This window comes from Streptomyces sp. NPDC036815, assembly GCF_055609205.1.
Map to the genome: position 1 here is coordinate 1 of NZ_JBVJPW010000021.1, position 115,343 is coordinate 115,343.

The 115,343-nt window shown below is 71.6% G+C and carries 94 protein-coding genes, 1 pseudogene and 2 riboswitches (1 of these 97 running past the window's edge); of the genes and pseudogenes, 64 read left to right on the top strand and 31 right to left on the bottom strand.

The window, feature by feature from the left end; genetic code table 11:
* The coding region (locus ACZ69I_RS31160) for an alpha-1,4-glucan--maltose-1-phosphate maltosyltransferase (RefSeq protein WP_470835920.1) at positions 1-1,977 on the bottom strand (1,977 nt) is incomplete at its 3' end.
* A 713-nt stretch (positions 1,978-2,690) separates the two neighbouring features.
* On the opposite strand from ACZ69I_RS31160, the gene glgP reads away from it, so the two are divergent.
* The gene (gene glgP / locus ACZ69I_RS31165) at positions 2,691-5,318 is read left to right on the top strand and encodes an alpha-glucan family phosphorylase (protein WP_470835922.1); all 2,628 of its coding nucleotides are present in this window, start codon (positions 2,691-2,693) and stop codon (positions 5,316-5,318) included.
* A 110-nt stretch (positions 5,319-5,428) separates the two neighbouring features.
* Here glgP and ACZ69I_RS31170 read toward each other — a convergent pair whose 3' ends face one another.
* The 5 genes from ACZ69I_RS31170 to ACZ69I_RS31190 all read right to left on the bottom strand — a co-directional run bounded on the left by ACZ69I_RS31170 (position 5,429) and on the right by ACZ69I_RS31190 (position 14,641).
* On the bottom strand, positions 5,429-7,048 hold the full coding sequence (locus ACZ69I_RS31170) for a M4 family metallopeptidase (RefSeq protein WP_470835924.1): 1,620 nt from the start codon (positions 7,046-7,048) through the stop codon (positions 5,429-5,431).
* A 375-nt stretch (positions 7,049-7,423) separates the two neighbouring features.
* Positions 7,424-9,496 carry a M4 family metallopeptidase gene (locus ACZ69I_RS31175; protein ID WP_470835925.1) on the bottom strand — a complete coding sequence of 691 codons (2,073 nt, stop codon included), beginning with the start codon at positions 9,494-9,496 and terminating at the stop codon, positions 7,424-7,426.
* Positions 9,497-9,952: 456 nt separating this feature from the next.
* Entirely contained in the window at positions 9,953-10,762 is an 810-nt protein-coding gene (locus ACZ69I_RS31180; RefSeq protein ID WP_470835927.1) for a hypothetical protein, read from the bottom strand.
* A 55-nt stretch (positions 10,763-10,817) separates the two neighbouring features.
* On the bottom strand, positions 10,818-12,740 hold the full coding sequence (locus ACZ69I_RS31185; protein ID WP_470835929.1) for an ABC transporter ATP-binding protein: 1,923 nt from the start codon (positions 12,738-12,740) through the stop codon (positions 10,818-10,820).
* Positions 12,737-14,641, bottom strand: a complete 1,905-nt coding sequence (locus tag ACZ69I_RS31190) for an ABC transporter ATP-binding protein (RefSeq protein ID WP_470835931.1) — start codon at positions 14,639-14,641, stop codon at positions 12,737-12,739. The genes ACZ69I_RS31185 and ACZ69I_RS31190 overlap by 4 nt, the downstream gene beginning before the upstream one ends.
* A 227-nt stretch (positions 14,642-14,868) precedes the next feature.
* Here ACZ69I_RS31190 and ACZ69I_RS31195 point away from each other — a divergent pair, with 227 nt between their 5' ends.
* From ACZ69I_RS31195 to ACZ69I_RS31210, 4 genes are all read left to right on the top strand, one after another.
* Positions 14,869-15,771, top strand: a complete 903-nt coding sequence (locus ACZ69I_RS31195) for an ABC transporter ATP-binding protein (protein WP_467671519.1) — start codon at positions 14,869-14,871, stop codon at positions 15,769-15,771.
* Positions 15,768-16,556, top strand: coding sequence for an ABC transporter permease (locus ACZ69I_RS31200; RefSeq protein WP_470835932.1), 789 nt, complete (start codon positions 15,768-15,770; stop codon positions 16,554-16,556). Before ACZ69I_RS31195 ends, ACZ69I_RS31200 begins: the two co-directional genes overlap by 4 nt.
* Before the next feature lie 73 nt (positions 16,557-16,629).
* Positions 16,630-17,868, top strand: coding sequence for a sensor histidine kinase (locus tag ACZ69I_RS31205; RefSeq protein WP_470836033.1), 1,239 nt, complete (start codon positions 16,630-16,632; stop codon positions 17,866-17,868).
* On the top strand, positions 17,858-18,490 hold the full coding sequence (locus ACZ69I_RS31210) for a response regulator (RefSeq protein WP_467671523.1): 633 nt from the start codon (positions 17,858-17,860) through the stop codon (positions 18,488-18,490). Before ACZ69I_RS31205 ends, ACZ69I_RS31210 begins: the two co-directional genes overlap by 11 nt.
* Before the next feature lie 92 nt (positions 18,491-18,582).
* Here the strand turns inward: ACZ69I_RS31210 and ACZ69I_RS31215 are convergent, their stop codons facing one another.
* The 3 genes from ACZ69I_RS31215 to glgX form a co-directional block, all read right to left on the bottom strand.
* Positions 18,583-19,959, bottom strand: a complete 1,377-nt coding sequence (locus ACZ69I_RS31215; RefSeq protein WP_470835934.1) for a carbohydrate-binding protein — start codon at positions 19,957-19,959, stop codon at positions 18,583-18,585.
* A 108-nt stretch (positions 19,960-20,067) separates the two neighbouring features.
* Positions 20,068-21,030 carry a LysR family transcriptional regulator gene (locus ACZ69I_RS31220; RefSeq protein WP_470835935.1) on the bottom strand — a complete coding sequence of 321 codons (963 nt, stop codon included), beginning with the start codon at positions 21,028-21,030 and terminating at the stop codon, positions 20,068-20,070.
* A gap of 84 nt (positions 21,031-21,114) precedes the next feature.
* On the bottom strand, positions 21,115-23,430 hold the full coding sequence (gene glgX, locus ACZ69I_RS31225) for a glycogen debranching protein GlgX (protein ID WP_470835936.1): 2,316 nt from the start codon (positions 23,428-23,430) through the stop codon (positions 21,115-21,117).
* 155 nt (positions 23,431-23,585) lie between these two features.
* On the opposite strand from glgX, the gene ACZ69I_RS31230 reads away from it, so the two are divergent.
* From ACZ69I_RS31230 to ACZ69I_RS31260, 7 genes are all read left to right on the top strand, one after another.
* Positions 23,586-24,797 (top strand): L,D-transpeptidase, encoded by a 1,212-nt coding sequence (locus tag ACZ69I_RS31230; protein ID WP_470835937.1) that lies wholly within the window; start codon positions 23,586-23,588, stop codon positions 24,795-24,797.
* A gap of 219 nt (positions 24,798-25,016) precedes the next feature.
* Positions 25,017-26,255, top strand: a complete 1,239-nt coding sequence (locus tag ACZ69I_RS31235) for a L,D-transpeptidase (protein WP_470835939.1) — start codon at positions 25,017-25,019, stop codon at positions 26,253-26,255.
* Between the two features lie 100 nt (positions 26,256-26,355).
* A complete protein-coding gene (locus ACZ69I_RS31240; protein WP_470835940.1) occupies positions 26,356-27,123 on the top strand; it encodes an enoyl-CoA hydratase/isomerase family protein in 768 nt (255 codons plus the stop codon).
* 167 nt (positions 27,124-27,290) lie between these two features.
* Positions 27,291-27,899: an ATP-binding protein gene (locus ACZ69I_RS31245; RefSeq protein WP_467672037.1), complete on the top strand. Its 609-nt coding sequence runs from the start codon at positions 27,291-27,293 to the stop codon at positions 27,897-27,899.
* Positions 27,900-28,309: 410 nt separating this feature from the next.
* A complete protein-coding gene (locus ACZ69I_RS31250; protein WP_467671536.1) occupies positions 28,310-29,101 on the top strand; it encodes a polysaccharide deacetylase family protein in 792 nt (263 codons plus the stop codon).
* Positions 29,101-30,363, top strand: coding sequence for a YVTN family beta-propeller repeat protein (locus ACZ69I_RS31255; RefSeq protein ID WP_470835942.1), 1,263 nt, complete (start codon positions 29,101-29,103; stop codon positions 30,361-30,363). Before ACZ69I_RS31250 ends, ACZ69I_RS31255 begins: the two co-directional genes overlap by 1 nt.
* A 92-nt stretch (positions 30,364-30,455) precedes the next feature.
* Positions 30,456-31,007, top strand: a complete 552-nt coding sequence (locus ACZ69I_RS31260; RefSeq protein ID WP_470835943.1) for a glycoside hydrolase family 25 protein — start codon at positions 30,456-30,458, stop codon at positions 31,005-31,007.
* 60 nt (positions 31,008-31,067) lie between these two features.
* On the opposite strand, the gene ACZ69I_RS31265 is transcribed toward ACZ69I_RS31260, so the two are convergent.
* Complete coding sequence (locus ACZ69I_RS31265) at positions 31,068-31,727, bottom strand: NADPH-dependent F420 reductase (RefSeq protein ID WP_470835945.1); 660 nt, start codon at positions 31,725-31,727, stop codon at positions 31,068-31,070.
* 205 nt (positions 31,728-31,932) lie between these two features.
* Here ACZ69I_RS31265 and ACZ69I_RS31270 point away from each other — a divergent pair, with 205 nt between their 5' ends.
* The 3 genes from ACZ69I_RS31270 to gap all read left to right on the top strand — a co-directional run bounded on the left by ACZ69I_RS31270 (position 31,933) and on the right by gap (position 34,772).
* Positions 31,933-32,604 carry an SUKH-4 family immunity protein gene (locus tag ACZ69I_RS31270; RefSeq protein WP_470835946.1) on the top strand — a complete coding sequence of 224 codons (672 nt, stop codon included), beginning with the start codon at positions 31,933-31,935 and terminating at the stop codon, positions 32,602-32,604.
* A 59-nt stretch (positions 32,605-32,663) separates the two neighbouring features.
* On the top strand, positions 32,664-33,620 hold the full coding sequence (locus tag ACZ69I_RS31275) for a GlxA family transcriptional regulator (protein WP_467671546.1): 957 nt from the start codon (positions 32,664-32,666) through the stop codon (positions 33,618-33,620).
* Positions 33,621-33,773: 153 nt separating this feature from the next.
* Positions 33,774-34,772, top strand: coding sequence for a type I glyceraldehyde-3-phosphate dehydrogenase (gene gap, locus ACZ69I_RS31280; protein ID WP_470835947.1), 999 nt, complete (start codon positions 33,774-33,776; stop codon positions 34,770-34,772).
* Positions 34,773-34,782: 10 nt separating this feature from the next.
* Here the strand turns inward: gap and ACZ69I_RS31285 are convergent, their stop codons facing one another.
* A complete protein-coding gene (locus tag ACZ69I_RS31285; protein ID WP_470835949.1) occupies positions 34,783-35,898 on the bottom strand; it encodes a zinc-dependent alcohol dehydrogenase family protein in 1,116 nt (371 codons plus the stop codon).
* A 134-nt stretch (positions 35,899-36,032) separates the two neighbouring features.
* On the opposite strand from ACZ69I_RS31285, the gene ACZ69I_RS31290 reads away from it, so the two are divergent.
* Positions 36,033-37,055, top strand: coding sequence for an AraC family transcriptional regulator (locus ACZ69I_RS31290; RefSeq protein ID WP_470835951.1), 1,023 nt, complete (start codon positions 36,033-36,035; stop codon positions 37,053-37,055).
* Between the two features lie 114 nt (positions 37,056-37,169).
* Here ACZ69I_RS31290 and ACZ69I_RS31295 read toward each other — a convergent pair whose 3' ends face one another.
* Positions 37,170-37,865, bottom strand: a complete 696-nt coding sequence (locus ACZ69I_RS31295) for a FadR/GntR family transcriptional regulator (RefSeq protein ID WP_470835953.1) — start codon at positions 37,863-37,865, stop codon at positions 37,170-37,172.
* Between the two features lie 411 nt (positions 37,866-38,276).
* Here ACZ69I_RS31295 and leuA point away from each other — a divergent pair, with 411 nt between their 5' ends.
* Both leuA and ACZ69I_RS31305 read left to right on the top strand, forming a co-directional pair.
* Positions 38,277-39,986, top strand: a complete 1,710-nt coding sequence (leuA, locus tag ACZ69I_RS31300; RefSeq protein WP_470836035.1) for a 2-isopropylmalate synthase — start codon at positions 38,277-38,279, stop codon at positions 39,984-39,986.
* Positions 39,987-40,029: 43 nt separating this feature from the next.
* Positions 40,030-40,866 (top strand): ABC transporter ATP-binding protein, encoded by an 837-nt coding sequence (locus tag ACZ69I_RS31305; RefSeq protein ID WP_470835955.1) that lies wholly within the window; start codon positions 40,030-40,032, stop codon positions 40,864-40,866.
* 107 nt (positions 40,867-40,973) lie between these two features.
* Here ACZ69I_RS31305 and ACZ69I_RS31310 read toward each other — a convergent pair whose 3' ends face one another.
* Entirely contained in the window at positions 40,974-41,186 is a 213-nt protein-coding gene (locus ACZ69I_RS31310) for an EF-hand domain-containing protein (RefSeq protein ID WP_150172461.1), read from the bottom strand.
* Positions 41,187-41,440: 254 nt separating this feature from the next.
* Between ACZ69I_RS31310 and ACZ69I_RS31315 the strand changes: the two genes are divergently transcribed.
* Positions 41,441-43,027, top strand: a complete 1,587-nt coding sequence (locus ACZ69I_RS31315) for an alpha/beta hydrolase (protein WP_470835957.1) — start codon at positions 41,441-41,443, stop codon at positions 43,025-43,027.
* A gap of 9 nt (positions 43,028-43,036) precedes the next feature.
* Here ACZ69I_RS31315 and ACZ69I_RS31320 read toward each other — a convergent pair whose 3' ends face one another.
* The 4 genes from ACZ69I_RS31320 to gcvT all read right to left on the bottom strand — a co-directional run bounded on the left by ACZ69I_RS31320 (position 43,037) and on the right by gcvT (position 47,513).
* Positions 43,037-44,422: an L-serine ammonia-lyase gene (locus ACZ69I_RS31320; RefSeq protein ID WP_467671561.1), complete on the bottom strand. Its 1,386-nt coding sequence runs from the start codon at positions 44,420-44,422 to the stop codon at positions 43,037-43,039.
* Positions 44,423-44,604: 182 nt separating this feature from the next.
* Positions 44,605-45,867 (bottom strand): serine hydroxymethyltransferase, encoded by a 1,263-nt coding sequence (glyA, locus tag ACZ69I_RS31325; protein ID WP_470835958.1) that lies wholly within the window; start codon positions 45,865-45,867, stop codon positions 44,605-44,607.
* 23 nt (positions 45,868-45,890) lie between these two features.
* Entirely contained in the window at positions 45,891-46,268 is a 378-nt protein-coding gene (gene gcvH, locus ACZ69I_RS31330; RefSeq protein WP_467671565.1) for a glycine cleavage system protein GcvH, read from the bottom strand.
* A gap of 111 nt (positions 46,269-46,379) precedes the next feature.
* Positions 46,380-47,513 carry a glycine cleavage system aminomethyltransferase GcvT gene (gene gcvT / locus ACZ69I_RS31335; RefSeq protein ID WP_470835960.1) on the bottom strand — a complete coding sequence of 378 codons (1,134 nt, stop codon included), beginning with the start codon at positions 47,511-47,513 and terminating at the stop codon, positions 46,380-46,382.
* A 35-nt stretch (positions 47,514-47,548) separates the two neighbouring features.
* A riboswitch (glycine riboswitch) is annotated at positions 47,549-47,662 on the bottom strand.
* Positions 47,663-47,770: riboswitch (glycine riboswitch) on the bottom strand.
* 192 nt (positions 47,771-47,962) lie between these two features.
* Here gcvT and ACZ69I_RS31340 point away from each other — a divergent pair.
* From ACZ69I_RS31340 to ACZ69I_RS31390, 11 genes are all read left to right on the top strand, one after another.
* Positions 47,963-48,622: an AAA family ATPase gene (locus ACZ69I_RS31340; RefSeq protein ID WP_470835961.1), complete on the top strand. Its 660-nt coding sequence runs from the start codon at positions 47,963-47,965 to the stop codon at positions 48,620-48,622.
* A 59-nt stretch (positions 48,623-48,681) separates the two neighbouring features.
* Complete coding sequence (locus ACZ69I_RS31345; protein ID WP_470835962.1) at positions 48,682-49,461, top strand: enhanced serine sensitivity protein SseB; 780 nt, start codon at positions 48,682-48,684, stop codon at positions 49,459-49,461.
* Positions 49,462-49,603: 142 nt separating this feature from the next.
* A complete protein-coding gene (locus tag ACZ69I_RS31350) occupies positions 49,604-50,416 on the top strand; it encodes an enhanced serine sensitivity protein SseB C-terminal domain-containing protein (protein ID WP_467671573.1) in 813 nt (270 codons plus the stop codon).
* A 298-nt stretch (positions 50,417-50,714) separates the two neighbouring features.
* Positions 50,715-51,719, top strand: a complete 1,005-nt coding sequence (locus tag ACZ69I_RS31355; protein WP_467671575.1) for an ABC transporter permease — start codon at positions 50,715-50,717, stop codon at positions 51,717-51,719.
* A 102-nt stretch (positions 51,720-51,821) separates the two neighbouring features.
* Positions 51,822-53,576 (top strand): ABC transporter substrate-binding protein, encoded by a 1,755-nt coding sequence (locus ACZ69I_RS31360; RefSeq protein ID WP_470835963.1) that lies wholly within the window; start codon positions 51,822-51,824, stop codon positions 53,574-53,576.
* Between the two features lie 132 nt (positions 53,577-53,708).
* Positions 53,709-54,710, top strand: coding sequence for an ABC transporter permease (locus ACZ69I_RS31365; RefSeq protein WP_467672041.1), 1,002 nt, complete (start codon positions 53,709-53,711; stop codon positions 54,708-54,710).
* A complete protein-coding gene (locus ACZ69I_RS31370) occupies positions 54,707-55,804 on the top strand; it encodes an ABC transporter ATP-binding protein (RefSeq protein WP_467671579.1) in 1,098 nt (365 codons plus the stop codon). The genes ACZ69I_RS31365 and ACZ69I_RS31370 overlap by 4 nt, the downstream gene beginning before the upstream one ends.
* A 53-nt stretch (positions 55,805-55,857) precedes the next feature.
* Entirely contained in the window at positions 55,858-57,042 is a 1,185-nt protein-coding gene (locus ACZ69I_RS31375) for an ABC transporter ATP-binding protein (RefSeq protein ID WP_470836036.1), read from the top strand.
* 121 nt (positions 57,043-57,163) lie between these two features.
* Positions 57,164-58,555, top strand: coding sequence for a M1 family metallopeptidase (locus ACZ69I_RS31380; RefSeq protein WP_470835965.1), 1,392 nt, complete (start codon positions 57,164-57,166; stop codon positions 58,553-58,555).
* 60 nt (positions 58,556-58,615) lie between these two features.
* Positions 58,616-59,290, top strand: coding sequence for a trimeric intracellular cation channel family protein (locus ACZ69I_RS31385; RefSeq protein WP_467671583.1), 675 nt, complete (start codon positions 58,616-58,618; stop codon positions 59,288-59,290).
* A gap of 72 nt (positions 59,291-59,362) precedes the next feature.
* The gene (locus ACZ69I_RS31390; RefSeq protein ID WP_467671585.1) at positions 59,363-60,238 is read left to right on the top strand and encodes a thioesterase family protein; all 876 of its coding nucleotides are present in this window, start codon (positions 59,363-59,365) and stop codon (positions 60,236-60,238) included.
* Here ACZ69I_RS31390 and ACZ69I_RS31395 read toward each other — a convergent pair.
* A complete protein-coding gene (locus ACZ69I_RS31395) occupies positions 60,235-61,083 on the bottom strand; it encodes an alpha/beta fold hydrolase (RefSeq protein WP_467671587.1) in 849 nt (282 codons plus the stop codon). The two genes, ACZ69I_RS31390 and ACZ69I_RS31395, sit on opposite strands and share 4 nt — an antisense overlap.
* Positions 61,084-61,163: 80 nt before the next feature.
* A complete protein-coding gene (locus ACZ69I_RS31400) occupies positions 61,164-61,796 on the bottom strand; it encodes a TetR family transcriptional regulator (protein WP_470835967.1) in 633 nt (210 codons plus the stop codon).
* Between the two features lie 108 nt (positions 61,797-61,904).
* Here ACZ69I_RS31400 and ACZ69I_RS31405 point away from each other — a divergent pair, with 108 nt between their 5' ends.
* The 3 genes from ACZ69I_RS31405 (at position 61,905) to ACZ69I_RS31415 (ending at position 63,683) form a co-directional block, all read left to right on the top strand.
* Positions 61,905-62,057 carry a hypothetical protein gene (locus tag ACZ69I_RS31405; RefSeq protein WP_355816389.1) on the top strand — a complete coding sequence of 51 codons (153 nt, stop codon included), beginning with the start codon at positions 61,905-61,907 and terminating at the stop codon, positions 62,055-62,057.
* Positions 62,058-62,246: 189 nt separating this feature from the next.
* On the top strand, positions 62,247-62,465 hold the full coding sequence (locus ACZ69I_RS31410) for a DUF4190 domain-containing protein (RefSeq protein ID WP_467672045.1): 219 nt from the start codon (positions 62,247-62,249) through the stop codon (positions 62,463-62,465).
* A gap of 48 nt (positions 62,466-62,513) precedes the next feature.
* Positions 62,514-63,683, top strand: a complete 1,170-nt coding sequence (locus ACZ69I_RS31415) for a cysteine desulfurase family protein (RefSeq protein ID WP_467671591.1) — start codon at positions 62,514-62,516, stop codon at positions 63,681-63,683.
* 68 nt (positions 63,684-63,751) lie between these two features.
* Here ACZ69I_RS31415 and ACZ69I_RS31420 read toward each other — a convergent pair whose 3' ends face one another.
* Complete coding sequence (locus ACZ69I_RS31420; RefSeq protein WP_470835968.1) at positions 63,752-64,462, bottom strand: N-acetylmuramoyl-L-alanine amidase; 711 nt, start codon at positions 64,460-64,462, stop codon at positions 63,752-63,754.
* A 61-nt stretch (positions 64,463-64,523) separates the two neighbouring features.
* On the opposite strand from ACZ69I_RS31420, the gene mnmA reads away from it, so the two are divergent.
* The gene (gene mnmA / locus ACZ69I_RS31425; RefSeq protein ID WP_470835970.1) at positions 64,524-65,666 is read left to right on the top strand and encodes a tRNA 2-thiouridine(34) synthase MnmA; all 1,143 of its coding nucleotides are present in this window, start codon (positions 64,524-64,526) and stop codon (positions 65,664-65,666) included.
* 25 nt (positions 65,667-65,691) lie between these two features.
* Here the strand turns inward: mnmA and ACZ69I_RS31430 are convergent, their stop codons facing one another.
* Positions 65,692-66,627 carry an NADP-dependent oxidoreductase gene (locus ACZ69I_RS31430; RefSeq protein WP_467672047.1) on the bottom strand — a complete coding sequence of 312 codons (936 nt, stop codon included), beginning with the start codon at positions 66,625-66,627 and terminating at the stop codon, positions 65,692-65,694.
* A 101-nt stretch (positions 66,628-66,728) separates the two neighbouring features.
* On the opposite strand from ACZ69I_RS31430, the gene ACZ69I_RS31435 reads away from it, so the two are divergent.
* Positions 66,729-67,724 carry a GlxA family transcriptional regulator gene (locus ACZ69I_RS31435; RefSeq protein WP_470835971.1) on the top strand — a complete coding sequence of 332 codons (996 nt, stop codon included), beginning with the start codon at positions 66,729-66,731 and terminating at the stop codon, positions 67,722-67,724.
* On the opposite strand, the gene ACZ69I_RS31440 is transcribed toward ACZ69I_RS31435, so the two are convergent.
* Positions 67,708-68,040 (bottom strand): DUF427 domain-containing protein, encoded by a 333-nt coding sequence (locus ACZ69I_RS31440; protein ID WP_467671599.1) that lies wholly within the window; start codon positions 68,038-68,040, stop codon positions 67,708-67,710. The genes ACZ69I_RS31435 and ACZ69I_RS31440 overlap by 17 nt on opposite strands.
* A 51-nt stretch (positions 68,041-68,091) precedes the next feature.
* Between ACZ69I_RS31440 and ACZ69I_RS31445 the strand changes: the two genes are divergently transcribed.
* The 16 genes and pseudogenes from ACZ69I_RS31445 (at position 68,092) to ACZ69I_RS31520 (ending at position 88,910) form a co-directional block, all read left to right on the top strand.
* A complete protein-coding gene (locus ACZ69I_RS31445; protein ID WP_467671601.1) occupies positions 68,092-68,637 on the top strand; it encodes an LOG family protein in 546 nt (181 codons plus the stop codon).
* A 16-nt stretch (positions 68,638-68,653) separates the two neighbouring features.
* Entirely contained in the window at positions 68,654-69,343 is a 690-nt protein-coding gene (locus ACZ69I_RS31450; protein ID WP_467671603.1) for an SDR family oxidoreductase, read from the top strand.
* On the top strand, positions 69,340-70,353 hold the full coding sequence (locus ACZ69I_RS31455) for a methionine synthase (RefSeq protein WP_470835973.1): 1,014 nt from the start codon (positions 69,340-69,342) through the stop codon (positions 70,351-70,353). The genes ACZ69I_RS31450 and ACZ69I_RS31455 overlap by 4 nt, the downstream gene beginning before the upstream one ends.
* A gap of 30 nt (positions 70,354-70,383) precedes the next feature.
* Complete coding sequence (ligA, locus tag ACZ69I_RS31460; RefSeq protein ID WP_470835974.1) at positions 70,384-72,567, top strand: NAD-dependent DNA ligase LigA; 2,184 nt, start codon at positions 70,384-70,386, stop codon at positions 72,565-72,567.
* A 575-nt stretch (positions 72,568-73,142) separates the two neighbouring features.
* Positions 73,143-75,212: pseudogene (locus tag ACZ69I_RS31465) on the top strand (putative bifunctional diguanylate cyclase/phosphodiesterase); the annotation flags it as partial.
* 156 nt (positions 75,213-75,368) lie between these two features.
* Positions 75,369-75,665 (top strand): Asp-tRNA(Asn)/Glu-tRNA(Gln) amidotransferase subunit GatC, encoded by a 297-nt coding sequence (gene gatC / locus ACZ69I_RS31470; RefSeq protein ID WP_010984178.1) that lies wholly within the window; start codon positions 75,369-75,371, stop codon positions 75,663-75,665.
* A 4-nt stretch (positions 75,666-75,669) separates the two neighbouring features.
* Positions 75,670-77,163 carry an Asp-tRNA(Asn)/Glu-tRNA(Gln) amidotransferase subunit GatA gene (gene gatA / locus ACZ69I_RS31475; RefSeq protein WP_470835975.1) on the top strand — a complete coding sequence of 498 codons (1,494 nt, stop codon included), beginning with the start codon at positions 75,670-75,672 and terminating at the stop codon, positions 77,161-77,163.
* A complete protein-coding gene (locus ACZ69I_RS31480) occupies positions 77,160-77,399 on the top strand; it encodes a hypothetical protein (RefSeq protein WP_361720378.1) in 240 nt (79 codons plus the stop codon). Before gatA ends, ACZ69I_RS31480 begins: the two co-directional genes overlap by 4 nt.
* Positions 77,400-77,415: 16 nt before the next feature.
* Positions 77,416-78,930 carry an Asp-tRNA(Asn)/Glu-tRNA(Gln) amidotransferase subunit GatB gene (gene gatB / locus ACZ69I_RS31485; protein ID WP_467671611.1) on the top strand — a complete coding sequence of 505 codons (1,515 nt, stop codon included), beginning with the start codon at positions 77,416-77,418 and terminating at the stop codon, positions 78,928-78,930.
* A 213-nt stretch (positions 78,931-79,143) separates the two neighbouring features.
* A complete protein-coding gene (locus ACZ69I_RS31490; protein ID WP_470835976.1) occupies positions 79,144-81,279 on the top strand; it encodes a phosphocholine-specific phospholipase C in 2,136 nt (711 codons plus the stop codon).
* A 264-nt stretch (positions 81,280-81,543) separates the two neighbouring features.
* Positions 81,544-83,805 carry an MMPL family transporter gene (locus ACZ69I_RS31495; RefSeq protein ID WP_470835977.1) on the top strand — a complete coding sequence of 754 codons (2,262 nt, stop codon included), beginning with the start codon at positions 81,544-81,546 and terminating at the stop codon, positions 83,803-83,805.
* Positions 83,774-84,352, top strand: a complete 579-nt coding sequence (locus tag ACZ69I_RS31500) for a GNAT family N-acetyltransferase (RefSeq protein ID WP_467671617.1) — start codon at positions 83,774-83,776, stop codon at positions 84,350-84,352. The genes ACZ69I_RS31495 and ACZ69I_RS31500 overlap by 32 nt, the downstream gene beginning before the upstream one ends.
* A 35-nt stretch (positions 84,353-84,387) precedes the next feature.
* Positions 84,388-85,023, top strand: coding sequence for a hypothetical protein (locus ACZ69I_RS31505; RefSeq protein WP_470835978.1), 636 nt, complete (start codon positions 84,388-84,390; stop codon positions 85,021-85,023).
* A gap of 193 nt (positions 85,024-85,216) precedes the next feature.
* Entirely contained in the window at positions 85,217-85,396 is a 180-nt protein-coding gene (locus ACZ69I_RS31510) for a hypothetical protein (RefSeq protein ID WP_467671621.1), read from the top strand.
* Positions 85,397-85,463: 67 nt separating this feature from the next.
* On the top strand, positions 85,464-88,598 hold the full coding sequence (locus ACZ69I_RS31515) for a helix-turn-helix transcriptional regulator (RefSeq protein WP_470835979.1): 3,135 nt from the start codon (positions 85,464-85,466) through the stop codon (positions 88,596-88,598).
* An 81-nt stretch (positions 88,599-88,679) separates the two neighbouring features.
* Positions 88,680-88,910 (top strand): DUF6191 domain-containing protein, encoded by a 231-nt coding sequence (locus tag ACZ69I_RS31520; RefSeq protein WP_470835981.1) that lies wholly within the window; start codon positions 88,680-88,682, stop codon positions 88,908-88,910.
* Here ACZ69I_RS31520 and ACZ69I_RS31525 read toward each other — a convergent pair whose 3' ends face one another.
* Positions 88,911-90,074 carry a PQQ-dependent sugar dehydrogenase gene (locus ACZ69I_RS31525; RefSeq protein ID WP_470836039.1) on the bottom strand — a complete coding sequence of 388 codons (1,164 nt, stop codon included), beginning with the start codon at positions 90,072-90,074 and terminating at the stop codon, positions 88,911-88,913. It lies immediately after the preceding gene.
* A 157-nt stretch (positions 90,075-90,231) separates the two neighbouring features.
* Positions 90,232-91,251 carry an aldo/keto reductase gene (locus tag ACZ69I_RS31530; RefSeq protein WP_470835983.1) on the bottom strand — a complete coding sequence of 340 codons (1,020 nt, stop codon included), beginning with the start codon at positions 91,249-91,251 and terminating at the stop codon, positions 90,232-90,234.
* A gap of 117 nt (positions 91,252-91,368) precedes the next feature.
* Between ACZ69I_RS31530 and ACZ69I_RS31535 the strand changes: the two genes are divergently transcribed.
* The 6 genes from ACZ69I_RS31535 (at position 91,369) to serA (ending at position 101,321) form a co-directional block, all read left to right on the top strand.
* Complete coding sequence (locus ACZ69I_RS31535; RefSeq protein ID WP_470835985.1) at positions 91,369-92,358, top strand: 2-hydroxyacid dehydrogenase; 990 nt, start codon at positions 91,369-91,371, stop codon at positions 92,356-92,358.
* A 386-nt stretch (positions 92,359-92,744) separates the two neighbouring features.
* Complete coding sequence (locus tag ACZ69I_RS31540) at positions 92,745-95,741, top strand: putative bifunctional diguanylate cyclase/phosphodiesterase (RefSeq protein WP_470835986.1); 2,997 nt, start codon at positions 92,745-92,747, stop codon at positions 95,739-95,741.
* A gap of 234 nt (positions 95,742-95,975) precedes the next feature.
* Complete coding sequence (locus ACZ69I_RS31545) at positions 95,976-97,823, top strand: acetolactate synthase large subunit (RefSeq protein WP_470835987.1); 1,848 nt, start codon at positions 95,976-95,978, stop codon at positions 97,821-97,823.
* 29 nt (positions 97,824-97,852) lie between these two features.
* The gene (gene ilvN / locus ACZ69I_RS31550) at positions 97,853-98,380 is read left to right on the top strand and encodes an acetolactate synthase small subunit (RefSeq protein ID WP_055568881.1); all 528 of its coding nucleotides are present in this window, start codon (positions 97,853-97,855) and stop codon (positions 98,378-98,380) included.
* A gap of 115 nt (positions 98,381-98,495) precedes the next feature.
* Complete coding sequence (ilvC, locus tag ACZ69I_RS31555; protein ID WP_467671633.1) at positions 98,496-99,494, top strand: ketol-acid reductoisomerase; 999 nt, start codon at positions 98,496-98,498, stop codon at positions 99,492-99,494.
* Positions 99,495-99,716: 222 nt separating this feature from the next.
* On the top strand, positions 99,717-101,321 hold the full coding sequence (gene serA / locus ACZ69I_RS31560; RefSeq protein ID WP_467671635.1) for a phosphoglycerate dehydrogenase: 1,605 nt from the start codon (positions 99,717-99,719) through the stop codon (positions 101,319-101,321).
* A gap of 106 nt (positions 101,322-101,427) precedes the next feature.
* On the opposite strand, the gene ACZ69I_RS31565 is transcribed toward serA, so the two are convergent.
* Positions 101,428-102,957, bottom strand: a complete 1,530-nt coding sequence (locus ACZ69I_RS31565) for an MFS transporter (protein ID WP_470835989.1) — start codon at positions 102,955-102,957, stop codon at positions 101,428-101,430.
* 85 nt (positions 102,958-103,042) lie between these two features.
* Here ACZ69I_RS31565 and ACZ69I_RS31570 point away from each other — a divergent pair, with 85 nt between their 5' ends.
* The gene (locus tag ACZ69I_RS31570) at positions 103,043-103,627 is read left to right on the top strand and encodes a TetR/AcrR family transcriptional regulator (RefSeq protein WP_467671639.1); all 585 of its coding nucleotides are present in this window, start codon (positions 103,043-103,045) and stop codon (positions 103,625-103,627) included.
* Between the two features lie 42 nt (positions 103,628-103,669).
* On the opposite strand, the gene ACZ69I_RS31575 is transcribed toward ACZ69I_RS31570, so the two are convergent.
* Positions 103,670-104,020: a hypothetical protein gene (locus tag ACZ69I_RS31575; protein ID WP_470835990.1), complete on the bottom strand. Its 351-nt coding sequence runs from the start codon at positions 104,018-104,020 to the stop codon at positions 103,670-103,672.
* 97 nt (positions 104,021-104,117) lie between these two features.
* Positions 104,118-105,323: a PucR family transcriptional regulator gene (locus ACZ69I_RS31580; protein ID WP_470835992.1), complete on the bottom strand. Its 1,206-nt coding sequence runs from the start codon at positions 105,321-105,323 to the stop codon at positions 104,118-104,120.
* A gap of 163 nt (positions 105,324-105,486) precedes the next feature.
* On the opposite strand from ACZ69I_RS31580, the gene ACZ69I_RS31585 reads away from it, so the two are divergent.
* Together ACZ69I_RS31585 and pruA are read left to right on the top strand one after the other, a co-directional pair.
* Positions 105,487-106,413: a proline dehydrogenase family protein gene (locus tag ACZ69I_RS31585; RefSeq protein ID WP_467671645.1), complete on the top strand. Its 927-nt coding sequence runs from the start codon at positions 105,487-105,489 to the stop codon at positions 106,411-106,413.
* A 52-nt stretch (positions 106,414-106,465) separates the two neighbouring features.
* Positions 106,466-108,106, top strand: coding sequence for an L-glutamate gamma-semialdehyde dehydrogenase (pruA, locus tag ACZ69I_RS31590; RefSeq protein WP_470835994.1), 1,641 nt, complete (start codon positions 106,466-106,468; stop codon positions 108,104-108,106).
* Between the two features lie 88 nt (positions 108,107-108,194).
* On the opposite strand, the gene bla is transcribed toward pruA, so the two are convergent.
* Positions 108,195-109,112, bottom strand: a complete 918-nt coding sequence (bla, locus tag ACZ69I_RS31595; RefSeq protein WP_470835996.1) for a class A beta-lactamase — start codon at positions 109,110-109,112, stop codon at positions 108,195-108,197.
* A 78-nt stretch (positions 109,113-109,190) separates the two neighbouring features.
* The gene (locus ACZ69I_RS31600) at positions 109,191-109,898 is read right to left on the bottom strand and encodes a nitroreductase family protein (protein WP_467671651.1); all 708 of its coding nucleotides are present in this window, start codon (positions 109,896-109,898) and stop codon (positions 109,191-109,193) included.
* Positions 109,899-110,016: 118 nt separating this feature from the next.
* On the opposite strand from ACZ69I_RS31600, the gene ACZ69I_RS31605 reads away from it, so the two are divergent.
* Positions 110,017-110,586, top strand: coding sequence for a GNAT family N-acetyltransferase (locus tag ACZ69I_RS31605; protein ID WP_470835997.1), 570 nt, complete (start codon positions 110,017-110,019; stop codon positions 110,584-110,586).
* 304 nt (positions 110,587-110,890) lie between these two features.
* Complete coding sequence (locus ACZ69I_RS31610; RefSeq protein ID WP_361181394.1) at positions 110,891-111,019, top strand: hypothetical protein; 129 nt, start codon at positions 110,891-110,893, stop codon at positions 111,017-111,019.
* Positions 111,020-111,035: 16 nt separating this feature from the next.
* Here the strand turns inward: ACZ69I_RS31610 and ACZ69I_RS31615 are convergent, their stop codons facing one another.
* Complete coding sequence (locus ACZ69I_RS31615; RefSeq protein ID WP_470835998.1) at positions 111,036-112,628, bottom strand: purple acid phosphatase family protein; 1,593 nt, start codon at positions 112,626-112,628, stop codon at positions 111,036-111,038.
* A 129-nt stretch (positions 112,629-112,757) separates the two neighbouring features.
* Here ACZ69I_RS31615 and ACZ69I_RS31620 point away from each other — a divergent pair, with 129 nt between their 5' ends.
* Together ACZ69I_RS31620 and ACZ69I_RS31625 are read left to right on the top strand one after the other, a co-directional pair.
* Positions 112,758-113,798 carry a 3-isopropylmalate dehydrogenase gene (locus ACZ69I_RS31620; protein WP_470835999.1) on the top strand — a complete coding sequence of 347 codons (1,041 nt, stop codon included), beginning with the start codon at positions 112,758-112,760 and terminating at the stop codon, positions 113,796-113,798.
* 259 nt (positions 113,799-114,057) lie between these two features.
* Positions 114,058-115,149, top strand: coding sequence for a branched-chain amino acid aminotransferase (locus ACZ69I_RS31625; RefSeq protein WP_467671659.1), 1,092 nt, complete (start codon positions 114,058-114,060; stop codon positions 115,147-115,149).
* 115 nt (positions 115,150-115,264) lie between these two features.
* Here ACZ69I_RS31625 and ACZ69I_RS31630 read toward each other — a convergent pair whose 3' ends face one another.
* Positions 115,265-115,343: the end of a cytosine permease gene (locus ACZ69I_RS31630; protein WP_470836000.1), read on the bottom strand. Its footprint extends 1,355 nt past the window's final position; 79 of the gene's 1,434 nt are visible here — the last part of the coding sequence; its start codon lies beyond the right edge, outside the window; it ends in the stop codon at positions 115,265-115,267.

The following is a 115,343-nucleotide window of genomic DNA, read 5'->3' on the forward strand; positions in this document are numbered from 1 at the left end:
CGCGGGCGCGCGGCCCGGTTCGAGGCGCACGTAGTTGGTCCTGCCCCAGTGGTAGGTGTCGCCGGTGAGCTCGTCGCGCACCGGCACGGTCTCGTACCGGTCGAGGCCGAGTTGCGGCATGTCCAACGAGACCGTGGCCTCCTGGGTGTGGTGAGGGTCGAGGTTGGCGACCACCAGAACCGTGTTCGAGTCGTGCGCGGTACCGGCGGACTTCGAGTAGGCGATCACCGCCTCCTTGTCGGTCGGGTGGAAGTGCAGGTGGCGCAGTTGCCGCAGGGCGGGATTGGCGCGGCGGACGCCGTTGAGCGCGGTGATCAGCGGGGCGATCGTGTGGCCGCCGCGCGCCGCGGACTCCCAGTCGCGGGGCCGCAGTTGGTACTTCTCCGAATGCAGATACTCCTCGCTTCCGGGCCGGAGCGCGGTGTTCTCGCACAACTCGAATCCGCTGTAGACGCCCCACGTCGGCGACAGCGTGGCGGCGAGCACGGCGCGCACCTCGAAGGCGGGGCGCCCGCCGTCCTGGAGGTAGGCGTGCAGGATGTCGGGGGTGTTCACGAAGAAGTTCGGCCGCAGGAAATGGGCGGTCTCGCGCGACAACTCCGTGAGGTACTCGGTGAGTTCGTCCTTCGAGTTGCGCCAGGTGAAGTACGTGTACGACTGCTGGAAACCGACCGCCGCGAGCGTCCGCATCATCGCGGGACGGGTGAACGCCTCGGCGAGGAAGATGACGTCCGGATCGGTGGCCCGGATGTCCGCGAGCACCTGCTCCCAGAACACGACCGGCTTGGTGTGGGGGTTGTCGACGCGGAACACGCGGACCCCGTGGCCCATCCAGAACCGCAGCAGCCGCACGGTCTCCGCGATCAGCCCCGGCAGATCCTGGTCGAAGGCGAGCGGATAGATGTCCTGGTACTTCTTCGGTGGGTTCTCCGCGTACGCGATGGAGCCGTCCGCGCGGCGGTGGAACCACTCGGGGTGCTTCTCCACCCAGGGGTGGTCCGGCGAGCACTGCAGCGCGAAGTCCAGGGCCACTTCGAGGCCGAGCCGCTCCGCCTCGCCCACGAAGGCGTCGAAGTCCGCCAGCGTGCCCAGGTCCGGATGGACGGCGTCGTGACCGCCCTCGGGCGAGCCGATCGCCCACGGCACACCCACGTCGTGCGGCCCCACGGACAGCGAGTTGTCGGGGCCCTTGCGGAAGGTGGTGCCGATGGGGTGGATCGGCGGCAGATAGACGACGTCGAAACCCATGGCGGCGATGGCGGGGAGCCGCGCAGCCGCCGTACGGAACGTCCCGGAGACGGGCGGCGCCCCCTCCCGGACGATCGCGCCCTCCGAGCGCGGGAAGAACTCGTACCAGGAGCCGTAGAGGGCTCTCGTCCGCTCCACGAGGAGCGGCAACTCCTCGGAGGACGTGACGAGTTCACGCAGCGGATGGCGGTCGAGGGCCGCCGTGACCTGCGGGGCGAGGGCGGCGGCGAGCCGGACTGCGGGGGAGCGGCCCGTGTCGCGCAGCGCGCGGGCCGCGTCGAGCAGCGCGGTCCGGTCGGCGCCGGGGGCACCGGCCGCGGCCCGTTCGTGGAGGCGGGCGCCCTCCTCCAGGACCAGATCGGTGTCCATGCCCGCCGGTATCTTGATCCGCGCGTGGTGGCGCCACGTGGTGACCGGGTCGCCCCACGCCTCCACGGCGAACGTCCAGTGGCCCTCGGTGTCCGGTGTGACGTCGGCGCCCCACCGGTCGGTGCCGGGCGCGAGCTCCCGCATCGGGGTCCACGGCCCGGGCCGCCCCTCGGGGTCGCGCAGCACGACGTTGGCGGCGACCGCGTCGTGTCCTTCGCGGAAGACGGTGGCGGTGACCTGGAACGTCTCCCCCGGCACCGCCTTCGCCGGTTGTCGCCCGCCGTGGACGGCGGGGCCGACGTCCAGGACGGGGATGGTGGGCTGTGCGGGTGAGCCTGGCGGGGGTGAGCCAAGTGGCATGTCTGACCGCTCCTGTCCGCGTGCACGGATACGTGGGTGTGGAGGGGTTCCGCGGTGCGCGCCGGCGGTGCGCCGACGTGCGTACCGAAAGAGCCTTCCCACCCCCTTCGGGTGGGCAATCCGGCGCTTTGTTAACTACTAGTGCGTAAGGGCGCATGCAAGACCAGCCTCGCCATGAATGGCAAGAGCGGGGTGAATTCGCATATGCCTTATGGCCTGTTGAACTGTTCGCATATGACCTGCGGGCGGGACCGCTCCGTCACCTCGGCCGTTCATGACCGCACGGAGGCACGGGATCGGCCGCGTCATCGGTGACAGTTCGCGGGGCATACCCGAACCGGCCGAGGCAGACGTCCGAAAACCGCCGGTGCGGGGCGGGGCCGCGCGGTCGGACGGAGGCATGACTGCTCAGGTTCCTCGCCACCGGGCCGACGGCGGTGGTCCACAGCGACATCCGGGCCGCGCCCGCGCGGCGGGCCGCGAGCTGGCCTTTCCCATCCTGCAGACGGTCACGCAGGCGTGCCGGGGGTGACCGGGGCGCCGCCGGGAACACCCTCACTCGTGCCGCCCGCGTCTGGGCCGATCCGGCGCCCAGGGCGGTCGGGCCTCTCTTCTGCGCCCGCCCGCGCGCCGTAGTTGCCGGGGGCCCGTCACCGCTACCGTCGACGCGTAGGTCGATTCGTAACGCATCCCCCGGTAGAGGTGGAGTCGCCGTGAAGGCCATCCGTCGTTTCACCGTACGCCCCGTCCTTCCCGAACCTCTCGGCCGGCTCTCCGAGCTGGCCCGCAATCTGCGCTGGTCCTGGCACCCGCGCACCCGTGACCTCTTCGAGTCCGTCGACCCCCGGCTGTGGGCGGCGTCCGGCTGCGATCCCGTACGGCTCCTCGGCGAGGTGCCGTCCGCGCGGCTCGACGAGCTCGCCGGTGACGCGGACTTCCTGCGACGGCTCGGCGAGGCGGCCGACGACCTGCGCGAGTACGTCCACGGGGAGCGCTGGTACCAGGAGCGGGCCCGCGAGGACACCCACCTCCCGCGCGCCGTCGCCTACTTCTCACCCGAGTTCGGCATCACGGCGGCCCTGCCGCAGTACTCCGGCGGCCTCGGCATCCTCGCCGGGGACCACCTGAAGGCCGCGAGCGACCTCGGCGTGCCGCTCATCGGCGTCGGTCTGCTCTACCGGCACGGCTACTTCCGCCAGACGCTGTCCCACGACGCCTGGCAGCAGGAGCACTACCCGGTCCTCGACCCGAACGAGCTCCCCCTGGCCCTGCTCCGCGAGGACGACGGGGCGCCCACGACCGTCGCGCTCGCCCTGCCCGGCGGGCGCTCGCTGCGGGCGCACGTCTGGCAGGCGCAGGTCGGGCGCGTACCGCTGCTCATGCTCGACTCCGACGTCGAGGAGAACGACCCCGGCGAGCGCGACGTGACCGACCGGCTCTACGGCGGCGGCAGCGAGCACCGGCTGCTGCAGGAGATGCTCCTCGGCATCGGAGGGGTGCGCGCCGTGCGGGCGTACTGCCGTCTGACCGGCCACCCCGAGCCCGAGGTCTTCCACACGAACGAGGGCCACGCCGGGTTCCTCGGCCTGGAGCGCATCCACGAACTGGCCCTGGAGGGCGTCGAGTTCGACACCGGGCTCGAAACCGTCCGGGCGGGGACGGTCTTCACCACCCACACGCCCGTGCCCGCCGGCATCGACCGCTTCGACCGCGAACTGGTCGCCCACCACTTCGGCCCCGGCGCCGAACTGCCCCGCATCGACGCGGGCGACGTCCTGCGGCTCGGCATGGAGACCTACCCGGGAGGCGAGCCCAACCTCTTCAACATGGCGGTGATGGGCCTGCGCCTGGGCAGCCGCGCCAACGGCGTGAGCACCCTGCACGGCGCGGTCAGCCGCGAAATGTTCGCGGGCCTGTGGCCGGGCTTCGACGCCGACGAGGTGCCGATCGCCTCGGTCACCAACGGTGTGCACGCCCCCACCTGGGTGGCCCCCGAGGTCTTCCGGCTCGGCGCGCGCCAGATCGGCGAGCGGCGCACCGAGGACGCGCTCTCCGTCGGCGGCTCCGACCGCTGGGACGCGGTGGCAGACATCCAGGACGCCGACATCTGGGAGCTGCGCCGCACCCTGCGCGAGCAGCTGGTCCACGAGGTCAGGCGGCGCCTGCACGACGCGTGGCGCCAACGCGGCGCGGCCAGCGCCGAGTTGGGGTGGATCGACGGCGTGCTCGACCCGGACGTCCTCACCATCGGCTTCGCCCGCCGCGTCCCCTCGTACAAGCGGCTCACGCTGATGCTGCGCGACCGCGACCGGCTGATGGAGCTGCTCCGGCACCCCGAGCGGCCGGTGCAGATCGTCGTCGCGGGCAAGGCGCACCCGGCGGACGACGGCGGCAAGCGGCTCATCCAGGAGCTCGTCCGGTTCACCGACGACCCGCGGGTGCGCCCGCACATCGTGTTCCTGCCCGACTACGGCATGGCGATGGCGCAGAAGCTCTACCCGGGCTGCGACGTGTGGCTGAACAATCCGCTGCGGCCCCTGGAGGCGTGCGGGACGAGCGGGATGAAGGCGGCCCTGAACGGCTGTCTCAACCTCTCGGTCCTGGACGGCTGGTGGGACGAGTGGTTCGAGCCCGACTTCGGCTGGGCCATCCCGACCGCGGACGGCGCCGCCATCGACGAGGACCGGCGCGACGACCTGGAGGCGGCCGCGCTCTACGACCTCCTGGAGCGGCGGATCGCGCCCCGCTTCTACGAACAGGGGCCCGGCGGGCTGCCCGACCGCTGGATCGAGATGGTCCGCAGGACCCTGACCCGGCTGGGCCCGAAGGTCCTCGCGGGCCGCATGGTGCGCGAGTACGTCGAGAAGCTGTACGTGCCCGCGGCCCGCGCCCACCGCACGCTCGACGTCGCCGCGGCGGGTGAGCTGGCCGCGTGGAAGGCCCGGGTCCGGGCCGCGTGGCCGCGGGTCGCCGTGGACCACGTGGAGGCGTCGGCGACCGGGGCGACCGCCGAGCTCGGCGCGACGCTGTCCCTGCGGGTGCGGGTGCATCTGGGGGAGCTGACGCCGGACGACGTCGAGGTCCAGGTCCTCGCGGGCCGCGTCGACCCGGAGGACCACATCGACGGGGCGGATCCGGTGCCGCTGAAGTCCACGGGCGGGCCCGACGCGGAGGGGCGGCGGGTGTACGAGGGGCCGCTGGCCCTGGACCGGGCGGGGCCCTTCGGGTACACGGTGCGGATTCTTCCTTCGCACCGGTTGCTGGGCAGTGGGGCGGAGATGGGGCTTGTGGCGGTGCCTTCCGAGGGGACGGGGGAGGGGGCGGGGGTGCTGATGCGGTGACGTCGGCTGCGGGTGTGCTCGGCTGGTCGCGCCCACGCGGCGGAGCCGCACATGTCACAGCCCCGCGCCCCTGATCAGGGGCGCGGGGAACTGCGCGAATCTTCTGTCTTCTACTTGACGTTGACGCCGGTCCAGGCCGCCGCCACGCCCTTGGCCTCAGCCGAGTCCGCACCGTACAGGTCGGCCGCGGCCTTCAACGTGCCTTCGCGCGCCGCCTTGTAGTCCGTCGTCGACGTGAAGTACGTCGTCAGCGCCTTGAACCAGATCTTCTCGGCCTTGTCGCGTCCGATGCCCTCGACCTTGGAGCCGTCGGCGGTCGGGGAGTCGTACTTGACGCCGTTGATCTCCTTCGCGCCGCTGCCCTCGGACAGCAGGTAGAAGAAGTGGTTGGCGATGCCCGAGGAGTAGTGGACGTCGACGTTGCCGGCGTCCGCGCTCCAGCTGTCCAGGGACTGGCCGTCCTTGGAGGGCTTGTCCATGTAGCGCAGCGGGGAGCCGTCGCCGTTGATGTCGATCTTCTCGCCGATGAGGTAGTCCCCGATGTCCTCGGGGCTCTTGGCGTTGAACTCGACGGAGGAGCCGAAGATGTCCGAGGTGGCCTCGTTCAGGCCGCCGGACTCGCCGCTGTACTCCATGTTGCCGGTGGCCGAGGTGACGCCGTGCGACATCTCGTGGGCCGCGACGTCGATCGAGGTGAGGGGCTTCTTGTTGCCCTCGCCGTCGCCGTACGTCATGCAGAAGCAGCTGTCGTCCCAGAAGGCGTTGACGTAGGAGTCGCCGTAGTGGACGCGGGAGGTCGCGCCCTTGCCGTCGCCCTTGATGCCCTCACGGCCGTGCACGTTCTTGTAGTAGTCCCAGGTGACCTGGGCGCCGTACGCGGCGTCGACGGCGGCGGTCTGCGGGTCGTCCGGCTTGCCGGTGCCCCACGTGTCGTCGTCGTCCGTGAAGAGCTTGCCCTCGCCCTGGCCGTTCTCCAGGTTGAAGGTGGAGTGGCCGCCGCGCGCGTCGTCGGTCAGGTCGAAGCCGCTGGTGCCCTTCTTCGAGCCGATCTCGACCTTGCCGCTGTACTGGCTGTTGCCGGTGCCGTTCTCGATGGCCTGGTGCTGGAAGAGCTTCTTGCCCGTGGTGGCGTCCGTGATGACGTGCAGTCTGCTGGGCGTGCCGTCCTTCTGCGTGCCGGTGACGACGGTCTCGTACGCGAGGACGGGCTTGCCGGAGGCGGCCCAGATCACCTTGCGCGGCGCCTGCGCGTCGGCCTTGGCGGTCTTGGCCTTGGCGGCGGTCGACTCGGCGGACTTGGCGACCGAGGACTTGCCGAGCTTCGCGTCGGTCGAGGCGACCTTCACGGAGGCCTTGGTGGCCTTGGTGACGCTCTTGACCTTGCCGCTCCTGGCGGTGTGCACCACGAGGTCGCCGCCGAGGACGGGCAGGCCGTCGTAGGTGCGCTCGTAGCGGGTGTGGACCGTGCCGTCGCGGTCCTTGACGACGTCGCGGACGACGAGCTTCTCCTTGGCGCCCAGGCCGATCTTCTCGGCGGTGGCGGCCTTCTCGGCGTTCGCGTCCTTGAGCAGGCCCGCCTTGGCCGAGGTGGAGAGGGCGGCGGGCGCGCCGGAGGGCGCGGCCGGCTGGGCGGAGGCGCCGGTGGTCAGGCCGGCGGCGAGCAGCGCTCCGGAGGCAACCGCGGTCGCGATGGCCAGGGTCGAACGCTTACGGGATATGTGGGGGGTCACGCAGGCTCCTTCTGTGGGGGGCCCGGGCGGCATGGGGGACTACCCGGGCATGAAAGATGCGGTGCGGGTGTGACGTATGTGTGTTGCGAGGAGAGAGTGTCATTCGAGCCAGGTACATGTCAGCCCTTGAATGGATGTTGGCCGGAAATAGTTCGTTGAGCGATGGTCAACGTACGTAATGCGAACAGGGTGTGAACGACACCGGGGGCGTGAACGAGCGCGCCGCCCCGGGGAGTTGATCGACCCGGGGCGGCGGCGTTCGTTGTGCTCAGAGATGCACCGGAGGGGCGCCCCGCCCGTCGTGCACGGGCGGCGCGTCCCTCCGGTGTGTTTGCGAAGGGGACTTCGGGCGCCGTCAGGCGCCTTCAGGCCGGTTTACGGGAAGGTGACCTTCCAGCTGTTGATGTAGCCGGTGTCCTGCGCGGCCTTGTCCTGCACCCGCAGCTTCCAGGCGCCGTTGGCCACCTCGGAGGAGGCGTTGACCGTGTAGGTCTCCTTGACGTTGTCCGCCGAGTCCGAGCTGCTGGTCGCCTTGAGCGGGTAGACCGTCCCGTCGGGCGCCAGCAGGTCGACCTGCAGGTCACCGCGCCAGGTGTGGACGATGTCGACGCCGACCTTCAGGGCGCTCGGCGCGTTGCCGGTGCGACCGGTGACGTTGACCGTCGAGGTCACCGCGGGGCCGTTGTCCGGAATGGCGACGTCCGTGGTGTTCTCGAAGGACGTGCCGGGCTCCTCGCCACCGGGGCGGCTGCCGACGTTCACGGCCGCCCAGGCGTTGGCGACGGCCTTGTACTCGGCGCTGGTGGTGCCGTACAGCTCACCGGCCGCCGCGAGCGTCCCGGTGCGGGCCGCCGCGTAGTTGGTGGTCGTGGTGAACTTCGTGGTGAGCGCCTTGAACCAGATCAGCGACGCCTTGTCCCGGCCGATGCCGGTGACCGGGAGGCCGTCCGAGGTGGGCGAGTCGTACGAGACGCCGTTGATGACCTTGGCGCCGCTGCCCTCGCTCAGCATGTAGTAGAAGTGGTTGGCGATGCCCGACGAGTAGTGCACGTCGACGTTGCCCACTCCGGAGTACCAGGAGTCCTTGGACGCGCCGTCCTTGGAGGGCTTGTCCATGTAGCGCAGCGGGCTGCCGTCGCCGTTGATGTCGATCTTCTCGCCGACGAGGTAGTCACCCTTGTCCTGGGCGTTGTTGGCGTTGAACTCGACCGCGGCGGCGAAGATGTCGGAGGTGGCCTCGTTCAGGCCGCCGGACTCGCCGCTGTAGGTCATGTTGCCGGTCGCGGCCGTCACGCCGTGCGTCATCTCGTGGGCGGCCACGTCGATGGACGTGAGCGGCTTGGAGTTGCCCGTACCGTCGCCGTACGTCATGCAGAAGCAGGCGTCGGACCAGAAGGCGTTGACGTAGTTGTTGCCGTAGTGGACCCGGGAGTACGCGCCGACGCCGTCACCGCGGATGCCGGTGCGGCCGTGCACGTTCTTGTAGTAGTCCCAGGTGAGCTGGGCGCCATAGGCGGCGTCAGCGCCCGCGGTCTCCAGGTTGGAGGCCTGGCCGTTGCCCCAGATGTCGTCCGGGCCCGAGAAGAGCGTGCCGGTGCCGGACGTACCGTGGTTCAGGTTGTACGTCTTGTGGTTGCCGCGCCCGCTGTCGGTGAGGGTGTAGTTCGACCCCGACTGGACGCTGCCCACGGTGACCTGGCCGCTGTACTGCGTGTTGCCCGTGCCGTTCTCGATGCCCTGCCACTGGAAGAGCTTCTTGCCGGTGGCGGCGTCCGTGACGACGTGCAGCTCGTTCGGGGTGCCGTCGTGCTGCAGCCCGCCGACCACGGTCTCGTACGCGAGGACGGGCTTGCCCTGGGCCATCCACACGACCTTGCGCGGCGCCCGGTCCGCCTCGGTCTTCTTCGAGCCCGCCGCCTTCGCGGCGCCGAGGGCCTGCTTCTCGGCGGCCGACGCCTTGACGTCGGCGCTCATGTCGACGCCCTTGAGCTGCGCCTTCGCGGCCTTGGTGACGCCCTCGGTCCTGCCGGACTTGGCGGTGTCGACCACGAGGTCGCCGCCGAGGACGGGCAGACCGTCGTAGGTGCGCTCGTAGCGCGTGTGGACGGTGCCGTCACGGTCCTTGGCGACGTCGCGGACGACCAGCTTCTCCTTGGCGCCGAGCTTGAGCTCGGCGGCGGTCTCCGCCTTGGTGGCGTTGGCGTCACGGATGAGCTCCGCGCGCTGGGCGGGGGAGAGCTTGACGGCGAGCGCGCCGGGGTCGACCTTCCCGAGCTTCTGTGCGGCGGGCGCGGGGGCCTTGGCCGCGGGGTCGTCGGCCGATGCGGGGCCCGCCTGTACGGCTACGGCGAGGAGCGCGGCCACTGCGGAGAGGGCGCCGACGGCGGTCGCGCGAGTGCGGACCGAACGGGTGTGGGAGGTGTGTCTGTGGGAGGTGCTTCTCAACACGGACTCCTTCTGCGCGGCCGCGGGGATGCGCGGCCAGAGCTACCGGACGGCTGGGTCGCCGACCGGGCAGAACAAGGCGGAACGCAGAACTGGGCGGTGCACAACGGGTATTGCGTGAAGAGAAACCGTCACCTTGTTGAAAGCCGTGCGACGGTCGAGGGGAAGAGTGACACCAGAGGGTCGTCGTTGTCAGGTGCGCATCAGTAGTTGGCTGAATTCAGTCCGTTGGCCGGTAGGGCACGTTCGGTATGCGGAGTCCGGCCGAGAAGGCTCACGCGGGTGACGGGCTCGGGCCCTCGGTGGAGGTGTGTGGCCCGGGCGCGCCGCCGCTCCCCGTACGCACCACACCCCGCCGAGGCGCCGCGCGACATGCTGTTCGAAAAGCGGAGCGGGGCCGGTGATCGGTGGCGTGTGGCTGTATTTCGCCGGTGGTTCAATCCTGTGACGCCGGGGAGGTCAGTCCGCGGTCCGGCTCCGCTCCCGCGGGTCGATCCACAACGCCTCGCCCACCGTGCGGAGTTCGCCCTCCGCCGTTGCGACCGCGACGCCCATCGTGTGTTTGCGGCCCACCGTGGAGATCGGCCAGGCGTACGTGATGTGCTCCTCGCCCGCCGTCACGGGGCGCGGGGACGTCGCCGTGAGCGAGGCCGTGACCGCGCCGCGGCGCAGGGTGCCCAGGTGGATTCCGGCCCAGGCCGTCGGGCAGTCCAGGGCCGCCCAGAGTGCTTCGGGCCGCAGCAGGCCCCGCTCGTCGGCGAAATCGGGGTGCGGCGTCCACGCCGTCGCCACGAGGTCGCGGCCGGGCACCCGCATGCATTGCTGGTGCACACCCTGACCGGCCGGGCGGTGCCCGCAGCCGAAGCAGTCGATCGCGGCGCCACCCGCGTCGAGGCCCGCGAGCCCGGCGGCGCGGAACGCCTCGGCCGCCGCCCGTGCCTCGGCCAGGGTCGGCGGCGCGGGGGCGTCGGCCGTGGACAGGGCGGGGGCGGGCGTCGCCGTCACGAGCTCGGTGCCCGCGGTGTCGGTCAGACGGACGACGCCGTCCGCGAGTGCGTCGATCCGCAGGGGCGTGTCCACCCGGGTCGCGGCACGGAAGTCGACCCGGACCGTACCGGAGTTCGAGCGTCCCACGAGCAGCCCGGCGACGTATCCGCCGAGGGCGAGGCCCGGGTAGCCCTGATAGGTCGCCGCGATGGCGAGGTTCTCGCCGGGGTGCTCGGTGCCCGCGGCTGGGCCTGCCTGCCCGGCAGTGCCTGTGTCGGTCATGTTGTCAGCTCAACTCCCCGTTGTCCGTGCCGAACGACTGCTCCGTCCACCGCCGTCAGCTCACCACGCTGTCCCGCCACGCACGGTGCAGGTCGGCGAATTCGCCCGTGTCCGCGATGAGCGCGTCGGGGCTGCCGTCCTCCACGACCCTGCCGTCGGCCATGACCAGGACCCGGTCCGCTATCTCCACGGTGGAGAGCCGGTGGGCGATGACCACGGCGGTGCGGCCGCGCAGCACCGTGTGCATGGCGCGCTGCACGGCCCGTTCGCCCGGGATGTCCAGCGAGCTGGTCGCCTCGTCGAGGATCAGCACCGCCGGGTCGGCGAGCAGGGCGCGCGCGAAGGCCACCAACTGCCGCTGGCCCGCCGAGATGCGGCCACCGCGCTTGCGTACGTCGGTGTCGTACCCGTCGGGGAGCGACATGATGAAGTCGTGGGCGCCGATGGCCTCGGCGGCGCGTTCGATGTCCTCACGGGTGGCGTCGGGCCGGCCGATCGCGATGTTCTCCGCGACCGTCCCGGAGAACAGGAACGCCTCCTGGGTCACCATCACGACCCCGCGCCGCAGCTCGGCGCCCGAGAGTTCGCGCAGGTCGACGCCGTCCAGGAGCACCCGCCCTTCCGTCGGGTCGTAGAAGCGGGCGAGCAGCTTGGCCAGCGTGGACTTGCCCGCGCCGGTGGAGCCGACCACGGCGACGGTCTGCCCGGCGGGCAGCGTCAGATCGAAGCGGGGCAGCACCTCGCCGCCGGTGCGGTAGGCGAACCGCACCCCGTCGAACCGCACCTCGCGGCCCGGCCTGCCGGATGCCGGGGCGGGCAGCGGGCGGGCGGCGGCCGCCGCGGGCTCGGGCACGGTCGGGGTCTGCGCGAGCAGCCCCGCGACCTTCTCCAGGGACGCGGCCGCCGACTGGTAGGAGTTGAGGAACATGCCGAGCCGGTCGATCGGGTCGTACAGGCGCCGCAGGTACAGCACGGCGGCGGCGAGCACGCCGAGCGCGAGGCCGCCGTCCGCGACGCGCTGGGCGCCCCACAGCACGATGGCGGCGACGGCGGTGTTGGCGACGAGCCGGGAGCCGACCACGTAGCGGGCCATCTCCAGCATGGCGTCGCCGTTGGTCCGCTCGTGCCTGCGGTTGAGCGCGCCGAACTCCGCGTCGTTGGCCCGCTCCCTGCGGAAGGCCCGCACCGGGCGGATGCCGTTCATCGTCTCCGCGAACTTCACGATCACGGCGGCGATCGCGGTCGAGCGGTCGCGGAACATCCGGCCCGCGCGCCGCTGGTAGAGGCGTACGAGGAGGTAGAGCGGGACGAACGACGCCACGGCCACCGCGCCCAGGCCCAGGTCGAGCCAGAGCAGCATCGCCGAGATGTAGACGAAGGAGAGCAGGACCGTGATGAGTTCCTGCAGGCCCTCGCTGAGCAGTTCGCGCAGCGACTCGACGTCGGTGGTGGAGCGGGAGATCAGCCGCCCCGAGGTGTACCGCTCGTGGAAGTCGACGCTGAGCGCCTGCGCGTGCCGGAAGATGCGGCCGCGCAGGTCGAGCAGGACGTCCTGGTTGACGCGCGCCGAGGCGATGATGAACGCGTACTGCAGCGCGCCCGAGGCGGCCGCGCAGCACAGGTAGCCGATGCCGATGGCGATCAGCGGGCCGTAGTCGTCGGCGCGCACGGCGGGCACGCCGCGGTCGATGGCGTACGCGACGAGCAGCGGCCCGGCCTGCACCACGGCCTGCTGCACGAGGAGCAGCACGGCGGCGAGCGTGACGCGGGCGCGCAGCGGCGAGAGCAGGGAGCGCAGCAGGGCGCGGGTGGCGCCCGGCGGCGCGGGCAGCTCGTCCTTGTCGAAGGGGTCGTCCGGCGCGGGCGGGCCCGTGGGGCGGCCGGGTCCGCCGGAGCCCTCGGGCTGTTCCGGGTCTCCGGGGCCCGCCGGTTCCTCGGGGTCGGCGGGCTTCTCCCGTACGGATGTCGACGAGGTCATCGGGCAGCCTCCTCGGCGGGGCGGTGGGTGGCCGGGCGACCGGTGTCCCGGTGGGTGGGCTCGGCGTCCGGGTGCGGGGGACCGGCGTCCGGGCGGGTCGGGCCGGTGTCGGCGCCCGACATCAGCCAGGCGTACTCCGCGTTGTCCCGCAGCAGTTCCTGGTGGGTGCCGACGGCGGCGACGCGGCCGCCGGAGAGCAGGGCGACGCGGTCGGCGAGCAGCACCGTGGAGGGGCGGTGGGCGACGATCAGCGCCGTCGTGTCCGCGAGGACGCGCCGCAGCGCCGCCTCCACCAGCGCCTCCGTGTGGACGTCGAGGGCGGACAGCGGGTCGTCGAGGACGAGGAAGCGGGGGCGGCCGACCACCGCGCGGGCCAGGGCGAGGCGCTGGCGCTGGCCGCCGGAGAGGCTCAGGCCCTGCTCGCCGACCTGGGTGCCGGTGCCCTGCGGCAGGGCGTGCGCGAAGTCGGCCTGCGCCACGTCGAGCGCGCGGCGCAGCTCGGTGTCGCCGGCCGTCTCCTCCGCGCCCATCAGGACGTTCTCACCGACGGTCGCGGAGAAGAGGGTCGGCTCCTCGAAGGCGACGGCGACGAGCGTGCGCAGGTGCTCGCGGTCCATCGCCGTGATGTCCTCGCCGTCCAGCGTGATGCGGCCGCCGGTCACCTCGTGCAGGCGCGGGACCAGCGCGGTGAGCGTCGTCTTGCCGCTGCCGGTCGCGCCGACGAGCGCCATGGTCTCGCCGTGGCGCACGTGCAGGTCGATGCGGGCGAGGACGGCGGGGGCGTCCGGTGGGGCGTCGGGGTACCTGAACTCCACGCCGTCGAAGTGGAGTCCGCCGGTTCCGGAGGCGGTGCTGTCCGGCGCGGGGGAGGGGGGACGGGCGGGCTCGGCGCTCTTCGGTGCCGGGTCCTCCGGTACCGCGTCCATCACCTCGAAGTACCGCTCCGTGGCCGTCGCCGACTCCTGGCTCATCGCGAGCAGGAAGCCGATCGACTCCACCGGCCAGCGCAGCGCGAGCGCCGTCGACAGGAAGGCGACCAGCGTGCCCGCGGAGAGGTCGCCGTCCGCGACCCGCACCGTGCCGAGCACCAGCGCCGCACCGATCGCGGCCTCCGGCAACGCCATGATCACGGCGTAGATCGCGGCGAGGATGCGGGCCTTGGCCAGTTCGGTGCCGCGCAGGGTGTGCGAGAGCTCGCGGAACGCCCGCGCCTGGCTGCGGTGGCGGCCGAAGCCCTTGATGATCCGGATGCCGAGCACGCTCTCCTCGACGACCGTCGTCAGATCGCCGACCTGGTCCTGCGCGCGCCGCGCCACGGCGGTGTAGCGCCCCTCGTAGTACGCGAGGGCGATCACCATCGGCGCCACGGGCGCGAGCAGCACCAGGCCGAGCGTGAAGTCCTGCCCGAGCAGGATGACCATGCCGACCACGATGGTCGCGCCGTTGACCAGCAGGAACGTCAACGGGAAGGCGAGGAACATGCGCAGCAGCATCAGATCCGTCGTGCCGCGCGAGAGCAACTGCCCCGACGCCCACCGGTCGTGGAAGGCCACCGGGAGCCGCTGCAGATGGCGGTAGAGGTCCGCCCGCATCGACGCCTCGACGCCCGCGAGGGGCCGGGCGATCAGCCACCGCCGCAGCCCGAAGAGCAGCGCCTCCGCCACCCCCAGCAGAAGCAGCAGGAGCGCCCCCAGCCACACCCCGGTCGGGTCCCGGTCGGCCACGGGCCCGTCCACCATCCACTTGAGCACGAGGGGGAAGACGAGCCCCGTGCAGGAGGCGACGACCGCGACAACGGCGGCGGTGATCAGTCGAGTTCGGACCGGACGCACGTACGGCCAGAGCCGCAGCAGCGTCCGTACGGTGGACCGTTTCCCGGCAGGGGTGTCTGAAGATGGCATCAGGAGCGAGCCTACGGATCGCCACTGACAGAGCCCACCGAGTTTTCCGCACGGCAGAGCGGCACGCGACTGGGGCGCACCCCGCGATCAACCGAGTCGCACCTCACGATCAGCCGAGTCGCCCCCCGCCATCAACGAGTCGTACCCCGCCATCAACCGATCGGCTGATGCGCCTTCGAGCGTGATGGGCGATGTCCGCACCCCCTCCCACCGGGGATTCTCGACCCATGCCCCTCATCGAAGTGCACGGACTGCAAAAGGCCTACGGCGGCCGCACCGTCGTCGACGGCGTCTCCTTCGCCGTCGAGGAAGGCGAGATCTTCGGCATCCTCGGCCCCAACGGCGCGGGCAAGACCACCACCGTCGAATGCGTCGAGGGCCTGCGCGTCCCCGACTCCGGCACCGTCCGCGTCGCGGGACTCGACCCGGTCGCCGACCACGAGCGGCTCACCCGCATCCTCGGCGCGCAGCTCCAGCAGAGCGAGCTCCCGGCGAAGCTCACCGTGCGCGAGGCCCTGGAGCTGTACGCGGCGTTCTACCCGCGCCCCGCCGACTGGCGACCGCTCGCCGAGCGCCTGCGCCTGACCGACAAGCTCGACAGCCGCTTCGGCAAGCTCTCCGGTGGCCAGAAACAGCGCCTGTTCATCGCGCTCTCGCTGATCGGCGATCCGAGGATCGTCGTCCTCGACGAGCTGACCACCGGCCTGGACCCGCGCGCCCGCCGCGACACCTGGGAGCTCATCGAGGACATCCGGGACAACGGCGTCACGGTCCTGCTCGTCACCCACTTCATGGAGGAGGCCCAGCGCCTCTGCGACCGCCTCGCCGTCATCGACCGGGGCCGGGTCGCCGCCCTCGACACCCCGGCGGGCCTGATCAGCCGCTCCGCGAGCTCCACGGTCATGTCGTTCACACCGTCCGCGCCGCTGGACGAGCGCGCCCTCGCGGCACTGCCCGCGGTCACCTCCGTCGCGCACCGCGCGGGCCGCTACACCCTGAACGGCACCGACGAGACCGTCGACGCGGCCATCACCCTGCTCGCCCGGCACCACATCACCGCCCACCAACTCCGGGTCGCCGACGCCACGTTGGACGACGCGTTCCTCGACCTGACGGGAGCATCGGCATGACCACGGCCACCGCTTCACCGCACACCACCGCCCGGAGTACGGGCACCAAGGCCGCCGCGGCCGTCCTCGGTGCCGAGCTGCGCCTCTTCCGCCGCGAGCCCGGCGCCCTCTTCTGGATCATGGTGTTCCCCACCCTGCTCCTGGTGATCCTCGGCTCCATCCCCTCCTTCCGCGAGCCGGACGACTCGCTCGGCGGGCTCCGCCTCGTCGACGCGTACGTGCCCGTCACCGTGCTGCTCTCGCTGATCATGGCCGGGCTGCAGGCCATGCCGCCGCTCATCACCGGCTACCGCGAGCGCGGCATCCTGCGCCGCATGTCCGCCACTCCCGTACGCCCCTGTGCCGTGCTCGGCGCGCAGATGGGCATCCACGGCGCGGCCGCGCTCGTCTCCGCGCTGCTCTCCCTGGCCGTGGGCCGGCTGGCCTTCGACGTGGCACTGCCGCGCCAGGCCTTCGGATACGCCCTCGCGCTGCTCCTCGCCATCCTGTGCGGGCTCGCCCTGGGCGCCCTGGTCTCGGCACTGGCCCGCACCACCAAGGCCGCGACCGCGCTCGGTTCCGCCGTCTTCTTCCCGATGATGTTCAGCGCGGGCGTCTGGCTGCCGGTGCAGGCGATGCCCGACGGGCTCGCCCGCGCCGTGGAGGGCACTCCGCTCGGCGCCGCCTCCCAGGCTCTCAGCGACGCCGCCGCCGGGGACTGGCCGGGCCTGGCGCACCTCGGCGTCCTGGCGCTGTGGACCGTGGTCCTCTCGGCCGGGGCCGCGCGCTGGTTCCGGTGGGAGTGACGCGGTGCCGCGCACGGCTCCGCCCGTCGACGACACTGGGCCGGTGAGTACGAGCACGGCGGACGCCACGAAGATGATCGAACAGCGCTGGGGCACCTTCCACCGCTGGGGCCCCTACGTCCTGTTGCTCTTCGGCGTCCTCATGTCGGCCGCCACCAGCGGTGTCGTCGGCGTGGGCCGCGGCGAGTGGTACGTGGCCGGGGCCCTGGTGGGCGCCGCCGTCGCGCTGCAGCTGTGGTGGGGCACGCAGGTCCGCACCCGTCCGGGCCCCTCGGCCGCGGGCATCGTCTACTACGCCGTGCGCTGGGCCGCCGCCTTCGTCCTGACCTGGCTCAACCCGTTCTTCGCGTTCTACGCCGTCGTCGGCTACTTCGGCACCGAGCGGCTGCTGCCCCCGCGCCTGGTCAAACCCGGCCTGTTCGCCACCGCCGTCATCATGGCGGGCTCCCAGTCCGGCGGCCTGCCACCGCACGGCGGACTGGGCTGGGGCGTCTTCGGCGGGCTGCTCGCCGTGAACGTCGCCCTGCTCACCGTCTTCGCCCACCTCGCGGCGCAGGAGGACCGGCGCGCCCTCGACGCGGCCGCCACCATCGCCGAGCTGGAGCGCACCAACACAGCACTCCAGCAGGCCCTCGACGAGAACGCCGCCCTGCACTCCCAGCTCCTCGTCCAGGCGCGGGAGGCGGGCGTCGCCGACGAGCGGCGCAGGCTCGCCGCCGAGATCCACGACACCATCGCGCAGGGCCTGACCGGGATCATCGCCCAGCTCCAGGTCGTCGCGGGCGCCCACGACGAGGAGCTGGCCCGCGAACATCTGGGCAGGGCCGCCGACCTCGCCCGGCACAGCCTCGGCGAGGCCCGCCGCTCCGTGCACAACCTGTCGCCCGCGCCCCTGGAGAACGACCGGCTCCCCGAGGCGCTCAAGAAGACCGTCGCCGAGTGGGCGGAACGCACCGGCGTGCGCGCCGACTTCACGGTCACCGGCACCGCCGAAGACCTCCACGACGAGATCGAGGCGACCCTCCTGCGCATCGTCCAGGAGGCCCTGTCCAACGCCGCCCGGCACGCCGCAGCGACCCGCGTCGGCGTCACCCTGTCCTTCATGGGCGACGAGGTCAGCCTGGACGTCCGCGACGACGGCCGGGGCTTCGACCCGCTCGCCGCGGTGGAGCGCACCGGGTCGGGCGGCTTCGGCCTCGACGGCATGCGGGCCCGGGCCGAACGCATCGCGGGAGCGCTCACCGTCGAGTCGGAACCGGGCGGCGGCACCGCCGTGTCCGCTCGCGTACCGTTGGTGCGCCATGAGCACTGAAGTGATCACTCTCCTCGTCGTCGACGACCATCCCGTCGTCCGCGACGGCCTGCGCGGCATGTTCCTGTCGGCCCCCGGCTTCGAGGTCCTCGGCGAGGCGTCGAACGGCGTGGAGGCCGTGGCCCTCGCCACCGAGCTCGACCCGGACGTCGTCCTGATGGACCTGCGCATGCCGGGCGGCAACGGCGTCGACGCGATCACCGAGCTCACCCGCCGCGGCGCCCGCTCCCGCGTCCTGGTCCTCACCACGTACGACACGGACTCCGACACGCTCCCCGCGATCGAGGCGGGCGCCACCGGCTACCTGCTCAAGGACGCCCCGCGCGACGAGCTGTTCACCGCCGTGCGCGCCGCGGCCGAGGGGCGCACGGTCCTCTCGCCCGCCGTCGCCTCCCGCCTCGTCTCCCGCGTGCGTGCCCCCGGCAACGAACCGCTGAGCACCCGCGAGAGGGAGGTGCTCGCGCTCGTCGCCAGGGGCACGTCGAACCGCGCCATCGCCGCGGAGCTCTTCATCAGCGAGGCCACGGTCAAGACCCATCTCACCCACATCTACGGCAAGTTGGGCGTCAAGGACCGTGCGGCGGCGGTGGCCACGGCGTACAGCAGGGGAATCCTGGGCTAGCGGAAGGCGCCGCCAGGGGCGCGGGGAACCGCGCGCCCGGCCACACCCGGCCCGCGGCCACCGGGCGACCGATCAGACCGGATCAGACCGGATCAGACCGCTTCCCACAGCGCGGGCGTGTTCGGCGGCTCCCAGCCAGGTTGCGCCTGATGCCCCTGCAAGCAGCGATACGTGGAGCCGCCATAGGTCACCGTGTCGCCCGGAGCGTAGACCTTGCCCGCCGCCCACGTGCCGCCCGGCTCGGGATCACCGGGGCCGGGGTCACCGCCACCCGTGGTCTTCAGCGTCAGCCCGTACTGCTGGAGCAGCGGATTGATCGGCTGGTGGAACGTCGTGCCGCCGCTGGAGCAGTTGCCCGAGCCGCCCGAGGTGACGCCCTGCGCCTGGCTCCCGGATATGAAGGAGCCGCCCGAGTCGCCGGGCTCCGCGCAGACGGTCGTCCGCGTGACGCCGCTGATGGTGCCCTCGGGGTAGGTGACACTGGTGTTGTGCTGCGAGATCGTGCCGCAGTGCCACCCCGTAGTGGAGCCGGAGCGGCAGATCGACGCACCCACCGGGGACTGTGTGGAGCCCTCGACGCCGACCCGCTGCCCGCCCTGGCCCTGCACGTACGGGGTGGCGGTCCACTGGGAGTTGGTGGCGACCCAGGCCATGTCCTTGCCGGGGAAGATGGATGCCTGGAACGTGCCCTGGGCCACCTGGTTGTAACCGCTGGTCGCGGTGCCCGCGCGCCCGCAGTGGCCCGCCGTGGCGAACCCCTGCTGGCTGCCCTTGGTGATCGGGAAGCCGATGGAGCAGCGGCCCCCCATGTAGTACGCCTCGCCGCCCACCAGGTCGTAGAGCGGCCGCGGCCGCTCCGAGGTCCGTACGACGCGTACGAGGGAGGTGTCCACGCCCGCCGCGGAGACGAGGGACCTCGCCGCCGGGGTGCGCACGGCCCGCACCACGACCGCGTTGGCGCGCACGTCGACGTACCAGACCGGTGCGTCACGCGTCGTGCCCGTGCGCGCCGCCCGGTCCAACCGCGCCTTGGCCGCGTCGAGTTGAGCGGCGGAGTGCTCGACCACCGCGGCCCGTGCGCCCCGCGCCTCGATCGCCGGGACGTCGGCGGCGTCGGTCGTCGCCACGGTGAGCGTCGCGGAGGTGGCGCCGTGCACCCAGGCGCCCGTGAAGTCGCGGCCGAGCGCGTTGCGCAGGGACCCCGCGACGGCGCCGGCCTCGGCCTCGTTGACCAGACGGGCCTCGGCCTGCGCCGCCGTGAGGCCGAGGTCGCGCCGCATGGCCCGCAGGACGTCCGGAGAGGTCCTGGCGACGGCGGCGCTCTCGGCGGGGGAGAGGGACGGGGAGACGGACGCGGCGGGGCCGGCCTGGGCGGAGGCGGAGCCGGGCAGACCGGCGAGGACCAGCGCCCCGGCCGCGGCCACCGCGGCACACGCCGCGGTGACACGTCTGTGATGGGTGGGGAGCATGCGAGGTCTCCTCGGGGTACCGGGGGAGCGGGGAGATGAGGGGAACGCCCACACCGTAGAAGCCTCAACTGTTCGCCAGTAGCTGTCAGCGGACCCCCCGTACCGGCGTTATGGACACCGGCCCGGCGACGGGGACGGCGCGGAGAGCCACGCCGTGTAGCTCTCGCTGCGCGCCGCCGCCTCGGCGTGCGCGGCGCGGGTCTGCGCGAAGACGGCGGCCGCCGTGTCGTGGGCCGGGGCCGCCGGATGCCAGCCGAGCAGATGCCGCCAGTACAGCGGCGCCCCCGCCAGCGGCCTGGTCACCAGGCCCGGCGTCGGCGGGAACGTCGCCCGGCACAGCCCCACCGCCCGCCCCACCTGCACCAGATGGACGCACGACGCGACATCCGTCTCGTACACGCGCGACGGCGTGAACCCCGCCCGCGCGCACGCCGCGGAGAAGCAGTCCGCGAAACAGCCGTCGCCCGGCACGTCCGTCCACGCCGCGTCCGCGAGCAGCGCCAGTTCGATCTCCTGCCGGCCCGCGAGCGGGTGGTCGGTGGGCAGCATCACGAAGACGGGGTCGCGGGCCACCTCGCGCCAGACCAGGAGCTGGTCCTCGGGCGGCGCGCTCGCCCCGCACGTGCCCACCAGGGCGAAGTCCAGGCGTCCCGCCGCCGTACGGGCCGCGATCTCCCGCTCGGACCAGGAGGTGTGGGTCGTCACGGGTACCCCCGGGTACGCGGCGGCGAGCCGGTCCACCAGGGCACCGAGCAGCGGCCCGTGGATGCCGCCGAGCCGGAACCCCGCGCCGCCCTCCCAGGCCCGCGCGAACCGCTGCGCCTCTTCCCGGAGCCCGGTGACCGCGGGCAGCACGACCCGGGCGCGGGCCAGCACGAACTCACCCAGCGGGGTGGCCCGCACGCCGTGCCTGCCCCGCTCGAAGAGCTCGCCGCCCAGGGTGCGCTCGATTCTCTTCAGCTGCGCGCTCAGCGCGGGCTGGGCGAGCCCCAGCGCGGTGGCGGCCTTGGTCAGGCTGCCCGCGTCGGCGATCGCCCGGATCGTCTTCAGGTGCCGCAACTCCAGGTCCATGAAGTGAGCTTGGTGCGCCCCCGTGGCCGGGGCAAGACTCAGGTACAGACCAGAACTGATCATTGCGGCCCCGCCGGGCCGCCGTCAGCCGCAGGCGACCCGCAGCAGCACCACCGACCTCCCCGCCACCGTCAGTTCCTCCCCCGCCCGGTGCACGGTCCCGGGCGGCACGTCCTGCTCCTCCACCGAGGTGTCCACGACGACCTCGTACGCATCGGCCCACGGCGGCCCCGGCAGCACGAACGCCGTCGGCTCCGCCGCCGCGTGCAGGACCGCGAGGAAGCTGTCGTCGACGACCGGCGCGCCCCGGGCGTCGCGGCCGGGTATGTCGCGCCCCGACAGATACATGCCGAGCGTCGCCGTCGGCGCGTACCAGTCGGCCTCCGTCATCTCCGCGCCGCCCGCCGTGAACCACGCCAGGTCCCGCAGCCCGTCCGCGGAGTGCGCGCGCCCGGAGAAGAACGCCCGCCTGCGCAGCACCGGATGGCGGTGCCGCAGCTCGATGAGCCGGGCGGTGAGCGCGTACAGCTCCCGCCACCCCGGCTCGTCCCTGAGCCCCCAGTCGACCCAGCTGATCTCGTTGTCCTGGCAGTACGCGTTGTTGGAGCCGCGCTGCGTACGGCCCATCTCGTCGCCCGCGACCAGCATCGGCACGCCGGTGGAGAGCAGCAGCGTCGTCATCAGGTTGCGCAGCTGCCTGCGCCGCAGCGCGGTGACGTGCCCGTCGTCCGTCTCGCCCTCGGCGCCGCAGTTCCAGGACCGGTTGTCGTCGGAGCCGTCCCGGTTGCCCTCCCCGTTGGCCTCGTTGTGCTTGCGCTCGTAACTGACCAGGTCCCGCAGGGTGAAACCGTCGTGCGCCGTCACGAAGTTCACCGACGCGTACGGCCTGCGCCCGCCCCACGCGTACAGGTCGCTCGACCCCGAGAGCCGGTACCCCAGATCCCGTACGTCCGGCAGCGCGCCCCGCCAGAAGTCCCGCACCGCGCCCCGGTACCGGTCGTTCCACTCCGTCCACAGCGGCGGGAAGGCCCCCACCTGATAGCCCCCCGAGCCCACGTCCCACGGCTCGGCGATCAGTTTCACGCGCCGCAGGACGGGGTCCTGCGCGATCACCGCGAGGAACGGCGAGAGCATGTCGACGTCGTGGAAGGAGCGCGCGAGCGCCGCCGCCAGATCGAAGCGGAAGCCGTCCACGCCCATCTCCGAGACCCAGTACCGCAGGGAGTCCGTGATGAGGCGCAGCACGTGTGGCTGGACGACCTGCAAGGTGTTCCCGCAGCCCGTGTAGTCCGTGTACCGGCGCGCCTCACCCTGCCGCAGCCGGTAGTAGCCGCGGTTGTCGATGCCCTTCAGGGACAGCATCGGACCGAGCTCCCCGGCCTCCGCCGTGTGGTTGTAGACCACGTCGAGGATGACCTCGATGCCGGCCTCGTGCAGCGCCCGCACCATCCGCTTGAACTCGCCGACCTGCTCGCCCGTGGTGCCCGACGCCGAGTACGCCGCGTGCGGGGCGAAGTAGCCGATCGAGTTGTAGCCCCAGTAGTTGCGCAGGCCGCGGCGGAGCAGATGGTCCTCGTGCGCGAACTGGTGCACCGGCAGCAGCTCCACCGCCGTCACCCCGAGGCGGACGAGATGGTCGAGCGCGGCCGGGTGCGCCAACCCCGCGTACGTGCCGCGCAGTTCCTCCGGGATCCCCGGATGGAGCTTGGTGAAGCCGCGCACGTGCAGTTCGTAGATGACCGAGTCCGCCCACGGCGTCTTGGGCCGCCGGTCGTCCGTCCACTCGTCGTCCGGCGCGTCGTCGTGCACGACCACGCCCTTGGGCACGTACGGCGCCGAGTCCCGCTCGTCGCGGACCGTGTCCGCCACGTGCTGCTGGGGCCAGTCGCGCACGTGCCCGTACACCTCGGCGGGCAGCCGTCCGTAGTCGTTGCCCGGGCCGCCGTCCACCGCGCGGGCGTAGGGATCGAGGAGCAGCTTCGCCGGGTTCCAGCGGGCGCCGGTCCAGGGGTCCCAGCGGCCGTGCACGCGGTAGCCGTACCGCTGCCCGGGGCGCACGCCCGGCACGAAGCCGTGCCAGATCCCGTGCGTCAGCTCGGTCAGCCGGCAGCGCGTCTCGACGGCCCTGACCCCGTCGGCGTCGAACAGACAGAGCTCCACCGCCTCCGCGCCGCCCGCCCACAGCGCGAAGTTGGTGCCCGCGACCCCGTCGGGCCCCACCCGGAAGCGGGCGCCGAGCGGTGTCGGCGCCCCCGGCCAGACCGGTCGCGTCGGCGCGGCGCGGGGCGGGGCGCCCCGCCTGTTCCTGCTGCCGTTCACGGTGGGGGCGGGCCGCTCGGTCGTGCCGCGCCCCATCGCCCGTGCTTCCTGCACTGCCCCTGGTTCGGGTGCGCTCGACACCTGCTCGCCTCCCGCGGCTCCGTCGGCCGACGCGCGAAGAAGGGCGTGCGGCGTCCCGGCCGCGGCTCCCCATGCGTCGTCCTCCCCACTAGTTCTGCCCACCGTGCGCGTCGCACTCACGTTTCCCCGGCAGGGGGACGGTCGTTGGGACCCACGTGAGACAGGTTGCGAGGCGCGCACGGCGCGCAGGGGCCGCGCTGGCCGCGGCGGTGACATGGGCGGGCCTGCTCGCCGGGGCGTCCGGCTGCTCCGCCGACAGGCTCGACGGAATCATGGGGAAACCGCGCTCGCCCGCGGACGCGATCCGGGTGACGCCCGACGACGACAGTAAGGGGATCAAGGCGGACGAACGCATCGAGGTCACGGTCCCCGGCGGCCGCCTGGAGTCGGTGAAGGTCGTCCGGACGCAGGACGCGCAGGAGTTCGACGTGCCGGGCCGCATCGACGAGGACGGCACCACCTGGCGGCCCCTCGACGACGGGCCGCTGGCCCTCGCCGCCTCGTACAAGGTCGACGCCGTCGCCCTGGACGGCCACGGCCGCCGCACGGCCCGGCACACCACCTTCCGTACGTACGTCCCCGACGAGCGCTTCACCGGGTACGTGACGCCGGAGAACCGCTCCACGGTCGGCACCGGGATGATCGTCTCCCTGGAGTTCAACCGGGAGGTCGAGAACCGCGAGGCGGTGCAGCGCGCCATCCGCGTCACCGCGCACCCGGCGGTCGACATCCGCCCGCACTGGTTCGGCAAGAGCCGCGTCGACTTCCGCCCCGAGAAGTACTGGAAGCCCGGCACCAAGGTCACCGTCGGCCTGCGGCTGCGCGACGTGCAGGCCGCCCCCGGGGTGTACGGGCTGCAGGACAAGAGCTTCACGTTCACGGTCGGGCGCAGCCAGACCTCCCTGGTCGACGCCGCGGAGCACACCATGGAAGTGCGCCGCGACGGCGAGGTCCTCTCCACCGTCCCGATCACCGCGGGTGCTCCGAAGACCACCACGTACAACGGGAAGATGGTGGTGACGGAGATGCTGGAGGTGACGCGCATGAACAGCCGCACCGTCGGCTTCGGCGGCGAGTACGACATCCCCGACGTGCCGCACGCGATGCGCCTGACGACCTCCGGCACCTTCCTGCACGGCAACTACTGGTCACCGGACGCCCCCGGCAACACCAATGTCAGCCATGGCTGCGTCGGTCTGCGCGATGTGAAGGGCGGCAGCTCGAAGACGCCCGCGGGCTGGTTCTTCGACCGGAGCCTCATCGGGGACGTCGTCGAAGTGGTCAACAGCAATGACAAGAAAGTCGCTCCTGACAACGGTCTCGGTGGCTGGAACATGGAGTGGAAGGACTGGGTGCGGAACGGCTGATCCCCCGGGTGATCGTGAGGTGATCCCCGGGTGACCGGCCGGGGACCACCAAGTGATCTTGATCCGCCCGCACCCCCACGGCAGTTGGAACGGAACGGTGACATTGGCGGGGAGTCATCGCCCGGAACCGTGTGGTTATCTAACGCTTGCGCGTGTCCGAAACGCGCAGGTGCACTGGGGTGCGGGCCTGGATCAGGCCGTGCGAGGGGAGACAACATCTTGAACGGGCGACCGATATCGGGGGCGTCGGTTGGTACGCGGAGTCGCGTGCGGCGGCGGGGAGCCAGAGGACTGACGGCGGTGGCGTCGGGGGCGGCGCTCCTGTTCGTCGCGGCATGCGGCGGGGGCGACTCGGACTCCGGCGGTGACGGCAAGGGCGAGGCGGGCAAGAACGCCCCCTCCGCGGCCGTCGTGACGATAGCCCCCAAGGACGGCGCGGACTCCGTGGCCACCGACGGCGCCCTGAGGATAGGTGCCACCAAGGGCAAGCTCTCCGAGGTCGAGGTCAAGGACAGCAAGGGCAATCCGGTGCCGGGCAGGATCGCTGCGGACGGCGCCAGCTGGAAGCCCGCGCACCACCTCGCGGCCGCCACGAAGTACAAGGTCCACGCGGTGGCGAAGGACTCCGACGGCCGCGCCTCGGCCAAGGACACCGCCTTCACGACGCTGACTCCGAAGAACACCTTCATCGGCCAGTTCACCCCGGAGGACGGCTCGAAGGTCGGCGTCGGGATGCCGTTCTCGGTGAACTTCACCCGGGGCATCACCGACCCGAAGGCCGTCGAGAAGGCCATCGAGATCAAGACCGAGCCTTCGGTGCCGGTCGAGGGTCACTGGTTCGGCAACGACCGCCTGGACTTCCGCCCGGAGAAGTACTGGAAGGCCGGCACGAAGGTCACAGTGAAGCTCAACCTCGACGGTGTCGAGGGCCGTCCGGGCGTCTACGGCAAGCAGGTCAAGACCCTGAACTTCACGATCGGCCGCAGCCAGGTCTCCACTGTGGACGCCAAGACGCACCAGATGAAGGTCGTCCGCGACGGCAAGCAGATCAAGAAGATCCCGATCACCGCGGGCGCCCCCGGCACCACCACGTACAACGGCGAGATGGTCATCAGCGAGAAGCTGCAGGTGACCCGGATGAACGGCGAGACCGTCGGCTTCGGCGGCGAGTACGACATCAAGGACGTCCCGCACGCGATGCGGCTGTCCACCTCCGGCACGTTCATCCACGGCAACTACTGGTCGGGCGGCGCCTTCGGCAACACCAACGCCAGCCACGGCTGCATAGGCCTGAGCGACGTGCGCGGCGGCTACAGCAAGAAGACGCCCGCCGGCTGGTTCTTCGAGAACTCGATGATCGGCGACCTGGTCGTCGTGAAGAACTCCGCCGACAAGAAGATCCAGCCGGAGAACGGCTACAACGGCTGGAACATGCCGTGGGAGGAGTGGAAGGCGTAAGCGCCTGGCTTCGCACTCCCACACCTCCGTACCCGGGACCCGGCGCACTGTGACCAAGTGCACCGGGTCCCGGTGCGTTAGCCCCCGTTAACCTGCTGCCATGACTGCAACTCTCGAAGTCGCCGAAGGCGTCGGCACGATCCGGCTCGACCGCCCCCCGATGAACGCCCTGGACATCGCCACCCAGGACCGCCTCAAGGAGCTCGCCGAAGAGGCGGCGCGGCGCGACGACGTACGCGCCGTGGTGATCCATGGCGGCGAGAAGGTGTTCGCGGCGGGTGCGGACATCAAGGAGATGCAGGCCATGGACCACGCGGCCATGGTCGTGCGCTCCGGCGCCCTGCAGGAGTCGTTCACGGCCGTGGCCCGCATCCCCAAGCCCGTCGTCGCCGCCGTCAACGGCTATGCGCTGGGCGGCGGTTGCGAGCTCGCGCTCTGCGCCGACTTCCGCATCGCCGCGGACAACGCCAAGCTCGGCCAGCCGGAGATCCTGCTCGGCGTCATCCCCGGCGCGGGCGGCACCCAGCGCCTGGCCCGCCTCGTCGGCCCGTCCAAGGCCAAGGACCTCATCTTCACCGGCCGCCACGTCAAGGCGGAGGAGGCGCTCACCATCGGCCTGGTGGACCGCGTCGTGCCCGCCGCCGAGGTGTACGAGCAGGCGCACGCGTGGGCCGCGCGGCTCGCGCAGGGCCCGGCCATCGCGCTGCGCGCCGCGAAGGAGGCCATCGACGCGGGCCTGGAGACCGACATCGACACGGGCCTCGCCATCGAACGCACGTGGTTCGCAGGACTGTTCGCGACCGAGGACCGTCGGCGGGGTATGCAGAGCTTCGTCGAGGAGGGTCCCGGCAAGGCCAAGTTCGTCTGAACTCGTCATCGAGGGCGCCCAGTTGAACGTGTGTCAGTGGGTGCGTCCCTCGAAGGAGCGGATTATGGACGCCTTAACAGAACCTTAAGTCCGGCAGGCCGGGGCGGTGTGTGATCACGCGAAAGCGGGTGGTCACCGCAGGTCATCGCCGCACCCGGCGCTCTGGACTGCCAGTGGCATATGTCAAACCGGCCCCCCGGAATGGATGGTTCCGGGGGGCTTATTCCGCCGGAACGGCCCCGGAGGGCGCCCCGGGCGGCCATGATGGTGGCATGGCGGGGCTGGAGGGTCATGAACGGCCGCGGCGGCAGGGCAGTGCGACCGCGGCACGCTGGTCGCCGGCGGTAGAGGACGAACACGCGCTCAAGGCGCTCGAGTTGTTCGGCAATCCGACGGACGCGGAAGTTCCGCTGCCGTCGCGCCCGGAGTCCGCCGCCATCGCGCGCCGCCTCGCCCAGGTCGTCGTCCTGCGCCACTGGGGCCTCTCCCCGAAACTCACCGAGGACGTCGTCCTCCTCGTCTCCGAGCTCGTCGGGAACGCCGTCCGGCACACCGGCGCCCGCGTCTTCGGCCTGCGCATGCAGCGGCGGCGGGGCTGGATCCGCGTGGAGGTCCGCGATCCCTCGCGCGGGCTGCCCTGCCTGATGCCCGTCCGCGAGATGGACCTGAGCGGCCGCGGCCTGTTCCTCGTCGACAAGCTCTCCGACCGGTGGGGCGTGGATCTGCTGCCGCGCGGCAAGACGACGTGGTTCGAGATGCGGGTCGCCGACCGCTGAGGCCGACCACCGGGGCCGACCGCCGAGAGGGTGCCGGTACGCGAAAGCCCCCGGCGGCCGTGGTCGGCGCGAGGGGGCCTTCGTGAAGGGCCGTGGAGGTATGGGGTGTGATCCACAGCCGCTGATGACGACCTGAGCCCGGGTCAATGGGGGTCGTGTCCCCGACTATGGCAGACGGCTGTCGACGATCCAAAAGCCCATATGTGTACATCACGGGCAAAACGCGACAGTTTAGAGGTGAATCCTTGGTGAGATGGGACACCTGCCTGGTAAACGCCGGTTAAGCGGAGGCTGTGAGGGGTGATACCGAAGGCTTGCCCACGCCGGAGGGTGACCCGGGACTCCGACCCGTAACGGCCCCGAAGCGGGCAATCAGCATTTTTTACATTCTTTTCCCATTAAATGGGCGGGTGAACGAGACCGACCGCCGCAGAGCCCTGCGCGCGGGCGTCGGCCTTCTCGCCGCGGGCGCGCTCACCACCGGGTGCGCCGCGACCGGCCCCGCCCCCGCCCGCCCACCCGCGTCCAGGTCCCCCGGCCCGCCGGGCGAGGCCCCCCGCCCCGCCCTGGCCGCCGCCCCCGCCCCGCGCCGCTTCCCCGGCCACCCCGCCCAGATCGACCACGGCCCCCGCACCCGCCCGCAGGTCGCCCTCACCTTCCACGGCCAGGGCGACCCGGCCATCGCGACATCGCTGCTCACCGAGGCGGAGAAGGCGGGCGCCAGGATCACCGTCCTCGCCGTCGGCAGCTGGCTCGACGCCCACCCCGGCCTGGCGCGCCGCATCCTCGACGGCGGCCACGACCTGGGCAACCACACCCACCACCACCGGGACATCAACGCCATGTCCGAAGCCGAGGCCACCGCCGAGATCACCGGCTGCGCGGACCGCCTGCGCCGCCTCACCGGCTCCATCGGCACCTGGTTCCGCCCCTCGCGCACCCGGACGGCGACGCCCCTCGTCGCACGCCTCGCCCGCCGGGCGGGCTACCCGCACGTCCTCTCGTACGACGTCGACTCCCTCGACTTCACCTCGCCGGGCGCCCCGGCCGTCACGCGCAAGATCGCCGCCGAGATCCGCCCCGGGTCCGTGGTGAGCCTCCACTTCGGGTACGCGGACACGGTCGCCGCGCTCCCCGCCGTCCTGAAAGAACTGGAACGCCGCGGCCTGCGCGCGGTCACGACCACGGAGCTGCTGACCTGATGTCCCTGAACCCGGAACCCACCCCGCGCCCCACCGCCGCCCCCGGCCTCGGCCCGGGCCCGCGCCCCGCCCGGCGGGGGGCTTCGCGGCCCGGCCCCGCCAGGCGCACCGCCGCCGTCCTCGCCGCCGGAGCCGCGCTCGCCGTCCTCGCGGGCTGCGGGACCGACCACCGCGCCGACGAGGCGCTCGGCACCGAAGGCGTGCGCAAGCCCGCCAAGCCGAAGACGGCACCCGGCCTGCCCGGCATGCCGCCCGTCCTCGACCCCGAGGACGCGTACGCCGCCGACCGGCCGAACGCCCTCCAGCCCGTGGCGAAGAAGTTCCTGAACCGCATCTACGTGCCCAACACCAACTCCAACACGGTGTCGGTCATCGACCCCGACAAGTACGAGGTCGTCAAGACCATCAAGGTCGGCAACCAGCCCCAGCACGTCGTCCCCTCCTGGGACATGAAGACGCTCTGGGTCAACAACGACCTCGGCGACAGCCTCACCGCCATCGACCCCGTCACCGGCAAGAGCGGCCGCACCGTCGAGGTCTCCGACCCGTACAACCTCTACTTCACGCCGAACGGCAAGCACGCCATCGTGATGGCCTCTATGGACCGCGAGCTCGTCTTCCGCGACCCGAAGACCATGAACCGCGTCAAGACCGTCCCGGTGACCTGCGCGGGCGTCAACCACGCCGATTTCTCCATGGACGGCCGCTACTTCATCGTGTCCTGCGAGTTCTCCGGCGAACTCCTCAAGGTCGACACGGAGAAGATGGAGGTCGTCGGCCAGCAGAAGATCCCCTTCAAGGGCGCCATGCCGCAGGACGTGAAGATGTCGCCGGACGGCAAGACGTTCTACATCGCCGACATGATGGCGCACGGCATGTGGATCCTCGACGGAAAGAAGTTCACGAAGCCGAAGCTGCTGCCCACCGGCAAGGGCTGCCACGGCCTCTACGTCAGCCGTGACTCCAAGGAGATGTACATCTCCAACCGCGGCGAGGGCACCATCTCCGTCTTCGACTTCCCCAAGAACAAGCTCACCAAGAAGTGGAAGCTCCCGCAGGGCGGCAGCCCCGACATGGGCGGCGTCTCCTCGGACGGCAACACCCTCTGGCTGTCCGGGCGTTACGACTCCGAGGTGTACGCCATCGACACCCGCACCGGCGTCCAGCTGGCCCGCATCCCGGTGGGCAGCGGACCGCACGGCCTCGCGGTCTACCCCCAGCCGGGCCGCTACTCGCTCGGGCACACGGGCATCTTCCGTTGAACCATTGACGGTTGACGGTTGGCCGCACCTGACAACGGGCACCAAACGGGCAGTTCAGGAACCTGCCTTCTCCCCCCACCCTGGAGGCGCCCGTGATCCGTGGCATCGACGTCAGCTCGCACCAGTCGACCTTCGACACGGACGGCCTCTCCTTCGTCATCATCAAGGCGACGGAGGGCCGTTCGTACGTCAACCCGAAACTGTCCGCCCAGACGAAGCGCGCCCGTGACGGCGGCTGCGTGGCCGGCTTCTACCACTTCCTGTGGCCGGGGAACATCACGGCCCAGGCCGCGTACTTCGTCGGCAAGGCACCCGAGAAGGCGGGGGATCTGCTGGCGGTGGACTGGGAGTGGACCGGGGACCGCACGCGGGCGACCAACGGGGAGAAGGACCGCTTCATCCGGGAGGTGAAGCGGCTGCGCCCCCACCACCGCGTACTGCTGTACTGCAACCGCGATTTCTGGCTCAACCACGACACCACCTCGTACGCGGGCGACGGGCTGTGGATCGCCGACTACGTGAGCGCGGGCAAGCCGCGCATCCAGGCGGAGTGGACGATCCATCAGCACGCGTCGTCGCCGCTGGACAAGAACGTGGCCGCCTTCGCCAGCGAGGACGAGCTGCGGGAGTGGGCGGCGCCCTAGCGGGGCGAGGTGGCCGGGCCGGGGTGGTGGCCGGGCAGGGGTGGCGGCCGAGGGCGGGTGTCAGGCGCGGAATTCGGCCGTGCGCTCCGGTGACGCCGTCGCCAGGGCCTCGCGGATCTCCTCGATGGCGCCCCTGTTGCCGTAGACGGGGGTGCCGGGCTGCTGGCGCCACGACTCGTCCTGGCCGCCGTTGTCCACGGTGTCGAAGCCGAGCTGGTCGATGAGGTCCCGGACGACCTTCTTGGCCACCTCGTCGTCGCCGGACACCGGCAGGGTCAGACGGCCGGGGTCTCCCTGGGGGCGCGGCGCGTCGAGAATGTCCTGGGCGTAGGTGCCGTTGAAGGCCTTGATGACGGGGTGGCCGATCTGCCGCTCCGTCCAGCGGCTCTCGGTGAGGCCTTCCTCGATCTCGGCGATCCTGCCGTCGCGCTGCTGCGGGTAGTAGTTGCCGGTGTCGATGACCGCGACGCCCTCGGCGGCGCCGTCGAGGAAGCCCGAGGGCAGGTCGGGGACGGCCTTGAGCGGGACCGCCACGACGACGACCTCCGCGTCCCTGGCGGCTTCCTCGACGGGTACGGGCGTGGCCCCGGTCTCCTCGGCGAGCGCCGTCAGGGTGTGCGGGCCGCGGGAGTTGGCGACCGCCACGTCGTGGCCGAGCGCGGTGAGCCGACGGGTGAGGTTGCCGCCGATGTTGCCCGCTCCGATGATGCCGATCTTCATGATGACTGTCCTTCCGGAGATCCCCAGTGGTATCGGAGGCAACCTCCGGATCGCGCGGAGTATTCCGTCCAACCTGTCCAGGTGCCGGGTCTTCCGTCCGGGAGCTGGGCCCGAAAAGGATCTCGGCATAATGGCGGCCACGAGCCCCACGAGCCCCACAAGCCCCACAGCGCCTGTGCCGCCACCCAGTTCGGAGTCCCCGGCAGTGCTTTTCGACGTCACCCGCGGCGGACTCGCCGCCCTCTTCGGCGAGGACCGGCTCGCGACGCTACCCGCCACCGCGTTCCCGTCCGGCGCCGCGGACACCGAGGGCGCCCGCCTGCTCCGGTCCGTCGGCACCCCGACCGGAACGCTCCTTCTGCGCGAGCCCGACGAGGACGACGGCAGGCTGCCCCTCGTCCGGGAGGTCGTCCACATGGAGGACTTCGACAACGTCGAGGGCTTCGAGGAGGCCGCGGCAGGTGCGGGGCAATGGCCCGTCATCGGCTGGCTGCTCAACGCCCACCTCGCCCTCGACCCCGCTTCCGGCAAGGTGCTCGCCGTCGACCCCGACGAGGAGACGGTGCGGGAACTCCACACCGACGTCTCCTCCCTCATCCAGGTCACCCTCCGGTTCCAGCGCCTGCTGGAGGAGTTCACCTTCAGCGGCGTGGAGGACGGCGTGGAGGACGGCGAAGTGGACGGCGAAGTGGGCGACGAGGAGGCCGACTTCGAGCGCCTCGACCGCGAGGTCGAACGCATCCGCCAGGAGACGAGCGCCGTCGACCCGCTCCCCTTCCAGGACGACGAGACCGTGTGGTCGGTCGTGGGCGAGGAGATCGCCGCGGGCCAGCGGTTCACGGCCGCTGCCCCGGGCGGCCGCTCGCTCCCCGGGTGACCGGCGGGCGACCCCGCCCACGCACCGGGCGGAGCCCCACCCCACGTAACCTCGCTCCCGTGCCAGCCTCCCGCATGCATCGCGTCGCCGTTCTCGTCCTCGAAGGGGCGAAGCCGCTCGACGTCGGCATTCCCGCGCAGGTGTTCACGACCCGCGCGAGCATGCCGTACGAGGTACGGGTGTGCGGGGCGGCGCCCGGCCTCGTGACCGGTGGCGACGGTCTGTCGTACGCCGTCGCCCACGGCCTCGACGCGCTCGCGTGGGCCGACGTCGTCTTCGTCCCCGGCTACCGGCAACCGGACCGCGACGATCCGCCGCGAGCCGTCGTCGACGCGCTGGTCGGCGCCCACGAGCGGGGCGCGCGGCTCGCCGCCATCTCCACGGGGGCCTTCGCGCTCGCCGCCACGGGACTGCTTGACGGCAGGCGCGCCACGACGCACTGGCACTACACGCGGGCGCTCGCGGCCAGGCATCCGCTCGTCCGGGTCGACGAGAACGTGCTGTTCGTCGACGAGGGCAGCGTGCTCACCTCGGCCGGCGCTGCCTCCGGCATCGACCTGTGCCTGCACATCCTGCGCGGCGACCTGGGGGTGGCCGCCTCGAACCACGCCGCCCGCCGCCTGGTCGCCGCCCCCTACCGCAGCGGCGGCCAGGCCCAGTACGTGCCGCGCAGCGTCCCCGAGCCGCTCGGCGAGCGCTTCGGCGCCACCCGCGAGTGGGCCCTGCACCGGCTCGGCGAGCCGCTCACCCTCGACGTGCTGGCGCGGCGGGCCGGGGTCTCGCCGCGCACGTTCTCCCGGCGCTTCGTCGAGGAGACCGGCTACACGCCGATGCAGTGGGTGATGCGCGCCCGCATCGACCTGGCCCGCGAACTCCTGGAGCGTTCGCAGCGCGGCGTCGAACAGATCGCCGCCGAGGTCGGGCTCGGCACCGGTGCCAACCTGCGCCTGCACTTCCAGCGCATCCTGGGCACCACCCCGAGCGAGTACCGGCGCACCTTCACGCGCGGCGAGTAGCGGCCACGGGAGCGGGCGCCGGAATCCTTGTGAACCGCGTGGCGGGACCCCCGTGAACCGCGTGGCGGGATCCTTTTGAACCATGGCGATCGCGCCACTGTCAGCGGCGTGCGCCGCGAGCGAGCCTGGGGGTGACCGGAAGGGACACCACTCATGACTCGTATCGCCATCAACGGATTCGGCCGCATCGGGCGCAACGTGCTGCGCGCGCTCCTGGAGCGCGAAAGCTCCCTCGACATCGTCGCCGTCAACGACCTCACCGAGCCCGCCGCGCTCGCCCGGCTGCTCGCCTACGACAGCACCTCCGGCCGCCTCGGGCGTCCGGTCTCCGTCGACGGCGACGTCCTCGTCGTCGACGGACACCGGATCAAGGTGCTCGCCGAGCGGGAACCGGCGCGGCTGCCGTGGGCCGAACTCGGCGTCGACGTCGTCCTTGAGGCCACCGGCCGCTTCACCTCGGCCGAGGCCGCCCGCGCCCACCTCGACGCGGGCGCGCGCAAGGTGCTCGTCAGCGCGCCGTCGGACGGCGCCGACGTCACCCTCGCGTTCGGGGTCAACACCGACGCCTACGACCCCGACCTGCACACGATCGTCTCCAACGCCTCCTGCACCACCAACGCGCTCGCCCCGCTGGCCAAGGTGCTCGACGAACTCGCGGGCATCGAGCACGCGTTCATGACGACGGTGCACGCGTACACACAGGAGCAGAACCTGCAGGACGGCCCGCACCGCGACCCCCGGCGCGCCCGGGCGGCCGGCGTCAACATCGTTCCGACCACGACCGGCGCCGCCAAGGCCATCGGCCTGGTGCTGCCGAACCTGGACGGCAAGCTGTCGGGCGACTCGATCCGCGTGCCGGTGCCGGTGGGCTCGATCGTCGAGCTCAACACGACCGTCGCCCGCGACGTGACGCGCGAGGAGGTGCTCGCCGCCTACCGCGCGGCGGCCGAGGGCCCGCTCGCCGGTGTCCTCGAATACTCGGACGACCCGCTCGTGTCGTCCGACATCACGGGCAACCCCGCCTCGTCGATCTTCGACTCGGCTCTCACCCGCGTCGACGGCCGCCACGTGAAGGTCGTCGCCTGGTACGACAACGAGTGGGGCTTCTCGAACCGCGTGATCGACACGCTGGAGCTCCTGGTCGGCGCGTGAGCGCTCCGCGTCACAGCCGCACCACGATCTTTCCCACGTGCTCGTTGGACTCCATCAGCCGGTGCGCGTCCCTGACGCTCTCCAGCCCCTCGAAGACCTCGCCGACCACGGGGCGGAAGGTGCCGTCCCGCAGTCCGGACGCGATGAACGCGTTGATGCGGCGCAGGCCCTCCGGGGTCGACGACAGGTGCGAGTTGGCGTAACCGTGCACTGTCATGGGCCAGTTGAGCGGTACGGCCATGGGGCGGTGGTCCAGGGAACCGTAGACGACCACCGTCCCCGCGGTCGTCGCGGCCCGGGCGAGCTCCGCGAGACCGGGGCCGCCCACCGCGTCGAAGACCAGCTCGGCTCCCTTGTCGCCGGTGAAGTGCCGGACCTCCTTCACGACGTCGTCCGTGTCCGAGGCGATGACCAGGGCCGCGCCGTTGTCGAGGAGTTGCCGCCGCTTCTCGCCGGTGCGGGTGACCGCGATCGGGACCGCGCCGATCCGCGCCGCGGTCTGCAGCGCGGCGACGCCCACCCCGCTGGACGCAGCGGTGATCACCACGTGGTCGCCGGGCCGGAGCCCGCCGGTCTCCAGCATGCCGCCGTATGCCGTGGAGTACGTCAGCCACGTCGCCGCCCCCGTCACCGCGTCGAGCCCGGCGGGGCGCGCGACGACGGCGGTGGCGGGCAGGACGACGCGGTCCGCGTAGACGCCCTGGGCGCTCATCTCGATGCCGGGGCCGGTCAGTACGGCGTCGCCGGGGGAGTGGGCGCTCACGCCGGGGCCGACCGCCTCGACGGTGCCAGCGGCCTCGTAGCCGAGCCGGGAGCCGGGCAGGGCGGGTGGGTAGTAGTACGCGCCCGCACGGAACAGGGCCTCGGCGCGGTTGAGGCCCAACGCCTCGACACGGACCAGGACTTCGCCGGGCCCGGGGGCGGGCAGCGGGACCTCTTCGACGCGCAGGACGTCGGGGCCGCCGGTCTCGTCGAAGAGGACGGTGCGTGCGGTGTTCGGGGGTGCGGTGTTCGTGACCGCGGTGTTCACGGGTGCGGTTTTCAGGGGTGCGGCGTTGGGAGTTGGGGTGTTCGGAGCTGGGGTGTTCGGAGCTGCGGTGTTCGGAGCTGCGGTGTTCGTCGTCATGGCTACGACGCTAGGCGGGCTTCCGGGGGTCGCCCATGCCCGTTGATCCCGCATCGATGTCCGTTCGTCTCGCGTCGTCCCGCGGGCCGGGCGCACCCCGGTCCGCGCAGGTGACGGCGGGTTACGGTGCCGTCATGGACGTACTCAGCGATGCCGTCGCCGCCATGCGCGTGGGGCGGCCCCACTCTTCCCTGACGCGGCGGCAGGCGCCGTGGGGGGTGCGGTTCACCGGGGCGGGCGGCGCAGGGTTCCACGCCGTGCTCGAAGGGCACGCCTGGTTGGTCCTGGCCGAGGGCGAGGGTGGCGGGGACGCGGAGCCGGTGCGGTTGGGGCCCGGTGACATCGCCTTCCTCACCCACCGGGGCGCGTACGAGTTGGTGAGCGAGCCGGGCGCCGCGGTGCGGGAGGTCACGCTGCGGGCCGACGGCTCCGGGCTCGTACCCGTGCCGAACGCGTCGACCTTGCCGAACGCGCCGTCCGCGCCGTCCGCGCCATCCGCGCCGTCCGCTCAGCCCGGGCCGGGGGCGGCGGACACCGGCGCGCCGTCCACCGTGATGATCTGCGGCGCGTACCTCCTCGACGAGAACCGTCCGCACCCGCTGCTCACCGAACTGCCCGGCCTGATCCACCTGACGGCCGCCGACGGGGAGGCCGACCCGCTGCGCGCGGTGCTCGGCCTGCTCGTCGCCGAGCTGAACGACCCGCAGCCCGGCACCGACACCATCGTCACCTCGTTCCTCGACACGCTGCTCCTGCTGATCCTGCGCACCTGGTGGCTGGGGGTGCGCGGCAGCGCGGGCGATCACTCCGGCTGGGCGGCCGCACTCGCCCACCCGGCGGTCGCGGCCGCGCTCCGCGCCATCCACAGCGACCCCGCGCACCCCTGGACGGTGAGTGAACTCGGCGCGCTCGGCAGCCTGTCACGGGCGCCTTTCGCGCGCCGGTTCACGGCGACCGTGGGGACGCCGCCGCTCGCGTATCTCACGTGGTGGCGGATGACGACGGCGGCGGGGCGGCTGCGCGAGCCGGACGGCGTTCCGCTGCGCGCGGTGGCCGAACGGGCCGGTTACACCTCGGAGTTCGCCTTCGCCAAGGCGTTCAAGCGCGAGTTCGGTATGGCACCGGGCCAGTACCGGAAGCTGCGCGCGGCGGGGTGAGGGGGAGTTGCCCCTCCGGTGGCTGCGGGGGTGTATGGGGGCGTACGGGCAGGGGTAGGGGTAGGGCAGGGGCGTCGGCAAGGGCATACGGGGCCGGGGCGACGCGGTACGGGCTCAGGCCTGCTTCTGCAACAGGCGCAGTGTCGCCTGGAGTTCGGCCTGCGCCACCCGCGCCGCCCCCTCCGCGTCCTTCGCCTCGACGGCGCGTACCAGTTCGGCGTGGGCGGTGTCGCCGTGGTCGGCTTCCTCGGTGCGTACGTCGATGAGTTCGAGCAGGTCGATCAGGCCCTGCCGGAGGGCGGGCATGAACTCGGAGAACAGGTCGGTGAGCACGGGGTTGCGAGCCGCGGCCACGACGGCGGCGTGCAGCGCGATGTCGGCGTCCACGAACGCCGCGTCGTCCTCGGCGGCCGCCGCCCTGCGGCCTGCCAGTGCGGCGCGCATCGCCTCGATGTCCTCGTCGGTGCGGCGCAGCGCCGCGAGGCGGGCGGCCTGCACCTCGACGAGCATCCGCACCTCGTACACGTCGGTGACAGCGGCCCGCCGCAGCCGGGCCGGCCAGTCCGCGACCGGTTCCGTGGCGACGACGAAGACACCGGCGCCTTGCCGCGACCGCACGAGCCCGGCACCGGCGAGCGCGCGCAGAGCCTCGCGCACAGTGGAACGCCCCACGCCGAGTTCCTTCGCGAGGGTCGTCTCACCGGGCAGTTTGGTGCCGACGGGCCACTGGCCGCCGGTGATCTGCTCGCGCAGCCGGGCGGCGGCCTGTTCGACGAGGGGGCTGGGGCGGACGGAGCCTAGGGGTGGCATCGGGGGGCCTTTCGCCTGGGAAGTACTTGTCTGGTAGGCACTTGTCTGAGCGGTTTCTGAGCGGTACCTGTCTGGGCGGTACCCGTCTGAGGGGCAATTGTCGGAGGAGTAGTTGTCCGACGGGTACTTGTCCGTCGGGCGCTTGCCTGACGGGCACTTGTCTGAGGACTACTTGTCTGAGGACAAGACGTATCGCTAGTGTATCCGCATGATCTTCCGCGGTCTCCTCCTTCTCGGCTGCCGCGGCGGGGCCTGAAGCGACCGGCACCCCGCCGCGGGGTGCCGTGCTGCCGGTCTTCCGACCGAGCCCGCTCAGGAGCAGACCTCACCGTGCACGCACCCGCGAACACCCCCGCGAACACCCCCGCGAACACTCCCGCGTACGACTGGAATCCGCAGCGCCCCAGTCCCATGCCCCACCACCGCTACCGCCCCTACCAGCACCGCGTCGACGTCGGCGTCCCCGCCCCGGAGCGGAGCTGGCCGAACGCGCGGATCGAGCGCGCGCCCCTGTGGGTGCCCGTCGACCTGCGCGACGGTAATCAGGCGCTCGCCGAGCCCATGGACACCGAACGCAAGCGGCGCTTCTTCGATCTGCTGGTGTCGATGGGGTTCAAGGAGATCGAGGTCGGCTACCCGTCGGCCAGCAGGACCGACTTCGACTTCGTACGCCACCTCGCCGGGCGTGCCGCGAGGGGTGAGCTGCCCGACGACGTGACCGTCGTCGTGTTCACGCCCGCCAGGCCCGAACTGATCGACCGCACCTTCGCGTCCATCGAAGGACTGCCGCGCGCCGTCGTGCACCTCTACATCCCGACCTCGCCCGTCTGGCGCGACACCGTCCTCGGCCGGTCGCGGGCCGAGGTGTACGGCGTCGTCCAGGAGGCCGCCGCGCACATGGCGCGGCTCGCCGACGAGCGGCCGCACGCCGACATCCGGTTCCAGTTCGCGCCGGAGACGTTCAACCTCACCGAGCCCGACTACGTCCTGGAGGTCTGCGACGGCCTCACCGAGCTGTGGGACGCGAGCCCCGACCGCCCCGTCACGCACAACCTGCCGGCGACCGTCGAGATCGCCACCCCGAACGTGTACGCCGACCAGATCGAGTACATGCACCGCAACCTCGCCCGCCGCGACTCCGTCATCCTCTCCGTCCACCCCCACAACGACCGCGGCACCGGCGTCGCCTGCGCCGAGCTGGCCGTCCTCGCGGGCGCCCAGCGCGTCGAGGGCTGCCTGTTCGGCAACGGCGAACGGACGGGCAACGTCGACCTGGTGACCCTTGCCCTCAACCTGTTCGCCCAAGGCGTCGACCCCATGGTCGACTTCTCCGACATCGACGCCGTGCGTGAGGTCGTCGAGCACTGCAACCGGCTGCCCGTGCACCCCCGCCACCCCTACGCGGGCGACCTCGTGCACACCGCGTTCTCCGGCACGCACCAGGACGCCATCAGCAAGGGCCTCGCCCACCACGCCCGCCGCGCCGCCGAGTTGGGCGTCTCGGAGCGCGAGGCGCCCTGGGACGTGCCGTACCTGCCGGTCGATCCGGCCGACATCGGCCGCAGCTACGAGGCCGTCATCCGCGTCAACTCCCAGTCGGGCAAGGGCGGCACGGCGTACCTGCTGCGGACCCGGCACGGCCTCGACCTGCCGCGGGCCATGCGCCCCGACTTCTCCCGCGTGGTGCAGGAGGCCACCGACGACAGCGGCCGGGAGGCGACGGCGGAGGAGCTGTACGAGCTGTTCCGCGCGACGTACGTCATGCCCGGGTGCGGCGGCGACGTGGCGCTGCGCTCCTGGACCACCGACCGGGCCCCGGACGGCGCGCACCGCTTCGTCTGCACGCTCCAAGTGGGGGACAGGGCAGGGGACTTCGAGGGCGCGGGCAACGGCCCGCTGTCCGCCTTCGTCGACGCGCTCGCCGCCGCCGGGATCACCGTCAACGTCCTCGACTACGCCGAGCACGCGGTGACGGCGGGCGGTGGCAGCGAGGCCGTCGCGTACGTGCGGTGCCGGGTCGGGGACGTCGAATGCTGGGGCGCGGGCCTGGACACCTCCGTCCTGACCGCCTCCGTACAGGCGGTGCTCGCCGCCGTGAACCGGGCGGGGGCCACCGCATGAACCGGGCCGGAGCCACCGCCGCGAACCGATCCGGAGCCGCCCGATGACCTGCGCACCACGTGACCCCGACCCCGACCCCCACCCCGCCCCCACACCCGCAGCCCCCGTCCTGCACGCCGACCGCGTCACCGTCGTCCGGGCCGGGCGCCCCCTCCTCGAAGACGTCACCTTCACCGTCCGCCCCGGCGAGCACTGGGCGCTGCTCGGCGCGAACGGCGCGGGCAAGTCGACCCTGCTCAGCCTCTGCGGCGCCGTCACCCACCCCACGCACGGCACCGTCGAGGTGCTCGGCCGTCGCCTCGGCAGCGTCGACCTGCGCGAACTGCGGGCCCACGTCGGCCATGTGAACCCGCGCCATCCGCTGCGTTCGCCGCTGCCCGTCCGCGAGGTCGTCCTCACCGGGCTCACCAACAGCGTCGAGCAGGTGCCGCGCAGGCGCCCCACTCCCGAACAGGAGGCGCGGGCCGACCGGCTGATCACCCTCCTTGGCCTCGCGCACCGGGCGGACGCGCGCTGGCCCACGCTGTCCCAGGGCGAGCGGGGCCGCACCCTGATCGCGCGCTCCCTGATGCCGAGCCCCCGCCTGGTCCTGCTCGACGAGCCGGCCACCGGCCTCGACCTCGCCGGGCGCGAGAGCCTCCTCGACAGCCTGGACACCCTGCGCGAGGCCCACCCGGAGCTCGCCACCGTCCTGGTCACGCACCACCTGGAGGAGCTGCCCACCGGCACCACGCACGCGCTGCTCCTGCGCGACGGACGCGCGCTCGCCTCCGGAGCCGTCGCGGACGTCCTCACCGGCGACCAGGTCGGCACGTGCTTCGACCACCCCGTACGTCTGGAGCGCAGGGACGGCCGCTGGAGCGTCCGCACCCGCCGCTGACCCGGCGCGAGCAGACGACAGACAGAGGGAAGAGAGCAGAGGAAGGGGCCCGGAGCGTCACACGCTCCGGGCCCCTTCCTCGTCCGGCTCCACCGCCGGCTCGCCGACTACTTGTTCAGGCTCGCCCAGAACTCGTCGAAGGAGAGACGCTTGTCCGCGTCGGTGTCCTTCGTGCCGATCACGGCTTCGGCCACCGCCTCGGTCTGGTAGAAGTCGCCCATCCTGGCCATGGCGCTCTTCCACTCGGCCGCCGTGATGAAGCCGTCGCCGTCCGCGTCGAACTGCTCGAACGTCTTGCGCGCTTCCTCGATGTCCGCCACCGGATCCACCCCTTCTTGGTGCACTACTGACGGGGTTAGGGTAGCGGCCGCTCCGGCCCGCGGTGACAGGAGTACGCACCCGTGGCCAGCGCTTTGGTCCCGCTCGTGGCGGGCGGGGTGAGCTGCGCCACCGTGGCTTTTCGCGGGACGGCGGAGCGGGGCGGGCGCCGCGCGCGTCTCCCAGTGCGAGGCGAGGTCCGCCGCCTCGGTACGACCCGGGCGCCCCGGCCCGGACCGACCCTGGGAGCGCCCCGTTGAACCCCACCGACCCGCGCCGACGCGCCCGCCCCCGCACCCTCGTCCCCGCCCTGGCCACCCTCACCGCCGTCTCCCTCATCGCCGTCCCCCTCACCGGCTGCACCGCATCGGGCGGCCCCTCTCCGGACGCCGCCGAGCGCCCCGAACTCCAGCGGTTCTACGGGCAGAAGCTGGCCTGGAAGAAGTGCGGCGACCTGCGCTGCGCGCGCCTCACCGTCCCCATGGACTACGCCCACCCGGAGAACGGCAGGACTTTCGTGCTGCCCGTGGCGAAGGCGGCGACCGCCGATCCGGACGACCGCGTCGGCTCGCTCGTCTACAACCCCGGTGGCCCGGGCGCCTCCGGCGTGAGCGATCTGAAGTCGGACGGCGGCGAGGTGTTCAGCGGTGCTGTGCGCGCCCGCTTCGACATCGTCTCCTTCGACCCGCGGGGCGTGGGCGGCAGCGTCCCCGCGGTCACGTGCGCGGAGACCGAGGACGTGGAGGACGACGACGAAGGCCCCGAGCCGATAGCGCCCCGCACCGCCGCGGACCGGGCCCGCGCCCTGGCCGACGCCGACGACCAGGCCGCCGCCTGCGCGCGGGGCAGCCGCGGCGTCCTGCCCCACGTCGGCACCGAGGACGCGGCCCGCGACCTTGACGTCCTGCGGGCCGCCCTCGCCGACCGGAAGCTCACCTACCTCGGCTGGTCGTACGGCACGAGCCTCGGCACCGCGTACGCCGAACAGTTCCCGCACCGCGTCCGGGCGCTCGTCCTCGACGGCGCGGTCGACCCGTCCCTGGACTGGCGGCAGCGCGCGCTGAGCCAGGGCAGGGGGTTCCGCCGGGCGGTCGAGGAGTACGCGGAGTCCTGCGGCGACGTCGTGGGCGACGGCTGCCCCGGCTCGGACCCGGCTGAGATATCGACGCTGATCGAGGAGCTGTACGAGCGGGCGGCGCGCGAGCCGCTGCCGGTGAGCGACGAGGACGCGTACGACGTCGACGCGAGGACGCTGCTCGACGTCGTCACCGGCGCGATGTACAGCCCGGAGGACGACTGGGAGGAGCTGTCACAGGCGCTGGGCGCGGCGTACGACGGCGACGCGACGGAGCTGTCCCGCATGGCGGAGTCGGGGGACCAGGACACGGACGCCCACCGAGGGGCCCGCGCCCGCGCCGCCACCGAGAACGACGACGACGCGATCATCGCCGTCAGCTGCCTCGACGTGCCGCACCCGCACACCGCGGGCCCCTACTGGAAGGCCCTGGGCCCCGCCGAAAAGGCCGCGGGCCGATACGGCACGTCAAGCGTCATCGACGAGCTGACCTGCAAGAACTGGCCCACAGGCAGAAACAGCGACCGACGCCCGCACCGGGTCGCCGCACCCGGCGTGCCGCCGGTCCTGGTGGTCGGCACCACCGGCGACCCCGCCACCCCCTACGAGGAGGCGGAGAGCCTCGCCGGACAGTTCCCGGGCGGCATGCTCCTGACGTACGACGGCGTCGGCCACACCGCGTACGGCCGCAGCAACACCTGCGTCACACACGCCGTCGACCGCTACCTCATCGACCTGAAACCCGTCCGCCCGCGCAAGCGCTGTTAGTCCGTGCGCTCAGCACTCGATGATGTTCACCGCGAGCCCGCCCCGCGCGGTCTCCTTGTACTTGACGCTCATGTCGGCGCCCGTGTCCTTCATGGTCTTGATGACCTTGTCCAGGGAGACCTTGTGGGAGCCGTCGCCCCGCATCGCCATCTTCGCGGCGGTGACGGCCTTGACCGCCGCCATGCCGTTGCGCTCGATGCACGGGATCTGGACGAGGCCGCCGACCGGGTCGCAGGTCAGGCCGAGGTTGTGCTCCATGCCGATCTCGGCGGCGTTCTCCACTTTGGAGGGGGAGCCGCCCATGACCTCGGCGAGCGCGCCCGCCGCCATCGAGCAGGCGGAGCCGACCTCGCCCTGGCAGCCGACCTCGGCGCCGGAGATGGAGGCGTTCTCCTTGAAGAGCATGCCGATCGCGCCGGCCGCGAGGAGGAAGCGGACGACGCCGTCCTCGTCCGCGCCGGGCACGAAGTTCATGTAGTAGTGCAGGACGGCGGGGATGATGCCCGCGGCGCCGTTCGTCGGGGCGGTCACGACGCGGCCGCCCGCCGCGTTCTCCTCGTTCACGGCCATCGCGTAGAGGGTGATCCACTCCATGGCGCGGGCCTGCGGGTCGCCCTCGGCGCGCAGCTGGCGGGCGGAGTTCGCGGCGCGGCGGCGGACCTTCAGGCCGCCGGGCAGGATGCCCTCGCGGGACATGCCGCGCGAGACGCAGGCCTGCATGACGCGCCAGATGTCCAGGAGGCCCTCGCGGATCTCCTCCTCCGTGCGCCAGGCCTTCTCGTTCTCCAGCATGAGCGCGGAGATGGACAGGCCGGTCTCCTCCGTGAGGCGGAGCAGCTCGTCGCCGGTGCGGAAGGGGTGCTTGAGGACGGTGTCGTCCGGCACGATCGGGTTCTCGCCCGCCGCGCCCTCCTGCTGGAGCACGGTCTCGTCGACCACGAAGCCGCCGCCCACGGAGTAGTACGTCTTCTCCAGGACGAGGGCGCCCTCACGGTCGTACGCGAAGACCGTCATGCCGTTGGCGTGGTAGGGCAGGGCCTTGCGGCGGTGCAGGATCAGGTCCTCGTCGAAGTCGAAGTCGATCTCGTGCATGCCGAGCAGGTTGATGCGGCCGCTGCTCTTGATCTCCTCGACGCGGCCGTCGGCGCTCTCCACGTTCACCGTGCGGGGCGACTCGCCCTCCAGGCCGAGCAGGACGGCCTTAGGGGTGCCGTGCCCGTGGCCGGTCGCGCCGAGCGAGCCGTACAGCTCGGCCCGTATCGCCGCGGTGTGGGCCATCAGGCCCTCGTTCTTGAGGCGTCCGGCGAACATGCGGGCGGCGCGCATCGGACCGACCGTGTGGGAGCTGGACGGGCCGATGCCGATCGAGAACAGGTCGAAGACCGAGATGGCCACGGAAAACTCCAATGGTGGTTGGTAGACGCCGTTGTCTGCCGGGTGATGCAGAAGTACAAGGCGGTGCAGGAACTACGGGAGCGCGCGGCGCGGTACCCGGTACAGGGTGCGGGGCACCCTGCTCACTCTCCAGTGTGCAGGGTGCCCCGGCGTTTCGTACGTACGAACAAAAGCGTACGAAATTACTTCAGACCCGCGTACAGGGGGTGCTTGTCGGCCAGGGCCGTCACACGGGTCTTGAGCGCGGCCGCGTCGAAGCCCGGCTTGAGGGCCTCGGCGATGATGTCGGCGACCTCGCGGAAGTCCTCCTCGCCGAACCCGCGGGTCGCGAGCGCGGGCGTGCCGATCCGCAGGCCCGAGGTGACCATCGGGGGGCGCGGGTCGTTCGGGACCGCGTTGCGGTTGACCGTGATGCCGACCTCGTGGAGGCGGTCCTCGGCCTGCTGGCCGTCGAGCTCGGAGTCGCGCAGGTCCACCAGGACCAGGTGCACGTCCGTGCCGCCGGAGGCCACGCCGACACCGGCGGCCTTGGCGTCGTCCCGCACCAGGCGCTCGGCCAGGATGCGGGCGCCGTCCAGGGTGCGCTGCTGGCGCTCCTTGAACTCCTCGGACGCGGCGACCTTGAAGGAGACGGCCTTCGCGGCGATCACGTGCTCCAGGGGGCCGCCCTGGAAGCCGGGGAAGACCGCGGAGTTCAGCTTCTTCGCGAACTCCTTGTCGCGGGCCAGGATGATGCCGCCGCGCGGGCCGCCGAGCGTCTTGTGCGTGGTGGAGGTGACCACGTCCGCGTACGGCACCGGGTTCGGGTGCAGACCGGCGGCGACGAGCCCGGCGAAGTGCGCCATGTCGACCCACAGCTTCGCGCCGACCTCGTCGGCGATCCGGCGGAACTCGGCGAAGTCCAGCTGACGCGGGTAGGCGGACCAGCCCGCGATGATCACCTTGGGGCTGTTCTCCTTGGCCAGGCGCTCGACCTCGGCCATGTCGACCAGACCGGCCTCGTCCACGTGGTAGGCGACCACGTTGAACTGCTTGCCGGAGAAGTTCAGGCGCATGCCGTGGGTGAGGTGGCCGCCGTGCGCCAGGTCCAGGCCGAGGATCGTGTCTCCGGGCTGGGCGATCGCGAAGAGGGCGGCCTGGTTGGCGGAGGCGCCGGAGTGCGGCTGGACGTTCGCGTACTCGGCGCCGAACAGGTCCTTGACCCGGTCGATCGCGAGTCGCTCGGTCACGTCCACGTGCTCGCAGCCGCCGTAGTAGCGGCGGCCGGGGTAGCCCTCGGCGTACTTGTTGGTGAGGACGGTGCCCTGGGCCTCCATGACGGCGACCGGAGCGAAGTTCTCCGAGGCGATCATTTCCAGGGTGGACTGCTGGCGGTGGAGCTCGGCGTCGACGGCGGCGGCGACGTCCGGGTCGAGCTCGTGGAGGGGGGTGTTCAGAAGCGACATCACACGATCCCTATCGGTATGGGTCAGCCGGCGGTGAATGCGGTGTACTCGTCGGCGGACATCAGCTCGTCCGGCTCGCCCGAGATGCGCACCTTGAACAGCCAACCGCCCTCGAACGGGGCGGAGTTGACCAGTGAGGGGTCTTCGACGACGTCCTGGTTGGCGGCCACGATCTCGCCGGTCACCGGGGCGTAGAGGTCGCTGACCGACTTGGTCGACTCCAGCTCGCCGCAGGACTCGCCCGCGGTCACCGTGTCACCGACCGCGGGGAGCTGGGCGAAGACGACGTCACCGAGCGCGTTGGCCGCGTGCTCCGTGATGCCGACCGTCGCCACGCCGTCCTCGGTGGCCGAGAGCCACTCGTGCTCCTTGCTGTAACGCAGCTGCTGGGGGTTGCTCATGACCTGAATTCTCCTGTACGCGGGTGGGTGCTGCGGAACGGGACTGATGTGCGGGGGATCACGTCCGGGGCGCCGGCCGCCGGTCCCACCGCGGGGACAACGCTACGAGCGTCACTTCTGTCGCTTGTAGAACGGCAGGGCCACGACCTCGTACGGCTCGTGGCTGCCGCGGATGTCCACGCCCACGCCCGGGGTGCCCGGCGCCGCGTGCTCCGCGTCGACGTACGCCATCGCGATCGGCTTGCCCAGCGTCGGGGACGGGGCGCCGGAGGTGACCTCGCCGATGACCTTGCCGTCCAGGACCACGGGGAAGCCCGCGCGCGGGACGCGGCGGCCCTCGGCGATCAGGCCGACGAGCTTGCGCGGCGGGGCGGTCTCGGCACGCTCGCCGGCGGCCGCGAGGGCGGCGCGGCCCACGAAGGCCTCCGACTGCGACGTCTTCTCGAATTTGACCACCCGGCCGAGCCCGGCGTCGAACGGCGTCAGCCCGGCGGTCAGCTCGTGCCCGTACAGCGGCATGCCCGCCTCCAGGCGCAGCGTGTCGCGGCAGGAGAGGCCGGCCGGGACCAGGCCGACGGGCGTGCCCGCCTCCATCAGCGCGCCCCACAGCTTCTCCGCGTCACCGGGGGAGACGAAGAGCTCGAAGCCGTCCTCACCGGTGTAGCCCGTGCGGGCGATGAGGGCGGGGACGCCCGCGACGGTGCCGGGCAGGCCCGCGTAGTACTTCAGGTTGTCCAGGTCCGCGTCGGTCAGCGACTTCAGGATGCCGGAGGACTCCGGGCCCTGGACGGCGAGCAGGGCGTACGCGTCCCGGTCGTCGCGGACCTCGGCGTCGAAGCCGTCGGCGCGGGCGGTCAGCGCGTCGAGCACGACCTGCGCGTTGGAGGCGTTGGCGACGACCATGTACTCGGGGGCCCCGGCCGCACCGAGCCGGTAGACGATCAGGTCGTCCAGGATGCCGCCGTCCTCGGCGACGATCATCGTGTAGCGGGCGCGGCCGACGCCGACGGAGCCGATGTTGCCGACCAGCGCGAAGTTCAGGAAGTCGGCGGCCTCGGGTCCGGTGACCGTGATCTCGCCCATGTGCGACAGGTCGAAGAGGCCGGCCTTGGTGCGTACCGCGTTGTGCTCGTCGCGCTCGCTGGCGTACCGCAGCGGCATGTCCCAGCCCGCGAAATCGGTCATGGTCGCGCCGAGAGACCGATGCACGGCGTCGAGGGCGGTCAGACGGGGGGCAGTGCTCATGAAAGGAACTCCCAGGGCATGACGGGCGAGGTCGATCCTCCCCATCTGTCATCGGAACCTGAGAGGTTCGCCGGAAGTGTCTCGGTGTCCGAGACGCTCGGCTTGCACCTTGGGTGGGACCGCCGGGGCGGCCCGCTTTTCAGATGTGCCTCGCCCGCGCGGTACGGGGCCTGAGAGATTCAAGGGAGGGACTTGCTCCTTCGGCGCCCCGGGCAGCCAGCACTGGCTGGTTCCGGGGACTCTCCCGCGCGGATTCAAACGGCCGGTATGGAGTTGGCGGGCACATCATTGCACGCGACCCTGTCCGGGGGGACCCGTGACCGGCCACGGATCCCGCGGCCCGGACCCGCTTGTGCCGCATTACCTTCTCTTTACACTTGCTGGGGAAGCAGTACGTGACCGCTATGGGGAGGCCGATCACGGTGCGCAGCAGGACCAGTGTCCACGCCATGACCACCGGGGTGGCGACCGCGGCGGTGGCGCTGCCGGAGCAGCCCGCCGCCCCGGCCGCGGAGAGCTGCGGCCCGCTTCCCGTGGCCGTCGTCCGCGACCTCCGCGGACGGGCCGGCCACAGCCCGCGCCGCCTCACCTTCGGCGCGGGCGACCTGGTCGTCGTCTCCGGGCTGCCCGGCGGCGGAAAGTCGACCCTGATGCGGCAGGCCGTCACCGGGCCGCGCATCGACTCCCAGGACACCCGCGACCGCTGGGCCCGCCGCATGCCGCGCCTGCTGCCGTACGCGCTCTACCGCCCCCTGGTCCGCCTCGCGCACTACGCGGGACTGCGCCGCACCCTGCGCTCGGGGGTGAGCGTCGTCGTGCACGACTGCGGCACCCAGGCCTGGGTGCGCCACTGGCTCGCCCGCGAGGCCGCCCGGCGCGGCGCGGCCCTGCACCTGCTGCTCCTCGACGTGCCGGTGGAGACGGCGCTCCAGGGCCAGCACGAGCGCGGCCGCGGCGTCTCGCGGTACGCCTTCGCGCGCCACCGCAGGACGGTCGGCCGCCTCGTCGGCGCCGCCGAGCGCGGCGAGCTGCCGCGCGGCTGCGGCTCGGCGGTGCTCCTCGACCGGGCGGCGGCGCAGGTCCTGCGGGGGATCGCCTTCGACCGCTGAGCGCCCCGGCGTTAGGGTTCGAGCCGCAGGCAGAGCGGTCGCGAGCAGGGGTTGGACAGATGGACTTTCCGGCGCAGGCACACGCCCATCCCTACGGTGGATGGCCGGGCAACGAACTGGAGGAGGTCCTGGCGGCCTCGCTCGGCGCCCCCGCCGCGGCGGGCGGCCGGATCGTGGAGGTTCTCGGCCGCAGCCAGGTGTGGATCCCGCTGCCGAGCGGCGGCGGCCCCGACAGCGGCACCCTGGACCTGCCGACCCTGGAGATCGAGGGTCAGGCGTACGTCCCCGTCTTCAGCTCCGCACAGCAGTTCCGCCAGGCCCTGGGCGAGGCGGCGGACCGGATGGGCCACACCGTGGCGCCCGCCGTGGAGTTCGCCCGCGGCCTCCCGCCGCAGCTGGGCATCGCGCTGAACCCGGACGGCACCGTCGGCGTCCCGCTGCCGCCGCCCGCCGTCGCCGAGCTCTGCCGGGCCGGCCGCTCCGAGCTGGACGGGCCCGCCACCGGCGGCCGGGTGAAGCTGTACGAGCCGGACTGGCAGCACGACCCGGTGGACTTCCTGGCCGCCGCGGCCCGGGAGTTCGAGGCGGCCGGGGTCGTCCGCACCGCCCGCCGCTGCCTGGCCTCCGTCGAGACCGACGAGCCGACGCTCTTCGTCGGCGTCGAGCTGTCCACCTGGGACGGCAACGCCCGCGACCTCCCCATGGAGGCCCTGGGCCGCGCCCTCGGCCAGGTGCCGGCCCCGTGGCCGGTGAACCTGGTACTCCTCGACGTGGCACAGGACCCGGTGGGCGACTGGCTGCGCGCCCGGGTGCGGCCGTTCTACCACCGCGGGGCCTGAGGTGTCGTACGTCAAGTCCGGGCCCGGATCGCCGCTTAAGCTGGTTCCATGACCCGGTCGGGGCACGTCCGTGCCCGGCGACGGGTTCTCGGGTACGACGGGTTCTCGGGTAGTCGGGCACGAAGCGAAGGGGCGGTTACGGGTGAGTGCGTCGGGCACGGCCGCGGGCGATGGGGTCTCCCCTGCACGAGCTGGCTCGGGCGCCGGGGGGCAGGTCGAGCAGCTGCTGCGCCAGGTGACGCCCGGGCGCTACGACGCCTATGAGGCGCTGCTGCGCGCCCTCGCCGCCGACCAGGTGTGGATGCTGCTCTGGCACGGCCAGGCCGGCTCGCCCGACGCCCAGTACGGGAACATGGAGGTCGAGGGGATCGGCTACGCCCCCTGTGTGACCTCCGCCCAGGAGCTCTCCGCCAGTGGCTGGAACCGCAGCTACGAAGTGGTGCGCGGTCTCGACATCGCCCGCACCCTCTACCCCGACCACTACGGCCTCTGGCTGAATCCGCACGCGCCCGGCGGCGGCGTCGGCATCCCCTGGCTGGATCTGCGCCGCATGGCCTCGGGCCTGGACCTGCTGCCCGCGGGACCCCTGCGGCTCACCGAGCCGAGCATCGAGATCCCCCAGTTCTACGCGCTGCTCACGCAGAACGCGCACCGCACCCCGATGGTCCGCTCGCTGCGCCGCGCCTGGGTGCAGCCCGCGCTCGGTGCGCCCTATCTGGCCATCGGTCTCGACGTGTACGACACGTCACCGGCGTCCGTGGACGCGATCCGCACGATGATGCAGCAGTCCATTCCGGCCGTCCCGGAGGGCCTGCCCGTCTCGACGGTCGCGATGTCCGACGACTACGACCCGGTCGCGATGTGGCTGCGCGCCAACGCCCGGCCGTTCTACGACCGCGAGGCACAGGCGGCCCCGGCGCCGGCGAGCGGTTACGGCTACCCCGCGCCGTACTGAGCAGCGCCGACGGATGCGATGTCCGTTGTGATGCGGGTGGGGCCCTATGGACCCCGGTGAAGCATTGCACCCCAACTGCCCCGTGTTCGCCCCTCGTTCACTGGCGTCCGGATAACGGAACACCTCGATCAGCATCACGGTTGCGCATCCTTTCCCCGTCAAGTCTGGTAACAGATCGCGACGTGGATGAAGACTCCCGCTCCAAGGGGCCTTCGCCCCTGTGTACGACGGACTGATCACGTCGCTACAGCGGCAAGTGCGGGCCGGTCACCACCGGTTGAGAGGGGTCCCTGCCACGATGACGGCACCATTGCATGACACACCTGCGGACGCGGACCCGACCGAGGACGTCGCCCCCGCAGTTGATGCAGGGGTGAAAAAGGTCGAGGGCCGGTCCCTCAAGCAGATCGCCTGGAACCGCCTGAAGCGGGACAAGGTCGCCCTGGCGGGCGGCATCACGGTGTTGGTACTGGTGCTGGTCGCCGTCTTCGCGCCGCTGATCGTGAACCTGCTGGGTCACCCGCCCAACGACTTCAACCAGGACAAGCTCGACGAGCTGACCGGTCTGCCCAAGGGCGATCTCGGCGGCGTGAGCGGCGACTTCCTCTTCGGCGTCGAGCCGAACAAGGGCCGCGACGTCTTCAGCCGGATCGTCTTCGGCGCGCGGATCTCGCTGCTGGTCGCGTTCCTCGCGGCGATCGTGGCCGTGGCGCTCGGGACCCTCTTCGGGATCATCGCCGGCTACTTCGGCGGCTGGATCGACGCGCTCATCAGCCGCGTGATGGACGTGCTGCTCTCCTTCCCGCAGCTGCTCTTCATCATCTCGCTGGTCTCCGTGCTCCCCGACGACCTGCTCGGCCTCGAAGGCACCAGCGTGCGCGTCGCGATCCTCGTCATGGTCATCGGCTTCTTCGGCTGGCCGTACGTCGGACGGATCGTCAGGGGCCAGACGCTTTCGCTCCGTGAGCGCGAGTACGTCGAGGCGGCCCGCAGCCTCGGCGGCGGCAAGCGCCACATCCTCTTCCGTGAACTGCTGCCCAACCTGGTCGCCCCCATCACCGTCTACGCGACGCTGATGATCCCGACCAACATCCTCACGGAGGCGGCCCTCAGCTTCCTCGGCGCCGGCGTCAAGCCGCCGACGGCCTCGTGGGGCGGCATGCTGCGCGACGCGCTCAAGACGTACGAGCACGACCCGATGTTCATGGTCTTCCCGGGCGTCACGATCTTCATCACCGTCCTGGCCTTCAACCTCTTCGGCGACGGGCTGCGCGACGCGCTCGACCCGAAGGGGACGCGCTAGAAGGTCCCAACTGGCTTGCCCCTGCCGCATGTCAGGTGGCTTTAACCATGGTTCTCCGGCAGCTCAAGGCCAGGGACCGCGAATCTCGGAGGTTACGAGAAAATGCCCACAGTTTCCTCGAAACGACGGCTCACCAGTGGTGCGGCCCTCGTCGTCGCGGCACTGGTGACCACCACGGCGTGCGGCGGCGGTGACGGTGACGACAGCGACTCCAAGGGTGCCGGTTACAACGCGGCGCTGAACAAGGTCGCCAACCCTTCCAAGAAGAAGGGAGGCACGCTGAAGATGGTCGGCAAGCAGGACCTGGACTCCGCCGACCCGCAGCGCGCCTACTACGGCATGACGTGGGACTTCATGCGCTTCTACACCCGGCAGCTGGTGACCTACGACACCAAGCCGGGCAAGGCGGGCACGAAGCTGGTCCCCGACCTCGCCACGTCCACGGCGAAGATCTCGGACGACGGCAAGACCTACACGTACAAGCTGCGTTCCGGCCTGACGTGGGAGGACGGCTCCAAGCTGACCTCCAAGGACATCAAGTACGGCATCGAGCGCACCTGGGCGACGGACACCATCACCGGTGGTCCGGGCTACATCCGCCAGACGCTCGACCCCAAGGGCAAGTACAAGGGCCCCTACAAGGACAAGGGCGGCCTCGACGCGATCGAGACCCCCGACGACCAGACGATCATCTTCAAACTGCCCAAGCGCAACGGTGACTTCGAGCAGTTCCTGGCCATGCCCACCGGCTCGCCGGTGAAGGAGGCCAAGGACACCAAGGCCAAGTACACCCAGCGGCCGTTCTCGGCGGGCCCGTACAAGTTCCAGCAGTACAAGTCGAACAAGAAGATCGTGCTGGTCCGCAACGACAAGTGGAAGAAGTCCTCGGACCCGATCCGCGCGGCCCTGCCCGACAAGATCGACGTGACGATCTCCGCCAACCAGGAGGAGAACGACAAGAAGTTGATGGAGGGCGACTTCGACGTCGACCTCAACGGCACGGGCATGACCCAGTCCGGCCGCGTCAGCGCCGTCACGGACCACCGCGGCAACGTCGACAACATGCACACGTCCTTCGTGCGCTACGTCGCGCTGATCCACAACGCCAAGCCCTTCGACAACGTGCACTGCCGCAAGGCCGTGTTCTACGCGACGGACTTCGCGAGCATCCAGCAGACCCGCGGCGGCAAGGTCGCGGCCGGTGACATCGCCAACAGCACCTTCCCCGTGGCGATCCCCGGCTACAGCAAGTACGACCCGTACGGCGTCCTCGCGCGCAAGGGCAAGCCGGACGCCGCCAAGGCCAAGGACGAGCTGAAGCAGTGCGACAAGCCGGGCGGCTTCACCACCAAGCTCACCGCCCGCAGCAACAACCCGGGTGAGGTCGACGCCGCCGAGGCGCTGCAGCAGTCGCTAGGCAAGGTCGGCATCAAGGTCCAGGTCGACTCGCTCGACGGCGCCGACACCTCCAGCATCACCGGCTCGCCGTCCGTCGTGAAGAAGCGCGGCTACGGCATGACGATGAGCGGCTGGGGCCCGGACTTCCCCTCCGGCCAGGGCTACGCGCAGCCGCTGTTCGACAGCCGCTTCCTGAACCCGACCGGTAACTACAACGAGTCGCAGATCAAGGACAAGAAGGTCGACGCGCTCTTCGACAAGGCGATCGCGGAGACCGACCCGGCCAAGGCCGGCGAGGTCTACAAGGAACTCGACAAGAAGATCCTCGACCAGGCCGACTGGATGCCCTTCCTCTACGAGAAGAACATCACCTGGCGCGGGTCGCGGCTGACCAACGCCTACATGTCCGACGGCTACAACGGCCGTTACGACTACGCCTCGCTCGGCGTCCTCAAGTAATTCCCGCAAGGGAAAACGTAGTTGCTCGTTCCACCGCCGCCGAATCCCGCCAGTCCGAAGGGCAGGTGATGGCCCCGGGCGATGGCCGGAGCTCCTCACAAGGGGGCTCCGGCCACCGCCGGGCCGCGCACAGTGCTTGCTTATCTCATCCGGCGCCTGATCGCCGTAATCATCATGGTGCTGGTCGTACTGCTCGCGACCTTCACCGTCTTCTTCATGCTGCCCAAGTGGGCGGGACAGGACATCGCCGTCCTCTTCGCCGGCAAGGCCACCGGAGCCGAGCAGATCGAAGGCATCCGGACCAAACTGGGACTCGACGACCCGCTGCTCGTCCAGTTCTGGGAGTTCATCAAGGGCATCCCGATGGGGCGCGACTACGTCAACGGCAGTGACGTCACGCACTGCCCCGCGCCCTGCTTCGGCTACTCCTTCCGCACCGAGGCGCCCGTCTGGGAGACCCTCAAGGACGCGCTGCCCGTCACCGGCGCGCTCGCCGCGGGCGCCTGCGTCCTGTGGCTCGCCGCGGGTGTCGCCACCGGTGTGGTCTCCGCCCTCAAGCGGGGTTCCATCTGGGACCGCTCCGCGATGACCGTCGCCCTCGGCGGCGTCTCGCTCCCCGTCTTCTTCACCGGCATGATCGCGATGGGCATCTTCGTCCACAACCTCGGCTGGGTGAAGATCGCGGACAGCCTCAGCACCGACGACTCGGCCGGCGTCTGGCTCCAGACGCTGATCCTGCCGTGGATCGTCCTCGCCTTCCTCAACGCCGCGATGTACGCCCGCCTCACCAGAGCCACCATGCTCGAAGTGCTCGGCGAGGACTACATCCGCACCGCGCGCGCCAAGGGCCTCGGCGAGGCCACCGTCATCCGCAAGCACGCGCTGCGCTCCGCGATGACGCCGATCCTCACCGTCTTCGGACTCGACCTCGGTGTCCTGATGGGCGGCGCCGTGCTCACCGAGTCCACGTTCAACCTGCCGGGGCTCGGCCTCGAAGCGGTCAGGGCCATCAGCAGCAAGGACCTGCCCGTCATTCTCGGCGTGACCCTGTGCGCGGCGCTCGCGATCGCCGTGGCCAACCTCGTCGTCGACCTCCTGTACGCCGTCATCGACCCGCGAGTGAGGCTGGGATGACCGAACTGTCCAAGAGCGGAGCAGCGGTGGGCGAGCCCGTCGCCGACTCGCCCGCTCCCTCCGCCTTCCTCGAGGTGCGCGACCTCAAGGTGCACTTCCCGACCGACGACGGCGTGGTCAAGTCCGTCGACGGGCTCAGCTTCCAGCTGGAGAAGGGCAAGACCCTCGGCATCGTGGGCGAGTCCGGCTCCGGCAAGTCGGTCACCTCGCTCGGCATCCTCGGCCTGCACACCGCGGGCCAGTACGGCGCCCGCCGGGCGCAGATCTCCGGCGAGATCTGGCTGGACGGCAAGGAGCTGCTGTCCGCCGATCCCAACGAGGTGCGCAAGCTGCGCGGCCGCGAGATGGCGATGATCTTCCAGGATCCGCTCTCCGCGCTGCACCCGTACTACTCCATCGGCAAGCAGATCACCGAGGCGTACCGGGTCCACAACGACGTCGACAAGAAGACGGCCCGCAAGCGCGCCATCGACATGCTCGACCGGGTCGGCATCCCGCAGCCCGACAAGCGCGTGGACTCCTACCCGCACGAGTTCTCCGGCGGCATGCGCCAGCGCGCGATGATCGCGATGGCCCTGGTGAACAACCCCGAGCTGCTCATCGCGGACGAGCCGACGACCGCCCTCGACGTGACCGTCCAGGCGCAGATCCTCGACCTCATCCGGGACCTGCAGAAGGAGTTCGGCTCCGCCGTCATCATGATCACGCACGACCTGGGCGTGGTCGCCGAGATGGCGGACGAGCTGCTGGTCATGTACGGCGGCCGGTGCGTCGAGCGCGGCACCGCCGAGAAGGTCTTCTACGAACCCCAGCACCCCTACACCTGGGGCCTGCTCGGCTCGATGCCGCGCATCGACCGCGAGGAGACCGAGCGGCTCATCCCGGTCAAGGGCTCCCCGCCCAGCCTGATCAACCTGCCGAGCGGCTGCGCCTTCAACCCGCGCTGCCCCTACGCGGACATCCCCAAGGATCAGATCACCCGCAGCGAGCGTCCCGAGCTGCGCCTGGTGAGCGACGGGCACTACTCCGCCTGCCACATGTCGCAGGACGAGCGCACCCGGATCTGGACCGAAGAGATTGCGCCGAAGCTGTGAACGATGCCGCGAAGGACCAGAAGAACCCCCAAGGCACTGCGAAGGGCCAGGAGATGACGATCCCGGCGCAGCCGAAGAGCTCGCCCGAGCCGCTGCTCAAGGTCGACGGCCTGGTGAAGCACTTCCCCATCAAGAAGGGGCTGCTCCAGCGCCAGGTGGCGGCCGTGCAGGCGGTCGACGGGCTCTCCTTCGACGTACGTCCCGGTGAGACGCTCGGCGTGGTCGGCGAGTCCGGCTGCGGCAAGTCGACGATGGGCCGGCTGATCACGCGGCTGCTCGAACCGACCAGCGGCCGCGTCGAGTTCGAGGGCACGGACATCACGCACCTGAACACCGGCCGGATGCGTCCGCTCCGCCGGGACGTCCAGATGATCTTCCAGGACCCGTACTCGTCGCTGAACCCCCGGCACACCATCGGCACGATCGTCGGCGCGCCCTTCAAGCTCCAGGGCGTCAAGCCCGAGGGCGGCCTGAAGAAGACCGTGCAGGACATGCTGGAGCGCGTCGGGCTCAACCCCGAGCATTACAACCGCTATCCGCACGAGTTCTCCGGCGGTCAGCGCCAGCGCATCGGCATCGCGCGGGCGCTGGCGCTGCGCCCGAAGCTCGTGGTGGCGGACGAGCCGGTCTCGGCCCTCGACGTCTCCATCCAGGCCCAGGTGGTCAACCTCCTGGACGACCTCCAGGACGAGCTCGGCCTCACGTACGTGATCATCGCGCACGACCTGTCGGTCATCCGGCACGTCTCGGACCGCATCGCGGTGATGTACCTCGGCAAGATCGTGGAGCTGGCGGACCGCAAGGACCTCTACTCCACGCCGATGCACCCGTACACCAAGGCGCTGCTCTCCGCGGTGCCGGTGCCGGACCCGAGGCGGCGCGGGACCAAGAGCGAGCGCATCCTGCTGCGGGGTGACGTCCCCTCGCCGATCGACCCGCCCAGCGGCTGCCGCTTCCACACGCGGTGCTGGAAGGCGACGGAGATCTGCGCGACCAAGGAGCCGCCGCTGACGGCGCTCGCCACGGGTCACCAGGTGGCGTGCCACCACCCGGAGAACGCCGACGACCAGGCGCCCGGGGACACCAAGCTGCTCGCGGTCGCCAAGGAGGCGATCGAGGTGGTGACGGTGGTGCCGAAGGCGGAGGAGACCACTGCGCAGGCGTCCGCGGAACCGGAGCCTGCGGTTTCCGAGGGCGACGCGACGAAGGACGAGGGTCAGAAGTCGACTGAGTCATAAGGCAAGTTGACCCGGACGAAGTACGCGTCCTGGGTCATGTACATGCCCTGGCGGGAGAGTGCAGAGTCTGCGTGTCCGTCTCCTCGGACACCCCATCGGAACGCGTTCGAAGGGAAGACTCATGGCACTCTCCCGTTCGGCACGTCTGGGAGCGCTCGCGACCGCGGCGCTCTCCTTCTGTCTGATCGCCGCGGCCCCCGCGCCCCACCCCGGCTCCGACGGCGTCGGCGACCCGTACTTCCCCCAGCTCGGCAACGGCGGCTTCGACGTACGCCATTACGGTCTCGACGTCGCCTACAACCCCGACACCGACCGCCTCGACGGCCGCACCACGATCACCGCGCGCGCCACCGAGAACCTGTCGTCCTTCGACCTCGACCTGCAGAAACTCGACGTCACCCGGATCGACGTGAACGGCAGACGCGCCCGGTTCACGCGCACCGGCGACGAAATCCGCATCACGCCGCGCGAGGCCCTGCGGAAGAACAAGAGCTTCACGGTGACGGTCACCTACGGCGGCGTGCCCGAGGCGCTCAGCGGCCCCATCGTCTTCGGCTCCGACTACGGCTGGATGAAGACGGGCGACGGCGTCTTCGTGGCCTGCGAGCCCAACGCCGCCTCCACCTGGTTCCCCTCCAGCGACCACCCCTCCGACAAGGCCGCCTTCGACATCCGCATCAAGGCGCCCAGGGGCCTCACCTCCGTCTCCAACGGCCGCCTGGTGGGGACGTACGACAAGGGCGGCCAGCGCGTCGCCCACTGGCGCTCGGCCAAGCCCATGGCGACCTACCTCGCGACCGCCACCATCGGGAAGTTCGACGTGCGCACCGGGAAGACCCCGGGCGGCACGCCGATCTACGTGGCGATCGACCCGACGCTCCCGACGGGCAACGTCGACGTGTACGGCATCACGGCCGAGGTCACCGACCACTGGTCCGAGGTGTTCGGTCCGTACCCCTTCGAGGAGACCGGCGCGATCGTCGACGACATGCCGCAGGCGGGCTTCTCCCTGGAGACCCAGACCAAGCCGGTCTACTCGGCGGTACGCAGCGAGTCGACCATCGCGCACGAGCTGGCCCACCAGTGGTTCGGCGACTCCGTCTCGGTCGGCAAGTGGAAGGACATCTGGCTCAACGAGGGCTTCGCGACCTACTCGCAGTGGCTGTGGTCCGAGCACAAGAAGACCCAGTCCGCCCACGACGCCTTCCGCGCCGCCCATGCCTCGCGTCCGGCCGACTCCGCCTTCTGGCAGATCACCGTCGGCGACCCGCAGCGCGACACGATGTTCGCCTCGGCCGTCTACCAGCGCGGCGCGATGACGCTCCAGGTCCTGCGGGAGCGCATCGGCGACAAGGACTTCTTCAAGCTCCTGAAGACCTGGGTGCGCCAGCACCGCTACGGCAACGCGAGCACCGCCGAATTCATCGCCCTCGCCGAGAAGATATCCGGCGAGCAGCTCGACGGCCTCTTCACCACCTGGCTCTTCACGAAGGGGAAGCCGGCGCTTCCGTAACGCCGGTGGAGTCGGTGAGGGCGGCTGCGGGCCCGGGCCGCGCGCGGGTAAGAATGGCGCGTGCTCCTGGATCTGTTCACCCCCTCCGTCCAGCACTCGCTCGACATCGTGGGGATCTTCGTCTTCGCGATCTCCGGCGCGCTGCTCGCCGTGCGCAAGAACTTCGACGTCTTCGGCATCGCCGTGCTCGCCGAGGTCACCGCGCTGGGCGGAGGGCTCTTCCGCGACCTGGTGATCGGGGCGGTGCCGCCGGCCGCCTTCACCGACCTCGGCTACTTCATCACCCCGCTGTTCGCGGCCGCGCTGGTCTTCTTCCTCCACCCGGAGGTGGAGCGCACCCAGCTCGCGGTGAACGTCTTCGACGCGATGGGGCTCGGGCTCTTCTGCGTCTCGGGCACGACCAAGGCGTACGACTACGGCCTCGGCCTCACCGCGTCGGCCGCCCTCGGCCTGATGACCGCGGTGGGCGGCGGCGTGCTCCGCGACATCGTCGCCAACGAAGTGCCTTCGCTGGTCCGCTGGGACCGTGACCTGTACGCCGTGCCCGCCATCGTGGGCGCGGCGATGGTCGCCCTGTGCATCCGCTTCGAGGAACTGACGGCCTTCACCAGCGGCCTCGCCGTGGTGACGACGTTCGTGCTGCGCTTGATGGCGCTGCACTACCACTGGCGGGCACCGCGGGCCTGGCACCGCCGCTCCACGGCGGTGGAGGCCGAGGTGAAGGAGACGCCCTAGGGGGCGGCAGGGGTGACAGAGGGGGAAACAGAAAAGCTACCGCTCAGTAGTTTCCTGTTGTACGTTGCTGGCATGGAAACGGCAGCAACGGCGGCATCGACGGAAGCGGCGGCCGCGCGCATCGGCGACAGCGAGTTCGACCGCGACACCGCGGTCACCCGGCGCGAGCCCGGCGTCTACGACACGGAGCTCTCCGCCGGGTGGACGATCATCAGCGCCGTCAACGGCGGCTATCTCCTCGCCGTCCTCGGCCGCGCCCTCGCGGACGCCCTCCCGCACGCCGACCCCTTCACCGTGTCCGCGCACTACCTCACCGCCTCGGCCCCCGGCCCCGCCGTGATCCGCACGGACGTGGTGCGTGCGGGGCGCTCGCTCTCCACCGGCCAGGCCTCCCTGTTCCAGTACGACGAGGAGGGCCGCGAGGTCGAGCGGATCCGCGTCCTCGCCTCGTACGGTGACCTCGACGCGCTGCCCGACGACGTCCGCACCACGGCCGCGCCGCCCGCCCTCCCGCCGCTCGACCAGTGCTTCGGCGCGCAGGACGCTCCCGACCACCGCCCCGTGCCCGGCAGTTCGGCCATCGCCGACCGGCTCTTCCTCAAGCTCGACCCCGCCACGCTCGGCTGGGCGCTCGGGCAGCCGTCCGGCAAGGGGGAGATGCGGGGCTGGTTCGGCCTCGCGGACGGCCGCGACGCGGACCCGCTGTCCCTGCTGCTCGCCGTCGACGCGCTGCCGCCGACCGCCTTCGAGATGGGCCTCACCGGCTGGGTCCCGACCGTGGAGCTGACGGTCCACGTCCGCCACCGCCCGGCGCCGGGACCGCTGCGCGTCTCGATCACCACGCGCAACCTCGCGGGCGGCTTCCTGGAGGAGGACGCAGAGGTCTGGGACAGCGAGGACCGCCTGGTGGCCCAGTCGCGCCAGCTGGCTCGGGTGCGGCTGGGTTAGCCGGCGCGGAGGAAACGGGCCAGCTCGCCGGTGAGTTCGGCGGGCGCGTCCTCCTGCACGAGGTGTCCGGCGCCCTCGATGAGGCGCAGCTCGGCGCCGGGAACGAGGCTCGCGAGCTCCTTGCCCCTGGCCACCGGGATCCAGGGGTCGTCCGTGCCCCAGCAGATCAGCACGGGCAGCTCCAGTTCGCCGTACCTGCCCTGGATCTCGTCGGTGAACCGCTGGTCGTTCTGGGCGATCTGCCGGTAGAAGGCTGCCTGGCCCACCTCCGTGCACCAGGGCTCCGCGAGACGGTCCAGCACGGTCGGATGCAGCCCGCGCGGGCTCGTCGACGCGATGTACTCGCGGATCATGGCCCGGTGCAGCGCGGGCGGCAGCTGAGTGAAGACATCGGCGTTCTCGCCGAGCAGCCGGTAGGACGCGGAGCCCCAGGGGGCGAGGGCCACCGGGTCGACGAGGGCGAGGCGTTCGTACGCGGCGCCGTGCAGCAGCCGCGCCCGCAGTGCGACGCAGCCGCCGAAGTCGTGGGCCACGACGGCGGGCCGGTCCAGGCCCCAGTGGGCGAGGAGTTCGGCGAAGACCCGGCCCTGCGCGGCGAGCGACACGTCCTGCCCGGCCCGCATCTCCGAGGCGCCGTACCCGGGCAAGTCCCATACGTGGACGCGGTGTTCGACGGCGAGTGTGCGGGCGACGGCCCGCCAGACGTACGACGAGAACGGCGTGCCGTGGACGAGGACGACGGGCGGGGCGTCGGCCGGGCCGAGGGCGGCCCAGCGCACGGTGCCGGTGGGACCGGCGAAGGTCCGGTCGAGGTCCCAGGGGTCGCTTGCGCGTGCAGCCGTCATGACCGTAAGGCTAGTAGCTCCTTACGGTTACGTCGAGTGTCCGGGGCGGGGGCGGGGCGGGTGTCCGGGGCGGGGGCGCCTCAGCGCTCGTCCGTCCAGTGTTCGCGGCCCAGGCCCACCAGGCGCAGCTGCCTGCGGGCGACGTCCGCCACCCGCGCCTCCTCCGCCGTCCCGGGCCCCGCGTCCAGGAACGCCGACGCGGTCATCACCATGTGGTCGACGTACATGCCCGCCAGCATCAGCAGGTCGTCCTCGGTCCACTGTGAGGTGGGCGCCTCCAGAGCGAACTGCTGCGCCACCTCCCGCGCGAACAGGGCGAGCTGGGCGCCGATCGCGTCCCGCACCGCCCGGACCCCGCCGTGCCGTTCGCGGGCGACGAAGCGGACGTGGGCGGGGTGCGCGTGGACGTACGCGGCTATCAACTCGACCGTGCCCGCGATGCGTTGCTCGCTGTCACCGGTCTCCGACGCCAGCATCGCGGTGAGGGTCGTGTGCAGGCTGCCGAGGGTCTCCTCGACCAGGGTCACGCCCAGATCGGCGGTGTCGCGGAAGTGCCGGTAGAAGGCGGTGGGGGCGACGCCCACGGCGCGGGTGACCTCGCGCAGGCCCAGGCTGCTGAGGCTCTGCTCCTCGAGCAGCTGGAGCGCCGCGTCGAGGAGGGCCTGCCGGGTCTTCTGCTTCTGGGCCTGCCGGGTGCCGAGGGTGTGACTCATGCCATGCAGTTAACAACTGTTCTCCGAGTTTTGAAAGCCGGAGAAGGAGTACCCTCTAAGTCAGTGAACAACTGTAACCACAAGCGTTCACCGAACGAGAGGGATCTCATGCTCTTCCTTGTCGCCGCCCTCCTGCTGCTGGGTGTCGCCATGGGTTCCGTGGCACACGCCCCGCTTCCGGTCAGCCTGATCGCCGCCGTCGTCATCGGCGTCTGGCTCCTGGTCTTCGCCCTCCGCGAGCGCCACGCACGGCACCGCTGACCCCCGTCGGGCGCCGCTGATCCACTCCGTACGACACCTCGACCTGCCAGGAGTCGCACCATGGAACTCACCGCAGAACGCACCACCGACAGCACCGCCGCCGACGCCACCGCCGACACGGCCGAGGCCGCCGGGAACACCGGCGACCGCACCCCGGAGCGCCCCACCGGCCGCCGGGACACCAACGGGATGGCCGTCGCCTCCTTCGTCCTCGGCCTGCTCGGACTCCTCGTCCTGAACATCTTCCTCGGGCCCGTCGCGATCGTCCTCGCGGGCATCGCCCTGTGGCGCGGCACCGCCCGCAAGGGCCGCGCGCTGCTGGGTCTCGGCCTCGGCGTGGCCGACCTCGTGGTGCTCGCCGTGCTCGTCTCGATGGACAACACCGTGTCCTGGGGTCTCGCAGGCTGATACCGCCGGGGCACGGGGCGCCGCGCGGCTCGTAGAATCGTGCCCACCATGGCCTACCTCGACCACGCAGCGACCACTCCGATGCTCCCGGAGGCGATCGCGGCGATGACCGCGCAGATCGCCGTCACCGGCAACGCCTCCTCGCTGCACGCGGCGGGGCGGCGGGCGCGACGCACCGTCGAGGAGGCCCGCGAGACGCTCGCCGAGTCACTCGGCGCGCGCCCCAGCGAGACCGTCCTCACCTCCGGCGGCACCGAGGCCGACAACCTCGCCGTCAAGGGCCTGTACTGGGCGCGCCGCGCCGAACGGCCCACCCGCACCCGCGTGCTCGCCAGCCCCGTCGAGCACCACGCCGTCCTCGACGCCGTGCACTGGCTCGGCGAACACGAGGGCGCCACCGTCGAGTACCTGCCGGTCGACCGGTACGGCCGCGTCCACCCCGACGCGCTGCGCGAGGCGATCGAGCGCGACCCCGACGACGTCGCCCTGGCCACCGTCATGTGGGCCAACAACGAGATCGGCACGATCATGCCGATCCGCGAACTGGCCGACGTCGCCCAGGAGTTCGGCATCCCGCTGCACGCCGACGCCGTCCAGGCCTACGGCCAGCTCGCTCTCGACTTCGGCTCCTCCGGGCTCGCCGCCATGACCGTGTCCGGCCACAAGATCGGTGGTCCGTACGGCATCGGGGCGCTGCTGCTCGGCCGCGAGTACAGCCCCGTGCCCGTGCTGCACGGCGGCGGCCAGGAGCGGCACGTGCGCTCCGGGACGCTGGACGTGCCCGCCGTCGCCGCGTTCGCCGTCGCCGGTGAGCAGGCCGCGGCGCGGCGCGAGCGGTTCGCCGCCGAGATCGGCGCGCTCCGCGACGACCTGGTGGACGCCGTCCGCGCGGCGGTCCCCGAGGCCATCCTCGGCGGCGACCCCGCCCCGGAGGGCCGGCTCCCCGCCAACGCGCACTTCACCTTCCCCGGCTGCGAGGGCGACTCGCTCCTGCTGCTCCTCGACGCGCAGGGCATCGAGTGCTCCACCGGGTCCGCGTGCACGGCGGGCATCGCCCAGCCCAGCCACGTCCTGCTCGCCACCGGCACCGACCCCGACCTGGCCCGCGGCACCCTCCGCTTCTCGCTCGGCCACACGTCGACGAAGGCGGACGTCGACGCGGTGGCGGCGGCGATCGGCCCGGCGGTCGAGCGGGCGCGGTCGGCGGGCCTGAGCTAGGGCGCGTCCGGCCCGGGGCACGGTCCACCCCAGGTCACGGTCCTGCCCAGGTCACGGTCCGTCCCAGGTCACGGTCCGGCCCGGGCCCTCGGCTTCTTCGTCGGCTTCCGCGGGCGGTCCCGCGCCTCCCGCACCAGGCGTATGTACCGGTCCCAGTCCCAGTACGGGCCCGGGTCCGTGTGGTCCGTGCCCGGCACCTCCACGTGCCCGACGATGTGCTCGCGGTCCACGGGGAAGTCGTACCGCTTGCATATCCCGGCGGTGAGCCGCGCCGAGGCCGCGTACATCTCGTCGGTGAAGGAGGACTTCTTGTCGACGAAGCCCTCGTGCTCGATGCCGATGCTGCGTTCGTTCCAGCTCTTGTTGCCCGCGTGGAAGGCCACGTCCAGCTCGCGGATCATCTGGGCGACGTGGCCGTCCTTGCGCACCACGTAGTGCGCGGCGGCGCCGTGCGCCGGGTCCTTGAAGACCCGCAGCGCCGTGTCGTATCCCCCCTGGACGACGTGGATCACGACACGGTCGATCGCGTAGTCGTCGGGGCGGTCCGCGCGCCGCCAGTTGTAGTCCGACGCGGCGACCCACTGGGCGCCCCGGGCGTCGACCTCGCCCTCCTTGCGCCGCTTGACCACGCCGGGCAGCCGCCACCACAGCCGCCCCAGCTCGTCCCCGGCCAGCACCGCCGTGCCGGCGGCCGCCGCGCCGCCGCCGATCAGCAGGGTGCGCCGGTCGACCCCGCGCCGCCCCGGCTTCCCGCCCGCGCCCTCGTTTTCTTCCCCCATGTGATCGTCAACGCTTACTCAGGGGCATCCGGTTCCCGTCGCCCCGTACCCTGTGAGAGCTATGACTTTGACCCCGCAGCGTCCCCAGCGCCCCCTCCGCGTCCTCGCCGCCATGTCCGGCGGCGTGGATTCCGCCGTCGCCGCCGCCCGCGCCGCCGAGGCCGGGCACGACGTGACAGGAGTGCACCTCGCGCTCTCGGCGAACCCGCAGTCGTTCCGCACGGGCGCGCGAGGCTGTTGCACCATCGAGGACTCGCGCGACGCCCGCCGCGCCGCGGACGTCATCGGCATCCCCTTCTACGTGTGGGACCTCGCCGAGCGGTTCCGCGAGGACGTGGTCGAGGACTTCATCGCGGAGTACGAGGCGGGGCGCACCCCCAACCCGTGCCTGCGCTGCAACGAGAAGATCAAGTTCGCCGCGCTCCTCGACAAGGCCCTCGCCCTCGGCTTCGACGCGGTCGTCACCGGTCACTACGCCAAGGTGATCGTCCACGAGGACGGCACCCGCGAGCTGCACCGCGCCTCCGACATGGCCAAGGACCAGAGCTACGTCCTCGGAGTCCTGGACGACCGCCAGCTCGCCCACGCGATGTTCCCCCTCGGTGACACGCTCACCACCAAGGAGGAGATCCGCGCGGAGGCCGAGCAGCGCGGTCTGGCCGTCGCCAAGAAGCCCGACAGCCACGACATCTGCTTCATCGCCGACGGCGACACCCAGGGCTTCCTCGCCTCCCGCCTCGGCAAGGCGGAGGGCGACATCGTGGACGCCGAGGGCCACAAGCTCGGCACCCACGACGGCGCGTACGGCTACACCATCGGCCAGCGCAAGGGCCTGCGCATCGGCACCCCGGCCCCCGACGGCAAGCCGCGCTACGTCCTGGACATCTCCCCGGTGAACAACACCGTGACGGTCGGCCCGGCGGCCGCCCTGGACGTCACGGGTCTGACGGCGGTCAAGCCCCGCTGGTGCGGCGCGGCCCCCACCGGGCCCGGCACGTACACCGCCCAGCTGCGGGCGCACGGCGGCGAGACGCCGGTGCGCGCGGAGCTGGTCGACGGCGTCGACGGCTCGGAACTGAAGGTCTCCTTCGAGGAGCCCGTCCGCGGCGTCGCCCCCGGCCAGGCGATCGTGCTGTACGACGGCACGCGCGTGGTCGGCTCGGCGACGATCGCGACGACGGAGCGGGTGACGGCGGCGGCGTAGCCCGCCGCCTCCCGGCGCCCAGGGGCTACGCGACCCGCAGAACGATCTTGCCCTGCGTGCGGCCCCGTTCGCCGTGCGCGTGGGCCTTGGCCGCGTCCTCCAGGGGCAGCACCGTCTCCACCTCGACGCGGAGCCTGCCCTCGTCGACCAGGCGGGCGATCTCCAGGAGGCCCAGGCGGTCCGGCTCGACGACCGTCCACCCCGCGTGCACGCCGAGCTCGGCGGCCCGCACCGGGTCCGGCAGGCCGCCCGGGTCCGGCAGCGTGACCAGGTGGCCGCCGCGGCGCAGGACGGCCAGGGAGCGCGTGCCGTACGCGCCGCCCACCCCGTCCAGGACCACGTCCACGTCACGCACGGCCTCGGCGAAGTCCACGCGCGTGTAGTCGATGATCTCGTCCGCCCCGAGGCCGCGCAGGAAGGCGTGCTTCTCCTCGCGCGCGGTGCCGATGACGTACGCGCCGTGCGCCTTGGCGATCTGCACGGCGAGGTGGCCCACGCCGCCCGCCGCCGCGTGGATCAGCACCCGCTGCCCGGCGCGGAGCCCGGCCGTCTCGATGAGGCCCTGCCAGGCGGTGAGCGCCGCCAGGGGCAGCGCGGCGGCCCGCACATGGTCGATGCTCCGCGGCTTGGGCGCGAAGCGGCGGGCGGGCGCCGCGACGAACTCGGCGTACCCGCCGGTCTGTTCGGGGAAGCGGGGCATGCCGAACACCTCGTCGCCCGGCTGGTACAGGGTCACTCCGGGGCCGACCTCCTCGACGACGCCCGACACGTCGTACCCGAGGATCGGGGTCTCTCCCCAGCTGCCGAAAGTGCCTTCCGCGCGGGTCTTCCAGTCGACGGGATTGACGCCCGCCGCGTGGACCCGGACCAGGATCTCGGTCAGGCCGGGCTCGGGGCGGTCGACCTCCACGGGGACCAGGTTCTCGGGGGCGCCCCAGGCGCGGGGGCTGACGGCACGCATCTTCATGGTCTTCCTCTTTCGGAACGGCTGAGATCCCAGAGTGCGCGGGCGTGGGGCGCCGCAGTGCTGGCAGTTTGGCCATCATGTGACAGGATTCGGCCATGAACCTCAATGGCCTCGGCGACCGCGACGGCGCCCACCGGGTGGCCGTCATCGCCCTGGACGGCGTGTACGCCTTCGAGCTGGGCATCCCGTCCCGGGTGTTCGGCAACGCGCTGAACGACCGCGCAGAGCCGCTCTACGACGTCGTGGTCTGCACCGTGGACGGGCGTCCGGTGCGCACGGACTCCGGCTTCACGGTGGCGGCCGAGCACGGTCCCGAGGCCCTGGAGACGGCGGACACCGTGGTGATCACGCCGACCCGCAGCTTCGACCGGGGGATGGCGGGGGAGGAGCTGCCGGAGCCGGTGGCCGCCGCCCTGCGGCGGATCAGGCCCGGCACCCGCATCGTGTCCTTCTGCAACGCCTCGTACGTCCTCGCGGCCGTCGGCCTGCTCGACGGGCGCCCCGCGACGACGCACTGGCACGTGGCCCGCGACTTCCAGCGGACCTTCCCCCGGATCAGGGTCGACGCGGACGTGCTCTTCGTGGACGACGGTGACGTGCTGACCGCGGCGGGCGTCGCGGCGGGCATCGACCTCTGCCTCCACGTCGTGCGCAAGGACCACGGCGCCGCCGTCGCCAACCACGTCGCCCGCGTCTGCGTCGTACCGCCCTGGCGCGACGGCGGGCAGGCGCAGTACATCGAGCGGCCCGTCCCGGAGCCGACGCTCGCGACGACGGCCGCCACGCGCGCGTGGGCCCTCGAACGGCTCCAGGAACCGCTGCCCCTGGGGGAGCTGGCCGCTCACGCGCGCATGAGCCTGCGGACCTTCACGCGCCGCTTCCAGGAGGAGGTGGGCATGCCTCCCGGGCGCTGGCTGACCGCCCAGCGCGTCGAGCTGGCCCGCCAGCTCCTGGAGTCGAGCGACCTGCCGGTGGACGTGGTGGCCCACCGGGCCGGGTTCGGCACCGGCAACTCCCTGCGCCAGCACATGCGTTCCGTGCTCGGCGTCTCGCCGGTCGCCTACCGCAGGACGTTCACGGCTGCTTCGTGACCTCCGCCCCGTAGAAGCAGAAGTGATCCTTGATGCCGGTCACGGCCTGCTTCGGCTCCGGGTACGCCCACACCGAGTCGGGGGAGCCCGGCAGCGACCAGTAGGAGGCCGTTCCCTTGAACGGGCAGTACGTGGTGGTCTCCGACGGAGTCAGCAGGTCCGTGCGCACGTCCTCCGGAGGGAGGTAGTAGCGCACCGGGTAGCCCGTCTCGCTCAGCAGCAGCGGACGAGTGCTCTCGGCGACGACCTGCCCGTCGTGCTCCACGCGCACGTGCTCCGTGCCCTGCTCGACGGTGATCCGGTGTCCCGCGGTCATGAGATGCCCTCCTCGATGAGTGCCTTCCGGGACGGAACGTACCGTGAGGGCATGAACATCTGCGTCTTCCTCTCCGCCGCCGACCTCGACGAGCGCTACACCCGCCCCGCCCGCGAGTTCGCCGAACTGCTCGGCAAGGGCGGGCACACCCTGGTGTGGGGCGGCTCCGAGAGCGGTCTGATGAAGGTCGTCGCGGACGGCGTGCACGAGGCGGGAGGGCGGCTCGTGGGCGTCTCCGTGGACTTCCTCGCCGCCAGGGCCCGGCAGGTCGTGGAACCCCACGAGATGGTGATCGCGCGCGACCTCGCCGAGCGCAAGGCGCTGCTCCTGGCGAAGGCCGACGCGGTCGTGATCATGGTGGGCGGCACCGGCACGCTCGACGAGGCCACCGAGATCCTGGAGCTGAAGAAGCACGGCAAGCACACCAAGCCGGTGGTCCTGCTGAACTCCGCCGGGTTCTACGACGGCCTCAAGGAGCAGTTCCGCCGCATGGAGGACGAGGGTTTCCTGCCCCTGCCGCTGACCGACCTCGTCTTCTTCGCCGAGGAGCCGGTGGGCGCGCTCGCGTACCTGGAGGAATCGTTCGGCACGCGGTGATGCGAGCATGGCCGGTATGGCTACACATGTGATCACCGGAGCGGGGTCGGGCATCGGCGCCGCCGTCGCCCGCCGCCTCCACGCACGCGGCGACGACCTCGTACTGCACGCGCGGGACGCGGGCCGCGCCAAGGAGCTCGCCGCCCAGTTCCCCGGCGCCGGCACCCTGGTCGGCGACCTCTCCGACCCCGACAAGCTGTCCTGGGCCTTCGGGCACCAGTCGCTGCCCGAGCGCGTGGACTCCCTGCTCCACATCGCGGGCGTCGTCGACCTCGGCCCGGTCGGCGAGCTCACCCCCAAGTCCTGGCGCCATCAGCTCAACGTCAACCTCATCGCCCCGGCCGAACTCACCCGCCACTTCCTGCCCCAACTCCGGCTCGCCCAGGGGCACGTGGTCTTCGTGAACTCGGGCGCGGGCCTCAGTGCGGGCCCCGAGTGGTCCGCGTACGCCGCCTCCAAGCACGGCCTGAAGGCGCTCGCCGACTCGCTGCGCCAGGAGGAGCACGGCAACGGCGTCCGGGTCACCTCCGTCTACCCGGGCCGCACCGCGAGCGCCATGCAGGTCAAGGTCCACCAGCAGGAGGGCAAGGAGTACGACGCGTCCCGCTGGATCGACCCCGAGTCGGTCGCCACGACCATCGTCATGGCCCTGGACCTGCCGCGCGACGCGGAGGTCAACGACCTGACGGTGCGGCCGGGACGATGAGCGACGCCTTTCTCCCGTCCCCGGCCACCGGGATCGGGTCCATGCCCGGCGGCGACGCCCGCGAGGCCGCCAAGACCGTGACCGGCAGCTTCGACGGGCCCGAGCAGGGCATGCCGTACCTCCCGGAGCTGCCCGCGCGCGGACCCGGCGCCGACATGATCGGCCGCACCGCGGGCCTTCTCGTCGACCTGTACGCGCGCGTGGAGCCCAGCGGCTGGCGGCTCGGCGACCGCCCGGGCCGCGACACCCGCCGTGCCAGGGCCTGGCTCGGCGAGGACCTCGACGCCCTGGAGGAGTTCACCCAGGGGTACCGGGGCCCGCTCAAGATCCAGGCCGTCGGCCCGTGGACGCTCGCCGCGGCCCTGGAGCTCAGGAACGGCGAGGCCGCGCTCTCCGACCCCGGCGCCTGCCGTGACCTCGCGGGATCCCTCGCCGAAGGGCTGCGCGCGCACCTCGCGGACGTGCGCCGCAGGGTGCCGGGCGCCCAGGTGACCCTGCAGCTCGACGAGCCCTCGCTCATCGCCGTGCTGCGCGGACAGGTCAAGACCGCCAGCACGTACCGCACGCACCGCGCCGTGGACCGCCAGCTCGTCGAGAGCACCCTGCGCGACGTCCTCGCCGTCCGGGGCGAGGGTCCCGCGGTCGTCCACTCCTGCGCGCCCGACGTGCCGTTCGCGCTGCTGCGCCGGGCCGGGGCCGACGCGATCTCCTTCGACTTCTCCCTCCTCACCGAGCGTGACGACGAGGCGATCGGCGAGGCGGTCGAGGGCGGCACGCGGCTCTTCGCCGGTGTCGTGCCGGGCGTGGACGGCGGATTGTCAGACCCTGCCGGTAGCGTCATGGGTGTCAGGACGCTGTGGCGCAGGCTGGGGCTGAATCCGGGATCACTCGCGGAGTCGGTCGTGGTCACTCCGTCGTGCGGGCTCGCGGGCGCATCCCCCGCGTATGCGCGCGCGGCGCTCGCCCACTGCGTCAAGGCGGCGAGATCGCTCGCAGACAACCCTGAGTAATTGGGTATGACGTAACGGGAGGACGAAACGGTGGCTGTCGAACAGCAAGGCTCTGTGCCCGCCGAGGCACGGGATCAACATGCCCAGCTGGCCGAACAGATCGAGGAGCACCGCTTCCGGTACTACGTGAAGGACCAGCCGGTCGTCAGCGATGCCGAGTTCGACAAGCTCCTGCGTTCCCTCGAAGCCCTGGAGGAGGAGCACCCGGAGCTGCGCACCCCGGACTCGCCCACCCAGAAGGTCTCCGGTTCGTACGAGACGGAGTTCACCGCGGTCGAGCACCGGGAGCGCATGCTCTCCCTCGACAACGCCTTCGACGACGCGGAGCTGGCCGCCTGGGCGGACCGCGTCGCCAAGGACGTCGGCTCCCCGGACTTCCACCTGCTGTGCGAGCTGAAGGTCGACGGCCTCGCGGTCAACCTCACGTACGAGGACGGGAAGCTGACCCGCGCCGCCACCCGCGGCGACGGCCGCACCGGCGAGGACATCACGCCGAACGTCCGCACCATCGCGGACATCCCCCAGCGCCTCAAGGGCGACCGGGTGCCCGCCCTCGTCGAGATCCGCGGCGAGGTCTTCTTCCCCATGGAGAAGTTCGACGAGCTGAACGCCCGCCTGGTGGAGGCGGGCGACAAGCCCTTCGCCAACCCGCGGAACGCGGCGGCGGGTTCCCTGCGCCAGAAGGACCCGCGCGTCACCGCGACCCGCCCGCTGCACATGGTGGTGCACGGCATCGGCGCCCGCGACGGCTTCGACATCGACTGCCTCAGCCATGCCTACGAGCTGCTCCACGAGTGGGGCCTGCCCACCGCCAAGCACAACAAGGTCGTCGACGGCCTCCAGGGCGTGCGGGACTTCATCGCGTACTTCGGGGAGAACCGCCACTCCGTGGAGCACGAGATCGACGGCGTCGTCGTCAAGCTCGACGAGATCCCGCTCCAGGGCCGCCTCGGCTCCACCTCGCGCGCCCCGCGCTGGGCCATCGCCTGGAAGTACGCGCCCGAGGAGGTCAACACCAAGCTCATCAACATCCGGGTCGGCGTCGGCCGCACCGGCCGCGTCACGCCGTACGCCCAGGTGGAGCCCGTCACGGTCGCCGGCTCCGAGGTCGAGTTCGCGACCCTGCACAACCAGGAAGTGGTGAAGAAGAAGGGCGTCCTCATCGGCGACACGGTCGTGATCCGCAAGGCGGGCGACGTCATCCCGGAGATCCTCGGCCCCGTCGTGGACCTGCGGGACGGCAGCGAGCGGGAGTTCGTGATGCCCGCCGAGTGCCCCGAGTGCGGCACGGAACTGCGGCCCATGAAGGAGGGCGACATCGACCTGCGCTGCCCCAACGCGCAGTCGTGCCCCGCCCAGTTGCGTGAACGTCTCTTCTACCTGGCGGGCCGCAAGTCCCTCGACATCGAGAACTTCGGATACGTCGCGGCCGCCGCCCTCACCAGGCCCCTGGAGCCCGCCGAGCCGCCGATCCTCGACGAGGGCGACATCTTCGACCTCAAGGTCGAGGAGCTCCTGCCCATCAAGTCGTACGTCCTCGACCAGGACTCCGGCCTGCCCAAGCGCGACCCCAAGACCGGCGAGGAGAAGGTCGTCACCTTCTTCGCCAACCAGCAGGGCGAGGCGAAGAAGAACACCCTGGCCATGCTGGAGAACATCGCGGCGGCCAAGGAGCGCCCGCTCGCCCGCGTCCTCACGGGCCTCTCGATCCGGCACGTCGGCCCGGTCGCCGCCGAAGCGCTGGCCCGCGAGTTCCGCTCCATCGACAGCATCGATCAGGCCACCGAGAAGGAGCTTTCCGACGTGGCGGGCGTGGGCCCGACCATCGCGGCCTCCCTCAAACAGTGGTTCGCCGAGGAGTGGCACCGGGAGATCCTGCGCAAGTGGCAGGCGGCCGGGGTGCGCATGGAGGAGGAGGCGAGCGGCGACGACGAGGGCCCGCGCCCGCTCGCGGGCCTCACGGTGGTCGTCACCGGCACGCTCGAGCACTACACCCGGGATGGCGCGAAAGAGGCGCTGCAGACCCAGGGTGCGAAGGTCACGGGTTCCGTTTCCAAGAAGACCGATTTCGTGGTGGTGGGCGACAACCCCGGGTCCAAGTACGACAAGGCCATGCAGGTGAAGGTTCCGGTTCTGGATGAGGACGGCTTTGTCGTCCTGCTCGGACAAGGACCGGACGCGGCGCGGGAAGTCGCGCTTCCGACCGAGGAGTAGCGGTTGAAGGCCACCCGTTCGGCGCATACCAGATGCATAGGGGTGGCCGGGTCGCATTCGGGCAACCGTGGTCGACCGCTGCCCGTAGAAGCCTTCTGCGGCCTACTGTTGAGATGTGCGCCTGCCGTGCCCCGCTGCGAACGGGGTATCTCCTGCTCATCAAGAGCTTGGAAGGGGGCATCCCCTGTTCGGCGCGAGTGGTGGAGCAGTGCATCTCCTTGCTCGCGGAGGGCTCGGGGAAAAAAGATGGGACGCGGCCGGCTCCGGGCCGGGTCCGCGTGGCGTGGGCACCGCCGGCTGTGAGAGGGACGGGAATGGAACCGACCGAGAGCGCCGCCCCGGACTCACGGCTGCGCGCGCGCCTGTGGCGCGCGCCGACCGCCTGGCTGCGCGGCCGCCGAACAGCGACGACCACCGGCCCGTGCACCACGTCCGGATCCGCGGCGGGGTGCGGTTCGGGGACGCTGCACACCGCCGTCGAACCCCGCGAACGGGCCTGGACCTCCGGCGCCCGCAGCCCCGTGGACAGCCCCGGAGCCCCCGTGGGACCTATTGCACAGGACGTCCGCGACCCCTGGCCGCTGCTGCCCGTCGCGATCGTCGCGGCGGCCGCGGTCCTGCTCGGCACCGGCTTCTTCCAGGCCCTCACGGACGGGCAGGCCCTGTTCCCCTCCGGCGCCGCCGGCTGGTCCTTCGCCGTCCTCACCGGCTTCATCGTCGGCCATCTCGTCGCCCTCGGCCGTGACCGCTGGTGGGGCGGCACGGGCTCCGGCGGCGCGCTCACCGTCGCCGTCCTCCTGCTCTACGGCTGGGTGCCCGCGGGCCTGGTCAGCCTCACCGTCTTCGTCCTGGTCGGCCTCGCGCGCAGGCACCGCCGGCGGCAGGGCGTCCTGCACGGCGCGGTCGACATCCTCGGCATCGGGGCGGGCGCGCTCGCCCTGGCCGCCTTCGGCACGGCGCCGAGCGCCGAGTCACCCTGGCTGCCCGAGACCTGGGACCTGTACACCGCGCCCCAAGTGGCCCTGGTCGCCGTCGCCTACCTCGTCGTCACCCGGGCCCTGCTCTGGTACGTGCACGCGCCGCGCACCGGCGCCCTGCCCACCGTCACCCGCACCGCCCTGGTCAGGCAGGGGCTCCTCGCCGTCGCCCTGCTCGGCATCGCCCCGCTGATCTGCGTCGTGGCGATCTCCCTGCCCATCCTGCTGCCGCTCTTCGCGATCCCGCTCGTCGCCCTCGACTCCACCCTGTGGATCGCCCGCGCCAGGGCCGAGGAGCAGCTGCGGGACCCGCTCACCGGACTGCCCAACCGGCAGTGGCTCCTCGAACGGACCTGGACGGCCCTCGACGACGCCGAGCGGATCGGGGCGCGGGCCGCCCTGCTGCTGATCGACATGGACCGCTTCCGGTCGGTGAACGACACGCTCGGCCACCTCGCGGGCGACCGGCTGCTGCTGCAGATAGCGGACCGGCTGCGCCTCGCCCTGCCCCGTGGCGCGGAGGCCGCACGCCTCGGCGGCGACGAGTTCGCCGTACTGATCCCGATCGCCGACTCCACGACGTCGGCCACGCGCGTGGCGCGCCAGCTGGTCGCCGCGCTCGGCTCGCCCCTCGACCTGGACGGCCTGACCCTCGTCCTGGAGGCCAGCGCGGGCCTCGCCGTCTTCCCCGACCACGCGCTCGACGCGGAGGGCCTCCTGCGGCGCGCGGACGTCGCGATGTACCAGGCGAAGCGGGACCGCACCGGCGTCGAGGTGTACGAGTCCAAGCGGGACTCCAACACCCCGGACCGGCTCGGCCTCCTCGGCGACCTGCGCCGGGCGCTCGACGCGGGCGACGTCGAGCTGCACTACCAGCCCAAGGTCCGCTTCGACGGCAAGGTCGCGGGCCTCGAAGCGCTGGTGCGGTGGGTGCACCCCGAGCGCGGCAAGGTGCCGCCCGACGAGTTCATCGCCATCGCCGAGTCGTCCGGCCTCATGCCGCACCTGACGGAGTACGTCCTGGAGACCGCCCTCGGCCAGGTCGCCAAGTGGCAGGCCCAGGGCCTGAAGGTGCCCGTCGCGGTCAACGTGTCGCCGCGCGACGTCCACACGCCGGGCTTCGCCGGAGCGGTCGCGGCGCGCCTCGCCCGGCACGGAGTGCCCGCGGGGGCGCTGCAGTTGGAGATAACCGAGCACGTCCTCCTGGAGGACCCGCAGCGGGCCGCGGACACGCTGGCCGGGCTCACCGGGCACGGCGTCAAGATGTCGCTCGACGACTTCGGCACGGGGTACTCCTCCCTGGTCCACCTGCGCCGCCTCCCGGTCAGCGAACTGAAGATCGACCGTTCCTTCGTCGCGCGGCTCGCCGTCGACAACGAGGACGCGGAGATCGTCCGCTGCACCGTCGACCTCGCGCACTCGCTCGGCCTGCTCGTCGTCGCCGAGGGCGTCGAGGACGACGAGACCTGGGAGCGGCTGCGCGACCTCGGCTGCGACGCGGTGCAGGGCTGGCTGGTCGCCGCGGCGATGCCCGCGGAGGAGACCACGGCGTGGCTGCGGGCGCGGGGCTCGCGCGGCTGGCGCCGCCCCGCCGACGTCGCCGCGGAGGCGGCCGCGTGCGCGAAGGCGTCCGACGTGGACCAGTCCTCGGGGCACGTGGTCCAGTAGGCGCTCCGGCCCGGGGACAGGGGCCCGGTGCCCGGTGCCGGGCGGCCCGGAGAGCGGTGTGGGGCGGCAGTGGGGAAACCGTTTCACGGGCACACCGCCCCGCCCCATAGGATTGGGGCCATAACCCACACACTCACCACCCCTGAGGATCGCCGCATGCCTGGCATCACGCGCGAGGAGGTCGCCCACCTCGCCCGCCTTGCACGTCTGGAGCTGAAGGCCGAGGAGCTCGACCACTTCGCCGGACAGCTCGACGACATCATCGGCGCGGTCGCCCGCGTCTCGGAGGTCGCCGACCAAGACGTACCGCCGACCTCGCACCCGCTGCCGCTGACGAACGTCATGCGCGCGGACGAGGTCCGTCCGTCGCTCACCCCCGAGCAGGCGCTCTCGGGCGCTCCCGCCCAGGAGCAGCAGCGTTTCAAGGTGCCGCAGATCCTGGGGGAGGACTAAGAACATGACGGACATCATCAAGCTCACGGCCGCCGACATCGCGTCGAGGATCGCCTCCGGCGAGCTCACCGCCGTCGAGGTCACCGAGGCCCACCTGGCCCGTATCGAGGCCGTCGACGAGAAGGTGCACGCCTTCCTGCACGTCGACCGCGAGGGCGCCCTCGCGCAGGCCCGTGCCGTCGACGAGAAGCGCGCCAGGGGCGAGAAGCTCGGCCCGCTGGCCGGCGTCCCCGTCGCGCTGAAGGACATCTTCACCACCGAGGGCGTGCCGACCACGGTCGGCTCGAAGATCCTCGAGGGCTGGATCCCGCCGTACGACGCGACGGTCACCCGGCGTCTGAAGGCCGCCGACGTGGTCATCCTCGGCAAGACCAACATGGACGAGTTCGCCATGGGGTCCTCCACCGAGAACAGCGCCTACGGCCCCACCGGCAACCCCTGGGACCTCACCCGCATCCCGGGCGGCTCCGGCGGTGGCTCGTCCGCCGCCCTCGCCGCGTACGAGAGCCCCCTGGCGATGGGCACCGACACCGGTGGCTCCATCCGCCAGCCCGCGGCCGTCACCGGCACGGTCGGCGTCAAGCCGACCTACGGCGGCGTCTCCCGCTACGGCATGGTCGCGTTCAGCTCCAGCCTCGACCAGGGCGGCCCGTGCGCCCGTACGGTCCTGGACGCCGCGCTGCTGCACGAGGTCATCGCCGGCCACGACGAGCTCGACTCGACGTCCATCGACGCCCCGGTCCCGCCGGTCGTCGAGGCCGCGCGCAACGGCTCCGTACGGGGCATGCGCGTCGGTGTCGTCAAGCAGTTCCGCGGCGAGGGCTACCAGGCCGGCGTCGTCCAGCGCTTCGACGAGTCCGTCGAGCTGCTCAAGGAGCTCGGCGCCGAGATCATCGAGCTGGACTGCCCGACCTTCGACCTGGCGCTCTCCGCGTACTACCTGATCGCGCCCTCCGAGTGCTCCTCGAACCTCGCCCGCTTCGACGCCATGCGCTACGGCCTGCGCGTCGGTGACGACGGCACCCGTTCGGCCGAGGACGTCACCGCGCTGACCCGCGAGGCGGGCTTCGGCGACGAGGTCAAGCGCCGCGTCATCCTGGGCACGTACGCCCTCAGCTCCGGCTACTACGACGCGTACTACGGAAGCGCCCAGAAGGTCCGCACGCTCATCACCCGCGAGTTCGAGGCCGCCTTCGAGCAGGTCGACGTGATCGTCTCCCCGACGACGCCGACCACCGCCTTCCCGATCGGCGAGCGCGCCGACGACCCGATGGCGATGTACCTCGCGGACCTGTGCACCATTCCGACCAACCTGGCGGGCAACGCCGCCATGTCGCTGCCCTGCGGCCTCGCGCCCGAGGACGGCCTGCCCGTCGGACTGCAGATCATCGCCCCCGCCATGAAGGACGACCGGCTGTACAAGGTCGGAGCCGCCGTCGAGGCCGCCTTCGTGGAAAAGTGGGGGCACCCGCTGCTTGAGGAGGCACCGTCGCTGTGAGTGCACTGAACAAGGCCAAGGGCTTCAAGAAGTCCAAGACCGGCACGTACCTGTCGATCGGCACCACCGCGTTCGGCGCGGTCTCCGTGCTGAAGCAGGCCAAGAAGGCCCGGTACGACAACGACACGCTCCGTCTCGTGGACGCGGTGGTCTCCGCCGCCGCGATCGCCACCGGCGTCGCGCTGCTCCTGCGTGAGCTCAAGCGCCTCGGCGACGACGACGTCCTGCTGGGCTGAGAGGGAAAGTTTCACCGTGACTGTCACTTCTGACCTGGTGTCGTACGAGGAAGCCCTCGCGACGTACGACCCCGTCATGGGCCTCGAGGTCCATGTCGAGCTCGGCACCAAGACCAAGATGTTCTGCGGCTGCTCGACCACGCTCAAGCAGGACGCGAACAGCCAGACCTGCCCCACCTGTCTCGGCCTGCCCGGCGCGCTGCCGGTCGTCAACGAGATCGGTGTCGAGTCGGCGATCAAGATCGGCCTCGCGCTGAACTGCGAGATCGCCGAGTGGTGCCGCTTCGCCCGGAAGAACTACTTCTATCCGGACATGCCGAAGAACTTCCAGACCTCCCAGTACGACGAGCCGATCGCCTTCAACGGCTATCTGGACGTCCAGCTGGAGGACGGTGAGATCTTCCGCGTGGAGATCGAGCGCGCCCACATGGAGGAGGACACCGGCAAGTCGACGCACGTCGGTGGCGCGACGGGCCGTATCCACGGCGCCTCGCACTCCCTCCTGGACTACAACCGCGCGGGCATCCCGCTCATCGAGATCGTCACCAAGCCGATCGAGGGCGCGGGCGAGCGGGCCCCCGAGGTCGCCAAGGCGTACGTCGCCGAGCTGCGCGAGCTCATCAAGGCGCTCGGCGTCTCCGAGGCCCGGATGGACAAGGGCCAGATGCGCTGCGACGTGAACCTCTCGCTGCGCCCCCACGGGCAGCGGGAGTTCGGCACGCGCAGCGAGACGAAGAACGTCAACTCGCTGCGCTCCGTGGAGCGCGCGGCGCGCTTCGAGATCCAGCGCCACGCGGCGGTCCTGGGCTCCGGCGGCACCATCGTGCAGGAGACCCGTCACTTCCACGAGGAGGACGGCTCCACGACGTCGGGCCGCATCAAGGACAACGCCGAGGACTACCGGTACTTCCCGGAGCCCGACCTCGTCCCCGTCGCCCCGTCCCGCGAGTGGGTCGAGCAGCTGCGGGCCGGCCTGCCCGAGATGCCGCGCGTGCGCCGCAACCGCCTCCGCGAGGAGTGGGGCGTCACGGAGCACGACATGCAGTCGATCCTGAACGCCGGTGCGGTCGAGCCCATCGTCGCCACGGTCGAGGCGGGCGCCGACCCGGCCGCCGCGCGCAAGTGGTGGATGGGCGAACTGTCCCGCAACGCCAACGAGTCGGGCAGGACCCTCGACGAGCTGCCGGTCACCCCGGCGCAGGTGGCCCGGGTGGCCGAGCTCGTCACCAAGGGCGACCTGAACGACAAGCTGGCGCGCCAGGTCTTCGAGGGTGTCCTCGCGGGCGAGGGCACGCCGGACGAGGTCGTCGAGAAGCGCGGCCTGAAGGTCGTCTCGGACGAGGGCGCGCTGACGTCCGCGGTCGACGAGGCCATCGCCGGCAACCCGGGCGTCGCGGACAAGATCCGCGGCGGCAAGGTCGCCGCGGTCGGCGCGCTGGTCGGCGCGGTCATGAAGGCCACCCGTGGCCAGGCCGACGCGGCCCGCGTCAAGGAACTGATCCTGGAGAAGCTGGGCGTCAGCGAGGGCTGACGGCTCTTCCCCGGACGTAGGGGGCGGCGCACCCACTACTGGGGGCGCCGCCCCTTTTGCGTATCCCCAACGCCTTCGCGTCCGAGACCTTTTGGACGTTCACCCCGACTTCGTCCCGCAGACTTCACAGGGAAACCGGACGTCACTAGCGTCCCCGCCGTACAGGTCAATGGATCGTCAGAGAACCATTGGATGTCGACTGGGAGGTCGCACGTGACTCCGGAGATTTCGCGCAGACGCCTGATGGCGGTCGGCGGTGGCGCGCTGGGCGTCGCCGCCGTCGGCTCGTTCCTGCCGCCGTCGTTGCAGGAAGCCCTCGCGCACGAGCCGCCGCGCGGTGGCGGGCTCGACTCGATCGAGCACGTGGTGATCCTCATGCAGGAGAACCGGTCCTTCGACCACTACTTCGGCTCCCTGCGCGGCGTGCGCGGCTTCGGCGACCGCAACGCGATCCAACTCCCCGGCGGCAAGCCGGTGTTCGAGCAGCCCGGCGTCCTGCGCACGATCCTGCCCTTCCCGGTCCGGCAGGCCGCCGAGACCCAGAAGAAGGACCTCCAGTACATCGGCGCGCTCGACCACTCCTGGGGCGGCGGCGCCACGGCCTGGCACGACGGCTGGATGGACGGCTGGATCACCGCCAAGACGGCGGCCACGATGGCGTACTACACGCGCGAGGACATCCCGCTGCACTACGAACTCGCCGACACGTTCACCGTCTGCGACGCCTACCACTCCTCCATCCACAGCTCCACCAGCCCCAACCGCAACCATCTGTGGAGCGGGAAGACGGGCTACGAGGCGAACGGCAAGCGGGCCGTCGGCAACGACGCGTACGACGAGGGCACGCACCCCGGGTACGGCTGGGGCACGTACGCCGAGCGCCTGGAGAAGGCGGGCGTGAGCTGGCGGACGTACACCGAGTGGGAGAACTTCACCGACAACCAGATCGAGTTCTTCACCACCTTCAAGGCCATCGCCCGCAAGGTGCTCACCGGGACGGGCCTCACCTTCATGGAGGCGTTCTACGCCAAGGTGCGCGACGCCAAGGACGAGGCCGAGCGCGGCAAGCTGCTCGCCGACCTGGAGAAGGGCGTCAAGACCCTCTCCAAGGCCGAGCGTTCGCTCTTCGAGCGCGGTCTGCGGCGCGTGCCCACCGGCAGGCTCGCCGACGAGTTCGCCAAGGACGTCGCGGCCGGCAAGCTCGCGAAGGTCACCTATCTGGTCCCCTCCGCCCAGGACTCCGAGCACCCCAGCGTCTCCTCGCCGATCCACAGCGCGACCATCGTCTACAAGGTCCTCGACGCCCTGGCCTCCCACCCCGACGTCTGGCGCCGCACCGCCGTCTTCATCAACTACGACGAGAACGACGGCTTCTTCGACCACGTCCCGCCGCCCGTGCCCGGCGGCGACTCCGCGGAGGAGCGCGAGGAGCGCTGGGAGGGCAGGCCCACCGGGCTCGGCGTGCGCGTGCCGATGCTCGTCGTCTCGCCGTGGACCGTGGGCGGCTACGTCTGCTCCGAGGTCTTCGACCACACCTCCGTCGTGCGCTTCCTGGAGAAGTGGACCGGCGTGCGGGAGCCCAACATCGGCGCCTGGCGCCGCAAGGTCACCGGCGACCTCACCGGCGCGTTCGACTTCCGCCGCGGCCACCGGCGGCCCGATGTCGAACAGCCGGGCGCCATACCGGCGTTCAGCGGCCGCTGGGCCCCGCAGCCGCCCCTGAAGCAGTCCATGCCGGTCCAGGAGCCCGGCGCCCGCCGCGCCCGCCCGCTGCCGTACCAGCCCGACGCGGACGCCCGCCCCGGCGAGGACGGCACGCTCACGGTGCGGCTGCGCAACGGCGGCAGCTCCAGCGCGCACTTCGCGCTCTATCCGTACGCAGGGGAGTTCCGGATCCCCCAGCATCAGGACGTCGTGCGCAAGGGTTCCTGGACGGTGCCGGTGCCGGGCGACGCGTACGCCTTCACCATCACCGGGCCGAACGGCTTCCGGCGCGAGTTCGCGGGCGGCAAGGGCGGCGGGAGCGGGAAGGGCGGCGGGAGCGGCCGGGACGGGGGCGCGCGGCTCGCCTCCGCGATCACCCGTCGCGAGATCCACCTCACGCTCGCCAACCGCGGCCGCCACTCGCTCGTCTTCACCGTCAAGCCGCTCGGCTATGTGGACGAGGACGACATCAGGTCGCGGACGCGGACCATCCGCGTCAAGGCGGGCAGCAGCCGTACGGTCGCCTGGCACACCGCCGACGAGCACGGCTGGTACGACGTCGAGGTGACCGCCGACGGCGACTCCGCCTTCCGGCGGCGGCTGATGGGACACATCGAGAACGGCCGTACGAGCGTCTCGGGCTGAGGCCGACACGCGGGGTGCGCGAGGGGCCGCGGGCGCGAGGGCCCGCTGTGTGCCCCGCGCGCCTCGCGATTCCCTGGACACGCCCCCGGCCGCGTGACGCGCCGCTTGTGCTCTTGTGAGGATGGCCACGAAAGGGGCCAATGAACTCCAAGGGCTGTCAAGGTGACAGCGGCGCTGATGTCGCCACTCATGCGTTCTTTGCGGGCCCCAGTTGCCGACTGCTGCTCCCGGTGAAGATCCACAGAACATCCAGGGAGCCAGTCCGTGGCAGCACTCGCCCGGTGGTGCGTCAGGCACCGTCTCGTCGTCGTCCTGCTGTGGCTCCTCGCCCTCGGCGCGACCGCGTCCGCCGCCGCGGTCGCCGGAACCGCGTACTCGAACGACTACGAGGTGCCGGGCACCGAGTCGGGCCGCGCGAGCGAGCTCCTGAACGCCGACTTCCCCGGCCTCGGCGGCGACAGCGGCACCGTCGTCTGGCACACGGGACCCGGCACCACCGTCCGCGCCGCCGACATCGAGCAGACGATGTCCCACGCGCTCGACACGATCTCCCGGCTGCCCGCAGTGGCCTCAGTCACCGGGCCCTACGGCGGCGGGGGCGCCGGACAGATCAGCGCGGACGGCCGCACCGCGTACGCCGCCGTCACCTTCCGCGAGCAGGCCGACGACATCGACAAGGCCGACGCACAGGCCGTCGTCGACACCGCCAAGGCCGCCGCGTCCGACCGCCTGCAGGTGGAGCTCGGCGGCACCGCCGTCGGACTCACCGAGTCCAAGAGCGCCCAGGCCGCCGAGGTCGTCGGGGTGGCCGTCGCCGCCGTCGTCCTCTTCCTCGCCTTCGGCTCGCTCGCCGCGTCCGCCCTGCCCATCGCCACGGCCCTGGTGTCCGTCGGCACCGCGTACGCGGGCATCGTCCTGCTCGGCCACCTGATGACCGTCGCGGACTTCGCGCCGATGCTCGGCACCCTGATCGGGCTCGGCGTCGGCATCGACTACGCCCTGTTCATCGTCACCCGGCACCGCAAGGGCCTCAAACGCGGCCTGCCCGTGGCCGTCGCCGCCGAGCGCGCCGTCGCCACCACCGGACGCGCCGTCGTCTTCGCGGGCGCCACCGTCTGCATCGCCCTGCTCGGCATGCTCATCCTGCGCCTCAGCTTCCTGAACGGCGTCGCCATCGCCGCCTCGCTGACCGTCGTCCTCACCGTCGCCGCCTCCGTGACCCTGCTGCCCGCCCTCCTCGCCCGGATCGGCCCGCGCGCGCTCAGCCGCCGCGAGCGCCGCGGACTCGCCGAGCACGGGCCCCGGCCGGAGCTGCCGACCGGGTTCGCCGCCCGCTGGGCCGCCTTCGTCGAGCGCCACCCGCGCCTCCTCGGCGCCCTCGCGGTCCTCGTCATGGCCGTCCTCGCGCTGCCCGCCCTCGCCCTGCACCTGGGCACGTCCGACCAGGGCAACAACCCGGCGAAGACCACCACGCGCCAGGCGTACGACCTCCTCGCCGAGGGCTGGGGACCCGGCGTGAACGGACCCCTGACCCTGGTCAGCGAGGTCTACGGAGCCGGCGACCGGCTGGCCCTCGACGGCCTCGCCACGACGCTGAGGACGACCGAGGGCATCGCCTCCGTGAGCCCGGTGACGTACGGCGACAGCGGCCGTGCCGCCTTCCTCACCGTCGTCCCCGACACGGCCCCGCAGTCCGAGGCGACCAGCGCACTCGTCGACCGGCTGCGCGCGGACGTCCTGCCGAGGGCCGCGGCGGACAGCTCGCTCGACGTGCGCGTCGGCGGGGTCACCGCGAGCTACGACGACTTCGCGGAGATCATCGTCGGCAAGCTCCCGCTCTTCGTGGGCGTGGTCATCGGGCTGGGCTGCGTGCTGCTCCTGCTGGCCTTCCGGTCCCTCGGGATCCCGCTGAAGGCCGCCGCGATGAACGTCGCCGCGGTCGCCTCCGCCTTCGGGATCGTCGTCGCGGTCTTCCAGTGGGGGTGGGGGAGCGAACTGCTCGGACTCGGCAGGGCCGGGCCGATCGAGCCCTTCCTGCCGGTGATCATGGTGTCCGTCCTCTTCGGCCTCTCCATGGACTACCAGGTCTTCCTGGTCAGCCGGATGTACGAGGAGTGGCTGGAGACCGGCGACAACCGGCGGGCCGTCCGCGTCGGCCTCGCCGAGACCAGCCGCGTGATCAACTCCGCGGCCGTGATCATGATTTCGGTTTTCCTCGCCTTCGTCCTCAGCGGCGACCGGGTCATCGCGATGTTCGGCATCGCGCTCGCCGCGGCCGTCGCGCTCGACGCCTTCGTGCTGCGCACCCTGCTCGTACCGGCGCTGATGCACCTGCTCGGCGACGCCAACTGGTGGCTGCCGCGCCACCTGGACCGCCTCCTTCCGCGCATCAGCATCGAGCCGCCCGAATCTCGTTCGAACTCCCGCGGCGCCCGTGCGAGGATCCCCGCACAGCCGGACCCAGACGACGACCTGAGCGGGCCGAAGGAGCGGGATGTTCGCGACAACGCTGGACGAGGGGGCTGAGCTGCGGCCCCTGGAGCCGTGGCAGGCGCAGGAGTTCCTCGAACACATCGGGCGGGCGCGGGAGTACGCGGGGCCGTGGGTGCCCTTCACCGCGACCGTGGACGACCTCGAATCCGCGCGGAACGTGCTCCAGCGGCACGCCGACAGGCAGGCCGCCGACACCGGGCGCTTCTGCGGCATCTGGCTGGACGGCAGGCTGGTGGGCGGCGTCTTCTTCCGCATCTTCGACACGAGCGTCGACGGCTGCGAGGTCGGCGTCTGGCTGGAGCCTTCGGCCGCCGGTCGCGGTCTGGTCAACAAGGCCTCGAAGGTCCTGGTCGACTGGGCCGTGTACGAGCGCGGCATGCACCGCGTGGAGTGGCTGGTCTCCTCGCTCAACGACCGCAGCAAGGCGGCCGCCCGGCGGCTCGGTTTCGTCAAGGACGGCGTGCTGCGGGAGAGCTTCCCCTGGCAGGGGATCCGGCACGACATGGAGGTCTGGTCCGTCCTCGCCCCGGAGTGGCGGGCGCTGCGGGAGGGTGCGGGGCCCGGGTCCCCCGTTCGTTAAGAGAGCTCTCAGACTCCGTCCGTACGGTGCGCAGCATGGGTACCAAGACAGAGGACGCGACCGGGGCGAAGGCTGCCACCGGGGCCAAGGACGCCGACCAGACCGAGGAAGTGACCGGTTCCGACACGTCGGAAGCGAAGACCGGGGTGCCGAAGGCAGACGTCACGAAGTCCGGGGAGCCGTCCGACGCCGTCCCCGGAGCCGACACCGAGGTGGACGAGGACGCGGCCGAGGCCGACGACACGTACGACGCCGCGGCCCGGCCCGCCGGGTCCACCGGTGTCGGCCAGGGCGCCGCGGCCGTCGTCTCCGCCGCACTCGGCGTGATCGGCCTCTCCGGCGGCTGGCTCGGCACGATCGCCGGCGCCCGCTCCAACATCATGGGACAGCTGGAGACCAAGCAGTCCGCGAGCGTCTCCGACCAACTCCAGGCGCTCTACGGCGACTCCTGGCAGGCTACGGCGCTGATCGCCGGCCTCTTCGCGCTCGCCGCGCTGGTCGTCGGCTTCCTCGTCCTGGTCAGGCCCGCGTTCGGCGCGCCCGGCAAGGAGCAGGCGCCGTGGATCAAGTCCGTGGCGTGGGCGGGTGTCGCGCTCGGCGTGATCGGCCTCGTCCTCGCCGTCGCCAAGTACAGCGACCTGCTGCTCGGACTGCCGTCGGCACCTTCCTGAGAGCCTGACCCGCGGATAAGGCAGGGGCGGGGCAGGGGCTAAGGCCCCCGCCCCGCCCCTCGCCGTGTCTAAGGCCCCCGGCCTCCCGGAGATGCGGCACCCGCCCGATGTGGGCGACCCCCCTGGGAAACGAGAGTGGAGACATCGCAGGGAACGACACCGGCGATACCACCGACAACCCGAGGGGTACGAGATGTTCGAGTACGAGATGCACCAGATGCGCGCCGCCGAACTGAGCCGCGAGGCCGCCCACCGCCGGCTGGTCGGCGAGGCCCGCAAGAACCGCGCCGCCGCCCGCCGATCGGCCCGCGACGCAGCAGAGGGGCAGGTGAGTGCGTCGCTCTGGAAGTCCCACTTCACACGGGCCGCCTGAGATGAGCGGACCGGTCCCGGTGTCCGCTCCTCGGATAACGGGTGCCGCATCGTCCACACGCTGTGCGATGCTCGCCGCTGTGGAGACCAGGTCCGTCAGCCCCGTGTTCGTCGGTCGCACCGATGAACTGGGCGTACTGAACGAAGCGCTCGCCCGCGCCACGGGCACCCCCCTCGAAGGAGCCGGGGGCCCCGGCCCGGGCGAGCCGCAGGCGTTGCTGCTCGGCGGTGAGGCGGGGGTCGGAAAGACCCGCCTCATCGAGGAGTTCACCGAGGCCGCCGAGCGGCAGGGCGCCGTCGTCGCGCTCGGCGGCTGCGTCGAGATCGGAGCCGACGGCCTGCCGTTCGCCCCCTTCTCGTCCGCGCTGCGCTCGCTGCGCCGCCGCCTCCCCGACGAACTGGCCGCTGCGGCCGAGGGCCAGGAGGAGGAGCTCGCCCGGATCCTGCCCGAACTGGCCGGTCCCGCCCCGCACGGCCACGGCCCCGGAAGCCGCCCCGACGAACAGGGCATGGCCCGCCTCTTCGAACTCACCGCACGACTCCTGGAGCGGCTCTCCCGCGACCGGACGGTCGTCCTCGCCCTGGAGGACCTGCACTGGGCCGACGCCTCCACCCGCCACCTCCTCGCCTACCTCTTCCGCACCCTGCGCGGCGGCCGCCTCGTCCTGCTCGCCACCTACCGCGCCGACGACATCCACCGCCGCCACCCGCTGCGCCCCCTGCTCGCCGAACTCGACCGGCTGCGCACCGTGCGCCGCATCGAACTCGGCCGCTTCAGCAAGCACGAGGTGGCCCGCCAGATGGCCGGGATATTCGCGGCCGAGCCCGAACAGGGCCTGGTCGACGACATATTCGACCGCTCCGACGGAAACGCCTTCTTCGTCGAGGAGCTCGCCGTCGCCTCCCACGGCAGCAGCTGCGCGAGCCTGACGGACTCCCTGCGCGACCTGCTCCTGGTCCGCGTCGAGGAGCTGCCCGAGGACACCCAGCGGGTCGCCCGGATCGTCGCCGAGGGCGGCTCCACCGTCGAGTACGAACTGCTCGCCGAGGTCGCCGGGCTCGGCGAGGACGACCTGATCGAGGCGCTGCGGGCCGCCGTCGGCGCCAACATCCTGCTGGCCTCCCCGGACGGCGACGGCTACCGCTTCCGGCACTCCCTGGTCCGCGAGGCGGTCAGCGACGACCTGCTGCCCGGCGAACGCTCCCGCATCAACCGCCGCTTCGCCGAGGCCCTGGAGGCCGACCCCGCACTCGTCTCCGCCGACCAGCGCGCCGCCCGCCTCGCCACCTACTGGTACCACGCGCACGACGCGGCCAAGGCCCTGCCCGCCGTGCTCGCCGCCTCCGTCGAGGCCCGCCACCGGCACGCCTACGCCGAGCAACTGCGCCTCCTCGAACGGGCGATGGAGCTGTGGGACGACGCCCCCGAGGCCGTCCGCGACGAGCTCCGCCCGGCCGACTACGTCGAGGGCTACCCGCCCGCACTGCCCGACGGGTGCGGCACCCCCGGCGGCCCCGACGGCTGCGACCCGGCCACCACCCCGCTGCGCTACCTCGACCTGATGGCCGAGGCCACCGTCGCCGGACGCCTCTGCGGCGAACGCGAACGTGCCCTGAAAATCACCAAGCGCGCCCTGCGCCTCCTGGACGACGAGCACGACCCCCTGCGCGCCGCCTGGTTCTGGGTGGCCCGCTCCAGCATCGTCTCCGCCCTCGGCCGCGGCGACGGCTGGACGGAGATCGCCAAGGCCCAGGAGCTGATGCGCGGCCTGCCGCCCTCCGAGGTGCACGCGGACGTCCTCGTCCACCGCGCCTCCTGGGGCATGCTGCACGACCCGGGCCCCGAGACCCTGGCCGCCGCCGAACGCGCCGTCGAGTACGCCCGCATGGTCAAGGCCGACACCATCGAGCTCAACGCCCGCCTCACCCGCGGCAACCTCCTCATCGAGGCCGGCGACCCCGAGGCCGGCCTCGCCGAGATGTACGAGGTCAGGGAACGCGTCATCGCCGAGGCCCTGGTCACGAACCTGAGCCGGGCCCACATCAACCTCCCTTCCGCCCTGGAGGGTGTCGGACGCTCCGCCGAGGCCGTGCGGGTCTCGATGGAGGGCATCGAGTTCTGCCGGAAGTACGGCCTGGTGGACACCGAGGGCTGGGTCTGGGCGAACGCCGCCGAGTCCCTGTACGCCCTCGGCCGCTGGGACGAGTGCGCCGACGCCGTCGCCCGCACCCACCGCTGCGCGCAGAGCTCCAAGCCCCGGGGCTCCGCCGCCCGGTGCTCGGCGCACCTGGCGCTCTCCCGCGGCGACCACGCCGCCGCGACCCGGCACATGCAGTCCGCCCGCCACCACTACGGCAGCCACGACCCGCAGCCGCAGTACTTCCTGCCGCTGACCCGCATCGCCCTCGGCATCGCCGCCGGCGAGGGCCGCGTCCTGGACGGCCGTGCCGAGCTCGAAGCCGCCCTCACCTCCGGCTTCCCCGTGGGCACCCAGCGGTACGCCTGGCCCCTGCTGCTCGCCGCCGCCTCGATGGAGGCCGACGCCCGCGGCCTGCCCGCCGCCGAGCCCGGCCGCCCCGCCGCGGTCGAAGCCATCCGCCGGGCCGCCAAGTCCCTCGCCACCCCCATCCCGCTCTGGCGGGTCTACGACGAGTGGACCCGCGCCGAACTCCTGCGCTCCGAGGGCGGCGACGGCCCCGCCGACTGGTCCGCCGTCACCACCGCCCTCGAACCCCTGGACCGCCCCTACGACCTCGCGCGCGCCCGCCTGCGGCTGGCCGAATCCCTCCTCGCCCCCGACACCACCGACCGCGACCGCGCCGCCCGACTGCTGCGCCAGGCCGGTGAGGTGGCCGACCGGCTCGGCGCCCGGCCGCTCTCCGAGGCCATCACCGGACTCGCCCAGCGGGCCCGCCTCACCCTGCACCCCACGGAGGCCGCCCCCGCCCCCGCAGCCCCGGCCGACCCGGCGCAGGCGCTGGGCCTGACGAGCCGGGAGCGGGACGTCCTGCGCCTGGTCGCGGTGGGCCGCAGCAACCGCCAGATCGCCGAGGAGCTCTTCATCTCCCCGAAGACGGCGAGCGTCCACGTCTCCAACATCCTCGCCAAGCTGTCCGTCACCGGCCGCGGCGAGGCCGCCGCGCTCGCCCACCGGCTGCGGCTGTTCCCCGCGGCCGACGCGCAGGTGCAGGCCACCCGCTGACCTGCGCCTTCCCGGGCCAGCCGGGTTTTTGCGCGGCCTCGCTTACGCTTGACGGCAGAGACTCGGCTCCTGGGAGGCGCAGTGTTCAACGCGATCGAGGCCCTGTTCGCGCCGGGGCGCAAGCACACCGACGACGAGCAGAAGCGCCTGGAGCTGGCGCGCGTCGACCTCGCCGACGGTGACCCGGGACGCGGGCTGATAGACCTGACGTCGGGAAAGGTGGTCGTACGCCCACCCGTACCGGCCCCGCGGAGCGATGAGGGCCCGGACGACGCCGATGCGGCACCCGGCCCCGATGCGGCAGGGAGCTGACTACTTCACCTCCACCTCAAGGATCTTGTCGTCCCCCTTCTCCGGTGTCCCCCGAGAGTCCGTCTCGCTGGTGACCAGCCACAGCTTGTCGCCGCCCGCCGCGAGGACCGTGCGCAGTCTGCCGTGCTCGCCCTTCAGGAAGGCCTGTGGCTCCCGCTGGCCCGCCACGCCCCGCACGGGGACGCGCCACAACCGCTCACCGCGCAGGCCCGCCATCCAGACGGAGCCCTCGGCGTAGGCGACACCGCTCGGTGAGGCCTCCGAGGTCTTCCACTGGGCGACCGGATCGCGGTATCCCTCCTCGCCGGCCTTGCCCTCGGCCTCCGGCCAGCCGTAGTTGCCACCGGCCTCGATCCCGTTCAGCTCGTCCCAGGTGTCCTGGCCGAACTCCGAGGCCCACAGCCGCTTCTGCTCGTCCCAGGCCAGGCCCTGCACATTGCGGTGGCCGTACGAATAGACGGGGGAGTCGCCGAAGGGATTGCCGGGGGCCGGGTCGCCGTCCGGTGTGAGGCGGAGGATCTTGCCGCCCAGGGACTTCTTGTCCTGCGCGAGACCGGTCTCGCCCGTCTCACCCGCTCCCGCGTACAGCATCCTGTCGGGGCCGAAGGCGATCCGGCCGCCGTTGTGGATCATGCCCTTGGGGATGCCCTTGAAGACCGTGTCCGGGGCGCCGAGCTGCTCACCGGACGGCTTCGCCTCCTCGTACAGCATGCGGGCGATGCGGTTGTCGGACTCCGTCGTGAAGTACGCGTACACCAAGTGGTCCGACGCGTACGAAGGGGAGAGGGCGAGGCCGAGGAGGCCGCCCTCGCCGCCGGGGGAGACGCCGGGCACCGTGCCGAGCTCCGTCTTCTTGCCCGTCTTCCCGTCCACCCGGATGATCGTCCCCTCGTCGCGCGAGGAGACGAGGAGATCGCCGCCGGGCAGCGGCGCGAGGCCCCAGGGGGATTTCAGGCCGGTGGCGAGTGTGCGGGTGACCTTGGCGGAACCCTTCTCCGGCGGTGCCTCGGCACCCGCCTTGCCGGTGGGGGCGTGGCTGGACTCGCGTCCCGACGGGCCCTCGCGGCGGTCCGGTTCGGCGTCGCCGCCGGAGGAACATCCGGCCGCGAACACGAGGGCGGCGGCGGCAAGCACGGCCGTAACAGCAGGTCGTTGCACGATCAGGTTCCCTTCGACGCAGCGCTTCCCCTGTTCATACACCGCTCGCGCCCCGCAGGTTCCCCTTCCACCGCCACTGGGTTGGGGGACGCCAGGAAGGGGTCGGGGCGTTACGAGGGGCTCGGGGCGTCACGGGGGGGCTCGGGGCGGCACGAGGGCCTCCTCAGTCCCACGACCCCAGCGCCGCGGGCAGCGCCGCGATCTCCGCCAGGTCCGTCTCCGTCAGCCGCACCGCCGCCGCCCCGGCGTTCTCGACCGCCCAGCGCTCCCGCTTGGCCCCGGGTATCGGCACCACGTACCGGCCCTGCGCGAGGACCCAGGCGAGCGCGACCTGCGCCGGTGTCGCCCCGTGCCGCTCCGCCACCCGGCGCAGCCCCACCACGAGCGACTGGTTGGCCGCCATCATCTCGGCGGTGAAGCGCGGGTGGCGGGCCCGCAGGTCGTCCGGCTCGAAGCCCTGGCCGGGCGTCAGCGTCCCCGTGAGGAAGCCGTTCCCCAGCGGCATCGCCGCGAGGAGACCGATCCCGCGCGCCACGCACCACGGCAGCAGCGCGTCCAGCGCCTCCGGCGACCACACCGAGAGCTCGGCCTCCACCGCGCTCACCGGAAACACCTGCTGCGCCCGTTCGAGGAGCCGGATCGTTCCGTCGTGCAGCCCGGGACCCGGGCGCCCCGGCGCCGCGCGCCGGTGCGAGCGCGCCCCCATCGCGCAGAGCCCCAGGGCCCGCACCTTCCCCGCGGCGACGAGCTCGGCCATCGCGCCCCAGGTCTCCTCGATGGGCACCTCGGGGTCGGGCCGGTGCAGCTGGTACAGGTCGATGGTGTCCGTCTGCAGCCGCCGCAGCGACGCGTCGCAGGCCCGTTTCACGTAGCCGGGGCGGCCGTTGGCGACGATGTGCTGCTCGCCGACGAGCAGCCCGCACTTCGTCGACACGAACGCCTCGGCGCGCCGCTCCTTGAGCACCCTGCCGATCAACAGCTCATTGGTGAACGGCCCGTACATGTCAGCGGTGTCCAGGAGCGTCACCCCGTCGGCGCCGGCCGCGTCCAGGGCGGCGTGCAGCGTGCGCACCGACGCGTCGCCCCGCTGCCGCGAGCCGGTGTATGCCCAGCTCATCGGCATGCAGCCGAGCCCGACGGCGCCCACTTCGAGCGCCCCCGCGCCGATCGTCCTGCGCTCCACCTGGCCGTACCCTCCCACTCCTCGTCCGGAGATCATCAAAACTAACCGCTGACGCTCCGGCCCCGGGCGCTGCCTCCCCGGGGGCACCGTCCGAGCGGCGCGCATTAGCCTCCAGCCATGACGACAGATGCGATGACAGGTACGCCGACAGGTACGCCGACAGAGGTATGGCTTCCGTTCGAAGCGCACGAGATCCAGGGGCTGCCCGAGGCCTCCACGGCGGGCCTCACCTACCGGTACTGGGACGGCGAACCGGAGTTCCCCGCGGACCCGGCCGACTGCGCCTTCTATGTGGTGCCCTACATGAAGCCCACGGAGACCGCCGTACGCCCGCTGTCCGCGATGACGTCCGTACGCGTCGTACAGACCCTCACCGCGGGCATCGATCACGTCGAACCGGGGATCAAGTACCTCGCGCCCGGTGTGCAGTTGTGCAACGCCCGGGGCGTGCACGAGGCGAGCACCGCCGAGCTCGCGCTCACCCTGATCCTCTCCTCCCTGCGGGGTATCCCGCGCTTCGTGGCGGGACAGCGGCAGGAGGAGTGGCGGTCGGGGTTCTATCCGGCGCTCGCCGACAAGTCCGTGCTCATCGTGGGGTACGGATCGATCGGCGCGGCCATCGAGGACAGGCTCGCCCCCTTCGAATGCGCGCGGGTGGCGCGCGTCGCGCGCTCTGCCCGTGCCACAGAGCGCGGCCCGGTGCACCCCCTCGCCGACCTGCCATCCCTGCTGCCCGAAGCGGACGTCGTCATCCTCTCGACACCGCTCACAGAGACCACACGTGGGCTGGTGGGTGCCGACTTCCTGGCGCGGATGAAGGATGGCGCGCTGCTCGTGAACGTCGCGCGCGGACCCGTCGTCGACACCGAAGCGCTCGTCGTCGAACTGGAGTCGGGGCGCCTCACCGCCGCCCTCGACGTGACCGACCCCGAACCGCTGCCCGCAGGTCACCGCCTGTGGCAGGCTCCCGGAGTGCTCATCAGCCCGCACGTGGGAGGCTCGTCGTCCGCTTTCCGGCCGCGCGCCAAGCGACTCCTCGCCGCGCAGCTGACCGCGTACGCGGCCGGGAAGCCGCTCGACAACATCGTGCTGACCACGGGCAGTTGACCGGCCGAAGACGCTTTGTGCACGCTCCGCACCCGCCTGCGTGCGCCCCGTGTCCGCTTCGGCGTCGACAGTCACGGAGCGTAGAGGAGCTATGTCCCTGAGTGACGAGTCTGGTGTATCGTCCCGACTGGGGATGCGCCGTGGACCCTTCGGCGCCGGGGACGAGACATGAGACTGCGAGGGGGGCGACGGGCGATGCATTGCCTATGGGCGAAAGATCCGACGCGGCGGGAGCGCAGCCGACGACTCCGGCGCACACCGGCCCGCAGGCGCAGGCGAGTCGGGAGCCGCACGAGCGGCCGTCGCCGCACGCACCAGCGCCCCTGCCGGCCCGGCCGGCGTCCGGGCCGGGCGGACACGGGAGCGGCACGGACCGAGGCGGCGCGGTGAGTGCCCGCGTGACCACCGCCGCTGTCCTCGACGGAGGTCTGGCGGCGCTGCCGTCCAGAGCGCGGTCGGTCCGCCGGCCGCCGCAGAGCGGTCGCGGCCTCGCCTCCCAGCTGGTCCTCCTGCTGGTCTGCGGCGCGTATGCCGCAGGCTCCGCGCTCGGCTGGGGTTCGGACCGACTCGCCCTGATCATGGGCGACTTCGGCCTCAGCGTCGCCGCCGCGGCAGCCGCGGTCTCCTGCTTCCGGTACGCCCGCACCCGGCGCAGCCGCTTTCGACCCGCATGGCTGTTGTTCGCGCTCTCCTCCGCGATGGCAGCCCTGGGCAACGCGGTGTGGGGCTGGTACGAGGTGGTGCTCGACGAACGGGTGCCCCCGCTCGGCCTCGCCGACGTGTTCTTCCTGTGCTTCGCCCCGCCCGCCATCATCGGACTCCTCGTGCTGGCCAAGCGCCCGGTGACGCGGGCGGGTTGGGTCTGCCTCGGCCTCGACGCCTGGCTCATCGGGGGCTCGCTCCTGACGCTCTCCTGGAGCCTGGCGCTCGCGAGCGCCGCGAAGTTCGAGGGAGAGGGCGTCACGCAGGACGCGCTCTCCCTCGCGTATCCACTGCTCGACATCGCGCTGGTCAGCATGGTCCTCGCGCTGCACTTCAGACGCTCGTCCGCCCATCGCACACCCGTGAACACCGCGATCGGCGCGCTCGCCCTGACCGTGATGTGCGACGCCCTGTTCACCTCGCCGCTGCTGCACGCCACCTACCGCTCGGGCCAGATGCTCGACGCCGGATGGTTCGCGGGCTCGCTGCTCCTCGCGTACGCCCCGTGGGCCGCGCCCTGGCACGCGCGCGAGGCGAACGGCCCGGGCCACACGCGCGTGGCGTACGACAGCGGGCCCGAGGAGCCGCGGACCGCCGGGACCCGTCCGATCGCCGGATCGCTGGCCGCCCTCACGCCGTATCTCGCCGCGGCCGTCTGCACGTTGGGGATCCTCTACACCGTCCTGAGCGGCCAGCGCGTCGATCGCGTCGTGCTCTTCACGGGCGGCACCGTGGTGCTCGCCCTCGTGGTGCGCCAGGGCATCATGCTCATGGACAACATCACGCTGACCCAGGAACTGGCCCAGAAGGAGAACCACTTCAGATCGCTGGTCCAGGGGTCCAGCGACGTCATCATGATCGCCGCGCCGAACGGCATCCTGCGGTACGTGAGCCCGGCCGCCGCCGGGGTCTACGGCCGTGACGCCGACGAGCTCGTCGGCTGCGAACTCGCCACGCTCATGCACCCCGAGGACCTCGGCAGAGTCGTCCACGAGATCCGCAGGTTCCTCGCCGCCAACCCCGTCGAGGAGCCCACCACCCGCATAGAGTGCCGCTTCAAGTCCGGTGACGGCGAGTGGCTGAACGTGGAGTCCACCGTCAACCGCCACCAGGGCGGCCTCATCTTCAACAGCAGGGACGTCACCGAACGGGTACGGCTCCAGGCGCAGTTGCAGCACAACGCCGAACACGACCCGCTCACCGACCTGCCCAACCGCGCCCTGTTCACCCGGCGCGTGGGCCAGGCCCTGACCGGCCGCAGAGTGACCGACCGCGGCACGGCCGTGCTCTTCATCGACCTCGACGGCTTCAAGGCCGTCAACGACACCATCGGACACCAGGCCGGTGACGAGCTCCTCATCCAGGCGGCGCGCAGACTTCAGGAGGCGGTGCGTTCGGGCGACACCGCCTCCCGGCTCGGCGGCGATGAGTTCGCGGCTCTCATCGTCGGCGACGGAACCAGGGACCAGGCCGCGAGAGAACGGCACATCTACGAGCTCGCCGACCGGCTGAGAATTGCCCTGTCCCAGCCCTACGCCATCGACGGCAACGACGTGCGCGTGGCGGCGTCCATCGGTGTGGCCTTCGCCGAGCCGGGCATCGGCGCGGGGGAGCTGCTGCGCAACGCCGACCTCGCGATGTACCGCGCCAAGGCCGCGGGCAAGGGACGCGTCGAGCTGTACGCGCCCCAGATGCAGGCCGACGTCGTCCGCAAGGCGGAGCTCGCCACCCGGCTGCGCGCCGCCCTGCACGACGGCGAGTTCGCGCTGCTCCACCAGCCCGTCGTCGCACTGGACGACGGCCGGATCACGGCGGTCTCGGCCCAGGCCCGCTGGCGCTCGGCGCAGGGCGTCCTGTTCACGCCCGCCGAGTTCCTGCGGGTGTCCGAGCGGGGAGAGCGCCAGGACGGCGGCCGCGCGGCCGAGCTCGGCCGCTGGATGTTCGAGGCGGCCGTCGAGCAGGCCGCCGAGCGCGGCAGGAACGGCCACGCGGTGCCCGTCTCCGTGCGGATGAGCGCCCGCCGCCTCCTCGACCGCTCCATGCCGCTGGCCTCCATCGAGTCGCTCCTGACCCGGCACGGGCTGCCCTCCGGCGCGCTCATCATCGAGCTCGCCGGAAGCGACCCCCGGGTCTCGCTCGACGAGCTGGAGCGCCGCCTCGCGTCCCTGCGCAGGCTGGGCGTGCGCATCGCCCTCGACGGCTTCGGCAGCGGCTACGCGGCCATCACGGCGCTGCGCCGGCTCCCCGTGGACATCCTGAAGCTGGACCGCGGTCTGATCGAGGGTGTCGTGGAGTCCGCCCGCCTGTACAAGATCACCTCCGGGCTGCTGCGGATCGCGGGCGACCTGGGTCTGCTCTCCGTGGCGGACGGCGTCGACCTGCCCGAACAGGCGGTCGCGCTCCGCGCCATGGGCTGCACGCACGGGCAGGGGACGGCGTTCGCCGGGGCCCTGGACGAGTACCGGCTGCGCCGGGCGCTCTCCGTCGGGGAGTATCCGGTGCCGCTCGGCGCCGCCGAGCCGGTGTTCGCGGGCGGGCCCTCGGGGGCGTACGCGAGCAGTGCATCCGGTAGGTACGGGGTCGGGCCCGCGGCGGTGTTCAGCGGCACCCCGGGGGCGTACACGGGCGGCCCCACGGCCTATGCCCGCTCACATAATGAGACCCCCGTCCCACCTACTTGACAGGTACTGCGTGCCGGGGGGAGGGTCAATGCCATGCGCACCCGAATTCTCGTACTTGGAAAGCGCGTCGGCTGAAGCTGGGACTGACTGGTCCGAACACCGTCATCCTTGCGACCGCACCCGGCGCGCTCCCCTCGCTTGCCTCACGGCACGAGGGGTTTTTTGTTGCACTGGCACCTGCCAAACCCCCGCAAAACCCCCGCAAAAACCCTCAGCTTCGAGAAGAGATCGCCGATGACCGAGCAGGCCACCGGGGCCCACCATCCGCAGCCGCGGCCCCGTACCTCAGGACACCAGTCCACCCCTGTCGAGCACGTGACGGGTGCGCAGTCCCTGATTCGTTCTCTCGAGGAGGTCGGGGCCGACACCGTGTTCGGCATTCCCGGCGGTGCCATCCTTCCGGCGTACGACCCGATGATGGACTCCACCCGGGTGCGGCACGTGCTGGTCCGCCACGAGCAGGGCGCGGGGCACGCGGCCACCGGGTACGCGCAGGCCACCGGCAAGGTCGGCGTCTGCATGGCGACGAGCGGCCCCGGCGCCACCAACCTGGTCACCCCGATCGCCGACGCCCACATGGACTCCGTCCCCATGGTCGCGATCACCGGCCAGGTCGCCTCCAAGGCGATCGGCACGGACGCCTTCCAGGAGGCGGACATCGTCGGCATCACGATGCCGATCACGAAGCACAACTTCCTGGTCACCAAGTCCGAGGACATCCCGCGGACCATCGCCGAGGCCTTCCACATCGCCTCCACCGGCCGTCCGGGCCCCGTCCTCGTGGACATCGCGAAGGACGCGCTGCAGGCGCAGACGACCTTCTCCTGGCCGCCGCAGCAGGACCTGCCCGGCTACCGCCCGGTGACCAAGCCGCACGCCAAGCAGATCCGTGAGGCGGCCAAGCTGATCACCGCCGCCAAGCGGCCGGTCCTGTACGTCGGCGGCGGTGTCCTCAAGGCCCACGCCACCGCCGAGCTGAAGGTCCTCGCAGAACTCACCGGAGCGCCCGTCACCACCACACTGATGGCGCTCGGCGCATTCCCCGATAGTCACGAGCTGCACGTGGGAATGCCGGGCATGCACGGAGCGGTCACCGCCGTCACCGCGCTGCAGAAGGCCGACCTGATCGTCGCCCTCGGAGCCCGCTTCGACGACCGCGTCACCGGCAAGCTGGACAGCTTCGCCCCGTACGCGAAGATCGTGCACGCCGACATCGACCCGGCCGAGATCGGCAAGAACCGCGCCGCCGACGTGCCGATCGTCGGTGACGCCCGTGAGGTCATCGCCGACCTCGTCCAGGCGGTCCAGGCCGAGCACACCGAGGGCCACACCGGCGACTACACCGCCTGGTGGGCCGACCTCAACCGCTGGCGCGACACCTACCCGCTCGGCTACACCCAGCCCGAGGACGGCTCCCTCTCGCCGCAGCACGTCATCGAGCGCGTCGGCCAACTCGCCCCGGAGGGGACGATCTTCGCGGCGGGCGTCGGCCAGCACCAGATGTGGGCCGCGCACTTCATCCAGTACGAGACCCCGGCCACCTGGCTCAACTCCGGCGGCGCCGGGACGATGGGCTACGCGGTCCCGGCCGCGATGGGCGCCAAGGCGGGACAGCCCGACCGCACGGTCTGGGCGATCGACGGCGACGGCTGCTTCCAGATGACCAATCAGGAGCTCACCACCTGCGCCCTGAACAACATCCCGATCAAGGTCGCCATCATCAACAACGGCGCCCTCGGGATGGTCCGCCAGTGGCAGACGCTGTTCTACAACCAGCGTTACTCCAACACCGTCCTGCACAGCGGTCCCGAGGACATCGGCCCCAACAAGGGCACCCGCGTCCCGGACTTCGTGAAGCTGTCGGAGGCCATGGGCTGTGTGGCCCTGCGCTGCGAGCGCCCCGAGGACCTCGACAAGGTCATCGCCGAGGCCAACGCCATCAACGACCGGCCCGTCGTCGTCGACTTCATCGTCCACGAGGACGCCCAGGTCTGGCCGATGGTCGCAGCCGGCACCTCGAACGACGAGGTCATGGCCGCCCGGGGCGTCCGCCCCGACTTCGGCGACAACGAAGACGACTGAGACCGAGAGCGAAAGAGAGACCCAGAGTCATGTCCACCAAGCACACGCTCTCCGTCCTGGTCGAGAACACCCCCGGCATCCTCGCCCGGATCGCCGCCCTGTTCTCGCGCCGCGGCTTCAACATCGACTCGCTCGCCGTGGGCGTCACCGAGCACCCCGACATCTCCCGCATCACCATCGTCGTGAACGTCGAGGACCTGCCGCTCGAACAGGTCACGAAGCAGCTCAACAAGCTCGTCAACGTCCTGAAGATCGTCGAACTGGAGCCGGGCGCCGCCGTGGCCCGTGAACTCGTCCTGGCGAAGGTCCGCGCCGACAACGAGACCCGCTCCCAGATCGTCGAGATCGTCCAGCTGTTCCGCGCCAAGACCGTGGACGTCTCCCCGGAGGCCGTCACCATCGAGGCCACCGGCAGCAGCGACAAGCTGGAGGCCATGCTCAAGATGCTGGAGCCCTTCGGCATCAAGGAGCTCGTCCAGTCCGGCACCATCGCGATCGGCCGGGGCTCCCGCTCCATCACGGACCGCAGTCTGCGGGCGCTCGACCGCTCGGCCTGAGGCCGACCGGCCGGAACCCGCCCCCGGGTCCGCCCGCATGGCGAGACCCGCGAACTTCCCTCACCGAACCCGCCGTACGGTGGGACGCAACACCAGCACACATAGGAGATTCCCAGTGGCCGAGCTGTTCTACGACGACGACGCCGACCTGTCCATCATCCAGGGCCGCAAGGTCGCGGTCATCGGCTACGGCAGCCAGGGCCACGCCCACGCGCTGTCGCTGCGCGACTCGGGTGTCGACGTCCGCGTCGGTCTGCACGAGGGCTCCAAGTCCAAGGCCAAGGCCGAGGAGCAGGGCCTGCGGGTCGTCACCCCGGCCGAGGCCGCGGCCGAGGCCGACGTCATCATGATCCTGGTCCCGGACCCGATCCAGGCCCAGGTCTACGAGGAGTCCATCAAGGACAACCTCAAGGACGGCGACGCGCTGTTCTTCGGCCACGGCCTGAACATCCGCTTCGGCTTCATCAAGGCCCCCGAGGGCGTCGACGTCTGCATGGTCGCCCCGAAGGGTCCGGGCCACCTGGTCCGCCGCCAGTACGAGGAGGGCCGCGGCGTTCCGTGTATCGCGGCCGTCGAGCAGGACGCCACCGGCAACGGCTTCGAGCTGGCGCTCTCGTACGCCAAGGGCATCGGCGGCACGCGTGCGGGCGTCATCAAGACGACCTTCACCGAGGAGACCGAGACCGACCTGTTCGGCGAGCAGGCCGTGCTCTGCGGCGGCACCGCCGCGCTGGTCAAGGCGGGCTTCGAGACGCTGACCGAGGCGGGCTACCAGCCGGAGATCGCGTACTTCGAGTGCCTCCACGAGCTGAAGCTGATCGTGGACCTCATGTACGAGGGCGGCCTGGAGAAGATGCGCTGGTCCGTCTCCGAGACCGCGGAGTGGGGCGACTACATCACCGGCCCGCGGATCATCACGGACGCCACCAAGGCCGAGATGAAGAAGGTCCTCGCCGAGATCCAGGACGGCACCTTCGCCAAGCAGTGGATGGACGAGTACCACGGCGGTCTGAAGAAGTACAACGAGTACAAGACCCAGGACGAGAACCACCTCCTGGAGACCACGGGCAAGGAGCTGCGCAAGCTGATGTCCTGGGTCAACGACGAGGAGTAGGGGTGCTCGGGTCCGGGGCTGACGCCTCGGGGCTCCGCCCCGGACCCCTCCCCGTGCGGGTGATCCTTCTCCTCAGCCGGGGAAAGTGACCCCAGCACGCCACTACACTGCTTTCAACATTCGCGTCGGGCCCACAGCGTCGTGCGTCTTCCACGCGGCTAGCACCCTCCACCGCCTGCGGCCGTCGGGACGGCCGTCCGCATTGGACCTGTGAGGACTCACGTGAGCACTGCTGCCAACGGCAAACCCGTCGTACTCATCGCTGAAGAGCTGTCGCCCGCCACTGTCGACGCCTTGGGCCCGGACTTCGAGATCCGCCAGTGCAACGGCGCGGACCGCGCCGAGCTGCTGCCCGCGATCGCCGACGTCGACGCGATCCTGGTCCGCTCCGCGACCAAGGTCGACGCCGAGGCCATCGCCGCCGCCAAGAAGCTGAAGGTCGTCGCCCGCGCGGGCGTCGGTCTGGACAACGTGGACGTGTCCGCCGCCACCAAGGCCGGCGTGATGGTGGTGAACGCCCCCACCTCGAACATCGTCACCGCCGCCGAGCTCGCCTGCGGTCTGCTCATCGCGACCGCCCGCAACATCCCCCAGGGCAGCCAGGCCCTGAAGGCCGGTGAGTGGAAGCGCTCCAAGTACACCGGAGTCGAGCTCGCCGAGAAGACCCTCGGCGTCGTCGGCCTCGGCCGCATCGGCGCGCTCGTCGCCCAGCGCATGAGCGCCTTCGGCATGAAGGTCGTCGCGTACGACCCGTACGTGCAGCCCGCGCGCGCCGCGCAGATGGGCGTCAAGGTCCTCACCCTCGACGAGCTGCTCGAGGTCTCGGACTTCATCACCGTGCACCTGCCGAAGACCCCCGAGACGGTCGGCCTGATCGGCGACGAGGCCCTGCACAAGGTCAAGCCCGCCGTCCGCATCGTGAACGCGGCGCGCGGCGGGATCGTCGACGAGGAGGCGCTGTACTCGGCGCTCAAGGAGGGCCGCGTCGCGGGCGCGGGCCTGGACGTGTACGCGAAGGAGCCCTGCACGGACTCCCCGCTGTTCCAGTTCGACCAGGTCGTCTGCACCCCGCACCTCGGTGCCTCCACGGACGAGGCGCAGGAGAAGGCCGGTATCGCCGTCGCCAAGTCGGTGCGCCTCGCGCTCGCGGGCGAGCTCGTTCCGGACGCCGTGAACGTCCAGGGCGGCGTCATCGCCGAGGACGTACGCCCCGGTCTGCCGCTCGCCGAGAAGCTCGGCCGGATCTTCACCGCCCTCGCGGGCGAGGTCGCGGCCCGTCTCGACGTCGAGGTGTACGGCGAGATCACCCAGCACGACGTGAAGGTGCTCGAACTCTCCGCGCTGAAGGGCGTGTTCGAGGACGTCGTCGACGAGACCGTGAGTTACGTGAACGCGCCGCTCTTCGCCCAGGAGCGCGGCGTCGAGGTCCGCCTCACCACGAGCTCGGAGTCCCCGGACCACCGCAACGTGGTCACGGTGCGCGGCACGCTCACCGGCGGTGAGGAGATCTCGGTCTCCGGCACGCTGGCCGGGCCCAAGCACCTGCCGAAGATCGTCGCCGTCGGTGAGTACGACGTGGACCTGGCGCTCGCCGAGCACATGGTCGTCCTCCGTTACGCGGACCGCCCCGGTGTCGTCGGCACCGTCGGCCGTGTCCTCGGTGAGTCGGGCATCAACATCGGCGGCATGCAGGTCGCTCGCGCTGACGTGGGCGGGGAGGCCCTTGCTGTCCTCACGGTGGATGACACCGTGCCGCAGTCGGTGCTCAACGAGTTGGCCGAGGAGATCGGGGCGGAGTCCGCGCGTGCGGTGAACCTCACGGACTAGGGCTCCAGAGCCTCGGGCGCCGCCATCACCGGCTTCGCCGAGTTCGTCCTCAAGCGCCGGACGGGCTGGAATTCTCCAGCCCGTCCGGCGCTTTTGTCGTGTGGTCTCAGGCCAGGGCCTTCTCCGGCTCGGCAGCCTCCGCCGGCTTGATCCGGCGCAGTGTCGTTGCCGCCAGGGCCGCCGCGATCAGCAGGACCGCCGCCCCGCTGAGCGCCGCCACATGCATCCCGCTCGTGAACGCCTCCCGGGCGGTGGCCACCAGGGCGGAAGCCGCCTTGTCCGGCAGTTCGCGGGCCACCGCCACCGCGCCGCCCAGCGTCTCGTGGGCCTCGGACGGGGCCGTGTCCGGGATTTCGTCCCGGTAGACCGCGTTGCCGATGGAGCCGAGCAGGGCCATGCCGAGCGCGCCGCCGAACTCCTGTCCCGTCTCCAGGAGCGAGGACGCCGAGCCCGCCTTCTCGGCGGGGACCGAGCCGAGGGCCAGGTCGGTGAGTTGTGAGCCGATGATCACGGCGCCGCAGGCGAGGAGCCCGGCGGCGGCGAGGACCGTCCACATCGAGTCCGTGCCGGTCAGGGTCAGCAGGCCGAAGCCGGACGCCGAGACGGCGAAACCGGCGGAGACGACGTAGGCGCGGTCCATGCCGCGCTGCACCAGCGCCGTGGCGACCGGGGCCGCGGCGCCGATGGGGACCGAGGGCAGCAGGGCCCACAGCGCGGCCTCCAGGGCGCTCTTGCCGAGGACGGACTGCAGGTACTGCGTGGTGAAGTAGGCCGAGCCCATCATCGCCAGGGACGCGATCAGGTTCAGCAGGACCGCGGGGGCGAAGCCGCGGCCGCGGAACAGCGCGGGGGAGATCAGCGGGGACGCCGTGGTGCGCTGGCGGTGGACGAAGAGGGCGGCGAAGCCGAGGCCGACGGCGAGCGAGGCCACGTACGTGGGGTCGAGGCCCTCGGCGGCGATCTCCTTGAGGCCGTAGACGACGGGCAGTACGGCGGCCAGGGAGAGCGGGACGCTCAGGAGGTCGAAGCGGCCGGGCTCGGGGTCCTTGGACTCCGGGACGATGACCGGCGCGAGGACCAGGAGCAGCACCATCGCGGGCAGGTTGACCAGGAAGACCGAGCCCCACCAGAAGTGTTCGACGAGGACGCCGCTCATCACCGAGCCGAGCGCGATGCCCGCGACCATCACGCCGGTCCAGATGCCGATCGCCTTCGCGCGCTGTCCGGCGTCGCGGAACATCGTGCGGACGAGCGCCATGGTCGAGGGCATCAGGGTCGCGCCGCCGATGCCGAGGACCGCGCGGGCGGCGATGAGCAGTTCGGCGCTGTTCGCGTACGCGGCGGTGAGGGATGCCGCGCCGAAGGCGGCCGCGCCGGACATCAGGAGCTTGCGGCGGCCGACGCGGTCGCCGACGGAGCCCATCGTCATCAGCAGCCCGGCGAGCACGAAGGCGTAGATGTCGAAGATCCAGAGCTGCTGGGTGCCGCTGGGCCGCAGGTCGGCGTTGATCTGCGGGACCGCGAAGTAGAGGACGGAGACGTCCATCGAGACCAGGAGCAGCGGGAGCATCAGGACGGCGAGGGCGGTCCATTCCTTGCGGGTGGCGCGTGGGTTCGGCTGCGTGTTCGTCGGCATGCCGAGGACTGTACGGGCGTCTTATACGGTTGTCTAGTGCGAGCGTATAAGACATCCGTCTGACACTCGGCGTATCGTGCCCCGCATGGGACACCGTGAAGATCTGCTCGAAGGTGCGAAGCGCTGCCTGCTGGACAAGGGGTTCATGCGTACGACGGCCCGCGACATCGTGAAGGAGTCGGGCACCAACCTCGGCTCCATCGGCTACCACTACGGGTCGAAGGACGCCTTGCTGGTGGAGGCGTTCATCGCGCTCGTCGAGCCGATGGGCGACGGCTTCGAGGGCGCGGAGGGGGAGGGGAGCGCCGAGCCCGGCAGCCTGGAGCGCTTCCAGAAGGTGTGGGACAACATCATCCGCTCGGTCCCCGAGACGCGGCCCATCTGGATGCTGACCCTGGAGGTCGTCACGCAGGGCGAACGCCTCGCGGGCATCCGGGAGTTGCTGATCGGGGCGCAGAGGGAGGGCCGCAGCGGGCTCGCGGCACTGTTCACCGGCATCGAGGAGAGCGAGCTGCCGGAGGATGTCGTGGAGGGCGAGGGCCGGCTCTACACGACGCTGCTCAACGGCCTGATGGTGCAGTGGCTCTTCGACCCGGACTCGGCGACGACCGCGGAGCAGCTCACCGAGGGGCTGCGGCGCGTGATGGAGCGGGCGGCCGCGACCGGCTGAGGCCGTCCCGGGGTGCGGGGCGGCCTCAGTGCGGGGGAGTGGTTACGACCACTTGATGCAGGCGGCGGGGACCCAGCCCCGCTTCTTGCCGAACTCGCTGCCGTACAGCCACTTGGTGCTGGTCTTACCGCACAGCTTGTACTTCTGGCCCGTGTAGAACTTGCCGTCGTTGCAGAGAGAGCCCTTCTTGCTCTTGTTCCACTGGCTGACGGCAGTGGCCCGCACCTTCTTCTGGGTGCGTACCTTGACCGCCTCCTTGGCGGGGACGTTGACGATGACGCGCGAGCAGTCGGGCTTCGACGCGGCGACGGCGGTGCCGCCCGTGGCGACGGTGCCGCCGACGAGCGCGACGGCGGAGAAAGCGACCGCGGGGGCCAGCAGTTTGAACTTCATACGGTGTTCGTTCTCCCAGGCGTGGGGGGACGGATGTTCGGACGCCGAGAACCGTATCGCCCCACGATCATGCGGGTGACCGACCGTTGCGCGGTCCTTACAGTCGTGACGACTTCAGGACCATGTGCAGCAACAGGCGGTCCTCGCCCTCGTCCAGGTCCAGGCCGGTGAGCTGCTCGACCCGCGAGAGCCGGTAGTAGAGCGTCTGGCGGTGGATGCCCAACTCCGCCGCCGCGCGGCCCGCTTGGCCCGCGCAGTCGAGGAACACCTCGGCGGTGCGGGCGAGTTCACGGTGGGTGGGGCCGAGGAGCTGCCGCGCCACGGGGTCGTGCGCCGCCTCCGGCGGCAGCGCGGTCAGCAGGCGGTAGGGCCCCACGTCCGACCACTGCGCCACCGGCCCGAAGCGCCGCTCGGCCAGCGCCGCGCGCGCCGCCGCCGACGCCTCCCACCAGGCGGCGCCCAGGTCCTCCAGACCGTGCCGGGCCCCCGCGATGCCGGCCGCGGCACCCGGCGCGGAGTCGAGGAGGCGCGTCGCCGCCGTGTGCGCGGGCGACAGCGCGTCGGCCGAGCGCAGCCGCACCAGGGCCGCGAGGGACTGCGCGGTCGTGCCCCACGGCACCGTGCACACCGCCGCCGCGCCCGGCACCGTACGGGCGGCCGGGGCGTCGTCCGGGTCCGCCGAGCGCCACGGGGCCACGCACACCACCACGTGCAGTCCCTCGCCGCGGGTGCCCAGCGCCGTGCGCAGGGCGGCCACCGCCATGTCGCGCTGCCAGCCGCGCTCGGCCGTGAGGACCGCCCGGAACTCGCGGGTCAGGTCGGCGCCCGCCTGCGCCTCGTCGGCGAGCAGCGCGCCGATCCGGGTGGCCACCTCCATGGCGGCGGCCAGCTGGTGATCGCCGGGGCCCGGCTCGTCGTCGAGCAGCCATACGTATCCGAGGGCGAAGCCCCGGTGGCGTACGGGAAGGCAGATGCGGCCCCGGTACACCCCCGCCTCCGGGGTGGGCGGGATGCGGACGGGGGTCGTGGCGCGGGTGATGCCGAAGCCCTCGAACCAGGAGCGGACCTCGGCCGTGGACCGGCGGGTCAGGATCGAGCGGGTTCTGACCGGGTCGAGGACGGTCGCGTCGAAGCCGCTGTCGCCGTCACCGCCGCCGTCGTGCGCGCCGAAGGCGATCAGCTCGAAATCCCGGTTCTCCAGGGTCGCCGGGGCGCCGAGCAGCGCCGAGATCTCGTCGACCAGTTCTTGGTAGTCACCCTTCACCACCCCATTCTCACGCACCCCGCCGCGTTCTTCAGACATCTGTCTGAGATCCAGGGCACGGATGCGTGACAGCTGTCGATGGCACGTGTTCGGGGGGATCCTTAAATTTCACGGTGGTTCTCCGTGCCGTACCGCCGCGTTCCCTCCGGGGAGGGCTGTGCTGTTACGGCCCCTCGATTTCGTACACCCGTGGAGGTGCCCCGTGCTGGGTCCCGTGATCCTCGCCGCGTCGCGCAGCGACAAGATGCGCCGTTTCGTATCGGCGGCCCCCGGCACCAAGCAGGTCGTGGCCCGGTTCATCGCCGGCGAAGGCGTCGACCAGGTCGTCCCGGTCATCGTCGACGCCGCCGACAAGGGCCTGGAGGTCACCCTCGACGTGGTGGGCGAGGACATCACCACCGTCGAGCAGTCCCACGCCGCCCGCGACGCCTACCTGGAGCTCATCGGGCGCCTGAAGGACCTCGGCCTCGGCACCAAGGCCGAGATGTCGGTGAAGCTGTCCATGTTCGGCCAGGCCCTCGAGGGCGGCCACGAGCTCGCGCTCGCCAACGTCCGCCCCGTCGTCGAGGCCGCCGCGGCCATCGGCACCACGGTCACCCTGGACGCCGAGGACCACACCACCCTCGACTCGATGTTCGCCATCCACGACGAGCTGCGCAAGGACTTCCCGCAGACCGGCTGCGTCATCCAGGCCTACCTCTTCCGCACCGAGGCCGACGCCCGGCGGCTCGCCGGGAACGGCAGCCGCGTCCGCATCGTCAAGGGTGCCTACAAGGAGCCCGCCGAGGTCGCGTACCAGGACAAGGCCGAGATCGACAAGGCGTACGTCCGCATCCTGCGCATCCTGATGGAGGGCGAGGGCTACCCGATGATCGGGTCCCACGACCCGCGCCTCATCGCCATCGCCCAGGAGCTCGCGCGCCGCGCCGGGCGCAAACTGGACGAGTACGAATTCCAGATGCTGTACGGCATCCGCAGCGACGAGCACCTGCGGCTCGCCGCCGAGGGACACCGCATGCGCGTGTACACCGCCTACGGCACCGACTGGTACGGCTACTTCATGCGCCGTCTCGCCGAGAAGCCCGCCAACCTGCTCTTCTTCGCCCGCTCCATCCTCACCAAGGACTGAACCAAGGGCTGAGCTCCCACCCCCTCGACCCTCTTAAGGAGATACGGAACTCATGGACGCTGTGACCCAGGTCCCCGCCCCGGTCAACGAGCCGGTGCACGGCTACGCCCCCGGTTCCCCGGAGCGTGCCCGCCTCGAGACCAAGCTCAAGGAGCTGGCCGAGAACCCCATCGAGCTGCCGATGACCATCGGTGGCGTCAAGCGCCTCGGTGGCGGCGAGCCCTTCCAGGTCGTGCAGCCGCACAACCACAAGTCCGTCATCGGCACCGGCCGCGGCGCCACGCAGCAGGACGCCCAGGACGCGATCGACGCCGCGCTCGCCGCCGCCCCGGCCTGGCGCGCGATGTCCTTCGACGACCGCGCCGCGATCATCCTGCGCGCCGCCGAGCTGCTCTCCACGACGTGGCGCGAGACGCTGGCCGCCTCCACGATGCTCGGCCAGTCCAAGACCGCCCAGCAGGCCGAGATCGACACCCCCTGCGAGCTCGTCGACTTCTGGCGCTTCAATGTGAAGTACGCCCGTGACCTGCTCGCCGAGCAGCCCCCGGCGAACTCCACCGGCGTCTGGAACCGCCTGGACCACCGCCCGCTCGAGGGCTTCGTCTACGCGATCACGCCGTTCAACTTCACCGCCATCGCGGGCAACCTCCCCACCGCCCCGGCCCTGATGGGCAACGTGGTCGTGTGGAAGCCGTCCCCGACGCAGACGCACGCCGCCGTGCTGCTCATGCAGCTCCTGGAGGAGGCGGGCCTGCCCAAGGGCGTCATCAACCTCGTCACCGGTGACGGCATCGCCGTCTCCGAGGTCGCCCTGAACCACCGCGACCTGGCCGGCATCCACTTCACCGGCTCCACCCCGACCTTCCAGCACCTGTGGAAGACGGTCGGCGAGAACATCAAGAAGTACCGCACCTACCCCCGCCTCGTCGGCGAGACGGGCGGCAAGGACTTCGTCGTCGCGCACCCGAGCGCCGACCGCGCGATCCTGAAGACCGCGCTGACCCGCGGCTCCTTCGAGTTCCAGGGCCAGAAGTGCTCCGCCACCTCGCGCGCCTACATCCCGGCGTCCATCTGGAACGACGGGTTCAAGGAGGAGTTCGCGGCCGAGGTCGACGGCATCAAGATGGGTGACGTCACCGACCTGTCGAACTTCATCGGCGCCGTCATCGACGAGCGCGCGTTCGCCAAGAACAAGGCGGCCATCGACCGCGCGAAGTCCGACGCCTCCTGCACGATCGTCGCGGGCGGCACGTACGACGACTCGGTCGGCTACTTCGTGCGTCCGACCGTCGTCGAGTGCTCGGACCCGGAGAACGAGGTCTTCAAGACCGAGTACTTCGGCCCGTTCCTCGCCGTGCACGTGTACGACGACAGCAAGGCCGACGCGTACGACGAGATGCTGACACAGATGGAGTCGGCCTCCGACTACGCGCTCACCGGCTCGGTCATCGCGAACGACCGCGCCGCCGCCGCGTACACGATGGAGAAGCTCCGCTACGCCGCGGGCAACTTCTACATCAACGACAAGTCGACCGGCGCCGTCGTCGGCCAGCAGCCCTTCGGCGGCGGCCGCGGCTCCGGCACCAACGACAAGGCGGGCGCCCCGCAGAACCTGCAGCGCTGGACGCTGACCCGCGCCATCAAGGAGACGCTGGTCCCGCCGACCGAGTACGGCTACCCGCACATGGGCTGACGCCCCTGCCGGGCCCCCTGCGGCCCGCCCCTGAACCCCGCCTCCGGCCTGGGCCCCACCCCGGTCGGAGGCGGCGTCGTTCCCGGGGTCAGACCAGTGCGTCCACGACGATCCGGGTCATGTCCGCGGCGATCCAGTCCTCGCCGGGCGTGTCCGGGTCGAGGCGGGTCGAGTAGACGGAGATCACCAGGGGCGCACCGCCCTTGGGCGGCCAGGCCACGGCCACGTCGTTGACGCCGCCGTAGGCCGGGGAACCGGTCTTGTCGCCGGCCCGCCAGCCCTCCGGGAGCCCGGCCCGGATCCGCTTGTCGCCGGTGGTGTTCTCCACCAGCCAGCGGGTCAGCTGGCCGCGGTCGAGCGGGTGGAGGGCGTCGCCGACGACGAGCTCGCGCAGATTCGCCGTCATGGCGGCGGGCGTCGTCGTGTCCCGCCGGTCACCGGGGATGTTGCTGTTGAGGTCGGTCTCCCACCGGTCGAGGCGGGTGCGGGGGTCGCCCAGGGAGCGGGCGAACTCGGTGATGCCGGACGGGCCGCCGATCCGCCGCATCAGCAGATTGGCGGCGGAGTTGTCGCTGTACGTCACCGCGGCGTCGCACAACTCCCGTACGGTCATGCCGGTTTCGAGGTGCATCCCGGTCCGCGGCGAGTAGTCGACGAGGTCGTCGCGCCCGTACCGGATCAGTATGTCGAGCAGGCCGGGCTCCTGTTCGCGCGCTCTGCGCAGGATCGCGCCGGCGGCCAGGACCTTGAACGTCGAGGCGATGGCGAAGCGTTCGTCGGCGCGGTAGCCGACGGTGGCGCCGGTGCCGGTGTGGAGCGCGTGGACGCCGATGCGGCCCGGGTAGTTCTTCTCCAGGTCGCGCAGCCGGCGCCGGGCGTCGTCGGTGGCCGCCGCGGGCGCGCCGCCCGTCGCGGCCGACGCGCCCGCGGCGCCGGAGGCCGCGAGGAGGACGGGGGCGGCGGCTGCGGCGCCGAGGAGCGTTCTGCGGGAGGGAATCGCGTTCATGATCCTCACGCTAGCGGGGAGATCCGCCGCGTGCGGCCGCTTCGATCACCCGGGCGCCGCCCCGCCGCGCGGCGCCGCTCACACCTCCACGAGCACCTGGCCGAGCGATTTCCGTACGAGATCGGGGACCCGGCAGTCCGGCGCGGGATACCCCACCGGGATCACCGCGAACGCCTTCTCGTTCTCCGGGCGGCCGAGCACCTGTTGCAGGAAGCGCATCGGGCTCGGCGTGTGGATCAGCGCGGCGAGTCCGGACAGGTGCAGCGCGGAGAGCAGCATGCCCACCGCGATGCCGACCGACTCGTCGACGTAGTAGTGCTTGTGCTTGGCGCCGTCCTCGCCCAGCCAGTACCGCTGCTGGAAGACGACGATCAGCGCGGGCGCGTCGGTCAGGTGCGGCTTCACCTCGTCCGTGCCGAGGGGGCGCAGCGCCGCGAGCCACTCCTCGCCGAGCCGGCCGTCGTAGGAGATCTGCTCCTCGTGCTCCGCGGCCTCGCGGATGCGGCGGCGTATCTCCGGGTCCTGGACGAGGACGAACGTCCAGGGCTGCTGGTGCGCGCCGGACGGCGCGGTCGCCGCGCAGGCGATGGCGTCGCGCACGACCTGCGTGGGCACGGGGTCCGGAGCGAATTGGCGCACGGTCCGCCGCTCACGCATCCGGTCCCTCAACTCGGCCGCCTGCGCGAGGGATTCGGCCTCGGGCATACGGGCGGGGTGGTAGGGAACGGAGCGGTAGGGCTCGCCGTGGACGGGGGTCCACTCTCGCTGCTGCTCGGTTTCAGACATGGTCGGATTCTGCGGCGTGAGGCGGCCCCGACGCCATGGTGCAGACCAATTCCGGACCCTCGTCGGCCGGAACGGCACGGTCGGCGCGCGCGGCCCGCCCGCCGGACGGCTTATCGGGGTGCGTGCCGGGATACGGCCTGAGTACGGTGGGGACGTGACCGTGAACACCCTGCGCACCGCCCACACCAGCGAGCTGACGGCGGCCGAACTGCGGGCCGCGCGCGCCCTCCTGGACGAGGCCTTCGACGGAGACTTCAGCGACCAGGACTGGGAGCACGGGCTGGGCGGCGTCCACGCCCTCGTCCACGACGAGGACGGCAGGCTGCTCGCGCACGGCTCCGTGGTGCAGCGGCGCGTCCTGCACCACGGCCGTTCCCTGCGCGTCGGTTACGTCGAAGCGGTCGCCGTCCGCCCCGACCGGCAGCGGCAGGGCCTCGGCGGACAGGTGATGGGCGCCCTGGAGCGGGTCATCGACGGGGCGTACGACCTGGGGGCGCTCTCGGCGTCCGACGACGGCGCGCGGCTCTACCTCGGACGCGGGTGGCGGGAGTGGCAGGGCGCGGTCGGCACGCTCGGCCCCGAGGGCGCCGTCCACCTGCCGGACGAGGAGCCTCCGCTGCTCCGGGGCGGGGACCTCGACCCGGCGCACGCCTTCCTCATCGACTGGCGCGACGGGGACGTCTACTGAGGCCGGGCGGCCGCTGAGGCCGGGTGTTCGCTGCGGCGGAATGCCCAGCTCAGGGCGGTGCGCGCACGACCGCCGTCTCAGATAGTAGGAAGTCCGAGTAATTGTGGAGACAGACGCTCCGTCCTCCCTTAGCTTGGTAGGAGCCGAACGTCTCGCTTGATCAAGCGACTGGCGGTTGCGAGCCGGAGCCCCACGCAGGCGAACCCTGCCGCTCCACCGCTCCCCGCCCCGTTGGGGGTCCCCCCACGCATCAGGCAGTGGGGGAGTTCTCGAAATCGCCCTTCCCTCAAGGAGTGGATCTCCCATGGCCGAGACGACCGCCCGCCGAGTCCGTCACACCTCCCGTACGAGCGACTCCGAGCGCAAGAACGCCGCCGCAGCCCTCCAGCGAGCCCTGGACCGCAGGGACAACGGCGGCGAGACGGGACACTGAGCCCGGAGCGCGCCGGTCACCGGGACCCGCGCGCCACCTCGAAGTGGTCGATGCGCTCGCCGCTCTCGGCGAGTGCGGAGACCGAGAGCCTCGGATGCGCCCCTGCCGTCACCTCGACCGCCAGGAACGAGAAGCCGGTGTAGCGCACCCGCGACCACTCCACGGTCTCCGGGGCACGGGTGCGCGACCTCGTCCAGCGGAAGGTCGCGATGCTCTCGTGGTCGTGGACGTTGCCCTCGTGGCTGTCCTTCACCCCGGGGCCGAAGCCGTACAGGTCCTTGCCCGCGCCGCCCGCGGTGACGTACACGATGCCGTCGCGCGTCGGATCGGTCGACGCGCCGACCGGCACGGGCTTGCCGACCTCGCCGCCCTTGATCGCGTCCGTGCGTTCGTAGACGTGGTTGTGGCCGTTGACGACCAGGTCCACCTGGTGCCGGGTGAACAGGTCGAGCCACGCGTCGCGCACCCCGCCGTCGGAGGCGTGCGTCGACGTCGAGTACGCGCAGTGGTGGAAGAAGACCACCACGAAGTCGACGGAGCCGTCCGCGCGCAGCGCGCGCAGGCGCCGGTCGAGCCAGGCGGTCTGCCGGCCGTCCGTGCAGCCCTTGTTGGCGGTGATCTCGTACGAGACGTCGTTGGCGTCGAGCGCGACGACCCCGACGTTCCCGTACCGGAACGAGTAGGCGCCGGGCACGCCCGTCGGGTCGAAGCCGTTGTCGGGCAGCGACCAGCGCGCGTACTGGCCGCCGTAGCCGTTGGGCGAGTACCACGCCTCCATGTCGTGGTTCCCGGTGGTCACCATCCACGGCACCGACTTCGCGACGGACTCGGTCTGCGCGAGGAAGGTGTCCCACACGCGTGCGTCGTAGGTGTCCGACTCCTTGCCGTGCCCGGTGGTGTCCGCGTAGCAGAGGTCGCCCGCGTGCAGATGGAACGAGGGGTTCTGGCCCAGGATCACGTGGTCGTTGGCGAGCGCGTGCGGGCTGACGCCCTGGTCGCCGAAGGCCGTGAAGACGAACTTCTCCGCCCGCGCGGGCGCGGTCGTGAACGAGCAGACCGTCCCCGTCCGCTCGGGCGAAGCGGGGTCGAAGCCGTCGTGGCCGACGCCGTAGTAGTACGTCGTGCCGGGCGCGAGGCCGTCGAGCGCCGCGTGCACGTAGTACTGCTCGACCGCGGGCAGCCTCTTCGAGAGCGAGGGGGTGTGCAGGTCGCGCACCTCCGCCTCGATCTTCCGGCCCAGGTCCCAGGGCTCGCGGCCGACGCGCACATAGGGGGAGTTGACCGCGAGGGGCACCTGCCAGGAGATCCGCATCTGCGTCATCGGGTCGGCGCCGAAGGCGAGATGCCGGCCGAAGGGGGCCACCAGCCTGCCGTCGACGCGGACCGGCGCGGGCGGCGCGCTCCGGGGGTGCGCCACCGGAGCGCCCGCGCCGCCGGACGGGCCCGCACCGCCGCCGAGCAGCGTCATGCCGCCCGCCGCCCCGGCCGCCGCGAAGGAACCGGCGAGCACCTTGCGGCGGGAGAACTTCGCGCGCAGATAGGCGTGTTGTTCCGGCATGCTCAGCTCCGCCGCGAGCGGCGCCGGGATGCCGACGTTCGGGGTGTCCATGCCGGGAGAAGTACCCAGCGTGGGCCAACCGGGGCCGGACCCCCGGGTGAACAGCGGCCGTCGACGAAACGACTGTCCGCATGCCGGACATCCGGTGTCATCCCGTGGGACGGAGAGTAGGGTGCGGACATGTCTCGCAGCATCAATCTCGCAGTCATCCCCGGAGACGGCATCGGCCAAGAGGTCGTGGCCCAGGGGCTCAAGGTCCTCAACGCCGTGCTTCCGCAGGACGTGAAGCTGGAGACGAAGGAATTCGACTTCGGCGCCAAGCGGTACCACGCCACCGGTGAGACCCTCACCGACGCCGACGCGGCCGCCCTCAAGCAGCACGACGCGATCCTCCTCGGCGCGATCGGCGACCCCTCGGTCCCGTCCGGCGTCCTGGAGCGCGGCTTCCTGCTGAAGCTCCGCTTCCTCTTCGACCACCACGTCAACCTGCGGCCCTCGAAGCTGCTCCCGGGCGTCGCGACCCCGCTCGCGGGCCAGCCCGAGATCGACTTCGTGGTGGTGCGCGAGGGCACCGAGGGCCCGTACACGGGCAACGGCGGCACCATCCGTACGGGCACCCCGCACGAGGTCGCCACCGAGGTCTCCGTCAACACCGCCTTCGGTGTGGAGCGCGTGGTCCGCGACGCCTTCGCGCGCGCCCAGGCCCGCCCCCGCAAGAAGCTGACGCTGGTCCACAAGAACAACGTCCTCACCTACGCGGGCCACCTTTGGACGAACGTGTTCAACAAGGTCGCCGCGGAGTACCCCGAGGTCACCACCGACTACATCCACGTCGACGCCGCGACGATCTACCTCGTCACCGACCCCGGCCGCTTCGACGTGATCGTCACCGACAACCTCTTCGGCGACATCATCACCGACCTCGCCGCGGCCGTCTCCGGCGGCATCGGCGTCGCGGCTTCGGGCAACATCAACCCGAGCCGCGAGTTCCCGTCCATGTTCGAGCCCGTGCACGGCTCGGCGCCGGACATCGCGGGCCAGGGCAAGGCCGACCCCTCGGCCACGGTCCTCTCCGTCGCCCTCCTGCTGCGCCACCTCGGGTACGAGGCGCAGGCCGCCCGCATCGAGGAGGCCGTCTCCGCCGACCTCGCGGAGCGCGGGGACACCGTGCGCACGACCGAGCAGATCGGTGACGCGCTCGCACTGCGCGTAGCGGGCTGACCCGGCAGCGCGAAGATCAGCACGAAGATCTGACAGAAGCCGCCGGGTCCCCTCGGGCACCCGGCGGCTTCTCGTATCCCGCCCCCGGGTGTCACCATCGACCCCCGGGCCGCAACCATGCCGTTTCTCCCTCGGGACCCCCACGAGCGATAATCGAACGTGGGGCCGTGGCAGCAGCAGGGAAACTCGGACGTCCTAGTACTGGGCGTACGGATGTGAGCGCGGTCCGTCACCATCACACGTGAAGGACGAAGCACTCATGACGACGACGCCGACCATCGAGCTCAAGCCCTCCTCGACGCCGCTGGCCACTGCCGAGCGCGAGGCGATCCTGGCCAACCCCGGGTTCGGTCGCCACTTCACCGACCACATGGTGACCATCAAGTGGACGGAGGGCCGCGGCTGGCACGACGGCCAGCTCGTGCCGTACGGTCCGCTGGCCCTCGACCCCGCGACGAACGTCCTGCACTACGCGCAGGAGATCTTCGAGGGCCTCAAGGCCTACCGGCAGCCCGACGGCACGGTGGCCACCTTCCGCCCCGACGCCAACGCCCGCCGCTTCCAGGCCTCCGCGCGCCGCCTCGCCATGCCGGAGCTGCCCGTCGAGACGTTCATCGAGGCGTGCGACGTGCTGGTCGGGCAGGACAAGGCGTGGGTTCCGGCGCACGGTGGCGAGGAGTCCCTCTACCTGCGTCCCTTCATGATCGCCACGGAGGTCGGCCTGGGCGTGAAGCCCGCCAACGAATACCTCTTCGTCGTCATCGCCTCGCCCGCGGGCGCCTACTTCCCCGGTGGCGTCAAGCCCGTCTCGATCTGGCTCTCCGAGGACCGCGTGCGCGCCGTGCCCGGCGGCATGGGCGACGCGAAGACCGGCGGCAACTACGCCGCGTCGCTGCTCGCGCAGGCGGAGGCGGCGGCGAAGGGCTGCGACCAGGTGGCCTACCTCGACGCGGTCGAGCACAAGTGGGTCGAGGAGCTGGGCGGCATGAACCTGTACTTCGTGTACGGGAACAAGATCGTCACGCCCACCCTGACGGGCTCGCTGCTCGCGGGCGTCACCCGTGACTCGCTCCTCTCCGTCGCCCGTGACCTGGGCTACGAGTCGGAGGAGGCGCGGGTCTCCATCGACCAGTGGAAGACGGACACGGAGAGCGGGGCCCTCACCGAGGTCTTCGCCTGCGGCACCGCCGCGGTCATCACGCCGGTGGGGACGGTCAAGTCCGCGGGGGGCGAGTGGCGGCAGAGCGGTGGGGAGCCGGGGGAGGTCACGATGAAGCTGCGGGACGCGTTGCTGGATGTGCAGCGGGGGACGGTGAAGGACCAGCACGGCTGGATGCACGACCTGGGCTGAGCGGTCCTTGCGCAGTTCCCCGCGCCCCTGGGGTGTTCGTCCGCGGGTCCGCGGTGGCTGGTCGCGCAGTTCCCCGCGCCCCTGAAAGCGCCCTGCGGGCGCCCGCAGGGGGTGGTTAGGGGCGCGGGGAACTGCGCGACCAGCCCCCACCGGGGCGCAAGGCGAAAGCGGGGGCGCGGTGGGTCAGGGCCGCG

Coding starts and splice junctions, on each gene's coding strand:
- ACZ69I_RS31420 (WP_470835968.1), bottom strand. CDS start 64,462: ATGGGGGAAGAAAACGAGGGCGCGGGCGGGAAGCCGGGGCGGCGCGGG.
- ACZ69I_RS31600 (WP_467671651.1), bottom strand. CDS start 109,898: ATGTCTGAAACCGAGCAGCAGCGAGAGTGGACCCCCGTCCACGGCGAG.
- ACZ69I_RS31215 (WP_470835934.1), bottom strand. CDS start 19,959: ATGCTCCCCACCCATCACAGACGTGTCACCGCGGCGTGTGCCGCGGTG.
- ACZ69I_RS31195 (WP_467671519.1), top strand. CDS start 14,869: ATGCCCCTCATCGAAGTGCACGGACTGCAAAAGGCCTACGGCGGCCGC.
- ACZ69I_RS31570 (WP_467671639.1), top strand. CDS start 103,043: ATGGGACACCGTGAAGATCTGCTCGAAGGTGCGAAGCGCTGCCTGCTG.
- ACZ69I_RS31580 (WP_470835992.1), bottom strand. CDS start 105,323: ATGTCTGAAGAACGCGGCGGGGTGCGTGAGAATGGGGTGGTGAAGGGT.
- gcvH (WP_467671565.1), bottom strand. CDS start 46,268: ATGAGCAACCCCCAGCAGCTGCGTTACAGCAAGGAGCACGAGTGGCTC.
- ACZ69I_RS31565 (WP_470835989.1), bottom strand. CDS start 102,957: ATGCCGACGAACACGCAGCCGAACCCACGCGCCACCCGCAAGGAATGG.
- ACZ69I_RS31340 (WP_470835961.1), top strand. CDS start 47,963: ATGACCACCGGGGTGGCGACCGCGGCGGTGGCGCTGCCGGAGCAGCCC.
- ilvN (WP_055568881.1), top strand. CDS start 97,853: ATGTCCACCAAGCACACGCTCTCCGTCCTGGTCGAGAACACCCCCGGC.
- ACZ69I_RS31265 (WP_470835945.1), bottom strand. CDS start 31,727: ATGAAGATCGGCATCATCGGAGCGGGCAACATCGGCGGCAACCTCACC.
- ACZ69I_RS31240 (WP_470835940.1), top strand. CDS start 26,356: ATGACTGCAACTCTCGAAGTCGCCGAAGGCGTCGGCACGATCCGGCTC.
- ACZ69I_RS31450 (WP_467671603.1), top strand. CDS start 68,654: ATGGCTACACATGTGATCACCGGAGCGGGGTCGGGCATCGGCGCCGCC.
- ACZ69I_RS31445 (WP_467671601.1), top strand. CDS start 68,092: ATGAACATCTGCGTCTTCCTCTCCGCCGCCGACCTCGACGAGCGCTAC.
- ACZ69I_RS31345 (WP_470835962.1), top strand. CDS start 48,682: ATGGACTTTCCGGCGCAGGCACACGCCCATCCCTACGGTGGATGGCCG.
- ACZ69I_RS31395 (WP_467671587.1), bottom strand. CDS start 61,083: ATGACGGCTGCACGCGCAAGCGACCCCTGGGACCTCGACCGGACCTTC.
- mnmA (WP_470835970.1), top strand. CDS start 64,524: ATGACTTTGACCCCGCAGCGTCCCCAGCGCCCCCTCCGCGTCCTCGCC.
- ACZ69I_RS31290 (WP_470835951.1), top strand. CDS start 36,033: ATGGACGTACTCAGCGATGCCGTCGCCGCCATGCGCGTGGGGCGGCCC.
- ACZ69I_RS31180 (WP_470835927.1), bottom strand. CDS start 10,762: ATGACCGACACAGGCACTGCCGGGCAGGCAGGCCCAGCCGCGGGCACC.
- ACZ69I_RS31535 (WP_470835985.1), top strand. CDS start 91,369: ATGACGACAGATGCGATGACAGGTACGCCGACAGGTACGCCGACAGAG.
- leuA (WP_470836035.1), top strand. CDS start 38,277: ATGCCCCACCACCGCTACCGCCCCTACCAGCACCGCGTCGACGTCGGC.
- bla (WP_470835996.1), bottom strand. CDS start 109,112: ATGAACGCGATTCCCTCCCGCAGAACGCTCCTCGGCGCCGCAGCCGCC.
- ACZ69I_RS31410 (WP_467672045.1), top strand. CDS start 62,247: ATGGCCGTCGCCTCCTTCGTCCTCGGCCTGCTCGGACTCCTCGTCCTG.
- ACZ69I_RS31185 (WP_470835929.1), bottom strand. CDS start 12,740: ATGACCTCGTCGACATCCGTACGGGAGAAGCCCGCCGACCCCGAGGAA.
- ACZ69I_RS31390 (WP_467671585.1), top strand. CDS start 59,363: ATGGAAACGGCAGCAACGGCGGCATCGACGGAAGCGGCGGCCGCGCGC.
- ACZ69I_RS31295 (WP_470835953.1), bottom strand. CDS start 37,865: ATGCCACCCCTAGGCTCCGTCCGCCCCAGCCCCCTCGTCGAACAGGCC.
- ACZ69I_RS31615 (WP_470835998.1), bottom strand. CDS start 112,628: ATGGACACCCCGAACGTCGGCATCCCGGCGCCGCTCGCGGCGGAGCTG.
- gap (WP_470835947.1), top strand. CDS start 33,774: ATGACTCGTATCGCCATCAACGGATTCGGCCGCATCGGGCGCAACGTG.
- ACZ69I_RS31200 (WP_470835932.1), top strand. CDS start 15,768: ATGACCACGGCCACCGCTTCACCGCACACCACCGCCCGGAGTACGGGC.
- gatC (WP_010984178.1), top strand. CDS start 75,369: ATGCCTGGCATCACGCGCGAGGAGGTCGCCCACCTCGCCCGCCTTGCA.
- ACZ69I_RS31610 (WP_361181394.1), top strand. CDS start 110,891: ATGGCCGAGACGACCGCCCGCCGAGTCCGTCACACCTCCCGTACGAGC.
- ACZ69I_RS31435 (WP_470835971.1), top strand. CDS start 66,729: ATGAACCTCAATGGCCTCGGCGACCGCGACGGCGCCCACCGGGTGGCC.
- ACZ69I_RS31415 (WP_467671591.1), top strand. CDS start 62,514: ATGGCCTACCTCGACCACGCAGCGACCACTCCGATGCTCCCGGAGGCG.
- ACZ69I_RS31575 (WP_470835990.1), bottom strand. CDS start 104,020: ATGAAGTTCAAACTGCTGGCCCCCGCGGTCGCTTTCTCCGCCGTCGCG.
- ACZ69I_RS31360 (WP_470835963.1), top strand. CDS start 51,822: ATGCCCACAGTTTCCTCGAAACGACGGCTCACCAGTGGTGCGGCCCTC.
- ACZ69I_RS31625 (WP_467671659.1), top strand. CDS start 114,058: ATGACGACGACGCCGACCATCGAGCTCAAGCCCTCCTCGACGCCGCTG.
- ACZ69I_RS31455 (WP_470835973.1), top strand. CDS start 69,340: ATGAGCGACGCCTTTCTCCCGTCCCCGGCCACCGGGATCGGGTCCATG.
- gatA (WP_470835975.1), top strand. CDS start 75,670: ATGACGGACATCATCAAGCTCACGGCCGCCGACATCGCGTCGAGGATC.
- ACZ69I_RS31375 (WP_470836036.1), top strand. CDS start 55,858: ATGACGATCCCGGCGCAGCCGAAGAGCTCGCCCGAGCCGCTGCTCAAG.
- ACZ69I_RS31380 (WP_470835965.1), top strand. CDS start 57,164: ATGGCACTCTCCCGTTCGGCACGTCTGGGAGCGCTCGCGACCGCGGCG.
- pruA (WP_470835994.1), top strand. CDS start 106,466: ATGGACGCTGTGACCCAGGTCCCCGCCCCGGTCAACGAGCCGGTGCAC.
- glyA (WP_470835958.1), bottom strand. CDS start 45,867: ATGTCGCTTCTGAACACCCCCCTCCACGAGCTCGACCCGGACGTCGCC.
- ACZ69I_RS31255 (WP_470835942.1), top strand. CDS start 29,101: ATGTCCCTGAACCCGGAACCCACCCCGCGCCCCACCGCCGCCCCCGGC.
- ACZ69I_RS31430 (WP_467672047.1), bottom strand. CDS start 66,627: ATGCGTGCCGTCAGCCCCCGCGCCTGGGGCGCCCCCGAGAACCTGGTC.
- ACZ69I_RS31370 (WP_467671579.1), top strand. CDS start 54,707: ATGACCGAACTGTCCAAGAGCGGAGCAGCGGTGGGCGAGCCCGTCGCC.
- ACZ69I_RS31205 (WP_470836033.1), top strand. CDS start 16,630: ATGATCGAACAGCGCTGGGGCACCTTCCACCGCTGGGGCCCCTACGTC.
- ACZ69I_RS31440 (WP_467671599.1), bottom strand. CDS start 68,040: ATGACCGCGGGACACCGGATCACCGTCGAGCAGGGCACGGAGCACGTG.
- ACZ69I_RS31510 (WP_467671621.1), top strand. CDS start 85,217: ATGTTCGAGTACGAGATGCACCAGATGCGCGCCGCCGAACTGAGCCGC.
- ACZ69I_RS31220 (WP_470835935.1), bottom strand. CDS start 21,030: ATGGACCTGGAGTTGCGGCACCTGAAGACGATCCGGGCGATCGCCGAC.
- ACZ69I_RS31545 (WP_470835987.1), top strand. CDS start 95,976: ATGACCGAGCAGGCCACCGGGGCCCACCATCCGCAGCCGCGGCCCCGT.
- ACZ69I_RS31305 (WP_470835955.1), top strand. CDS start 40,030: ATGACCTGCGCACCACGTGACCCCGACCCCGACCCCCACCCCGCCCCC.
- ACZ69I_RS31515 (WP_470835979.1), top strand. CDS start 85,464: ATGCTCGCCGCTGTGGAGACCAGGTCCGTCAGCCCCGTGTTCGTCGGT.
- ACZ69I_RS31500 (WP_467671617.1), top strand. CDS start 83,774: ATGTTCGCGACAACGCTGGACGAGGGGGCTGAGCTGCGGCCCCTGGAG.
- ACZ69I_RS31405 (WP_355816389.1), top strand. CDS start 61,905: ATGCTCTTCCTTGTCGCCGCCCTCCTGCTGCTGGGTGTCGCCATGGGT.
- ACZ69I_RS31190 (WP_470835931.1), bottom strand. CDS start 14,641: ATGCCATCTTCAGACACCCCTGCCGGGAAACGGTCCACCGTACGGACG.
- ACZ69I_RS31285 (WP_470835949.1), bottom strand. CDS start 35,898: ATGACGACGAACACCGCAGCTCCGAACACCGCAGCTCCGAACACCCCA.
- gcvT (WP_470835960.1), bottom strand. CDS start 47,513: ATGAGCACTGCCCCCCGTCTGACCGCCCTCGACGCCGTGCATCGGTCT.
- ACZ69I_RS31355 (WP_467671575.1), top strand. CDS start 50,715: ATGACGGCACCATTGCATGACACACCTGCGGACGCGGACCCGACCGAG.
- ACZ69I_RS31620 (WP_470835999.1), top strand. CDS start 112,758: ATGTCTCGCAGCATCAATCTCGCAGTCATCCCCGGAGACGGCATCGGC.
- ACZ69I_RS31505 (WP_470835978.1), top strand. CDS start 84,388: ATGGGTACCAAGACAGAGGACGCGACCGGGGCGAAGGCTGCCACCGGG.
- ACZ69I_RS31400 (WP_470835967.1), bottom strand. CDS start 61,796: ATGAGTCACACCCTCGGCACCCGGCAGGCCCAGAAGCAGAAGACCCGG.
- ACZ69I_RS31210 (WP_467671523.1), top strand. CDS start 17,858: ATGAGCACTGAAGTGATCACTCTCCTCGTCGTCGACGACCATCCCGTC.